This is a genomic window from Paenibacillus thermotolerans (assembly GCF_028745515.1).
In the GTDB taxonomy this organism is placed as follows: domain Bacteria; phylum Bacillota; class Bacilli; order Paenibacillales; family YIM-B00363; genus Paenibacillus_AE; species Paenibacillus_AE thermotolerans.
This window is the reverse complement of sequence record NZ_JAQZSG010000021.1, coordinates 1-97196: the sequence shown is the minus strand read 5'-3', so window position 1 is coordinate 97196 and position 97196 is coordinate 1. Positions and strand designations below refer to the sequence as shown.

77 protein-coding genes and 1 pseudogene are annotated in these 97196 nt (G+C 53.5%); 17 read left to right on the top strand and 61 right to left on the bottom strand.

Annotated features, from left to right (window positions below; all coding sequences use genetic code 11):
- Positions 1 to 936, top strand: a 936-nt coding sequence (locus PT964_RS17215; protein WP_274364608.1) for an IS3 family transposase, incomplete at its 5' end; no start/stop codon positions are given.
- 143 nt (positions 937 to 1079) lie between these two features.
- Here PT964_RS17215 and PT964_RS17210 read toward each other — a convergent pair.
- From PT964_RS17210 to PT964_RS17190, 5 genes are all read right to left on the bottom strand, one after another.
- Positions 1080 to 1796: an anti-sigma factor gene (locus PT964_RS17210; protein WP_274364607.1), complete on the bottom strand. Its 717-nt coding sequence runs from the start codon at positions 1794 to 1796 to the stop codon at positions 1080 to 1082.
- Positions 1768 to 2343, bottom strand: a complete 576-nt coding sequence (locus PT964_RS17205) for an RNA polymerase sigma factor (protein WP_274364606.1) — start codon at positions 2341 to 2343, stop codon at positions 1768 to 1770. The genes PT964_RS17210 and PT964_RS17205 overlap by 29 nt, the downstream gene beginning before the upstream one ends.
- An 80-nt stretch (positions 2344 to 2423) precedes the next feature.
- Positions 2424 to 3470 (bottom strand): stalk domain-containing protein, encoded by a 1047-nt coding sequence (locus PT964_RS17200; RefSeq protein ID WP_274364605.1) that lies wholly within the window; start codon positions 3468 to 3470, stop codon positions 2424 to 2426.
- Positions 3471 to 3583: 113 nt separating this feature from the next.
- A complete protein-coding gene (locus PT964_RS17195; protein ID WP_274364611.1) occupies positions 3584 to 5431 on the bottom strand; it encodes an ABC transporter ATP-binding protein in 1848 nt (615 codons plus the stop codon).
- A gap of 28 nt (positions 5432 to 5459) precedes the next feature.
- A complete protein-coding gene (locus tag PT964_RS17190) occupies positions 5460 to 7214 on the bottom strand; it encodes an ABC transporter ATP-binding protein (RefSeq protein ID WP_274364604.1) in 1755 nt (584 codons plus the stop codon).
- 159 nt (positions 7215 to 7373) lie between these two features.
- Here PT964_RS17190 and PT964_RS17185 point away from each other — a divergent pair, with 159 nt between their 5' ends.
- Entirely contained in the window at positions 7374 to 8348 is a 975-nt protein-coding gene (locus PT964_RS17185; RefSeq protein WP_274364603.1) for a Gfo/Idh/MocA family protein, read from the top strand.
- Positions 8349 to 8351: 3 nt separating this feature from the next.
- A complete protein-coding gene (locus tag PT964_RS17180; RefSeq protein WP_274364602.1) occupies positions 8352 to 9221 on the top strand; it encodes a sugar phosphate isomerase/epimerase family protein in 870 nt (289 codons plus the stop codon).
- A 743-nt stretch (positions 9222 to 9964) separates the two neighbouring features.
- Here the strand turns inward: PT964_RS17180 and PT964_RS17175 are convergent.
- From PT964_RS17175 to PT964_RS17090, 18 genes are all read right to left on the bottom strand, one after another.
- Positions 9965 to 10792: a phytanoyl-CoA dioxygenase family protein gene (locus PT964_RS17175; RefSeq protein WP_274364601.1), complete on the bottom strand. Its 828-nt coding sequence runs from the start codon at positions 10790 to 10792 to the stop codon at positions 9965 to 9967.
- A gap of 93 nt (positions 10793 to 10885) precedes the next feature.
- Positions 10886 to 11827, bottom strand: coding sequence for a helix-turn-helix domain-containing protein (locus tag PT964_RS17170; protein WP_274364600.1), 942 nt, complete (start codon positions 11825 to 11827; stop codon positions 10886 to 10888).
- A complete protein-coding gene (locus tag PT964_RS17165; RefSeq protein WP_274364599.1) occupies positions 11817 to 13268 on the bottom strand; it encodes a nicotinate phosphoribosyltransferase in 1452 nt (483 codons plus the stop codon). The genes PT964_RS17170 and PT964_RS17165 overlap by 11 nt, the downstream gene beginning before the upstream one ends.
- Positions 13269 to 13411: 143 nt before the next feature.
- Positions 13412 to 14266, bottom strand: a complete 855-nt coding sequence (locus PT964_RS17160; RefSeq protein ID WP_274364598.1) for a TlpA disulfide reductase family protein — start codon at positions 14264 to 14266, stop codon at positions 13412 to 13414.
- 1 nt (position 14267) lies between these two features.
- The gene (locus tag PT964_RS17155; RefSeq protein WP_274364597.1) at positions 14268 to 15038 is read right to left on the bottom strand and encodes an alpha/beta hydrolase; all 771 of its coding nucleotides are present in this window, start codon (positions 15036 to 15038) and stop codon (positions 14268 to 14270) included.
- Between the two features lie 30 nt (positions 15039 to 15068).
- Positions 15069 to 16571 carry an alpha-glucosidase/alpha-galactosidase gene (melA, locus tag PT964_RS17150; RefSeq protein ID WP_274364596.1) on the bottom strand — a complete coding sequence of 501 codons (1503 nt, stop codon included), beginning with the start codon at positions 16569 to 16571 and terminating at the stop codon, positions 15069 to 15071.
- Positions 16572 to 16648: 77 nt separating this feature from the next.
- Positions 16649 to 17974: an ADP-ribosylglycohydrolase family protein gene (locus PT964_RS17145; protein WP_274364595.1), complete on the bottom strand. Its 1326-nt coding sequence runs from the start codon at positions 17972 to 17974 to the stop codon at positions 16649 to 16651.
- A gap of 74 nt (positions 17975 to 18048) precedes the next feature.
- The gene (locus PT964_RS17140) at positions 18049 to 19785 is read right to left on the bottom strand and encodes a type 2 periplasmic-binding domain-containing protein (RefSeq protein ID WP_274364594.1); all 1737 of its coding nucleotides are present in this window, start codon (positions 19783 to 19785) and stop codon (positions 18049 to 18051) included.
- Between the two features lie 117 nt (positions 19786 to 19902).
- Positions 19903 to 20796 carry a carbohydrate ABC transporter permease gene (locus tag PT964_RS17135; protein ID WP_274364593.1) on the bottom strand — a complete coding sequence of 298 codons (894 nt, stop codon included), beginning with the start codon at positions 20794 to 20796 and terminating at the stop codon, positions 19903 to 19905.
- Between the two features lie 21 nt (positions 20797 to 20817).
- Complete coding sequence (locus PT964_RS17130) at positions 20818 to 21723, bottom strand: ABC transporter permease (RefSeq protein ID WP_274364592.1); 906 nt, start codon at positions 21721 to 21723, stop codon at positions 20818 to 20820.
- A 112-nt stretch (positions 21724 to 21835) separates the two neighbouring features.
- Positions 21836 to 22582 (bottom strand): response regulator transcription factor, encoded by a 747-nt coding sequence (locus PT964_RS17125; protein ID WP_274364591.1) that lies wholly within the window; start codon positions 22580 to 22582, stop codon positions 21836 to 21838.
- Positions 22579 to 24435, bottom strand: coding sequence for a sensor histidine kinase (locus tag PT964_RS17120; RefSeq protein WP_274364590.1), 1857 nt, complete (start codon positions 24433 to 24435; stop codon positions 22579 to 22581). The genes PT964_RS17125 and PT964_RS17120 overlap by 4 nt, the downstream gene beginning before the upstream one ends.
- A 79-nt stretch (positions 24436 to 24514) precedes the next feature.
- The gene (locus PT964_RS17115) at positions 24515 to 25777 is read right to left on the bottom strand and encodes a Gfo/Idh/MocA family protein (protein ID WP_274364589.1); all 1263 of its coding nucleotides are present in this window, start codon (positions 25775 to 25777) and stop codon (positions 24515 to 24517) included.
- 117 nt (positions 25778 to 25894) lie between these two features.
- Positions 25895 to 26656, bottom strand: coding sequence for an arylamine N-acetyltransferase family protein (locus PT964_RS17110; RefSeq protein WP_274364588.1), 762 nt, complete (start codon positions 26654 to 26656; stop codon positions 25895 to 25897).
- A 271-nt stretch (positions 26657 to 26927) separates the two neighbouring features.
- Complete coding sequence (cysK, locus tag PT964_RS17105; protein WP_274364587.1) at positions 26928 to 27857, bottom strand: cysteine synthase A; 930 nt, start codon at positions 27855 to 27857, stop codon at positions 26928 to 26930.
- 30 nt (positions 27858 to 27887) lie between these two features.
- The gene (locus PT964_RS17100; RefSeq protein ID WP_274364586.1) at positions 27888 to 28625 is read right to left on the bottom strand and encodes an ABC transporter ATP-binding protein; all 738 of its coding nucleotides are present in this window, start codon (positions 28623 to 28625) and stop codon (positions 27888 to 27890) included.
- Positions 28625 to 29410: an ABC transporter permease gene (locus PT964_RS17095; protein ID WP_274364585.1), complete on the bottom strand. Its 786-nt coding sequence runs from the start codon at positions 29408 to 29410 to the stop codon at positions 28625 to 28627. The genes PT964_RS17100 and PT964_RS17095 overlap by 1 nt, the downstream gene beginning before the upstream one ends.
- 15 nt (positions 29411 to 29425) lie before the next feature.
- Positions 29426 to 30496, bottom strand: a complete 1071-nt coding sequence (locus tag PT964_RS17090) for an ABC transporter substrate-binding protein (RefSeq protein ID WP_274364584.1) — start codon at positions 30494 to 30496, stop codon at positions 29426 to 29428.
- Between the two features lie 159 nt (positions 30497 to 30655).
- Between PT964_RS17090 and PT964_RS17085 the strand changes: the two genes are divergently transcribed.
- Positions 30656 to 31525 (top strand): hypothetical protein, encoded by an 870-nt coding sequence (locus tag PT964_RS17085; RefSeq protein WP_274364583.1) that lies wholly within the window; start codon positions 30656 to 30658, stop codon positions 31523 to 31525.
- Positions 31526 to 31542: 17 nt separating this feature from the next.
- Here the strand turns inward: PT964_RS17085 and PT964_RS17080 are convergent, their stop codons facing one another.
- The 3 genes from PT964_RS17080 to PT964_RS17070 all read right to left on the bottom strand — a co-directional run bounded on the left by PT964_RS17080 (position 31543) and on the right by PT964_RS17070 (position 33979).
- Positions 31543 to 31923, bottom strand: a complete 381-nt coding sequence (locus tag PT964_RS17080; RefSeq protein WP_274364582.1) for a hypothetical protein — start codon at positions 31921 to 31923, stop codon at positions 31543 to 31545.
- 109 nt (positions 31924 to 32032) lie between these two features.
- The gene (locus PT964_RS17075; protein ID WP_274364581.1) at positions 32033 to 32569 is read right to left on the bottom strand and encodes a GNAT family N-acetyltransferase; all 537 of its coding nucleotides are present in this window, start codon (positions 32567 to 32569) and stop codon (positions 32033 to 32035) included.
- 12 nt (positions 32570 to 32581) lie between these two features.
- Positions 32582 to 33979, bottom strand: a complete 1398-nt coding sequence (locus PT964_RS17070; RefSeq protein ID WP_274364580.1) for an ADP-ribosylglycohydrolase family protein — start codon at positions 33977 to 33979, stop codon at positions 32582 to 32584.
- 165 nt (positions 33980 to 34144) lie between these two features.
- Between PT964_RS17070 and PT964_RS17065 the strand changes: the two genes are divergently transcribed.
- The 4 genes from PT964_RS17065 to PT964_RS17050 are packed head-to-tail and all read left to right on the top strand — an operon-like array spanning position 34145 to position 37627.
- Entirely contained in the window at positions 34145 to 34525 is a 381-nt protein-coding gene (locus PT964_RS17065; protein WP_274364579.1) for a hypothetical protein, read from the top strand.
- 24 nt (positions 34526 to 34549) lie between these two features.
- Positions 34550 to 35323, top strand: a complete 774-nt coding sequence (locus PT964_RS17060; protein WP_274364578.1) for a HAMP domain-containing protein — start codon at positions 34550 to 34552, stop codon at positions 35321 to 35323.
- Complete coding sequence (locus tag PT964_RS17055) at positions 35287 to 36075, top strand: sensor histidine kinase (protein WP_274364577.1); 789 nt, start codon at positions 35287 to 35289, stop codon at positions 36073 to 36075. Before PT964_RS17060 ends, PT964_RS17055 begins: the two co-directional genes overlap by 37 nt.
- Complete coding sequence (locus tag PT964_RS17050; protein ID WP_274364576.1) at positions 36068 to 37627, top strand: DUF3369 domain-containing protein; 1560 nt, start codon at positions 36068 to 36070, stop codon at positions 37625 to 37627. The genes PT964_RS17055 and PT964_RS17050 overlap by 8 nt, the downstream gene beginning before the upstream one ends.
- A gap of 61 nt (positions 37628 to 37688) precedes the next feature.
- Here the strand turns inward: PT964_RS17050 and PT964_RS17045 are convergent, their stop codons facing one another.
- The 12 genes from PT964_RS17045 to PT964_RS16990 all read right to left on the bottom strand — a co-directional run bounded on the left by PT964_RS17045 (position 37689) and on the right by PT964_RS16990 (position 52751).
- Positions 37689 to 39266, bottom strand: a complete 1578-nt coding sequence (locus PT964_RS17045) for an FAD-dependent oxidoreductase (protein WP_274364575.1) — start codon at positions 39264 to 39266, stop codon at positions 37689 to 37691.
- Between the two features lie 13 nt (positions 39267 to 39279).
- The gene (locus PT964_RS17040; protein WP_274364574.1) at positions 39280 to 40281 is read right to left on the bottom strand and encodes a zinc-dependent alcohol dehydrogenase; all 1002 of its coding nucleotides are present in this window, start codon (positions 40279 to 40281) and stop codon (positions 39280 to 39282) included.
- A 16-nt stretch (positions 40282 to 40297) separates the two neighbouring features.
- The gene (locus PT964_RS17035; protein WP_274364573.1) at positions 40298 to 42559 is read right to left on the bottom strand and encodes a helix-turn-helix transcriptional regulator; all 2262 of its coding nucleotides are present in this window, start codon (positions 42557 to 42559) and stop codon (positions 40298 to 40300) included.
- 64 nt (positions 42560 to 42623) lie between these two features.
- Positions 42624 to 43490, bottom strand: a complete 867-nt coding sequence (locus PT964_RS17030; protein ID WP_274364572.1) for a carbohydrate ABC transporter permease — start codon at positions 43488 to 43490, stop codon at positions 42624 to 42626.
- A complete protein-coding gene (locus tag PT964_RS17025) occupies positions 43484 to 44446 on the bottom strand; it encodes an ABC transporter permease (RefSeq protein ID WP_274364571.1) in 963 nt (320 codons plus the stop codon). Before PT964_RS17025 ends, PT964_RS17030 begins: the two co-directional genes overlap by 7 nt.
- Positions 44447 to 44517: 71 nt before the next feature.
- Positions 44518 to 46164: an extracellular solute-binding protein gene (locus PT964_RS17020; RefSeq protein ID WP_274364570.1), complete on the bottom strand. Its 1647-nt coding sequence runs from the start codon at positions 46162 to 46164 to the stop codon at positions 44518 to 44520.
- Positions 46165 to 46389: 225 nt separating this feature from the next.
- Complete coding sequence (locus PT964_RS17015; RefSeq protein ID WP_274364569.1) at positions 46390 to 47448, bottom strand: dihydrodipicolinate synthase family protein; 1059 nt, start codon at positions 47446 to 47448, stop codon at positions 46390 to 46392.
- Positions 47448 to 48464, bottom strand: a complete 1017-nt coding sequence (locus PT964_RS17010) for an NAD-dependent epimerase/dehydratase family protein (protein WP_274364568.1) — start codon at positions 48462 to 48464, stop codon at positions 47448 to 47450. Before PT964_RS17010 ends, PT964_RS17015 begins: the two co-directional genes overlap by 1 nt.
- Positions 48465 to 48572: 108 nt before the next feature.
- On the bottom strand, positions 48573 to 49916 hold the full coding sequence (locus PT964_RS17005) for a helix-turn-helix domain-containing protein (protein WP_274364567.1): 1344 nt from the start codon (positions 49914 to 49916) through the stop codon (positions 48573 to 48575).
- A 4-nt stretch (positions 49917 to 49920) separates the two neighbouring features.
- Positions 49921 to 50109, bottom strand: a complete 189-nt coding sequence (locus tag PT964_RS17000; protein ID WP_274364566.1) for a hypothetical protein — start codon at positions 50107 to 50109, stop codon at positions 49921 to 49923.
- The gene (locus PT964_RS16995; protein ID WP_274364565.1) at positions 50106 to 50924 is read right to left on the bottom strand and encodes a class I SAM-dependent methyltransferase; all 819 of its coding nucleotides are present in this window, start codon (positions 50922 to 50924) and stop codon (positions 50106 to 50108) included. Before PT964_RS16995 ends, PT964_RS17000 begins: the two co-directional genes overlap by 4 nt.
- A 117-nt stretch (positions 50925 to 51041) precedes the next feature.
- On the bottom strand, positions 51042 to 52751 hold the full coding sequence (locus tag PT964_RS16990) for an alpha/beta hydrolase family protein (protein ID WP_274364564.1): 1710 nt from the start codon (positions 52749 to 52751) through the stop codon (positions 51042 to 51044).
- Positions 52752 to 52936: 185 nt separating this feature from the next.
- On the opposite strand from PT964_RS16990, the gene PT964_RS16985 reads away from it, so the two are divergent.
- Complete coding sequence (locus PT964_RS16985) at positions 52937 to 53413, top strand: DinB family protein (RefSeq protein ID WP_274364563.1); 477 nt, start codon at positions 52937 to 52939, stop codon at positions 53411 to 53413.
- Between the two features lie 290 nt (positions 53414 to 53703).
- Here PT964_RS16985 and PT964_RS16980 read toward each other — a convergent pair.
- Positions 53704 to 53988: pseudogene (locus PT964_RS16980) on the bottom strand (aldehyde dehydrogenase family protein); the annotation flags it as partial.
- A gap of 198 nt (positions 53989 to 54186) precedes the next feature.
- On the opposite strand from PT964_RS16980, the gene PT964_RS16975 reads away from it, so the two are divergent.
- A complete protein-coding gene (locus tag PT964_RS16975; protein WP_274364562.1) occupies positions 54187 to 56397 on the top strand; it encodes a type IA DNA topoisomerase in 2211 nt (736 codons plus the stop codon).
- A gap of 150 nt (positions 56398 to 56547) precedes the next feature.
- Here the strand turns inward: PT964_RS16975 and gdhA are convergent, their stop codons facing one another.
- Positions 56548 to 57939, bottom strand: a complete 1392-nt coding sequence (gene gdhA, locus PT964_RS16970; protein WP_274364561.1) for an NADP-specific glutamate dehydrogenase — start codon at positions 57937 to 57939, stop codon at positions 56548 to 56550.
- A gap of 335 nt (positions 57940 to 58274) precedes the next feature.
- On the opposite strand from gdhA, the gene PT964_RS16965 reads away from it, so the two are divergent.
- Positions 58275 to 58568, top strand: coding sequence for a hypothetical protein (locus PT964_RS16965; RefSeq protein WP_274364560.1), 294 nt, complete (start codon positions 58275 to 58277; stop codon positions 58566 to 58568).
- A 108-nt stretch (positions 58569 to 58676) separates the two neighbouring features.
- Here PT964_RS16965 and PT964_RS16960 read toward each other — a convergent pair whose 3' ends face one another.
- The 3 genes from PT964_RS16960 to PT964_RS16950 are packed head-to-tail and all read right to left on the bottom strand — an operon-like array spanning position 58677 to position 62225.
- On the bottom strand, positions 58677 to 61217 hold the full coding sequence (locus PT964_RS16960; protein ID WP_274364559.1) for a beta-mannosidase: 2541 nt from the start codon (positions 61215 to 61217) through the stop codon (positions 58677 to 58679).
- A 30-nt stretch (positions 61218 to 61247) separates the two neighbouring features.
- Positions 61248 to 62009, bottom strand: a complete 762-nt coding sequence (locus PT964_RS16955) for an SDR family NAD(P)-dependent oxidoreductase (protein ID WP_274364558.1) — start codon at positions 62007 to 62009, stop codon at positions 61248 to 61250.
- Between the two features lie 33 nt (positions 62010 to 62042).
- On the bottom strand, positions 62043 to 62225 hold the full coding sequence (locus PT964_RS16950) for a PspC domain-containing protein (protein WP_274364557.1): 183 nt from the start codon (positions 62223 to 62225) through the stop codon (positions 62043 to 62045).
- Between the two features lie 216 nt (positions 62226 to 62441).
- On the opposite strand from PT964_RS16950, the gene PT964_RS16945 reads away from it, so the two are divergent.
- Entirely contained in the window at positions 62442 to 64334 is a 1893-nt protein-coding gene (locus tag PT964_RS16945; protein ID WP_274364556.1) for an ABC transporter ATP-binding protein, read from the top strand.
- A 247-nt stretch (positions 64335 to 64581) separates the two neighbouring features.
- Positions 64582 to 66213 carry an immunoglobulin-like domain-containing protein gene (locus tag PT964_RS16940; protein ID WP_274364555.1) on the top strand — a complete coding sequence of 544 codons (1632 nt, stop codon included), beginning with the start codon at positions 64582 to 64584 and terminating at the stop codon, positions 66211 to 66213.
- A 170-nt stretch (positions 66214 to 66383) separates the two neighbouring features.
- On the opposite strand, the gene PT964_RS16935 is transcribed toward PT964_RS16940, so the two are convergent.
- The 11 genes from PT964_RS16935 to PT964_RS16885 form a co-directional block, all read right to left on the bottom strand.
- Positions 66384 to 68342, bottom strand: a complete 1959-nt coding sequence (locus tag PT964_RS16935) for an alpha-galactosidase (RefSeq protein ID WP_274364554.1) — start codon at positions 68340 to 68342, stop codon at positions 66384 to 66386.
- A gap of 225 nt (positions 68343 to 68567) precedes the next feature.
- Entirely contained in the window at positions 68568 to 68807 is a 240-nt protein-coding gene (locus PT964_RS16930) for a hypothetical protein (protein ID WP_274364553.1), read from the bottom strand.
- A gap of 146 nt (positions 68808 to 68953) precedes the next feature.
- On the bottom strand, positions 68954 to 70411 hold the full coding sequence (locus tag PT964_RS16925; protein ID WP_274364552.1) for a sensor histidine kinase: 1458 nt from the start codon (positions 70409 to 70411) through the stop codon (positions 68954 to 68956).
- Positions 70412 to 70416: 5 nt separating this feature from the next.
- The gene (locus tag PT964_RS16920) at positions 70417 to 71109 is read right to left on the bottom strand and encodes a response regulator transcription factor (protein WP_274364551.1); all 693 of its coding nucleotides are present in this window, start codon (positions 71107 to 71109) and stop codon (positions 70417 to 70419) included.
- 144 nt (positions 71110 to 71253) lie between these two features.
- The gene (locus PT964_RS16915) at positions 71254 to 72144 is read right to left on the bottom strand and encodes a diacylglycerol/lipid kinase family protein (protein WP_274364550.1); all 891 of its coding nucleotides are present in this window, start codon (positions 72142 to 72144) and stop codon (positions 71254 to 71256) included.
- A gap of 42 nt (positions 72145 to 72186) precedes the next feature.
- On the bottom strand, positions 72187 to 73257 hold the full coding sequence (locus PT964_RS16910; RefSeq protein ID WP_274364549.1) for an acyl-CoA dehydrogenase family protein: 1071 nt from the start codon (positions 73255 to 73257) through the stop codon (positions 72187 to 72189).
- A 300-nt stretch (positions 73258 to 73557) separates the two neighbouring features.
- Positions 73558 to 74931, bottom strand: coding sequence for an MATE family efflux transporter (locus PT964_RS16905; protein WP_274364548.1), 1374 nt, complete (start codon positions 74929 to 74931; stop codon positions 73558 to 73560).
- 16 nt (positions 74932 to 74947) lie between these two features.
- Positions 74948 to 75778 carry a sugar phosphate isomerase/epimerase family protein gene (locus tag PT964_RS16900; RefSeq protein WP_274364547.1) on the bottom strand — a complete coding sequence of 277 codons (831 nt, stop codon included), beginning with the start codon at positions 75776 to 75778 and terminating at the stop codon, positions 74948 to 74950.
- A gap of 90 nt (positions 75779 to 75868) precedes the next feature.
- Positions 75869 to 77275, bottom strand: coding sequence for an MDR family MFS transporter (locus PT964_RS16895; protein ID WP_274364546.1), 1407 nt, complete (start codon positions 77273 to 77275; stop codon positions 75869 to 75871).
- 15 nt (positions 77276 to 77290) lie between these two features.
- Entirely contained in the window at positions 77291 to 79315 is a 2025-nt protein-coding gene (locus PT964_RS16890) for an ABC transporter ATP-binding protein (protein WP_274364610.1), read from the bottom strand.
- Positions 79316 to 79333: 18 nt separating this feature from the next.
- A complete protein-coding gene (locus PT964_RS16885) occupies positions 79334 to 81097 on the bottom strand; it encodes an ABC transporter ATP-binding protein (protein ID WP_274364545.1) in 1764 nt (587 codons plus the stop codon).
- 231 nt (positions 81098 to 81328) lie between these two features.
- On the opposite strand from PT964_RS16885, the gene PT964_RS16880 reads away from it, so the two are divergent.
- Positions 81329 to 82219, top strand: a complete 891-nt coding sequence (locus tag PT964_RS16880; RefSeq protein ID WP_274364544.1) for a cell wall hydrolase — start codon at positions 81329 to 81331, stop codon at positions 82217 to 82219.
- Between the two features lie 60 nt (positions 82220 to 82279).
- Here the strand turns inward: PT964_RS16880 and mgrA are convergent, their stop codons facing one another.
- A complete protein-coding gene (mgrA, locus tag PT964_RS16875) occupies positions 82280 to 83272 on the bottom strand; it encodes an L-glyceraldehyde 3-phosphate reductase (RefSeq protein ID WP_274364543.1) in 993 nt (330 codons plus the stop codon).
- A gap of 129 nt (positions 83273 to 83401) precedes the next feature.
- Between mgrA and PT964_RS16870 the strand changes: the two genes are divergently transcribed.
- Positions 83402 to 84382 carry an aldo/keto reductase gene (locus tag PT964_RS16870; protein WP_274364542.1) on the top strand — a complete coding sequence of 327 codons (981 nt, stop codon included), beginning with the start codon at positions 83402 to 83404 and terminating at the stop codon, positions 84380 to 84382.
- A 69-nt stretch (positions 84383 to 84451) separates the two neighbouring features.
- Here the strand turns inward: PT964_RS16870 and PT964_RS16865 are convergent, their stop codons facing one another.
- The 5 genes from PT964_RS16865 to PT964_RS16845 form a co-directional block, all read right to left on the bottom strand.
- Positions 84452 to 85423 (bottom strand): Gfo/Idh/MocA family protein, encoded by a 972-nt coding sequence (locus tag PT964_RS16865; RefSeq protein WP_274364541.1) that lies wholly within the window; start codon positions 85421 to 85423, stop codon positions 84452 to 84454.
- A gap of 4 nt (positions 85424 to 85427) precedes the next feature.
- Positions 85428 to 86150 carry a YwaF family protein gene (locus tag PT964_RS16860; RefSeq protein WP_274364540.1) on the bottom strand — a complete coding sequence of 241 codons (723 nt, stop codon included), beginning with the start codon at positions 86148 to 86150 and terminating at the stop codon, positions 85428 to 85430.
- A 34-nt stretch (positions 86151 to 86184) separates the two neighbouring features.
- Complete coding sequence (locus PT964_RS16855) at positions 86185 to 87144, bottom strand: D-2-hydroxyacid dehydrogenase (protein ID WP_274364609.1); 960 nt, start codon at positions 87142 to 87144, stop codon at positions 86185 to 86187.
- Positions 87145 to 87191: 47 nt separating this feature from the next.
- Positions 87192 to 87350 carry a hypothetical protein gene (locus PT964_RS16850; RefSeq protein WP_274364539.1) on the bottom strand — a complete coding sequence of 53 codons (159 nt, stop codon included), beginning with the start codon at positions 87348 to 87350 and terminating at the stop codon, positions 87192 to 87194.
- A 75-nt stretch (positions 87351 to 87425) separates the two neighbouring features.
- Entirely contained in the window at positions 87426 to 87611 is a 186-nt protein-coding gene (locus PT964_RS16845; RefSeq protein WP_274364538.1) for a hypothetical protein, read from the bottom strand.
- A gap of 482 nt (positions 87612 to 88093) precedes the next feature.
- Here PT964_RS16845 and PT964_RS16840 point away from each other — a divergent pair, with 482 nt between their 5' ends.
- Complete coding sequence (locus PT964_RS16840) at positions 88094 to 94078, top strand: WIAG-tail domain (protein WP_274364537.1); 5985 nt, start codon at positions 88094 to 88096, stop codon at positions 94076 to 94078.
- A gap of 94 nt (positions 94079 to 94172) precedes the next feature.
- Here PT964_RS16840 and PT964_RS16835 read toward each other — a convergent pair whose 3' ends face one another.
- Positions 94173 to 94943: a YhfC family intramembrane metalloprotease gene (locus tag PT964_RS16835; RefSeq protein WP_274364536.1), complete on the bottom strand. Its 771-nt coding sequence runs from the start codon at positions 94941 to 94943 to the stop codon at positions 94173 to 94175.
- A gap of 736 nt (positions 94944 to 95679) precedes the next feature.
- On the opposite strand from PT964_RS16835, the gene PT964_RS16830 reads away from it, so the two are divergent.
- Positions 95680 to 96606, top strand: a complete 927-nt coding sequence (locus PT964_RS16830) for a carotenoid biosynthesis protein (RefSeq protein ID WP_274364535.1) — start codon at positions 95680 to 95682, stop codon at positions 96604 to 96606.
- Positions 96607 to 97196 lie beyond the last annotated feature (590 nt).

The following is a 97196-nucleotide window of genomic DNA, read 5'->3' as shown; positions in this document are numbered from 1 at the left end:
GTATCCCGACTTCAAGTAGCTTTACATTGGATCGCTCAGGGCTATCCTGTTTCGACGGTGTGCCGTATCTGTGAAGTACCGCGTTCCTCATATTACTACCATAAGAAGCACCCAGAGCGGCAACAGCCCGTTGGCAAAGGACGACCGATCCCTGGCTTCTCTAAAGACAAGAGTGGAAATATTGTCAAGGACGCCCGGATTAAAGGGTATCTGAGACGTTTGGTCCAGGGTCCCAACGCAGCGTTTGGCTACCGAAAACTGACGGTGTTGCTGCGCCGAACATACAACTTAATCATAAACAAAAAGAAGGTTTATCGCCTTTGTAAAGAACTCGGAATTCTCGATCCACAACGTGAAATCACGAATCCAGTACCTAAGCGGGTTGCGAATAATCGTGTTGTGACCGGCCCTAATCAATTGTGGCAGTTAGACATTAAGTACGGTTATGTAGCTGGGAAACGCCGTCATTTCTACCTAGCAAGCATTATTGATGTATTTGATCGAAACATTGTAGCGTACCACAAAGGCAAATCCTGCAATACAAATGATATCATGAGGACAGTACAGAAAGCGCTCCTAAAGCGCAAAGTACATACCCAAACACAACAGCTTGTTATTCGCACGGATAACGGTCCACAGTTCGTCAGTAAGGCATTCCACGCCTTCTGTGAACAGATGAGTGTGGAACATGAACGGATTCCGAATCACTCGCCAAACAAAAACGCGTACATTGAATCATTCCACAGCATTCTTGAGAGGGAGTGCTACCTCCGCAATTGCTTTGAAGATTACGAAGAAGCATTTGCAGAGGTAGATCGATTTATCCGTTATTACAACAACGTACGAATTCACGGTAGTCTTCAGGATTGGCCGCCTAAGACTTACTTAGAAATGGTGATGTCAGGCAAGATCAATCCGAAAAAAATTGCGCTTTGATGTGAATGCGGAAGAATGGACGTGGAAAGTGTCCAAACTTAGGGGGTTGACCCGTTCGTTTCCGTTAGTATTCGAACGGAGTTCCTTAACCTCTATATCGTTAATGAAGGGAGCTGCCGCAAAGGCTGCTCCCTTCATTATGACTACGATCCCAAAACCTTCTTGCCGCGCGGCTCGCTCCCGTTCGCATCGGGCTCGAGCGTTATTCCCAATCTGTCGAAGCCGATCGACTTCCCGAGCGGATACGTTAGGACGCCGAATCCGTCTTCCTCAACGTGAAACGTCCCGGCATTGGTACGGATTCCGTCACGCAGAAGCCATACCTGATAAGCCTGGTCCCCTTCCGTACGAGGCAGCCCGTAGCTGTAAACGATCAGCTCCCGCTTCCCGCTCCGTTCGACAATGCAAGCGACACCGTACCCGTCAAAGGATACGCCGGTTCCGCTTGCGGTCAACCGGAACAACTCGATTACCTTTGCCGGTTCATTGAGCGCAGCAGGCGCGGTTTGTCTTGTTTCGTAGAAAAAATAACCGTTGATCGACGTAATCAACAAGAGGACGACGGCGGCGGGAATCCAAAATAACCGTTTGGAATAACGCCGCCTCGCTATTGACTGAGAACGTGTCCGCCCCGGTTCGAATATAGAGCTCAGTACATCCCCTTTTAATGAAGCCGGGAGTTCGAGCTCCTCTTGCGCCAAGTACAAATGATCCCATATGTCCCTTAAGCCCGCATATTCATCGGAACAGGAAGGGCAAGCGTCCAGATGAGCCGTAAACTGCTCTCGCTGCGACGGCGTGCATTGTCCGCTGACGACATCGATCAGCAGCTCACAAGCCGGATGCCGGTGTTGCGGCATGGCGCCCCCCTCCTTCCCGATCGTCCAGAAATGCGCGCATCGATTTCAGCGCCTCGTGAAGCCTGCTCTTCAAAGTACCGATCGGCTCGCCGAAATCGTCCGCAATTTCCTTCAGCGTGCGGCCCTTCCAATACATTTGCTCGAGCAGCAGCCGCTGCTTCTCCGAAAGCCGCGCGAACGCTTCGCGCACCGCCTCCCGATTCGCCAGCAGCTCGTCGAAGCCTTCGTCGTCAGGCAAATGCTCTTCGCTCAGCGGCGTAGGCACCTCGCGCCGTTCCGGCTTGCGGAGCATATCGATTGCGATCCGTCTCGTCAGCGTGATCAGCCAGTTTACGAATTGTCCTTTATCGGCATCGTAACGGGCGGCGGAGGTCCAAAGACGTTCGAATACTTGCTGCACGATATCTTTGGACGCCTGCTCGCTGTTTGTCGCTTTATAGGCATACGAATAGACGAGGCGTACATATCGGTCGTACAGTTCTTCCAGTGCGGGCTTCGATTTGTTGCAAATCAACGCAACGAGTTCGGCATCGCTTTTCGGCTGCATGACGGCACCTCTGGTTTGATGCGTAGTCGGATGCCCGTCTCGGATGAAAGAATCTGCCGCTATCATACCATTGCTCATATTTATTCCACAATGATTTTCATCTTCATCATCGGATGCGGCTTGCAGTAAATGTCATACTCGCCCGCTTCCTTTAACGTCACCTCGAAGGAGTCCCCATCGGCCAACAAGCCGCTGTCAAAATGTCCGTCCGACGTAGCGGTATGCTTAACGTCGTCCCGGTTCGTAAACTTTACGGTGTCGCCTTTTTTAACCGTCAGCGTTTCGGGAGCAAAAGCGTAATCCGAAATCGTCACTTCATGCACGGCCGGTTTTACGGACGTTGCTTGCCCGCCTCCGCTTGCTTTCGTCTCGAAGCGTATGACCCGCTTGACCTCCGGCATCACCGGCTTATGATCGTTCCCGACCAGCTGCACCGTCAGCGTATGCTTTCCGGGCTTTACGTCAAAGCTTACCGGATCGCCGGAGACGACCTTCGTGGCGATTTTGGCGTCGGACACGTCTTGATCAAGCCAAATATGAATATGCCCTTGCCCCTTCTTCGGCTCGGTAACCTTGCGGAAATCGGCAAGCTCATGGTTTACGGCTACGACGGACACCGTTACTTTATCGGCCGTGTATACGGCGCCTTCCGCAACGCCTGCCACCATAACGGAAGGCTCCGTCTGTTTGGCGAGCTTCACGGTCTTTTGCTTTTGATCGTAATTTACATTCAAGCCGAACAGCTCGGATACGAATCGAATCGGCACGTACGTCGTTCCGTTTTTAACATAGGCGGCAGCCGGAAGATCAAGGTCCGCCCCGTTCACTTTCGCCGTATGGCTGCCGACGGGCAGAACGATCGTATTGCCGTCCTTCTTCAACGTAACCGTTTGCGAACGCTGATCCCATGCGACAGTCGCCCCGAGCCGGCCGGAAACGACCCGAATTGGAACGGTCAGCGAGTTGTTTACCGTGTACATCGGCAAGCCTGCGTCGATTTTTTTCCCGTCAACATAAAGCGCAAGAGATGACTTCACTGCGGCTTCCGCCTCCGAATGGGCGGATACCGGCAATGCCGTACCGATCGCGAGCAACAATACAAGAACAAACATAAAGCGCGTCTTCATCCGTTAACTCCTCCTTAAGTGGAAAAGATGGTCTCTTTCAGACCTCACTCAAGGTAACGAATGAAATGACGCGCCGGTTTGACTAACCCGTAAATAATTATGTTTGCCGCCCTTTATGCGGTTTCCAAGTTTTTAAATTGGTGAATGAACATACGGTAGTACGCTCCTTCTCGCTCGAACAGCTCGTCATGCGTGCCCATTTCGGCAATTTCGCCGCGATCGATAACCATAATCGTATCCGCGCCGCGAATCGTATTTAACCGGTGTGCGATGATGAAGCTTGTGCGGCCCTCCATGAGCTGAAGCAGCGCGTTCTGGATGTGCTGCTCCGTCCGGGTGTCGATGCTGCTCGTCGCTTCGTCGAGAATGAGTATCGACGGCTTCGCCAAAATGACCCGGGCGATCGCAAGCAGCTGCCGCTCGCCTTGGCTTAGATTGCCCCCGTTCTCGGACAACTGCGTTTCATATCGCAGCGGAAGGCGCTGAATAAAGCCGTCGGCGTTCGCGAGCTTGGCCGCCGACTTTACTTCCTCGTCGGTAGCGTCCGGCTTGCCGTACTTTATATTTTCGAGAATCGTTCCCGAAAATAAATACGTGTCCTGCAGGACGATGCCGAACGTTTGGCGCAGGCTGCTGCGCGTATATTCGCGAATATCCCGTCCGTCGATCGTAATGGTTCCTTCCGTCACGTCGTAAAAACGCGTCAATAAATTGACGATCGTCGTCTTGCCCGCTCCCGTCGGCCCGACGAGCGCCGAGCTGCTTCCTTCCTCCGCTTCGAAGCTGACGTGCTTTAAAATCGGCGCATCCGGCCGGTAGCCGAAGCTGACGTCATGGAACTCGACATGGCCTCGCGGATGAACAAGGTCCACGGCACCCGGCGGGTCGTCCGGCTCTTCCTTCTCGTCAAGCACCTCGAAGGCGCGTTCCGCGCCCGCCACGCCCGATTGCAATATGTTGTACATATTCGCAAGCTCGTTCAACGGTCTGACGAATTGGCGGGAATAGCTCAGAAAGCTCGCAATGACACCGACCGTAATGTGGCCGTTCACGGCCAAAATCCCTCCGACGATCGCCACCGCCGCAAAGCCCAAGTTATTAATGACGCTAAGCAGCGGCATCAGGAAGCCCGACCATATTTGCGCCTTTAAGCTCGCTTCGTATAATTTTCCGTTCACCGCTTCAAACTGTTCAATCGACTGTTCCTCCTGATTGAACGCTTTGACCATTTCCAAGCCCGAGATCGTCTCTTCGATGTGGCCGTTCAGCATCCCGAGCTGCGCCTGCTGCTCTTTAAACAGCAGCTTCGTTCGCTTCGTCACGGTGCGCGCCAGAAAGTAAACGAGCGGGACCGTAATCAGCGTCGCCGCCGTAAGAATCGGGCTTAACACGAGCATCATCACCAATGAGCCTGCGATTGCAATGGAGCCGGACATGAGCTGTACCGTCGTTTGCGACACCGTATTGCTCACATTGTCGACGTCGTTGGACACGCGGCTCATCACTTCGCCGGTCGGTCTCGAATCGAAAAATGCGAGGGGCAGTGTTTGAAGCTTTTGAAACATCGCGCCGCGGAGTCTCATGACCATCCGCTGCGAAATGCCGGCCATCATCCAGCTTTGCGTCAAGGAGAACGAAGCGTCGGTAATGTAGGCGGCCGCGAGCGCCAGCACCGCCAATTGCAGCAAGCCGAAGTTTACCGCCCCGCTGCCTTCGGCCATGGCGTCGATCGCCACACCGATCAAATAAGGGCCGACCAACGTAAGCGCCGAGCTGCACAATATCAAGAAGAAGATGAACGCAAGCCGTTTTTTCTCCCCGCTCAAAAACAGCCACAGCCGCTTGATCGTCGCTCTGAAATTTTTCGGCTTGACCACGGGGCCTCTGTGATGTCCGCCGAAACCGCCGCCCGGCCCAGGACGTCCGGGGCCAGGTCCGGGGCCAGGTCCGGGACCGCGCATCGGCTGAACCGGCCGTTCACCAGCTTCTCTAGGACGCTGCTCCGCCACCTGCCCTCACCTCCTTGCCTACTTGCGAATCGTAAATCTCTTTGTATACCTGGCAATGCTGAAGAAGCTCCGAATGCGTGCCGGTTCCGACAATTTCCCCTTCATCAAGCACGATGATGCTGTCGGCGTCCATGACGGACGTAATCCGCTGCGCGATCATGACGCAAGTAAGATTTTTCGCGGCCCGTTTCAAACCTTCCTTAATTCTCGCTTCCGTCGCTATGTCGACCGCGCTGGTGCAATCGTCCAGAATGAGAATATCCGGCTGGCGAACGAGCGCTCTGGCGATCGAGATACGCTGCTTCTGGCCTCCCGAAAGGTTTACCCCTCTTTGCCCCAAGATCGTATCGTAGCCCTCCGGGAGCGAACGGATGAAATCGTGCGCCTCCGCCAATCTTGCAGCTTCCTCAATCTCCTCCATGGAAGCGTTCTCCTTGCCCCATCGAATATTATCGATAATACTTCCGGAAAACAGGATCGATTTTTGCGGAACGATTGCGATTTTTTCGCGAAGCTTTTGAGGATCCGTCGTCTTCACGTCGACCCCCGCCACCTTCACTGCGCCGGAAACACAATCGTAAAAGCGCGGGATGAGCGATACCAAGCTTGTCTTTCCGGAGCCCGTCGAACCGATAATGCCTACCGTCGTGCCGCTCTTGCAGGTAAAGCTTATATTTTTCAACACCGGCGTTCCCCCGCCGGCTTGGTATGAGAACGTTACGTTGTCGAATTCGATTAATCCTTTTACATCCTCATCTTCTTTCGGCAAAATGCCCTCGTTCCATGTCATGCTTAACTTTTCCGCAAACACTTCGCCGATCCGCGACGCCGAGGCTCTCGCTCTGACGAACATAACGAACACCATGGAAATCATCATGAGCGAAAACAAAACTTGGGTCATATAGTTAATGAACGCGACGATGACGCCGACCTGCAGCCTGCCTTCGTTCACCCAAAGCCCGCCGATCCAAATGACCGCGATAATGCCGAAATTGACCGTTAACATAATGGCGGGATTGAAGATGGACATTAAGCGCATCACTTGGATGGACTGTTTCTGAAACGCTTTGTTCGTTCCATTGAATTTATCCACTTCGTAGTCAAACCGGTTGAACGCTTTCACGACCCGAACGCCGGACAAATATTCCCGTATTACCCGGTTCACGCGGTCGAGCGCTTCCTGCACCTTCATAAAGCGCGGAAAGCCGATGTGCAGATTGATTGCGATCAGCGCAGCCACAATCGGTACGGCTACCGCAAGGATCGACGCCAACCCCAAATTCAGCCGCACCGCCATAATCAAGCTGCCGACGGCAAGAATCGGCGCCTTGGCGAAAATCCGCATCATTCCGTTCACAAAGTTCTGAACCTGGCTTACATCGTTCGTCAAGCGAGTGATTAAGGAAGCCCTTTCAAATTTATCTAAGTTTTGAAAGGACAGGCTCTGAATTTTTCGGAACAAGTCGGACCTCAGCTCCGCTCCGAACTGCTGGGACACGCGGCTTGCAATAATATTTCGAACGCACGCCCCAAGCGCGCCCGCAGCCGTAATGAGCAGCATAACGCCGCCAAGGCGCAGCACGACATCCATCCGCTTTACGGCGACGCCTTCGTCGATAATGTTGGCGAGAATCGTCGGAAGCAGCAAATCGGCGGCCGCTTCCAGCGTCAAAAATACAATCGCAACGAAAAACAGCTTCCAGTATTTTCGTATATATTTGCCGAAAAAAGCCATTCGCTCTCCTCCCCGTTATATTGTCGTAAAACAAAGATACTCCTATCCGAAAAGAAAGTCACGCCAATTGCAGGAAATTCCTTTTTCAGATAGAAGTTCTTGTCTATCGTCAGTAGACGGTACATACACTCTTAGAGAGTAGAGGGAGGCTGATTAACAATGGAAAAAGTAAGAGTCGGTTTTATCGGAACAGGCGGCATTTCGAACTGGCACGGAAGGCAGATGCTGGAGCTGGAGGACGCGCAAATCGTCGCGATCTGCGATACCAGCGAAGCAAGCAGGCAAAAATTTGTGGAAAATCTCCAGCTGGACGGAGTAGCTCAATACGAGCAGTACCAAGATATGCTGGAAAAAGAAAACATGGACGCGGTTGTCATCTGCTCTCCGCATACGCTCCACTTCCGGCAAGCGACGGATGTGCTGAACAGCGGCCGGCATGTGCTGATCGAGAAGCCGATGACTTGCTCGTCGACGGAAGCGGCGGAGCTGATCGAAACCGCCAAACGAAATGGCAAGCTGCTTCAAGTTTCGTATCAGCGCCATTTCCAGCCTGAATTTTTATTTATAAAAGAAGCGATCCAGTCGGGAGTCATCGGAAAGCTCACTTCTGTAACCGCTTCATTGTACCAGGAGTGGGCACAAGGCACGAAAGGGCTCTGGAGGCAAGATCCGAAGCTGTCGGGCGGCGGCATGCTGATGGATTCCGGCAGCCACATTATCGACGTGCTGCTGTGGACGACCGGCTTAACGCCGGTAGAGGTCCAATCGACACTGCACAATCAAAATACGCCGGTCGAAATCGACTCGTTCACTTCGATCCGATTCGCCGAAGGGGCGGTCGCCGGCGTCAATATTGTCGGACATGCGCCTTGCTGGCACGAGACGTACGTATTTTGCGGCGAAACGGGGGGCATCTTCTTCGACAACGGCAAAATCAGCATCCGCCGCTTGAGAGAGCCCGCGGAATACCCCGAGCTTCCGAAGCAAACGACCAATCAGGACAAAAGCTTTATCGATGCGATTCAAGGGCGGCACGAGGTGCTCGTTCCCGGCGAATTCGCGCTCAAGGTCGTTCAATTGACGGAGTCGATTTACCGTGCAGGCGGCTATGATCCGCTCGGGAAGGAGAATTAAACGATGAGCTTTCGGATCGGAATGAGAATTCCGCCCAAGATCGGGTCGGAAGGCATCGAAGCGACGGCGCGCTGGGCGGCGGAGGCCGGCCTTGACGTGCTCGACGTGCCCTATTTGAACCAAGAAGTGCTGCAAGCGTGCTCCCAAGCCGGGATCGGCATTGGCTCCGTAGACGCGTCGAGCACCGCACAGCTGCTGAGCAAGGATGAGCAGCGGCGGGCGGATGCGCTCAAAGCCGTTACCGGCCAGATGGACGTCATGAAGGAGCTGGGCGCTTCCGTCCTGTTCATGTGCCTCGTGCCGGAGGACCGCAGCCAGTCCCGCAAGGATACGTTTGCCATCTGGAAAGAAACGTTCCCCGAGGTCGTCCGCCATGCCGAGCAGACGGGCGTATACATTGCGATTGAAGGCTGGCCGGGACCGGCGCCGGAGTACCCGACGATCGGCTGCACTCCCGAAATGTGGCGGGCCATGTTTGACGCGATCCCGTCCAAGCATTTCGGCTTGAATTACGATCCCTCCCACCTCGTCCGGCTCGGCATCGATTACATCCGGGCGCTGTCCGAGTTCGGCGAGCGGGTCAATCATTGCCACGGCAAAGACACGGAAATATTGACGGACGAATTGTACGAATGCGGCGTACTGCCCGCTACGTTCGGCGCCAAGTACGGCTTTTCCGAAGGCTCCTGGCGGTATACGATTCCGGGTGACGGCGAGGTCGACTGGACGAAGGTGGCGATCCGGCTGGAGAGGCTCGGGTACAAGGGCGCGGTCTGCATCGAGCTCGAGGATCACCGCTATTGGGGGTCGCTGGAGAAGGAACGCAAAGGCATCCTGAAGTCCGCGGAATTCCTAAGAAGCGTATTGTCGTAAAACAAAATAGCAACACCTCATGTTGCTATCGGGCGATTTAATGGGCATGTCCCGAAAATAGCAACACGTCAAGTTGCTATTGGTGCGAAATGATGGGTTTGGGGCCCGTTTTGTCACCGATAGCAACTCCTAGTGATGCTAAATTCCAAGATCGCTTATAAATCGGCCTGATAGCAACTTGTAGTGTTGCTAGTTCCAACGGTGTGCCTATTGGCATGCCGTTTTTATTTTTGGGCGAGAATGGGTTGTGTAGACGGCCGCAAATAAGGAGGAACATCATATCAAAATTTTCATGCACTACTTTTTCCTGCATTCTATTTTCGGATTGTGCATCATGTACTCGAGGGTAAGCTTCGATCGATGTTCAGCAATTTCAGTACTTCGGATATTGCGAGGGCGGTCATCGTACTGATGATTATACTGTCTTATTTTTGGCTGACATCCGATGGTTTTCTAAACATAACCGAAGACATGACGACGCGAAGACGATTACTTTGGATGAAAATCGTCTCTTTCTTTGCATCTCTGATTACGGTCGGTTTTCTTCTCAGCGTGTTTTTCGAGACGAGTGCCGATATTTAAAATCTTAAACAAGATCTCCTTGCGATTTCACATGCCGCATTCATTGCCCGGCAACCTGTGGTGTTACTGTTTCAACTCTCGTCGCCTGTGAACGATAACCCCCGATACATCAACAAAAAAATGGCGTGCCAAAAGGCATGCCATTTTACGTGTCAATTTGTTTATTTAATACGGCTGTACAATACCGGGAAAGGCTCCCCTTGAAAAATGTCTCCGTCGCTCCCGTTCAACAGCTGCACGTTCATATGCCCCTCCGAACGGCTTCCCTTCCGATACCTCGTATCGCCCGTCATCAGATGGACGGCCATCGACCGGCGCGGCTGATCGGTCATATTGGCGCCGCTGCCGTGAACCGTGAGCGCGTGGTGAAAGCTGACCTGACCGGCCTTCATGATGAGCGGCTGCGTCACGAACGCTTCTCCGTCCGGCAAGTCCATCTCCCGCTGCTGCTTCTCCAAATCCTGCTCGAAAAAATCGCTGATGCGGCGCAGTCCCCACCGATGGCTTCTCGGGATGACCTGCATGCAGCCGTTGGTCAAATCGACGTCCGTAAACGCGACCCAAGCGGTGACTAAAGACGGCTCCGCCGCGCATTGCCAGTACGAGTAATCCTGATGCCATCCGACATTGGCCGTTTCCTTGCCGGGACCTCTGCCCGGTTTGTACAACAACTGGTCATGCCACAGCCGGATGCAGTCCGTTTCCATTAATCGCGCGGCGATTTCTCCGATGACCGGGTCGGTCGCAACGCCCATCAGCACGTTGTCGGCCCAATGGGAGTTGTCCGTTTTTCTGAGCGCCCGCGGATTGTCCCCTCTGGTCCAACCGGACCAAGGAGCTCTTCCTCTTTCGTAAATGCCGTCATACACCTTTTCCGAATGCTCGATAATTTCAGCAAGCCTTTCGTCGCTAATGATTTTGGGCGACACCCAATACCCTTGCTCTTTAAAAAAAGCCACGTCCTTCTCGCTTGGCAATACTTGATCCATGAATGCAGCCTCCTCGACATTACCCAAAATCTCTTTCTGCAATCATCGTAAACAAAGCAAAACGCGAAGTCTTTTAACAAAGACATCGCGTTTTTAAACGATTGTATCATTTGGACGCTCTTTTGTCCGAGGCCGTACTCCTGCCGTATGCTTGCGGTATTCCTGCGGAGCATAGCCGGTATGCCGTTTAAAATAAATGCTGAAGGAATGGATGGAGGAAAAGTTCAGTTTCTCCGAAATCGATTGAATCGAATCCGACGTTTCGCGGAGGCTGATTTTCGCTTTGTCGATGCATAGGGAGCGAATGTACTCGCCGACCGACTGCCCCAACCGCTGCTTGAATTCCCTGGCCAGATGCGAACGGCTCACATGCGCCGCTTGAGCGATCTCCTCCGCCCTAAGGTCGTATCTCAAGCGGGAATGGACGTAATCGAGCACTCGGGTCATCATCGGATTGAGTCCGTCATGCCGCTCCACATCCTCCACCGGACCCGCCCGGTTTTCGGCGTAAATGCGAACGACGGCGACAAGCAATTGCAGCAGCAAGCCTTGCACCATGTCTTGGCGATGTTTGCGGCTGTTTTGGATTTCATCCAGGATGTCGTTGAAATAACGAATCGTAACCCGGCCGGTATCCCTGCCCACTCGCTGCATGCCGAGCCGGTACAGCTCCAGCTCCAAGCTTCGCATATGCGTCAAGCGGAAGCCGACATAATACAGCCGAAACGGCTGTCCGGCCAAGGCGCCGCCCCAGTGGCGCTCGCCCGGCTTCGTAATGAACAAATCGCCTTCGTGCGCTTCATAGAACACGTCGTCGATCGCGAACCATCCGCTGCCTTCGCAAACGCAGCAAAGCTCGAAATGCTCATGGTAATGCCCCGATACGCTCCAATCGGCGCGGCACACTTCACCGATATAAAGCAGGCTTTCCAAGCCGGCATCGAACGGAAGCTCATATCGGATCTCCCTTTCGGTTAACAGTCGCTTCGGGGCGGTCGGGGTATCGTTTTTAATGAAGCTTCGATTATTTTCCATGGTCGTGATACTGGCGGATCATGTCCATCTTCAGCTTCCACACCTTCTCGCTCAAATCTACCGGATACACCTCCGGATTCAGCTTGCGGAGATACTCCGGCCAGAACAAGCCGATTTGCTTGCGATGGTATTCTCTCGTCTCTTCCAAGGGCGGCAGCTCGTATACCAGTTGCCCTTGATCGAAGATCGGCTCAAGCAGCGGAGGCGCGTCGTAATGCTCGATATATTTCTGAATATACGGATGTACGGGATCGAACAGCTTGATCCGCTTTCCGCTGCGAATATCGTCCTCCTCGGGAAACGCGATGTAATCCGCCTCCGCCTTCCCCGTTTCCCGGTTAACGATTCGATAAACGTCTTTCTTTCCGGGAGTCGACACTTTCTCCGGATTTCCCGAAATTTTGATAACCGGCTTGAGCATCCCGTCCGATTCCCAAGCCACGAGTTTATACACTCCGCCCAACGCGGCTTGGCTGCCGCCGGTAATGAGCTGCGTGCCGACTCCCCAGCTGTCGATCTGCGCTCCCTGCGCCTTCAGGTTAAAAATAATATTTTCATCCAAATCGTTAGAGGCGACGATCTTCACGTAAGGAAGGCCCGCCTGATCCAGCATGGCACGCGCTTGCTTGGACAAATACGCCAAATCGCCGCTGTCGAGCCGGATCGATTTCATCCGCTTTCCTTTACTTTCCAGCACCTTCGCAACGCGAATGGCGTTCGGCACCCCGTATTTTAACGTGTCGTACGTATCTACGAGCAACGTGACTTGATCCGGCATCGCCTCGGCGTAAGCAAGGAACGCCTCCTCCTCGCTGTCATGCCCCTGCACCCAGGAGTGCGCATGCGTCCCTGCCGTCGGAATGCCGAACAACATCCCTGCGCGAAGGTTGGAGGTCGCATGGAATCCGGCGATGTAAGCCGCTCTGGCTCCCCAAACCGCCGCATCGGCTTCCTGCGCCCGGCGCGAGCCGAACTCCATAAGTATATCGTCCCCTGCCGCTTGCTTAACCCGGGCCGCTTTGGTCGCGATAAGCGTCTGGTAGTTCACGAAATTAAGGATGGCCGTCTCCAGCAGCTGCGCTTCAAACACTCTTCCTTCCACGCGCAGCAGCGGCTCGTTCGGAAACACGATCGTTCCTTCCGGAACGGAATGCAGCTTTCCCGTAAACCGGAAGCTCCGTAGCTCCTCAAGAAACGCTTCTTGATATTGCTCCTCCTGCTCCCGCAAATATTGGATTTCTTCGTCTCCGAATTTGATGTTTTGTATGTATTCAACGACTCGCTGCAGCCCTGCGAAAACCGCGTATCCGTTGCCGAAGGGCGGCTTGCGGAAATACACTTCGAAGATGGCATTATTGTTGAGCGTTCCATGAATCCAGTGAGCGTACATCATATTTATTTCGTATTTATCCGTGTGCAGCGCCATTTGATATGTAGACATTGTGATCCTCCCATTGCGCCGTTTTGTTATCATCATTGGCCGAATCGCCGAAGTTCAAAACCGCCGTCTAAGGAAAAAAGCAATACACCTGCCGATTGCGGCTCGCGTATTGCTTTTCATCATATTCCAAAATGTCGTCAATATCAATTTGGTTTCGGCTGCTTTACGCTGCGGATTGCGTCCTCCATCGTCTCCAGCGTCATCGCTCCCGGTATGGTTTTGCGGATGACGCCTTCGCCGTCGATGACGAAGGTCGTAGGATATACTCTGACGTTATACAATGCCGCGGCCTCGTGCGCAGGGTCCAGCAAGACGGGAAACGAATAACCGTTATTTCCTAGAAACGCATTGACGTTCTCCGCGCTTTTCTCCGTTGAGGTCAGGTTAACCGTAATCACGACGGCATCGGAGTCATCCCCAGCCGCTTCAAGCGCATCGTGCAATTGCTGCAGATGCGGCATTTCGGCCCGGCAAGGAGGACACCACGACGCCCAGAAGTTCAGTAGCACCGTCTTCCCGCGATAGTCCGAAAGCTTGACGCTCCCGCCGCCGCCGGCCGCCTCCAGTACAAGCTCCGGAGCGCCCTCACCAGCACGCAGGCTATGGGATTCGTATGCCGTGAACAAGCCCCAAAACAACATTCCCGCAACGATAACGACGGCTCCGCTGCCGAAATATTCTCTTCGCAGCGTCGTACGCTTCCATGCATTCCAGCCGATGATTGCCAGGAACAATGCCGTGCCGAGCCATATGCCGGCTTTGCCTCCGTCAAAGTAAAGCAGCGATAGCGGATTCGCGATTGTTTCCTGCGGATAAAACAATACATAGCTGAATTTCCACAGCAGCACGCCGGCGACCGACGCCGTGAAAACACGGTCCAGCACCTCCCCGCGGCCGGGATGATGCCGCAGCCGCAGACGGTTAACCGCATGCGCAGCCAGAGCGGTTGCAGCGAATAAAAGCAATGAAATTGGGACGGCAAAGGAACCGATCTGCATATTATTTTCCGGTTTGGAGCGGGAGCCACTCAAGCACGCGTTGAATTTTCATATCCCAATAGCCCCATTCGTGCTCGCCGGGCTCTTCCTCGTAGGTCAATTCCAAGCCCAGCTTGCGGGCGTGGTCCAAAAATTTCAAATTATCGTCGTACAAGAAGTCCTCGGTGCCGCAGCATTGGAACAGCTTGATATCGCTGCTCTTTGCAGCCGCTTGCTCCGCGAGATGGAACAGGTCGTTCGGGCCGCCCTTCATCTCTTCCGGACTGCCGAAAACAAATTCATATTCGCGCGTATCGAAGATGCGTCCCGCCATATCGAGCGCCCCCGATAAGCTGGCGGCTGCGGCGAACCGGTCCGGCAAGCTTAAGCCTAGTTTGAATGCGCCGTAGCCGCCCATGGACAGCCCCGCCACAAAGTTGTCCTCCCTCCGGTCCGAGAGCGGGAAGAACGTTCTGGCAATCGCCGGCAGCTCTTCGCTGACGAACGACCAATATTTGTTCCCGTACTTCATGTCGGTGTACCAGCTGCGGTCGATCGCCGGCATGACGACAGCCAAGCCTTTGGATGCGGCGTACCGTTCGATCGACGTGCGCCGCAGCCAGATCGTATGGTCGTCGGACAGCCCGTGCAGCAGGTACAGCGTCGGGTGCTTATCGGCGAACGATTTGCCCTCCATCCCGATTTGCGCCCGTGTCGCTTGCGGTAAAATGACATACATCGAGGTGGACAGTCCGAGCGATTCGGAAAAGAAATTGCAGTGTATTAGTGCCATTGGCGGTAAATCCCCTTTCAAGTGTATTCGCTAGTGTGTCTCGGCCCGGTCTTTGCCTTTGTCGGCTTCCGACGCATTTTTCGTCGCTTCCTCCCGGTTTTGCCGCATTTCCTCAACCGATTTTACTTTCAGGCGAGCGGCGCCCTCGTAGGATCGGGTCGGCAGCGGCGGACCGCCGGCCAGCCGCTCCTTCGCTTTCGCAACGGACGCTTGATATTGCGGCAGCCATTGCTCTTGGGCGGCCAGCATTTCGTCGACGAGCTGCCAAATTTCTTTCGGGTTGCAGACGGCGCCGACGAGCGGGTCCATCATGAACGCCTGACGGAGCAGCATGTCGTCGCCGTGCACCGCCGCTTCGACGGCAAGGCGCTGCACCGAAATGCTGACGTTGCATACCGCAGCCGGACCAAGCGGCAAATCGCCGACCTGCGGCATCGATATTCCGTTGCGGTCGACATATCCCGGAGCTTCGATAACGGCGTCCGGCGGAAGATTCGTAATGGTGCCTTTGTTGACCATGTTAAAGTGCCCTCTGTATACCCGCCCGGTTTCAAGCCCTTCCAATATATACGAGCCGTGCTCCTCGCTGCGCTTGTCGCTCGTATATTCATAAGCCGGAGCCTTCAGCCAGTTCGGGAAGTCGGTTTCAAACCAGTTGCGGCCTTCGGTGCAAACGCGCAAATACCCTCCCGTCTCGCCGTTGATCCAGCTGCCGAGGTCGATCCATTCTTTGATTTCATCGGGCCGTTTGCGGTACCAAGGCACGTACTCGCTCAAATGGCCGTTCGACTCCGTGCTGTAGTAGCCGAATCTGCGCAGCATATCGATTCGCACCTTCTCGGTGCGGCTGAAATCCGGATGGCGCTCGAACGCCTCCAGCAGCTTGCCCGTCAAATCCTCCCCTTGATGGCGGATTTGCACGTACCAGGTCTGATGATTGATGCCGGCGCAAACAATGTCCACTTCGCTCTTCTTCAATCCGAACGCTTCGGCGATTTGCCAGTGCCCGTGCTGCACGCCGTGGCACAAGCCGATCGTCCGCACCCCGCCGTACTTGTTGCACGCCCACGTCAGCATGGCCATCGGATTCGCGTAATTTAACAGCAGCGCGTCCTTCGCCGCAACCTCGCGAATATCGTTGCAGATGTCCAGCATAACGGGGATGCCGCGCTGCCCGTACATAATGCCGCCGGCGCACAGCGTATCGCCGACGCACTGGTCGATCCCGTACTTGAGCGGGATGTCGATATCCGTTGCAAACGCCTCCAAGCCTCCGACCCGAATCGTGCAAAATATGTACTTCGCGTCCCGCAGCGCTTCCCGCCGGTCCGTCGTGGCCTGAATATGAATCGGCACGCCGTTCTCCCGCAAATCCCGGCTGCAAAGCTCGGTCACCATCCGTAAATTGTGCTCGTTAATGTCGGTAAACGCAACTTCGATGTTATGAAATTCGGGGACTGTCATTAAGTCTCGAAGCAAACCTCTTGTAAACCCGATGCTTCCCGCTCCGATGAATGCAACCTTAAATGCCATGCTTCCTCCACCCCCATAAAATGATTGATGAAACCATCATATCACAATCTCCGGAACAGAAGTGAGCGCTTTCACTCTTATGCCTTTACCCGTTTCGCCGTTCTGGACGCAAGCTTCGATATGTGCGGAACGCCCTCTCCCGCGATGTAGCTTTCGATTTGATCGTGCAGCGGCTTGATCCACTTCTCAGGCAAGCTTGCGGCGCCGGCAATCGCCCCGATGACCGAGCCCGCGCTCGCTCCGTTGCAGTCGGTGTCGAGCCCCAGCATGACCGCGATCGTAATGGTGCGCTCCAAATCGCCTTCGCCGTAAAGCAGGGCGTGCGCTACAATGGCGGCGTTGTTTATCGTATGAACGCGGTGGTAGCAGCCGAACTTCTCGTGCAGCCGGTCGCCCGCTTTTTCCCAATCCGGCTCTTCCGCATGAACCATAAGCACCCATTCAATCGCTTCGTATAATCTGGAGCGCTTCGGAATGACGGACATGCCCGCCCGTATAATCGATCCGATATCGCTCTCGGTGAAGGCGGCCGCGTTCATCGCGGCGATAAACATGGCTCCGTACACCCCGTTGCCGGTATGGGACAACGCCGCGTCGCGATACGCCATTGCCGCAGCGGCGGCCGGATTGCCCGGATTGACGTATCCGTACAAATCCGTTCGGATTTGCGCGCCGATCCACTCGCGGTATGGATTCATATATACCGCAGCCTGAGGCACCCCGATGCCTGCGCACAAGTTGAGGTAGGCGGCCCGCTCCGCGGTATAGGTCATTAGCGGAGGCAAATTGTGCAGCCACATCGTGCCGACGTTCTCGGTCGTAAATTCGCCGCCGAACGTTTCCAGCGTCTTTAACGCCAAAATCGTATAGTCCATATCGTCATCGCGCGGCATCGCCTTGCACAGCTCGATCGCATTCTGTTCGTATTCCTCCGCCATCCAGTTCTCCACCCCGACAGGCTTATAACGGCCCGTGAAGTAATGAGTTAACGGGTAACCGCCGTTCTGCTGCAGCAAGCTCCGGATGTACTCCCTCGGCCAGCCCTCCACCGGCTTGCCCAGCAGGCAGCCGGCGGATCGGGCAAGCCACGCTCCGTATATTTTATCGTTTAACGTCTCGCCGGTCGGACCGCGCGCCGCCGCCGATTGCTCCCGCCCCGCGCTCTCCGCTTGAATCGATTCGAGATCGTTGGGCTCGATATAGCGGAAATCCGCCTTCCGCATCGGAGCATTTCCGCTTAGCATATTCTCGTAGTGCTTTACCGCAACACGTTTGGCCGCTTCCGGATCGGTCAAGGCACCCGCCTCCGCAATCATCTTCTCCAGCGCCTCGGTGTCTCTCCCCTCCTCCTTCAGCTGCACGAGCTCGTCTTGCAAAATACCCTGATAATCAATCAGATTCATTCCGGCACACTCCTCCTTAAGGAAACAGGCTGCCGAGATTGTCCTCGGCAGCCGCGTTACATGCAGTTACTATATTAATACTGCACTCGCTTGTTAAATTCCTCGTATTGCTTCAGCCATTCCGCTTTATATTCGTTCCACTTGCCCTTCTTCTCGAGCTCGTTCCGGTATGCGTTCCATACGTTCTCGAAGTCCGCCGGTTTGGCGATCAACATTTTCGCGCGATATTCCATTTCAATCGCATCGATGGCAGGCTTATACTTCTCTACGATTCCGCCTTGCAGCACCGGCACCGAGTCATAGTTATGGCCGTCGCGCTTCATCCCTTGCGCTGCGAGCAGCATGCCGTTCTTCTTCTGAAGCTTGTATTTCAGCTTCTTCACGTTCGTTTCGTTCGTGTCAACGTCAGGCGTGTTCGTGTTCGCAAGATACCACGGCTGCTGACCGTATTTCTGAAGCTTGTTCGCGTCGCCGCTCGTCAAGTCGTCGATAAACTCTTCGTGATAGTTCCAAACGACCTTCTGGTCGTCGACATAATCCCATACATGCTCGGGAGCCGGTCCGGGAGTTCCGAAGTTGACCGTCATAATGTTGTTGCCGAGCGTCCAATCCAAATATTTAAGCGATGCTTCCAGATTAGCGTCCTTCATAATGTAAGCGCCGGTCCACGGAAGCGGGTTATTCGCTTCGATGGCGCCGATGCTGCCGACTCCTTGCACCTTCGGGAACGGGATCGCCTCGAACTTGGTCGTTACGTCGTTCTCGTCCGCCGCTGGAGCCCATCCGGCTTCGGCAATATCGGACATGGAGCCGATGTATGCGGCCGCGCGGCCGGTAGTCAGCTTTTGCAAATAAAGCTCCTTCTTGTGCGTCGGCGCCTCTTTGTCAAGCAAGCCGCTGTTATACATCTTGTTGAGCCACTGCCAGGTCGCTTTATAGTTTTCATGATCGCGCGTCGCGATAAAGCCGCCTTGGCCGTCCGGGAACATGCCGCTCGCTTCGTTCACGGTTTCCACGCCGAACGATGCCGCAATCGAGCGCCATCCCTTAAAGTTGTCGCCCATGGTGAGCGGGATGATCGGATTGCCTTGGCCGTCTTTGATCTTTGCCGCCGCTGCAAGAAACGCCTCGAAGCCTTCGATCGTCGCCAAGTCGTCTTTCGTCATGCCCGTCTGCTCCAAGATATCGGAACGGACGAAGATGCCTTGTTGTCCCCAATACCAAAAGCCGTCCTTAATGTCCGTCTTTGTACCGCCTTCGATATTGATGAACAGCGGCAGGAAATACGTATGGCCGTCTTCCGCTTTCGAGTAGTCTTTTACGGCTTGCGGAATTTTGGCTAAGTTCGGATATTTGTCGGGCATATTCAAATAATCCTCGATCGGCTGCACGACGCCGGCGTTCAAGAAATCCGCTTGCGCCGGACCGTTCGGACCGTAGAATGCCCATACGTCGGGAAGATCGCCGCTCGTAAGTTTCAAACGGCGCCCGGTATCCTCGTTATCGCTTGTTTCATAGGTCCATTTGGTATACACGCCGGAAGCTTCGGCGCGCAATTTGTCGAACATGCCGTCATTTTGCACCGGCGGAATCCAGTTGATGCCGACATGCACCGTAATTTCTTCGATCTCCTTCTTTTCTTCAGCCGGCTTGTTATCGCTATCGCCGCCGCTGCCTGCCGCGGTTTCCGCAGATTCCGAAGACTCGGGTTCCTTCGCTTGGCCGGCGGACGATCCGCCGCCCGACGAGCAAGCCGCTAAGAAGACAAGGGCTGCTACTATAAACAATTGGAATATTCTCAGTTTTCTCAAACGCTTCAAACCCCTCTGCATTGTTTTTTGGTCGAGTAGCTTGTTGCATGTATGGTGAACCTGCCGAAGGACGGGCCCGTTCCTTGTACGGCGAGGCGCATACCGAAACGTTGGCAATTATTCCTTCACTCCGCCGATCAGCACGCCTTGCACGAAGAAGCGCTGAAGGAACGGATAAACAAGCAGAATCGGTATCGTGCCGAGCACGACGACCGCCATCCGAAGCGACATCGGCGTAACCGCTTTGCTGGCCGCGTCGCTGATCGCTTCCGCGTTGACGCCTTGCCGCAGGTTTTGCGCGGCTTCCGCGTTAATAAGCATCGTCTGCAGAAACGTCTGCAGCGGCTTCAGCTCCAGGCTGTTGACGAAAAAGGCGCCGTCGAACCAATAGTTCCAGTGGAATACCGCCGTGAATAACGTAATGGCGGCCAGCATCGGCATCGAGGTCGGAATGACGACCGACCAAAAGATGCGCAGCGTATTGGCGCCGTCGATCTCGGCGGCTTCAATAATCGCTTCCGGAATGTTCTCGAAAAAAGAGCGCATGACCAGTAAATTCCACACATTTAACAAATGCGGAATAATGTACACCCAGAAATTGTTCACGAGCCCTAAATCTCTTATCGTGATAAAGTAGGGAATTAAACCGCCGGAAAACAGCATCGGAATGAGAAAATAGATCGTCAGCCACTTTCTGCCGGGAATCGAACGAAACGACAGGCCGAAGGCGCAAATTCCGGTAACGAATACGCCCAATGCCGTACCGATCGCCGTACGCAGGATGGAAATCACGAACGCGTTCTGAACGAGCGGATTCGTAACGACCGTTGAAATATTTAACCATGTGAAGCTTCGAGGCAGCAAATAAATTCCGCCCTTCAGCGCATCCAATCCTTCGTTAAGCGCCAACGCGGTCATATAAAGGAAAGGGTACAAAGCCGATACGGCAAGCAGCGCAAGCAACATGCCGTTGCACCATAGAAACGTTCTTTCGCTTAGGGAAGCTCGCATTCGGGCACGCTCCCTCCTCTCTTAAAATAGCCGCGATCCGCCGAATTTTTTAGACAACCGGTTGGAGCCGTATACGAGCATGAACTGCACGACGGACATCGATAAGCCGATCGCCGCTGCGGGACCGAAGTAGCCAAGGTTGATGCCGGTTTTGACGACGTACGTATCGACGACTTCCGATATCGGCAGGTTCACCGGATTTTGCAGCGGAAATATTTGATCGAAGCCGACGTTCAGCAAATTCGGAATCGATAAAATCAACATAATCGAAATGGTAGGCATCATGCCGGGAAGCGTGACGTTCCGCATCATTCTCCATTTCCCCGCTCCGTCCACCTTGGCGGCGTCGTACAGCTGCGGGTCGATGCCTGCAATAGCGGCTAAGTAAATGATGGAGCTCCATCCGATTTCTTTCCAGATCGAACTTATGACGACGATTGGCCGGAACCAGGAAACCTCGCCCATGAAGTAGATTTTCTCGAACCCGGCTAACGCGATCAGATCGTTCACCAAGCCGTTGGAGTGAGAGAGGAATATCTCGAGAATGTACGCCACAATAATCCAGGAAACGAAATGCGGCATATAGGTGAGAGATTGAACGAATCTTTTGAACAAGGGGTTGCGTACCTCATTCAGCATAATTGCCAGCACAATCGGTGCCGGAAAGCCGAATGCGAACTTCAGCACGGTGATCCATATCGTGTTTTCGAAAACATGCCAAAACTCGGGATCGGTCAAAAAAGAAAAGTGCTCGAACCCGACCCACGGACTATCCCATAATCCGGCGAAAATATTGTAGTCGCGGAACGCGATCTGCACGCCGGCCATCGGCAAGTAACTGAACAAAAAAACTAGAATCAATCCAGGGAAAATCATGGCGTACTGCCATCGGTATTTCCAAACGGTCTTCCATCTTGCTGCTGTCACGGCTCTCACCTCTGGTATCGCTTACATGTAAACTATATCACCCGCGTCCGAGAGCGTTCTATAACGAGCCTGTTGCAAACATATCGGATTATTGACATGGCTCTTAGCCATTTCAACCGTTGATTTCCCGAAACCTGCCCGGGGTCATCCCCGTATACTCGCCGAATAGTTGCACGAAATGGCTCGGGCTGACGTACCCGACCTTTCTTGCGATTTCGTTAATTTTCTCGTTGCTGTCAAGGAGCAGCTTCTTTGCGGCGTTCATGCGGACGGTCGTGACGTACTCCGAGAACGAGACACCCATCTCCTGCCGGAACAAGCGGCTGAAGGAAGACGGATTCATCTGGACCACCTCTGCGATTTCGGTTAATGAGACGGCTGCGCTGAGATCCTCCCGAATTTTCTCGCAAGCCAATTTAACGGCATGGCGCCGCTTCGGATCACCGGCCGCATTATCCTCGGAACTTGCCTGTTGACGGCCCGCGGCCGCCGCTTGCTCCTCTCCCATTACCGCCAGCACGGCATGGATGATTTCCTTCTCGGAGCAAGGCTTCACCAAATAATCGGACGCGCCGAGCCGGAGCGCCTCTCTCGCGTATTCAAAGTCGCTGTAACCGGTAAGCAATATAAACTTTAGCTCCGGCATCTTTTCCTTCAGCGACTTCATCAATTCAAGCCCGCTCATCCGTGGCATTCGAATGTCGGTCAGCACCAGGTTCGGTTTCACCAGCAGCGCCATCTCGTAAGCCTCTTGCCCGTCGCAGGCGATACCTTCAATAGATATGCCGTACCGGCTCCAATGAAATTCCGCAAACATCGAACGAATGTATTGCTCGTCGTCCGCTATGACCACTCTCATTCCGTTATCCCCCGCTTCGGTAATTTGATCAGTACGGTTGTTCCTTTGGAAAGCTCGCTTTCGATATTAAAGGAAAACCTGCTGCCGTATTTCAATTCGAGACGTGTATAAATATTCCGCAACGCATAGCCCGAGCCTTGGAGCGGATCGGCTGCAACTTCTTTGATAGCCGGGGCCTCGTCCGATTCGGCAGCTGCGGACAGAGCTCCGCCCGTAATATGCGACCTCAGCGATTGCAGCGTCTCCTCGCCCATTCCTTTGCCGTTATCCATGACCATAAGGAGCAGATGCTCCTTCAGTTCCGTTACCGTGACCCGAATCGTGCCTTGCTCGGCAAGCAGCTCCAAGCCGTGCTTGACGGCATTTTCCACGAGAGGCTGAACGAGCAGCGCGGGAATGGAATAATGGTCCGCCCCCGGGTCTACATAAGCTTCCAGCCGATACTTTCCGTCATTGCGTATATTCATGAGCCGGATATAGAGCTCCGTAAGCTCCATGCTCTCTTTGACGGTAGTCATGTCCTTTCCTTGGTTTAAGCTGAGCCGGAAAAACCTGGATACGGAGAGGAGCGCTTCCGCCAATGTCGCATCCGATTTGCGGGCTAAAGAATATAACGCGCCTAACGTATTGTATAGAAAATGAGGATTGATTTGCGAGGTCAGGAAGGTCAGCTCCGCTTCCTTCTTGGCGATGCGCTCCTCATAAACGGATTTGATCAGCTGCTGCTGCGTTTCCGCCATCCGGTTAAAGCCTTCCGCGACAAGCCCGAATTCATCGCGTCCCTTATGCTCCATGCGCGCGCTCAGCTGTCCCGATTCAAGCTTCTTCATCCCGATCAACAGCGACCGAAGCGGCTTGTGTATGCTGCGGGTCAAAGCGCTGGAGGTGAGTACGGCCGCAATCAGTCCGGTGACGGTTAATGCGATCGTCAGCCAGTTCAACCTTCGAAAATCGGCCATATACCGATCCAGCGGCGCCAGCGATACGATTTCCCAGCCCGTCAGCTTCGACCGGGAAGCGTTGATCAGCCAGCCGTCCTTTATCGTGTAGCGCATCGCTCTTTCTTCCGCGTCGGGAAGCGAATTTTCGGCAAGAAAAGATTCCGCGTTCTCTCCCGCGCTAAGCACGCGGTACCCGTTGTGGTTTAACAGAACGAGCGACGTCTTCGTCTTGTTGGCGGCTTCGCTCAGCAAGTCTTGAAGGATGTATTCCAAATATCCGACGCCGACGATCACCGGATATCGCTCGCTTCCCATCCCCGGAATGGAGCGGATGAACGAAATATGATTGCCGGATTCCTTCGTTTGCGTAAAATCGTAAAGGCTGCCCGCATGCTTCAAAACCGAGTCGTCGGGATAAATCCATGAACGGATGTGAAGTCCCTTCTTTTGCGTCTGGAGCCAGTCAAGCGCTTGTCGGTCCGACGCGGAATAAATGCCGAAGCGGGTCGAAATAACCTCGTTCGTCTCCGGAAAGTAGATCCAAATCGAAGTGGCCCGAGAGTCCGAGGTCAGCACGTTTTCCAGCTTTTCCTGCACAAGCCTTAGATCCTCCGTCGATTCCTCGCTGAAGGGGCGGTCGATATGATCCAAAATAAACGTTCGCAGTACATAATCCGACTCCACGACGGCGGAAAGCCGGACGGCACCGCTGAGCACCTCGTCCAGCCACGAGGTGGACAGCTCTAACGACTCGTCGATGAGATGCCCCGCCTTCTCCTCCAGGATGCGCTGCGATTGAAACCAGAACAACGCCGAGAACATGATCACGGGCAGCAGCATGATCAGCGCGTACAAAATCAGCTTGTCCCTGACGGTAACGATAAACCGAAACTTAATGCTTTCCTTCCCCATCCTTCGATCGGCCCCCGGACGCAACAAAGGTCCGCGATAAGGCGGACCGCTTGATACGAAAAATAACTATCGTTATATGCTACGGCTTGACGAAATCCAGCCTGAATTCGCTTACATTCACAGGTCTGCCGCCGGCTAACCGGGAACGCTCCGCCGCGAACGCCATCAAATGGCTCTGTACGGATGCGCGGGCGCTCGTTTTCGTTTCGCCGCGCCCTTGCTTTCTGACCGCGCGAAGGAAGTCCCGAACGATGCCCTCATCGCCGCCGCCGTGTCCCGATACGGAGTTTTGGACCTTGTGCTCCGTCTGGCTTGCGGTCAAGAAGTCATAGACGGTAAACCGGCCCGATTCCATATAGCCTCTGATTTCGCCTTTCGTGCCCATAATCTGAATGCTTCTCGAGCAATCGTGCGTAAAGCCGCACATACTGAACGTCGCGGTCGCTCCGCCTTCGAATTCCATATTTACAACTTGATGGTCCACTACGTTGTTATCGCAGCGGTATACGCAGCGTCCGTACGGTCCGGTTCGCAGCGCTTCCAGGATCGATTCCCTGGACAAGTTTTCCGTAAAAAATTTCGCCCATTCTTTTCCTTCTCCCAAATAAAACCGTGGCGCGGAGTAAGCGCAGCCGGCTTCCGCCTCGCATCCGTCAAGACACCGCTTAGTCGAGCCCTCCGGCGCATTCTCCTCCCGGAAATGCATGAGCGAACCGAACGAAGAAACCCGAACGCATTCGCGATCCATCAGCCAGGAAATAATATCCATGTCGTGGCACGATTTCGCCAAGATCATCGGGCTCGACAAATCCGAATTCCGCCAGTTGCCTCTAACGAAGCTATGCGCCATGTGGAAAAATCCGACATTTTCGTTGAGCTGGATGGAGGCGATTTCCCCGATCTCCCCGTCGTCGATTACGGACTTCAGCGTTGACCAGAACGGCGTATAACGAAGCACGTGGCAAATGGTCAGCAGTTTGCCCGTTTCGTTCGCGGCTCTTTCCATCTCCAAACATTGTTCCGGATCGGGAGACATCGGCTTTTCAAGCAGCACGTCGTAACCAAGCTGCAGCGCCAGGATCGTAGGCTCGTAATGCATCTGATCCTGCGTGCATATAAACGCGGCGTCGGCGATTTTTCCTTCCTTCGGAAGCTCCTCCCACGTGGAAAAGCAGCGGTCCTTCGGAACGTTGAATCGTTGTTGAAATAAGACTCTTCTTTCCTCATTCGGTTCCGCGACGGCAACGAACTGCAGCTCATGCGGATACTTGGCGGCGTAAGGCGCGTAGGCAAATCCGCCTCTTGCACCCGCTCCTAAAAGAATAGCTTGTATTGGCTTCACGAGATCCCCTGCTTTCGAAATCGCTTTCACCAACACTATAGCATCTTCTATTTTCCTTACCTATATCGCGTTCATTGCAAATATAATTAATTCTTGAACGCCGTGGGCGGTCTGCGGCTAAAGCACGATGCCGAAATAAGTTTTCAGCGCCGTCCGGTATTGTTCCTCCGAATTCGGTTCGAATACGTTCACGCCATCGCCTGTAAATATGCGAAATTGTTTTCCCGCGACCGTATTGCGTCCTTCGCGCGTCCGCACCGCGATCATCGCATCCTGCGTAAAGATCGAATCCGGAGCGTTCTCGCACCAATAGGACGCCATCAAATAATCTCTCGGCAGCTGCGGCTCCTCTGTAAAGGAGTACAGTTTGCACCACTCGCCGTTCTTTTCCTCGCACAGCATCCAGCCGAAATAGCCGTCTTTCTCCATGCGATAGTTTTCGTCGCCTTGCCGCTGCGCAAGGCCCTCAATGAGCGCAATCGGCCTGCGCGGCACGATGCCTCCGACGCCGACGTCGCATAAGTAGAATGCGCCTTCGGCTTCTACCTTGAGGACGTGGTGGCGGCGCTTCGGCGGCGGGTTCGGCTCGTCGCGCCAAAAGCGCGCGAACAAATCCGTAACGGAGTATCCGAGCTCGCGCAGCAGCCAGCCGAACAGCGCATTCAGCTCGAAGCAATAGCCTCCCCGCCGGCGGACGACGATTTTCTCAAATAAATTGTCGATTTCCAGCGACAACGGAATGCGGCGCAAAATATCAAGGTTTTCGTACGGTACGGTATGCAGGTGACACTCTTGCAGGCGAGCCAGCGTTTCCGCGCCGCCGTCCAAAGATCCGTCATAGCCGATCCGCTCCAAATAAAGACGAATTCGTTCGTTCATTTCGCAGCTCCTTCGTCATGTGGTTAATACGATATTCAATATATTATTGAAAAATCCTCTCTAGTAGCAAAACAATGACGCTACCTCTGCTTGAAACGATAGACGCAAAAATTGAGCCTAACGTGGCGGGAACGGCGAAAAATCCGCGTTAAAGCAGGAGCATAAGCTCAAAATGTGAATCCAAGCGGACTCACACAGCGCCCGTTCACACAAAAAAGCTCAAAAAATGAGCCTACCCGTTAAGATAAGCTCATCTTTTGATCTTTATAGGTTACTCTCTCTCCCGGAACAAATCCGAGGACAAATACCGCTCCCCGTTATCCGGCGCAATGCAAAGCACACGCGCGGACGGCGGCAGCTTCTTGGCGATTTCGACCGCGAAAAACGCCGATGCGGCCGACGAGGCTCCGACCAAAATGCCTTCTTCTCTGCCTAACCTTCTCGCCATCGTCTGCGCGTCGTCATCTTGAATATGAAGAATCTCGTCAAACGATTCGCGGTTGAGTATCGAAGGTACGAACCCGGGGCCTGTGCCGGGAATTTTATGCGGCCCCGGCTTTCCTCCGGCCAGCACGGGCGAGCCCGCCGGTTCAACCACGTATATTTTGAGGCCGGGAATTTTTTTCTTGAGCTCTTCCCCGACGCCCGTCACCGTTCCGCCGGTGCCCGCAGTCAGCACCAGAGCATCCAGCTTTCCTTCGAAGGCTTCGTATATTTCAACCGCCGTCGTTTGACGGTGCGCGTCGGAGTTGGCCGGGTTGTCGAACTGCATCGGAATAAAGCTGTCCGGTACGCTCTCCGCCAGCTCTTTCGCCTTCCCGATGGCGCCGCGCATCCCTTGCGTCGCCGGTGTAAGGTGAACCGTCGCGCCGTACGCCTTCAGCACGTTGACCCGTTCCTTGGTGGCGTTCTCCGGCATCGTAATAATGCACGGGTATCCTTTGGCCGCGCAAACCATAGCGAGTCCGATTCCCGTATTGCCGGAGGTCGGCTCGATGATCGTCGAACGGCCGGGGACGATTTTACCTTCCTTCTCGGCCCGATCGATCATATTGTAGGCGGCGCGGTCTTTCACGCTTTTCCCCGGATTGAAATATTCCAGCTTCATATAAACGGAGGCGCCCGATGCATCCGCGACGCGGTTCAGCTTAACGATCGGCGTATTCCCGATCAAATCCACAATGGAAGCTACCATTTTCATCGTTGAATGTCCTTCCTTTCGTAACGCGAGTCACTCTTCAAGGCCGAGCAGCGACATAATTTCGTGGCGTAGCGCCACGAATTCCGCCCCGTTCCGGTTACGCGGACGAGGCAAAGTCAGGTCGATCGTACGGATCACTTGCCCCGGCCTTGCGCTCATAACGTAAATTTTATCGGCCAAATACAGCGCCTCGTCAATGTCGTGCGTAATGAGCAGCATCGTCTTGCCGGAGCCTTCCCACAGACGCAGCAGCTCATTCTGCATCGTTAACCGGGTCATGGCGTCCAGCGCTCCGTAAGGCTCATCGAGCAGCAGCACATCCGGGTCCATCACCAGCGCTCTAGCGATCGCTACGCGCTGCCTCATGCCTCCGGAAAGCTGGGATGGGTAGTACCGGTTAAAGCCGGCCAAGTTTACTTTCTCCAGCACTGCGTTGACCCGCTCGCTTCGCTCTTTCCTGCCGACCCCTGCCAGCTCCATGCCTAAGCCGACATTGTCCTCGACGGTCGACCACGGGTACAGCGCATGCTCCTGAAATATCATCATGCGCTCGGGCGCCGGCCCCGCGATCGGCTTGCCGTCCACGAGCACCTGGCCGTCGGACGCCGTTTCAAGGCCCGCAAACATGCGCAGCGCCGTGCTTTTCCCGCAGCCGGACGGGCCGACGATCGCCGCGAATTCGCCCTTTTCTACCTTGATATCAATATGTTTCAGAACCTGAAGGGATCCGAAGCTTTTGTTCACGTTTCGAAGCTCCAGCGTTTGCATTATTTGTCATCCCCTCCGGTGATATATCTCCAACGGAGCAATCTCCGCTTTAGCTGCTCCAGTACGAAGTGATCCAATATCGTTGCGATCGTGCCGATCACAATAATATACATGATCACGCCTTTCATATCGGCAACCTCCCCGGCGAAGCTGACGGACCGGCCCAGCCCCGAAACGGCGCTGCCCACCATCTCGCCCGCGACAAGGGAACGCCAAGCGTTGCCGAAGGCGACCTGCGCTCCGGTAATGAAGGACGGCAGCGTTTCCGGCAAATAAACTTTCCTGAGCAATTGTCCTTTATTCGCTCCGAGCACCTTCGCCACTTCGAGATGCGTCCGGCTTACCCCTTCCGTTCCGTTCATTACCGATAAAGCCATCGGGAAAAAGCTTGCGATAATAACAATCGTAATGATCGGCACATCGCCGAACCCGTAAATAATAACTAGGAACGGCAGCCATACAATCGGAGGAATGGACTGCATAATCGCGATCAAACGGCGCATATAAAGGGAAAAGCCCCTGAAGAGGCCTGCAAGCAAACCTAGCAGTCCTCCCAGGAAGCAAGCGATCGGATATCCGATAGACAGCCTGTAGAAACTGGAACCTACGGATTTCCAGAAATCAATGTCCGCCATATCGCGGAACAAGCGTTCAAATACGACCGGTACGGATGGGAAAATGATCGGATTTCTCAAGTTCCCGAATTGCAGCAGCACCAGAAGCGTGGCGGCAGCGGCCAGAAAGGGCCACAGCCGCCTCCATACTTTTATGAAATGTCGGCTCATTAGGCAGCACCTTTATTACTGATTTTGTTGTTGCCAGGAAAGATCCAATGCGGCGTTGACGTCGGGCTTTTTCTCCAAGATGCCTTGATCCACCATCATTTGCCCGACTTCGTCCATGCGCGCGATGTCTTGCTCGGTCAATTCCCAGTTGAATTCCTGCGATTCGATCGAAGCTTTGATGACTTCTTCCGCAGGTACCGTGGAACCGTCGGCCTTCGTTATCGTATCCTCGGTAATAAAGTCGTCCGTAATGAGCTTTGCCGCCTTAGCCGGATCGTTTTCGAGCATTTCGATCGCTTCTTTTTGCGCGTCAAGCATTTGGTACATAGCTTCCTTCTTATTGTTTACAAGATCGCCGGATGCAATCACAACCATGCAAGGAAACGGCCAATCTTTGCCGATTTCGTAAATTTCGTTGGCGTCATAAGACAATTTGGCAATGGAGCTGTAAGGCTCAAATACGAATGCGGCGTCCACCTTGCCCGCTGCCAGCGATTGAATGGCTACCGCCGGGGAAACATACTGCATCGTTACGTCTTGTTTCGTAAAGCCGGCTTTGCTCCAAACAACTCCGTTCAGAACGACATCCGCCGTGCTGCCTTCCTTTTGGGATGCGACGCTCTTGCCTTTCAACTGATCAAGGCTCGTTACTTCGCTGTCTTTGCCGACCAGCATGCTATGATAGCCGGTTTGCGCGGCACCGACAATTTTCAGGTCCGCGCCTTTATCAAGCCAAGAAAGTGCATTCGTGAAACCGAGCACACCGGCATCGATTTGCCCGCCGACGATCGCTTTGATGAGATCCGTGCCGCTGGTGAACATTTGCATTTCGGCGTCGATCCCGTGCTTCTTGTACAGGTCGGCACGATATGCGAGAATCGTCTGCGCATCGTCCATAACGTTCAAATAGCCTAAGCGAAGCTTGGTCGGCTCTTTGGTTGGCGTCTCTTGAGAGGCTTGGCCGTTTTGCGTGTTGTTTTCAGCGTTGTTGTTGGCGTTGCCGCATGCCGCTACCGTAAATGCCATTATGACGGCTGCGACGGCCGCTAAAGTTTTTCTCCACCGAAAAGATGTTGTTGTTTGCATGTTTTTCTCTCCCCCAGTAATTTTCTTGTTGTCTAGCGCTTCATCAAGTCTTATAATTCCTATTAAATAAGTGTGATTTCTCGGTTTATTTTATTTCCATTCGCCGTTCCCGTCAATATGTTCGGAAATATTTTTGCACAAGGAGGTTTGAAGACATCGATGACACGCAAGAAATGCGGCTACTACATCGCACTCGTGCTCTATTCAGGCTATATCGTTTATTTGTTGTCTTCCGCCCCGCTGCGCAGCGAGTTCACACACGGAACTCCGTCTGCATGGATATTTCTTTTCAGCTATTTGTGCGGAATCGGTCTCATCTCCTTCCTATTCGGAAGACGAACAGGAAGATCTCCTGCCGGTCGTGCCGCGAGCTTGTCCCTTCTGATCGTATTGTTAATGGGGACATTGTTCAGTTTGCCGCTGCCGGGAATAAAAACATACGTTTCCGCATCCCCGAGCGAATATAAGGGATCCGGCGTCAAAGGCAACATACTGGCTCCGAACGTGCTGGAGCGCCGGGCTTATCTCTTGGATTTATTCTCCGGCCGCACGTACGCATACGCGAAGCGCGCAGATCGATCGGTTCAACCGGTTTCGAAGCTTGCCGAAGCACAAGGTTTAGACGCACGGTTCGCAGATTTGCTGGAGCTCCCTTACGATGTTCCGAGGCAATTTTATCAAAGCGCGAAACAAGATGCTTCGGACCCGCACGGTCTGATGAAGCTGCTGGCGAAATGGACGATATATAGCGGAATCGACGCCACTCAAGGTCAACAAGTAATGGGAATCGGGAGCGTATCGGCAACGGGAGAAATTACGGCGGCGGGTCAAATGGAGGAATATGTGAGGTCTGCAGCGCAGGCATCGCCTGATATTTTATTCGTGCCTGTCGATAGTTATCAGCAAGCGAAAGTCATCGCTCCGGACCTGCTGATCGTGCCCGTCACCCGATTCGAAGAAGTGCTTTATTTATTGGAACAGCCGGTGGAATTTTGGCCCTTGGGCAATTTCGGACTGCTCTGTCACTAAAAAAGTTACTTTCCGCCTCATCGAGCTTTATCAAGGTCGTACCACCAGTAACCTTTTCGGAAATATGAATGGACTTTCAACGTAATATCATCTTTTTTATAAATGATGAGGCCGCCATTCGTTTCGATATATTCCCATCCTCGTTCCTTGAGAAATGCGGTGAGTTGTCGCTCGGTCGGACCTCGTCTCCCCACCATTTTACTGGCATTAGATGTCAGGGGGACTAAACGGGCTTTTCCGGTTTCAACGGTAAAGATTGCTTTAGGTACAGAGAAAGGGTATTCCTTTGCCTCCGTAAGTAAAATCAGAGCAATGATCAAGAGGAGTGCAAACACCGACCAAACAGCGATAATCAGTTTATTCTTCTTGCGAATTGCTTCACCGTTCATCGACGTCATCGCCACCCCACCTTTTACCGCGATTTTTTTCATATTACCATAAGTTTCGTTTATCTCCTTTAAAGAAGCCAAAAGAGGCGGCAGTATGCCACCCCTTCCCAAGTTACTCTTATTCTAAAGTCCTTTTCTCCCATTCCTCTTCCAAAATGCTCATTTCCCACATGCTCCAATACTCGTCTCCGTGTTTACAGTAATCCCGCAGCAGACCTTCTTTTTGAAAGCCCGCCTTCTCGTAACATGCTATTGCGGGAGCGTTGAAATCGAACACGCCGAGGCTGACCCGGTGCAATTGCAATTCGCCGAATGCGATCCGAAGCACCTCTTGAATCATCTGCCGGCCGATTCCTTTTCCCCTGACGTTCTTGTCGCCGACCAACACTTTTCCGATCCGGGCGGATTTGTTCGCTCGATTGATTCTCCCTAAAGAGATATGGCCGACGACCTCACCGCTGCCTTTATCCACAACTTTATAAATGAACGTATCGGAGTCCAAGCGATTGGCATGCTCCGTATATTTCTCCAACTGCTCCTCGGTCAACGGAAAATCGAAGGTCGGCCCCGCCCATTGAAGCATAAGCGACGGAGACTCGATCCATTCGATCAGCTGTTTGAAGTCCGAGCGTTCAAAATGCTCCAGTTCGATCATAGGTGCCCCCTTTTAAGCCTTATTACGATGGTTTGCGATTAAGTAAGGATTCTGTTCGACGATGCGCACCGTGCGCTTCGCAAGCTCCGAGATCGGAACAAGCCCGAAGCCGTCGACGCCGGAGCGGATCTTATCGTTCAGCGGCGCCGTCCACTTAACGGGCAAATCGTTCGCCCCGCGGATCATGCCGATTACCGACCCGACGGTCGCTCCGTTGCAATCCGTATCGAACGCCGCGCTGACGGCAATCCCGATCGATTTCTCGAAGTCGCCTTCTCCGAACAACAACCCGAGCGCAACGATCATCGCATTGGAATTCGTATGGCACCAGTGGTGGGCAAGATGTTCGTCATACCGGAGGTGAATCCGTTCGATTCCTTCCTCCCACGATATGCCCTCCTTCTTCCAATCCAGCACCAAACGAACGTCTGCGGCAAGCCTCGAAGCTTCCGGAATTTCTCCGAGCCCCGCCGTGACGATTTCCTCGAGGTCACTCGACACCGCAGCGGCGGCGAGCATTGCGGCCACCCACATTTCGCCGTAAATGCCGTTCTTCACATGCGAAATGGAAGCGTCCCTCCATGCCATCTCCGCAGCCTTCTCGGGATTGCCAGGATTGGCGTAGCCGAAAAAGTCGGCGCGAATTTGCGCACCGATCCATTCGCGGTACACGTTCCGGTAAGATGCGGACAGAGGAGGCTCGATCAGGTTGATCAGGTTTTTATAGGCTACGCGTTCGGCGGTGCACACGTGAAGGATCGGCAAATTCATCAGCCATGCTTCCGCTACGTCATCCGGCGAGAAATCGTAACCGTATTTCTCCAATATCGCAAGACCGATGATCGTATAATTCGTGTCGTCATCCTCTACCATGTGCTCCACATTATTAATCCAATTAATAAACTTGCTGCCGTATACTTGCCCTTCGTTTCGGATCTGGTACTTGTCGATCAAGTGCCGGGGCAGCTCGGAAGATAAATAATAGGATATCGGATAATTGCCGGACTCTTTCAAAAGTCCGACCAGATTTGCGCGCCTCCAGCCCTCCACCGGCTGACCCAACAAGCAGCCTGCACAGCGGCCTAACCATGCTCCGTAGAGCTTATCGTACAATTCCTTCCCCGTGCTGTGCGGCGCTGCAGCAAACTTGCGCGCCGGGCGGGAAGCTCGTATCGATTCAAGTGCAGACGGCTCGGCATAACGATACTCCTCCCGATCCGGAAGCGAGCTCGTTCGGTCGAGAAGGTCCCCCGCCAGCCGTTCCTTGTCGGGATCCCATTCGTTCATCGACTGAATGCGTTCGATTTGTTCCTTAAGCCCTGTAACGACTTTCCCTTCCTCTTCAGCCTGCAGCAATTCGATGTGCAGATCGGTCGCGAGTTTGAACCAGGCATGACTGCTAATTTTCATTGGTATCAGCTCCTAGTTTGGGCATGTGTTTTCCACCTATTACGAAGTATATTCCGTATGATGAACAGAGTCTATGGACCTATTTGATGTTGCCAAATGAGAAGGAATAATGACCGTTCCTGTCGAATTACACAAAAATACAAATATATAAAGGTGGAAAAAAGCATGAGGTTGCTGTATGTAGCACTGCTTGCCTGCGTTACTTTAACGGCTTGCGGAAGCGCCGCAAGTTCGGGAGCGTCCTCCGAACCGAAAGAGGAGTATAAGCCTACGCTTGACGTCGCTTTGGAGATTGACGGCAATGACGTGACGGTAACGATTATTACGGATTTAAGCATCTCGGCGGAGCATTACGGTCATGCGCGGGAAGCAGGCGAAGGCCACATTCATATGTATTTGGACGACGGGCCCAAAGAAGGCGTCAAGCAGGAAAAGACGGTAATTAAGGACTTAGATCCGGGCAAGCATAAGCTTCGAGTTTCCTTGCACAATAACGACCACACTCCTTACGACGTATCCTTAACAAAACAATTTGAGATCGAATAACAACAATCGGACGGGAGAAGCGCCGTGTCGCGAAAAATATCATTACAAAAAAGAATTGTCATCTTAGTTTCCATTGTTACGTTTCTAACGATGTCCGTTATAATCGCGTTCGACTCCTTCTCTCTTGAAAAATCCGTGCAGCAGTCTTATGTGAGCCAATTGGAAGGAATCGCCACAGCGATTAACGCCCGATATGAGGAATCGCGGTCGATAGTGGACGTCCAGCAAATTTTTGATTACATCGAATATAAGAATGACGACGTACTGCAGCTAACGCTGTTGGGCTCGAAAAATATTCTTGCCTCTACGGACAGGGAACGAATCGGTCAGCCGACTCCGGACGGCACCTTGCGGCATTTGACCGAAGGCGGCGCGCAGGTTTCCCCGATCTATCGTGATCGCGACGGCGTGTTTAAAGTGGTGCTTACAAGCCCATTAATGGAAGACGGAGCCATAGCAGGAGCGATCGAGCTGATCCTTGACGCGTCCGAAAATATTGCGCTGATCCGGAATCGGGTTCAGCTCATCATTATCGTAGGCGTCTCGATTACACTGCTTCTGCTTGTCGCTTTGTGGTTCATTATCCGCAAAATGCTGATCAAACCGTTGATGGTGCTGCGGCAAGCGGCGATATCGGTCAAGAGCGGTCAACCGTACGAGGATATTACATTGCAATCGAGCCAGGAAATCAATGAAGTGGCTTCGGCCTTCAATGATATGGTGCATCAGCTTGAGGCCCGTTCCGGGAGCTGCAGGAAGCGATGCAGACGATTCAGACAGCCCAAAACCAGTTGGTAGAATCGGAAAAAATGGTCGCGCTCGGAAGTTTGGTCGCCGGAGTGTCGCATGAAATCAACACCCCCGTTGGCGTAGGGGTGACCGCAGCCTCCTACTTGGAAGAGAAGACGAAGCAATTTGCCGAGATCTATGAGCAAAATCAAATGAAACGCTCCGATCTGGAAGAATATATGAAGACGGTTCGCGAAACCGCCTCCATGCTTTTGACAAACCTTCATCGGGCGTCCGAGCTGATCCGAAGCTTTAAACAGGTCGCGGTGGACCGCTCGGTAGACGCGAAACGGAAGTTTCAAGTGTCCGGCTACATCAAAGAAATACTAACCAGCCTCCAGCCGAATCTAAAAAAGACGAAGCACCGCGTCGTCGTGGAAGGGGACGAGCGGATCGAGCTTTTCAGCGATCCCGGCGCTCTTTCGCAAATCATTACAAATTTAATTATGAATTCGCTGATACACGCATATAGCAGCGATGATGAAGGAACGATTTCCATCCATATACGCGAGGACGGCCGCCAAGCCGTCATTACATACGCCGACGACGGCAAAGGGATGCCGGAGGATGTGGTGAAGCGGATATTCGAACCGTTCTTTACTACGAATCGAGGCAAGGGCGGGACCGGCTTGGGGATGCACATCGTGTATAATCTCGTAACCCAATCGCTTGGGGGAACCGTTAAAGTAGACAGCGCGCTAGGCAAGGGAACGCGATTCACGATACTAATTCCGATGCATGCGGGAGGCGGCCATGAGTAATCCATCGAATAACGACGTGCTGTTTTTTGCCGACGAGGAACAAGCTCCGGTTGCAAGGGAACAGAGGCAGGAGCAGCCATATTGGAAAGTCCTCATTATTGACGATGAGAAGGAAATTCATCATATTACGAAGATGGTGCTCGGCGACGTCGTATTTGACGGCCGGCGGCTCGAATTTGTCAGCGCTTATTCCGAGAAAGAGGCTTACGAAGCCGTCGCAGCGAATCCGGACGTTGCTCTGCTGCTGCTCGACGTCGTCATGGAGAAGGAACATTCCGGCTTGAACGTGGTCAAGTACGTCCGGGAACAGCTTCGAAACCAGTCCGTCCGCATTATTTTGCGAACGGGCCAGCCGGGTCAAGCGCCGGAGAGGACCGTTATTACGGACTACGATATTAACGACTACAAGGAAAAAACGGAATTAACGAGCCAGAAGCTGTTTACGACCATCATTGCCGCGCTTCGCTCCTACCGGGACATTACGGTAATCGAGAACAATAAGAAGGGGTTGGAGGACATCATCAAATCGTCCTCAACCCTATTCGAGCTCCAATCGATCAAGAAATTCGCCAGCGGCGTGCTGACCCAGCTTACCTCGCTGTTAAAGCTGGACAACGCGGTCCATTGCAAAAGCTATGCCGTCGCCAAGGGCCAGGAAGACATATATATTTTGGCGGCAACGGGCGGATATCCGCAGGACAGGGAGAAGGTTCAGGATATCGTCCCTCCCCATGCCTTGAGAAGCATTGAAGAAACGTTCCGGGAGCGAAGAGGCAAATTTTACGAGGATCATTTTACGTGCTATTTTCAAAGCAAGACCGGCACGGAAAACGTCATCTACCTCGAGGGAGTTACAAGCCTTGACGAGTGGGATCGGTACTTGATCGAAATTTATTCCTCCAACGTTTCCGTCGCGTTCGAAAATATTTATTTGAACGACGAAATGGAAACGACCCAGAAGGAAATCATTTTCACCTTGGGCGAAATTGCGGAAACCCGTTCGAAGGAAACCGGAAACCACGTAAAGAGAGTCGCGGAATATTCCAAAATATTGGCGCTGAAAGCGGGGCTCTCGGAAGAGGAAGCCGAGCTTATTCGGTTGGCCTCGCCGATGCACGACGTCGGCAAGGTCGCCATACCCGATGCGATTCTCAACAAGCCGGGCAAGCTTACGGACGAAGAATTCGAGATGATTAAAAATCATACCAGTTACGGTTATGCGATGCTCAAGCATTCGAATCGGAAAATCATGAAAGCGGCGGCGATCATCGCACAGCAGCATCATGAGAAATATAACGGTAAAGGATATCCGCTCGGCTTGGCCGGTGAGGAAATACATATATACGGCAGAATTACGGCCATTGCGGACGTATTCGATGCGCTCGGCAGCGAAAGAGTGTACAAGAAGGCTTGGCCGCTGGAGGACATATTAACGTACTTTCGCGAGGAACGCGGCCATCATTTCGATCCGGCTCTCGTGGACTTATTTTTCGACAATCTGGAAGAAATATTGAAGGTTAGAAATCAGTACACCGACGATAAGACGTTCTAAAACATAAGGCACTCCCTGATCGGACGGTATCCGGTCAAGGAGCGCCTTTATCGGCATTTCGTCACACGGCGTGGATTTCCGGCCATCTTAATTCGATGCCCGCCGCGCTTAGCAGTTGTTGATAGTCCGCAAGCAGCGCGTTGCTGCCGCGAACCTCCCTTGGCGCTGTGCCGCGTTCCGTGCAGAAGGCGGCCAAATACCCGGCGGCCTCGCCGATATTCCATTCCACCGGATGCAGCCGGTAACAGCCGTTCGTAATGTGGGTCGAGCCGATATTTTTACAGGCGGCGATCAAGTTGTTCATTCGAACGGGTATCAAGCTGCCGAGCGGAATTTGAAACGGCAGGCTCGACACGTCGATATACGTGCGAAGCGCGGTGCTCGGGTGCAGGTCGATCCGGTAACACCCGATTCCGACCGAATCGAAATACGACTCCGCCTTCCCGTCGGGTCGACAGGCGGGACTTAGATGCTGCTCGACGATCGTAGTTTCCGCTTTGATTCTGCGAGACTCGCGGATGTACGGCATCTTCGCAAGCCCGTCGAGCGTCCCTGTAATATCCCCCCGCAGCCGCAAGCCCGGGTAGCCTGCTCCGCCATCCGGCCGAGGCGCCTCCGTTTGCATCCAATACATGAGCGACAAACTTAATTGGCGCGCGTTTTCCAGATGCTTCGCCCGCTCCTGCTCGCTGACGTCGATGACCGGTCCGAGCCAGTAATCGTTCTGCGGCCAGTTGACGATCGTGGCATCGGTTTCGAACGTGCCTTCGGCGAACAGCGATTTGTCGATGATGCGACGGTACCGGAACAGCGAAAACCATTGGGCCCCCGGCATGAGATCATAGGTGACCGGCTCCAGCGTATGCGGCCTCACTCCCGTCCAGCTGAGCAGCCTATCCGGCCAAAAATCCGCCTTGTAGTTGACCCAGAAGTCGTACTGCTCCGGCTTCGGGATCGTAAAGTCCCCGCCCTCCGCATAATCCATGGCAAAGCACCACGTAATGGCCTGCATTTCCGTCGGGTCCGGATCGCCCGGCAGCGCGTTCGGCTCCCCGGTTTGCTCCACCGATTCCGCGCCGGTGACATACTCCGTCCCCGTCAAAGGCAGCAAATCGCCTTCGTCCGTCGCATCGAGGAAATAGCCGGCGGTCAACACGAGACGATCGCCGGAATCCGCGTGACGCACATGAACCGCACGGACTAGGTCGCCTTCCGTCTCTGCCTCCGCAGCCTTGAACCTTTCGAGAATTTGCAGCCTGCCGCTATGTACGAAAGGCGCAAGCATGTCCCGAAGAACCGCGAGCGCCGCTCTCGGCTCATGAGCGATCCGGCTGACGTGCGCGTTGCCGGGATTCAAATGCACATTCGCGTTCGCGGCAGCCGTTAACGGAAAGTGCTGCCGATAATACGCTCTGATCCGATTCCGGAATTCCCGATAGGAAGCCGTGCAGCCGAATTTCTCAATCCATGGATGCTCGTCCGGAGGTACGGCCTGACTTGTCAGCTGCCCGCCGATCCAATCCGACTCCTCCGTCATGATGACTTGTTTTCCGGCTTTGGCCGCCGCATAAGCGGCGGAACAGCCCCCAAGGGAGCCTCCGATAATGACGATATCGGCATGCAAATGTCGTACGGTCATGCAACTTCCCCCTTTATTGGTAGCGTAAAAGCGTCCCCAGCGTTGAATCGCTTGAGCGGGCGTATTGCTCGTAAGCGGCCGCCGCTTGCTCAAGCGGATACACGCCGGTAATTAGCGGCGATACGGCGATTCGCTTCTCCGCCAGCAGACGGACGTACTCGGCGATGTTTCTCCCTTCCGTCCAGCGTACATAGCCGACCGGGTAATCGACATTGTTGCGCTCATAGCTTGCATCATAGCGTCCGGGACCGCCGGCGCGCGATATGAGCACCTGCGCCTCTTTCCCGAACATCTTCGCCCGCGAAAACTCAGTCGTCAGATCGCCTACCACGACAACCTTCCCGCGATCGCGAATCCATTCGAACGACCGGTTGATCAGCTGCTCCCCGGGGCCGGCCGCGCATAGCAGAACGGCGTCCGCTCCGAAGCCCCCCGTGATCTCGGTCAGCTCCCGCTCCAGCTCCTCCTGCGAGCAATATACATGCCGCAGACCTTGCCGGCGCAGCTGCTCCGCCCGTGCCGCGTTCAAATCGATACCCGCCGTCCGGTAACCGGCCGCTGATGCGATTTGAGCGGTCATATGCCCGAGAATGCCTAATCCGACGATAATGACGGCTTCGCCGAACTGGAGGTTTGCCGTCCGAAGCGCGTGGATTGCAATGGCGCCGAGCCCCGCAAAAGCCGCTTCTTCGGAAGTAACGTGATCCGGCAGCTTGGCGGTGAGATTGCTCGGCATCGACAGCAGCTCCGCGTGCCGGGCGTACGGCGCGCCGTAACAGGCAACTCTTTGGCCGATTTCGTAGCCGGTTACGTCTTCCCCGATCCGCTCGACGCGGCCGACGGCGCTGTAGCCGAGGACGGCCGGTTGGTCGGACGACCTTGTGAGCGCTGTCATTTCCGTCCCGGGGCTGATCGCGGAAAATTCCGTGCGAACGAGCAGGTGGCCTCTGGACGGAATCGGCGCTTCAAACGCTTTAATTACTATTTTACCATTTTGTGCCGCAATGGCCTTCATTAATTTTCGCTTCCCTTCAATCGGCCCGCTGCTTTCGGTAATCGCTGGGCGATAGGCCATAGTACTTTTTGAATGTGGACGTAAATGTCGACGCGTTCAAATACCCGGTTTTCTCGCCGATTTCAGACACGCTTAATTCCGTGTTTTTCAGAAATTCTCTGGCATGAGCGAGCCTTATTTTGTTTAAATACTCCACGAAATTCACGCCGAACGTTTTTTTGAAATAATTCGAAAAATATTTGGGGCTCGTTCCCGCAACGGCCGCCATATGGTCGAGATATAAATTTTCCATATAATGCAGCTCGATATATTGCGAGATGAACGCGGGATCCAGCTTTCCTTTCGGTTCCGGCTTGCTCTTGCCTGAAATCGAACGGGCGGTTCCGATCAAGTTGAGACGAACGGCTTCCGCTTCGTACGATTGTTCCAGCCGCGTGAGAAAGTCCGATTCCATCGCGTACAGCTCCCGTTGTTCGAACGATTGTGCAGGAAGCTGATTCACCATGGCATAGTACAAAAACTTCGCGATATGCAGAAACTGGTGAAAATGAACGTTTCGCTTCATATTTTCTTGCATGATTTCGTTGATCGTTTGCACGGCTTCCTCCGAATCGCCGCTTCGGATACAGCCCGCCGCCTTCTCGATCTTCTCCAGCGGCAAGTACATCTGATGCGAGAACGCTACGTCCTCGATGTCGAAGACCGGTCCGGGATCCCCTGCGCTTCGGTATGCGATCGCATCGGTGATATCAAGGTAGGCGGCGCGCCAATGCTCGACGCGGGAATCGTAGGCTTTGCTGGCGGCACCCCATATGCAATAGCCCTCCAGCTCCGGTCCCCTCCACATCCTTGCAAAGGAGCGCAGCTGCTCCATCGCTTGCTTTCGTTCCTTCGGATGCCGCAATCCGAACAGCGCAATAAATCCGAGATTGCCGGCGTGAAATACGACAAGATGCGGCCAACGCGCATGCAGCTCTCTCTGAAGCATATTCGCGGCCTCTTCCTGATGCGGCTTCTCCGCTTCTGCCGACACCCGCTGAAGATGAATGCCCGCCATGAAGAAGTACTCTTTTTCCAGCAGCTCGGAGAAATATTCCCGCATCTGCCGTTCGAAATCTTTATTGATCGGAAAAGCGTCTATCGCCTGCATAATCAAGCCGCGCCGAACTTCCGCGCTCATGAAATTCATCTTCGTCCGGTACGTCTCGTTCTCTTCCTGAATTTTCGCAATGTCCGATTGAATGCTGCCGTAATCCACCCGTCGGCTGACGCTGCCGCCGAGCAAGCGGACAATTTCTTTCACGGGGCGGATCAAGTAAAGACTAAGCATGGCGGACATCACCAATGCAATGACGATGGCCGAAACCATGATAAGCCGGTTTACATTGGAGACCGCCTCCAGATCTGCGAATTGATATGGGATTTTATTGACGTAAGTAAAATCGTTGTACTCCGATTTGAACAGCATATATTCGTAGTTTCGTTTTTTTAGCGTCTTCTCGTTTCCGCCTTCCAAATAAGCTTCGCTGAGCACCTCAACCAAATCCCAATCCCGGTCCGTTCCGAGAATGACGTTCCGGTCCTCGTCCATTACGATCAGGGAAGTGCCTTTCATCATCGTCCGTTGATTCACATGGCGCATTAATTTGTCCACATTGATCAGCACGATCACATTTTTGGGCGACAGCGTGTTGTTTCCCGCAATCGCCAGCAGTCTTCTGCTTCTTTGTGCAAACCCTAAATACGATTCGACGTATTCGGAAGCCGGCAGCACCTTCGTCGTCTGCTTCGTCCGATAGAACGACTTCCAAAATTCGGTGTTGTATAAGTTGTTCCGGTATTGATCGTTCAGCAGGCGGTCCAAACCGATCGTGCCCGCCGTCGTAATCGCCAAGTCGGAACCGTTATAGAACGTAATGACCTCTTCAATATAGTCATAGGCGGCGGAAGACCGAACATAGGTCGCAATATCTTGGCGCATCGAATAGGCGCTGTACATTTCCAGCGTGCCGTCCTCACTTACCATCGTATCGTACGGAAGCATATGGATGGAATAAATAAGGTTGTTAATATCTTTAAAACAATCGTCGAACGATTGAATAATGTTCGTTACGACCAAGCGGTTGTTTTCCTTCACTTGACCGTAAATCCCGTTAATCAAGTTACGGAATACGACGATATTGGACGTAACCATCAGCACAACGATGAACAGCAAGGCAAAAAAGATTTGCAAAAACCCTCTGCTCGCCACCAGCCTCATGATCCGCAATGCCCGCACCCCATTAGCGCCCCGGAAAAACCGGAGAAGGTTGTTAATCCTACATATTCAACGCGGCGGAACCCTAACCCTTCTCCGAACCGAGCATGACTCCTTTGGCGAAATATTTTTGCGCGAACGGGTAAATCATCAGCACCGGAATCATCGAGACGAATATGGTTGCGTTCTTGAGCGCCTCGGGAGCGAGCGCGGCACGGTCCACCAACGAGTTGGTCGTTTCGGCTTGCGCAAAAATCAGCATGTCTCTCAGAACGACCTGGAGCGGATATTTGTTCACCTCGTTCAAGTAAATCATCGGGATAAAATAGCTGTTCCAATGGCCCATGAAGTAAAACAGGCCGATCGAGGCGAGCGCCGGTTTCGAGAGCGGTATAATAATGCTGAACAATATTCGATATTCCGACGCGCCGTCGATTTTCGCGGACTCGCTGATCGCATCGGACATCGATTCGTAGAAGCTCTTAAGGATGAGCAGCTCGATCGTCCATATCGCATTCGGAAGGATGATCGCCCAGATCGTATCGATCAGCTGCAGCTTCTGCACGATCAAATAGGTCGGAATCATGCCCCCGTTAAAAAACATCGTGAGCACAATGGCAATCATAAAAAACTTTCTTCCGAAAAACGTCGTCTTGGACAGCGGATACGCCGCTACGGCCGTCATGAGCAAGTTGACGAACGTTCCCGAGACGGTATACAAGATCGTATTCAAATACGCTCTCGGCACGCGAGCTTCCGAAAAAATTTTGATATACGCATCAAGAGAGAAGCCTCTCGGCCATAAAAACACTTTTCCCTGCACGATATAAGAAGTTTCGCTGAACGATACCGCAATAATATATAGGATCGGGTAGAGCGTTACGGCGGCTACCCCGGTTAATAGCAGCGTGTTGATCATGCCGAAAACCGTAAACCTGTTTTCTCCTACCATAAGCTTTTCCCCCCAAGCCTTCTGCTTAGCACGTTGGAGATCAAGAGCATCATCAAAGCGATGACCGCTTCAAAAATGCCGACCGCGGAAGCATAGCTGTAGTTCGTCTCAAGGATGCCTTTCCGATACACGAAAGTCGAAAACACGTCCGCCACATCGTAGGTCATCGGATTATATAACAGCAGCACCTTTTCGTAGCCGATCCGAAACATGGAGCCGGCTTTGATTATGAACATAACTAGGACGGTAGGAAGAATACTCGGAATCGTTATATATCGGATCATGTGCCAGCGCGTGCTGCCGTCGACCTTCGCCGCCTCGTACAGCGACGGGTTGATTCCCGCAATGGCGGCCAAATAAATGATCGCTTCGTAACCCATCGAAGCCCAAATATCCGAAGAAATATAAATCGTTCGAAACCACGCCGGATCGATTAAAAAATATTTGCTTTCGAAGCCGAGCGCGACGATCAATTGGTTAATGATGCCTCGGGTCGGCGACAAAAAATCGATGACCATGCTGCTGATGATGACGACCGACAAAAAGGCCGGCAAATAGCTGAACGTTTGCACCGTTTTTTTGAATGCTTTGTTTCTTGCCTCGTTTAATAGAATCGCGAAAACAATAGGGAAAGGAAACGACCAAACCAGCGTAAAAAAGCCGAGTAAAAACGTATTTTTAAACAGAAGCCAAAAGTCGCTGCTTTGAAAGAACGCCTCAAAATGCTTGAGCCCCACCCACTTGCTGCCGAGTATGCCTTGAAATACGTTGTAATCCTTAAAAGCGATAATCATGCCGTACAACGGACCGTAACGAAAAAGCACGAAAAAAACGATGCAAGGAATAAATAAAATGAGAAGCTGGCGGTCCCGCTTCATATGCTTCCATAGAGCCGCCCGGCGCGAGCTTCCCGGTTTCGTCGTTGCGATCCGTCGGTCGATATCCGTTTGCCGCATGCTGATTCCCTCCTAACCGATGGCGCGGCACCCGGATTTTATATCCGAGTGCCGCTCGCTCCGGCGAAAGTCTATTGATTCGAGTCGTATCTTTGCTGCGCGTCGTTATAAATTTTGATAAACGAATCTTCTCCAAGCTTCTTTGCCTGCTGCAGCCACTCTTCCCACTGCTTGTCGCCGTAGTCTTTGGACAACACGTATTTCGTGCTGAATTCGATCGCCGGCTTGTAGATCGCGTTGTACAGATCCGCCTTTGCCGCCGTCTCTTCGTCCGTAAACTTCAGAACCGGGTCGGAAACTTCCTTCTTGCCGACCATCATATCTTGCGCTTCCTGTTCTTTTTCCGTGTAATTGAAGTATACGCTCCGCTCATCCGCACGCAGGTACATGCCTTCCAGCCACAAGCCGTATTTCTCTTCGAGCAGCTTAATGTCGATCAGCTCCGCATCCTTCAGCTCGGGGTAAGAAATCGAACCGTCCGCTTCAACGACGAACGATTTGCCTTCCACTCCGAGCATTACGAGCTCGGCGCCTGACGGGCTGCTCAAGTAGTCGAGCAATTTGAATGCCGCTTCTTTCTTGTCGTTGTTCGTTACCGCAAGCCCGAACGTCGTAATTTTCGGCAGCTCGCGAATGTTCATCGTCGGGCCGACCGCGTTTCCGTACCGAAGATTGTAATCCGGATTTTGATCCTTCACCTGGTTGTAGAACATATCGAGTCTTCCGATCCAGTCGTAAGTAACGAAAGATGCGTCCGTCGTCATCTTCGCCGTCCAAGAAGCCGACGTGTCGGTCATGACCTCCGGATCCATCAAGCCTTCGTTGTACAGCTTCTTCATGAAATCGAGCATGTCCTTATACGCCGGCTGCGTGAACGTAAGCTTCCATTGCTTGTCGCTCTCATCGAAATAGGACGGGTACTCCGATCCGACGATTCCCCAACCGTAGCCCCAGTCGCGGAAAATATATTCCGTCGTCTTCGAGGCGTAAGGATAAGATTTCGGATAAGCTTCTTTCAGCTTCTTAAGCGTTTGATAAAACTCGTCCGTGCTGTTCCACATCGGAATGCCCAGCTTGTCGAATATGTCTTTCCGATACAGGAAGCCGTGATTCACTTCGCGGTTAACTCCGTAAATCGGCCATGCATACACATTGCCGTTATCGTCCGAATACGATTTCATCACCCAGCTGTTTTCTTCCACATACAGCTTCTTAAAGTTGGGAAGCTTGTCGATATACTCGTTGATCGGCGCTACTACGCCTTGCGAACCCATCTTGTTTACTTCGGACAACGTTAAGCCGTGAAACAAATCGGGCAGCTTGCCGGAGGCGAGCACAACCTTGAGCTTATCTTTATAAGTAGCAGGGGAGTATGCCTGAATGTCGAGCTTAATGCCCGTCCGTTTTTCAATTTCTTGCACGATCAAGCTATTGTTCAAATTCGTATTTTCGCTCACCAGCATCCACGTCAGCGTCACAGGCTTATCCACAAGCGGCAGCTTCAAACCGCCGGTGTCGCCGTACTGCTGAGCTTCTTCCGCGGCCTGCTCTTCTTCCGCTGCCGCGGCATCTCCCGAATCATCCGCTGGAGCTTCATTCTCCGCCGCGCTTCCCGACGGCTCCCCGCCGCTTTGCTCCGACGCGCCGCCGCCGCAGCCAGCAAACAGCGAAACCACGAGAGCCAGCAATAAAGCGAGATACGTCATCTTCTTTGCCATTTTTGTTTTCCTCCCTTTGTATCGGTTCGATTCGCATCCGGGACTTAGGATCCCGTCGCTGGCTTCATGATAAGAGCGCATGAAGACGGACGTAAATAAAGCGTTTTCATAATTCGTTCGTTTTTGACCGCTCCGGGACGGTTAACGCCGAAAATCGCTGATACTGCAACGTTTTTCGCGTGTGGAAAATGATAAAGCGATAGAAAATGATAAAATTCATACGATTTATTCGAGCCACTCCCGCAGACGGCTGCGTACAAAATCGTCATCGTGCAAATGCGGGTAAGCCGAATACACTCTGTCGATTTCTTCGGATTGCCCCCGAGAGAGCGTCTCGTCCGGGTTCAAGCACCATGTGCCTCGCAGGAGACCTTGCCGTCTCAGCACCTCATGGATTCCCGGGATGCATCCGGCGAAGCTGTGCGCAGGGTCGAACAACGCCGCATTGCAATCGGTCACCTCAATATTTCTGGTTAGCCATTCGAGAGATACGCTGCCGCTCCTTCTTACCTTCTTTATTTGGTCAAGCAGCTCGACCGCTTTGCTTGTCCAAACCGCCCAGTGGCCGAGCAGGCCGCCGACGATCGCCTTTTCCACCTGCTCCCCGCCCGCGTCGAACCGGTACGTCGTAAGCAGATCGTTTACGATATTGTCGTCGTTCCCCGTATACAGCGCAATTTCGTCCCTTCTGCCCGATGCGCATACGGCACGGACGACGTCGATCGTCTGATACCGGTTAAAGGGCGCCAGCTTGATGGCGACGATTCCCGGAATTTCGGCAAACTCCCGCCAAAAATCGTAGCTGAACACTCTCCCTCCGACCGACGGCTGAAGGTAAAATCCGAACAACGGCATCATTTCCGCGACCTTTTCCGTACGCTTCAGCAATTCGCCTTCGCTCCAGCCGCTCAGCCCGCCCATGCTTAACAAGCCGGCGTCATAGCCCAAGCCCGCGGCGAGCTCCGCTTCTGCAACCGCCTGCTCCGTCGGTCCGCAGATGCCGGCAATTTTCAGAAACGGTTGGCCCGCCGCCGCCGTATTCGCCTCTTCGGCGGCCAGACGAAGCACCGGCTCCAGTAGGTTGACGTTTTTATCCCTGATTTCAAATTGGGTAGAATGAACGCCTACCGCTATTCCGCCAGCGCCGGAAGCGACATAATATCTCGTTAAAGCGCGCTGATGGCGCTCGTCTAGCCGTCTATGTTCAGTAAGCGCAAGCGGGTGAGCCGGAATGACAAGCCCGTCGTGCAGCGCCTTGAGCTGCGAAGCGTTCAACCGTTTCATTAAAATTTGCCCTCCCTTTGCTGAAAGTGCGTCGGCTTGTTCAAGGTTTCGCCGCCCGATTGTACCCAATCCGCCGTCCAATCGATCATTTGCAGCAAGGAGACGCGAGGATATCCGAACAGCTGATGCGATTTCGACGCATTGCTGAGCAGCGCCGTTTCGGCTTCGCTTCCCTTGAATTTCGCTTCCTTTCCTAACCGTTTGGCGAATTCGCTCGCCGCCCAGCGGACGGACATCGTCTCCGGACCGGTCACGTTGACCACATTCGGCGGATACGAGCATACGTTCAAGCAGCGAAGCGCCATTTCGTTCGCATCGCCTTGCCAGATCACATTCGCGTGCCCCATCGTCAAATCGATTTCTTTGCCTTCGAATACGGACCTAGCAATTTCGAGCAGAACGCCGTATCGAAGGTCGATGGCGTAATTCAGCCGGAATATGGCCATTTTCGTTCCGTATTTATGGGCATGGTATTCGAATATACGCTCGCGCCCAAGGCACGATTGGGCGTATTCGCCGATCGGCCCCGGCGGCACCGACTCGGTAACGCCGCCGAGCGCAACCGGAGTGAGCGGATACACATTGCCTGAGGAAAACACGACAATTTTCGAGTTTCGGTACTTTTCGGCCACTCTTCCGGGCAAATACGAGTTCATAGCCCAAGTGAAGTGCTCGTTGCCGGTGGTTCCGAATTTATTGCCGGCCATATAAATGACGTTGGGTGCTTCCGGCAACTGCTGCAACTCGGCATCGTTCAGCAAATCGCAGACAATCGTCTCGACGCCCGCCTCTTCCAAATCCCGGCGTGCCTCGACGCTTGAAAAGCGCGATACCCCGATCACCCGTTTCCGTTTGCCCGACTGCTGAATCGCTTGGCTTGCCAGCCTCGCCAGGCTCGGCCCCATCTTTCCTCCCACGCCGAGCACGATGATGTCGCCGTCGATCGCGGCTAGATCCGTAATGCATTGCGGAGACGGCTCCGCCAGCTTCGCTTCCAATTCGGCCACCGTTTTCAATGAAATCTACTCCTCTCGTTTCATGAGTTCATGGTAATAATTTCATCTTATGGGCCGCCGATATATAAAGACAAATCTTTTAATCGTCTTTAAATCGAAAAACAACCCTTACGTATAAGGGTTGTTCAACAGAAACGAAAACCGGAATATTTGTCTCGGCCGTCCCCTGGGCACCTTCTCGATTCCCGCAATTTCGACCAATCCGTTATCCATCCATTGCTCCAGCAGCCGGTGGGCGCTCCGCACCGTAATATCCAGCAGCTGCGCAAGCTCGTGAACCATATAATCGACTTTGCCGGCACGGGCCGACTGATTCAGCAGCTTCGTCAAATAGGCGCTCGTCATTCCCGCATCCTCCGCTTGTCTCAGCAGCTCGGGATCGGTTAGCGACATCACTTGCTCCACCGGCTCGCCCATCTCCAGCGGCCCGATCAGCGTCTTGTCCTCCCGCAATATAAAGCAAGTGTTTCCGCCGGCTTCCTTCGCTTTTCTTAAAGCGGTCCTGGCATTCGTCCCTGCACCGCTCGCGGTTAGGCCGAAACCGATGCCGATGCTGAGCGTGATTCCGTACGTCTTTCTCGTATCCTTCGCCAGCGGAATCGCTTTGTAGCCGCCGGTTTCCCGCTCGAACACGCCGCGGGTCGTAAAGAACAAGTATTCCTCCCCGCCGGTATGCGACAAATAGCCTTCCAGCGATTCCACATAATCGAGCATCATCCGTTGAATGTCCAGCTTCAGCTTCTGGAGCCCATGCTCGTTGCCTCGCTTCAGCGCCAGCTGCTCGAAATCGTCAACGCTCACCATGCCGACGACGATTTGCGACTCTTTCATCCGTCTCGTCTCAGTCGACAAAAGAGCCCTCTCCAGCGAGACGACCATATCTTGCTCCGCAGGCTCCAGCCACTGAGCCGGAATGCCGCGGCCGGCAAGCTCCTCCGCCACGGACTTCACGCCCGTAAACGCCGCGCCGCTTACGCCTGCCTCGTACCTCTCCATATGAAACCGAATGAGATGAACTTTGGACGCGTAGGCCGGTCCGTCATAGCAAATAAATTGCGTCTGCTCATGACGCTTGATGTCTTTAAGCGTCTTTGAAACCGCAAGCTCCGTCATCGAATCAATGCTGAACCGGCTTGGCATGCTCCCGTCGGTTGACATGCGGAACAACGCTTTGATCAGCCCGGAGCCCGTTATCGGAATATGAATGACGGATACGTCCGATGGGAGCTTTTCTTTCATTCGCTTATGAACATACGGTCCCGGCACGAGAATGACTTCCACTTCCCGTTGCAGCCGTTCCGCTGCCGCAAGCGCCTCTTCCTCTTGCTCTGCGACCGCCGGCGTCGGTACGAACGTCGGGAAAGCGGTAATTCGCTGCAATACGCTGTGTACAAACGGCTTCGGGCCGATGATTCCGATATTGATGTGCGGTTTCGATATTATTGGTGCCAAGGCGTTACCTCGGTTTAGCGACAATGCCGTTATGCGCCTTGATAAAGCCGTGCCGTAAAATATCGAATCCGCCTTCGTAAACGTACAACCCCATCTGTCTAATGTCCATCAGCTCCCGGTACGTATGATTCATCACATCGGCCATCATCGTATAAAATAACTTCGATCTCATCTGGCGGCGTGGCGTCGTCATGATATCACGCACCCGCCCGGCTTTAAAAACCGTCTATGCCAGTCCATCGCTTCATGCTTGTATTCATCCGGAAAATGTTCCAACAGGCCCACGCTGATGACAATGTCGAACTCTTTCCCGAACGACAAATTGCGAATGTCATCCACCACATAGTGAATGTTCATTTGATCCTTGTGCCAAACCTTTGGCTGCCCCGTTACCGGATCTTTGCCCAGAAACGGGTACGCGTCGGGAAAGCGGCCGAACCGGTCGGTGCGGCAGAAGTCGTCGTAGTCGACCAATACCGTTTCGCCGCCGGGATACATTGCGGCAAGCTGCATCCCTTCGTAGCCTTCCGCCGCTCCAAGAAATAAGATGCGCGGTTTGTTCACGTCAAGTCCTTCGAACAAAGCGCGTTTGCCGCGCGGATCCCAGATGCCGTCCTCTACCCGGTGCGCATAATTCCATAACGACAGCCGAAGCGTGTCGCCGAGCGCTTCCTTCACTTCGCCCAATCGAAACCCGGCCAGCAGCTCAACAAGCCTCTTCTTGCTTTCCGTCAGCTCCCCGGGCACATCCTTCACAAACCATTCATGAAAGGACCGGTTGAAAAACTCCCAAGACGTCTTCACCGGCATTTCGCCGTGCTCGCGCTCCCACTCCCGCTTCGATTTCGCAACCGTACGAACCTCATACGGCTTGCCGACGTCCTTCCATGTCAGCTGCGACCAATCGGATACGACGTTCGCGTTTATAAACCGGTCCAAGCCCCGATTGTCCGCATTCCGCAAATCGGCCCGGTAGCTCGGCGTCAGCCATGTCGTCTCCAGTTCCATCCTTTCATTCAGCTCCTCCATCGGCATCGTAATAAAGCGCTTACATATTATCGGAATTATATCACAAAAAAACGGCGGCGCGCAGGATTTTCCCGCGCTAGCCGCCGTTTTTCCGCATTATTGCTTTTTAATCCAAGCCGCAATATCCTGAACGATTTCCTCGGAGACGTTGGAAGGCTCGTTGTACTCCAAGCCGATCGACACGTCCTTGTAAGCGGCAAGCACATGGTTCACATCCGCATACGATTTGAACTCGACGTCAGTGCGGTCCTTCAACGCTTCTTTCCAAAGTCCGAACTGGTTCATCGATACTTGCCAGTCGTTCTCCCCTTGCAGAATGAGCATCGGTTTCGATAGCTCTTTCGCCTCTTCGGCCGGCCGGTAATCGCGCTGCTCAAACCACCAGTATGCGGGCTGCAGCGGGAAATTGGGCGGCAGGTTGTCCTTGGAATATTCCGGATTGTTCACCGATTCGGCGATCGCCGTCCACATGGCGGACGACTGTCCTTGCTGCGCGACGATCTCCTCGGGAAGGCCCAGCAGTTTCATGCGTTCCAAGACTTCCTTTTGCTGCTCGATAATGACCGTTGTCATATTTTCGCTTGGCGCAGACAGCAGAACGGCTCCGGCAAGCGTTCCCGCTTCGTCGCTCTCCAGAATGAGCGGCATGGCGTAGCCGCCTTGACTGTGTCCCGCCGCGAAAATTTTCGCCGGGTCGATTCCTTCCGTTTGCTTTAGCAGCTCGGCGGCCTTCAACACATCGGCGACCGACTCGTCCTTCAGCGTAAATTTCGGATTGCCCGAAACTTTGGCGGTATGCTCCTTCGTCACCTTCTCATAACGAAGCACCGCAATGCCTTGGGAAGCAAGCCCTGCCGCCAAATCCTTAAACGGCTTCGTGCCGCCGATCGTCGAATCCCGATCGTGCGGTCCGGACCCGTGGACAAGGATGACTGCCGGGAATCTGCCTTCTCCCTTCGGCATCGTAAGCGTGCCCGGAAGCGCGAACGGACCGTCGCCGATGACGACTTCGCGCTCCGAATACGTTTCCGGACGATCGTACGACGGCGATTGATAGGATGCTGCCGGCTCGCTTGCGAGCGACAGGGTGAAGTCGTCGATTTGGCGGTCTTTATCGAAACGGACGGTAAATTCGATAGGGATCGGCGTATTCGCCGCCTCATACAGCATCGTCACGTTCGTATGTACTCCGTTGGCCGACACGCTGGAAGAGAGCTGCTTGGACAGTTCGCCGAAGGCGGCCTTCACCTTCATCGCGAACAACGCGAACGCTTCCGGCGGCATCGCCTCTTTCAAGCCCGCGGTGGCGGAAAACAAAATTTCGTTAACGTCTCCTCTGTTCAACCGGTAAATGAATTGCGAGGCTTGCCCTTCGACATCGTCCGCACCGAACATCACTTTCCCTTGCTCCGGATTCCATTCGATGCTGGCGTTTAGCACTCGATTGATAAACTCTACCGGAACATGCGCGGTTTGACCGATCATTTCCGCCTTGCGCCCGATCGGAACTTCCTCGCCGTTTACGGTCGCCGTTTCTCCGCCGATCTTCACAACGATGGAGGTCGCTCCTTTCGACAGCGTCACGCTGCGATCTGCAGCGTTCCATTGCACATGCGCTCCTAACGATTCGGCCGCTTGGCGAATCGGCGCCATTACCGGCCCCGCCGCAGCTTCCGCATTCGCTTGTGCGGCCGGTGCGCTGCCGTCTGTCGAAGCGGCCGCGCTAACGGCCGGCGCCGCCAACGTTAAGGCTAATGAAGCGCTGATGATCGCCTTCAAAGCCGTTGTAGATAATACTTTTTCCATAAAAGTCGCTTCCCCCTAGTCTATCATTGTGCTGCAACTCTTTTATTATATGAAGCTTATAGCCTAAAAAGATAGTGACTGCGGTCATAATTATTATCAATTTTGGTAACAAAAAAAGTTGACCGATACGGTCTTGTTTATGCATGATATAATTTGTTTTTAGGCTGAAAAATGGAGGAAACGAAATGAATGCAATTGATATGATCGTTCTTAACTTTGAAGAGGTTCGGCGCAGAAGCATCAAAGTTTGGAACGGTATTCCGCAGCAAATGTTGAATTGGAAGCCGGACGAAAATGCCCTGACTTGTTCCGAAATGATCAGGCATGTTCTGGAAGGCGAATTTCTTTATCACCGGATATTGATCGGCAGAGGGAGCAAAGCGCTGTCGCAAATATCGAATCCTTACGAAGGCAGGCAGTTTACGTCCGTAGAAGATGAGCTTGCTTTCGCTCGGCCCTATCGGGAGGAATTCATCCGATATATTAAATCCGTTAACGTAACCGACTTGGAGAGTGTAAACATAGACCGCTCCGATGTAGGCTATGTCAGGACGCTGGGAGACATGCTGCTGCGTATTGCCTACCATGAATCCGTTCACACCGGCCAGCTGCTCGACTATATGAGAACGATGAAGGTGGACCGCCCGAAAATATGGGATTGAAGTTTATGTAAGAGATGCGGCAATCCCCGGAATCGGATTTACCCATTCGGGTGGCCGGCGGCTCGTTCTGACGTAACGGACAGGGGTGCGGCTATTCGGCGTTTTGGATAGAGTTTGCAATTGTAACGGACACCACTGCAGTTATTTCCTCGAAAAAGCAGGGATCAGCGCCAAAAATCGGGGGTTAGCGGCTGTGGTGACCGTTAAAGATATGACAGTGGGCAAATGGGCGATTTAACGTCTATGGTGTCCGTTAGCCCTATAAGGGTTACCCGACACGTACAAAATTGCTATTTCAGGAACCGTTTCACGATATTCAAACCGTTCTTCCTATTCGGATATCGGAACGGCAAATCGAATAGCGTCGTTTGCTTCAGAACGCTCTTGCGATGCGAGAACGTATCGAAGCTTCCTTTGCCGTGATACGCGCCGATGCCGCTTGAACCCAAGCGACTCGTCACCTCATGAATGACTTTGTCTAATGCCTCGTATTCCAACACGGGGAGAATCGGGCCGAAAATTTCGTCCTGCATGACTGCGTCCTCCCGCCTAACGCCGTCCAACACCGTCGGCTCCTCCAGAAACACCTTCTTCACGCTGCTATGCAATGATCAAGCTGTTTGCCGGGACCATCCTTATGCTGCTCAATAGCTTTAGTATATATCGGTTTCGGGACCATAGGAAAAAAGTTACCCGTCATAGCAGGTTTTTCGGCGCTCGCCATCTAATTAAATAATAGTGAAATCGCAGGAACGAGAGGTACCGAAGCAGCAATGAAGACATTAGTCATCGCAGAAAAACCGGACATGGGCAGAAATATAGCCGCCGCCATCGAACCTAGAGCCGTCAACAAACGAACGCATATCGAAGGTGAGCGATATATTATTACTTGGGCGATCGGCCATCTGGTGACGCTTGCGGAGCCGGACAAATACGACGAGAAGTACAAGAAGTGGAACATGAACGATCTGCCGATCATTCCGGAGCAATTCAAGCTCATCCCGAACTATAAGACGAAGGATCAGTTGAAAACGATCTCCGAGCTTGCGAAGCAATGCGACGCGCTGGTGAACGCATGCGACGCCGGGCGCGAGGGGCAATATATTTTTTATTTGATCCAGCGCTATCTTAAGCTCAGGCACCCGGTAAAGCGGCTATGGATTTCGGACCTGACGCCGGAGACGATCCGTGCGGGCTTCGCCAATTTGAAGGACGGCGCGGATTACGACAACCTGACGAAAGCGGCGAGAGCCCGCAGCGAAGCCGATTGGCTGGTCGGCATGAACGGCTCCCGCGCGTTTACGGTCAAGCATAATGTGCTGCTGTCGGTCGGCCGGGTTCAAACCCCGGTGCTGGCGCTCATTTATGACCGTCAAAAGCAGATCGAATCGTTCTCCTCCCTCATCTATTACGAGGTCGTCGGCCATTTTTCCCAAGACGGCGTCTTGTATAAGGGACTTTGGCAAGGGGAACGCATTCACGATAAAACGAAGGCGGAGACGATTGCAGCCAAAACATCCGGTCAAAAAGGCCGAGTCGCTTCCTACGAGGTCAAGGAAACGAAGGAGTACCCGTACAAGCTGTTCGATCTTACGCTGCTGCAGCGCGAAGCGAACGCCAAGTGCGGCTTCTCCGCCAAAAAAACGTTGGATGTCGCGCAATCGCTGTATGAAAAGCATAAAGCGATCTCGTATCCGCGGACGAACTCAAACTATGTGACGGAGCAAAACATCCCCGAGATGCACCGGGCGTTGGACGCCTTGAGAGGCAGCGCGTACGATGAATTGGTGAAAGGCGCCTCCAAGCAGCTCGTCCATACGAAAAATTTCAACGTCTGCAATCCGAGCAAGGTCGAGGATCACCACGCGATTCTTCCGACCGCGAAAAAACCGGGAAGCCTCACTCCCGACGAAGCGAAAATATACGATTTGATTATACGGCGGTTCCTTTCTCATTTTTACCCGCCTGCGGAGTATAAAATGCACACCGTCCTCACCGAGGTTGCAGAGGAAACGTTCAAAACGACGGTGAAGGAGCTGCTCCGGCTCGGGTGGAAAACGGTGTACGCCGACCAAGCGAAGGAAAAGCCGAAGTCGAGGTCCAAAGACAAACAGAACGAAGAGCAGGAAGAAGAGGACGAAACCGATACGCCGTTCGAGCTTGACCCGCAGCAAAGCGTCGTCTGCGACAAGGCGGAGGTGAACGAGAAGGAGACGCAGCCGCCGAAGGCCTACACCGAGGGAACGCTGCTGAAAGCGATGGAGAGCGCCGGCAAAGCCGTGGAGGACGAAGAGCTCCGCGACGCCATGAAGGATTCGGGGCTTGGCACCCCTGCCACCCGCGCAGCGACCATCGAGCGGTTGAAGCAGGTCGATTACATTGAGATGCAGGGCAAAAAGATTACGATTACCCAGAAGGGGCGCATGGCGGTCGAGCTGATCCGGGCCGCCGGAGTAGAGCTGCTTACGTCTCCGGAAATGACCGGCCACTGGGAGCGCAGATTGAACGAAATTTCCAAGGGTGCAGCCGAGGATGACGCGTTCATGGCGAAGGTGAAGCAGTTCGCCGCCTCCATCGTCGACAAGGTGCGCAGCCAGCAGCGGGCGGACCGGTCCGCCTTCGGCAATGACGGCGATTCCTCGCCGAAGAAAGGCGCTAGGAAGCCCCGCAGCGGAGCGGCCTTACGAACGAAATCGGCGCCGCCCGCCGCGGGAGGGACGATTGCGCCTTGCCCGAGAGAAGGCTGCGGCGGCCAAATTTTTATGGGCCGCAAAGGTTACGGATGCAGCCACTATAAGAACGGATGCGGATTCGTAATCTGGAAAGAAAGCTTCGGCAAATCGCTGACCGATACGATGATCAAATCGCTGATTGAGAAAGGAAAAACGGGCAAGCTGAAATTTAAAGCCAAAGACGGGTCTTCTTTCGAGGCAAAAATTGCGTTAACGGACCGGAACACAGGAAAAATAGAGCTGGAGCGATAGCTCCGGCTCTTTTTTACCCTATACCTTGTTCACGTTGAGGACGAAGCCGTTCCGCAATTTCGCCGGCAAAGACCGGGCGGGAATAATAACGACGCCAATGCTACGAATAAAGCCGTCCTCGAAAGGACGGCTTGATGAAAGTCTTATCGATTATACGACGCCTTGTGCAAGCATGGAATCGGCTACCTTGATGAAGCCGGCAATGTTGGCGCCTACCACCAGATTGCCCGCGAATCCGTATTCCTCCGCAGCGCGAACGCTGCTATCGTAAATGTTTTTCATAATTTGGTGAAGCTTTGCATCGACCTCTTCGAACGTCCAAGAGTATCTCATGCTGTTCTGGGACATCTCCAGGGCCGATACCGAGACGCCTCCGGCATTGGCTGCCTTTGCGGGTCCGAACAAAACTCCGTTCTTAAGGAATACGTCGATCGCTTCCAGCGTCGAAGGCATGTTCGCGCCTTCGCCTACGGCTTTGCAGCCGTTCTTAACAAGCAGCTTGGCCTGCTCCTCGTTAATTTCGTTCTGCGTTGCGCACGGAAGCGCGATATCGCACGGAATCGACCAAATTCCTTCGAAGCCTTCCACATATTCCGCATGCGGATGCGCTACAACGTACTCTTTAATCCGTTTCCGTTCGACCTCTTTCAATCTCTTAACGGTTTCGAGGTTGATTCCTTGCGGATCGTAAACATATCCGTTCGAATCGCTGCAAGCGACGACCTTCGCGCCGAGCTGTTGAGCTTTCTCAATCGCATAAATCGACACGTTGCCGGAGCCGGATACGACCACCGTGCTGTTCTCAAAGCTTAACCCTTTATCCTTGAGCATCTCTTGTACAAAATAGACGCAACCGTAACCGGTGGCTTCCGTCCGCACCAGGCTTCCGCCGTACGTCAATCCCTTGCCGGTCAGAACGCCTGCCTCATTGCCGCCGCGAATTCTTTTGTACTGGCCGAACATATAACCGATTTCTCTGCCGCCTACGCCGATATCGCCGGCCGGAACGTCCGCGTCCGGTCCGATGTATTTATATAGCTCCGTCATAAAGCTTTGGGTAAACCGCATCACCTCGGCATCGCTCTTCCCTTTCGGATCGAAGTCGGAGCCGCCCTTGCCGCCGCCGATCGGCAGGCCGGAGAGGGAGTTTTTGAAAATTTGCTCGAATCCCAAAAATTTGATGATGCTCGCGTTTACCGAAGGATGGAACCGAAGGCCGCCCTTGTAAGGCCCGATGGCGCTGTTAAACTGTACGCGGAAGCCGCGGTTCACTTGCACTTTGCCGCTGTCGTCCGTCCACGGCACACGGAACATTATGACTCTTTCCGGCTCTACGATTCTTTCCAAGATGCTGTTGTTCATGTATTTCGGATGCCTTGCCAATACGGGGACAAGGGATTCCAAAATTTCCGTGATCGCTTGATGAAACTCTTGCTCGTTCGGGTTACGATGGATAACCGTTTGAATAACGTCTTGTACATATTGTCTTGCTGTTTCGTAGCCTTCTTGATTTTTCAACTGATCATGTTCGACAAACGACAATTTGTACTCACCTCACACTTAATTCGCTTCAACGTATTGAACCGTTAAAGTGTATTATAAACGTTTGAAATGATCGAACAATAGATTTTCACCAAAAAAAACAGCGATTTTAATCGAAAAAACCTAACGTGCATAAAGGGAATTTTTATAAGTACATGGTATGTAATCTAACATAACAGGATCGATAACTTACATCTCTTACTCTTAGGAAATATTGTTAAAATTGGAGTAATTGTTTGTCAGAAAATATGACATGATGGATTGATTTGCGTCTTAGTCTGACATATTGGTATCATGGTAAAAATTGAAGTTCATAGGAACGGATGTGAGCCGCTTTGGGCGTTAAATTTAATCGGGAATATAAAGATATCGTCCATGATATGACCAAAGCCATCGGAACGATCCCGGACTGCCACGACTTCTTCGAGATGGATGCGGCGGATTGGTCGGAATTGGACGAGAAGGAACGCGAGCAATGCGTTCAAACGATGGCCGATGATGTGTTTTACGCATTAGGCAGCACCCCTAAGCTTTCGATCGGCTCGGGGAAGGTGGATTACGACGCTGAAAATCATGTCATCAAGATCAACTCGGGAAACAATATCGTGCACATTGTGAAGCTGATTTAGCGAATGTCCGGCTGGCGAAACAATAACGGCGTGCCAAATGGAAACTCCCATTTGCACGCCGTTATTATATGATAATTTTTTGCTCAATACCTATACCTATACCTATACCTATACGAAGTCCGCCATCGAACGAACCGTCAGCTTGCCCGGCGAAGCAGGCGCGAATGCTTTGCCTCCCGCGCCGCGACCGAGAAATTCGACTCGCTTGGCAATGCCCGGAATTAAGTCGAAGAAATTATCCGTAAAGACGCCTTCGGCCTCGGATGAAATCCAGACCTGCTTCGCGAGCGTGTTCGATTCAAGAATAAAGCTTGTACCGCCGCTCCCCTCCGCTTCCCGGACCGTAATCTCGGCTTGACCGAGCGCCAAATCCTTCGTCGGAACAAAGTAATGCTCCTTACATTCCAAAATATCCCCGTCCCGTACCAAAGAAGCGAGCAGTACGGCCGAACGGGCGTCTTTCCCGTCAAGCCAGGCATCGGCTTGCAGCGACGCAAGCTTCTCCGAAGCATTCGCCGTGACGGCGACAGGACGGCATTCCCGCTTCAAGAGCGCCCCTTGAAAATCATACAGCTCCAGATTCAGCGTCCCGTAAATCGGCTTCCATCCGTCGTTAACGACATATACGGACAACGGGCCTTCTTGAGGCGCCTCGAAGGAAATCATCACGTCCTTATAACTGTTCTTGGCGTAATACTGAACCGCTTTCCATCGGCCGTAAAAATCCATGCTCGCCCAAGAGGCTACCGGCCAGCAGTCGTTCATTTGCCAGTACAGCGTTCCCATGCAGAACGGCATGTTGCGGCGGTGAGCTTCGATTGCGGTCTTCATCGCCTCGCCTTGCAGCACTTGGCTCATATATAAGAAGGACGGGAAATCCTTGGGCTGCTTCATGTACATATCCATGTACTGCTTGATCAGCCGGTTGCCGGAAGGGTGGCGCTGATGGCAAAGCATGACCTCCGACAGCAGCTCCATCTCGGATGGTTCCGCATAGGAACGGACGGTCTTTTCCTCCGGGAACGATTGGAAGCCGTATTCGCTCATGAACCGTCCGAGATTGACGTTGTAATTTTCGAACGGCTCGACGGCGTGCCACACTCCCCAATAGTGGATATCGCCCGAAGTCGTCCGGTTTCCGGCATGCTGATCGATATCGCCGGTGAGCGCTTGCATCGGAGACGAAGGCCAATAATCCGCCGTCGGATCGTGTTTTGCCACAACTTCGGGCAAAACACGGTGGAAAATTTGCTCGTAATCGTGCCATAGCTTCTCCCGAAGCTCCGGCGCGTACTGCTGCTTCCAGCCCCAGCCGCCTTTTTCGTTGTAATGCTGCCAAGCCGCATCGATTTCGTTGTTGCCGCACCAAAGAGCGATACAAGGATGATTTCTCAGCCGCCTTACATTGTCTGCGGCTTCGGCCCGAACGTTATTCAGAAACGCTTCATCGCCCGGATACATGCTGCAAGCAAACATGAAATCCTGCCACACTAGCAAGCCGTACCGATCGCAAAGCTCATAGAACGCATCGTCTTCATATACGCCGCCGCCCCATACGCGCAGCATGTTCATGTTGGACTCGGCCGCGCTCGCGACTTCGTGCTCGTACCGTTCCCGGGTAACTTCGGTGACGAAGCTGTCGTTCGGGATATGGTTCGCTCCTTTGGCGAATACCGGTACCCCGTTCAATTCGAAATAGAACGATGTGCCGTGCTCGTCCGGCTTCCGCACAAGCTTGATCGAACGCAAGCCCGTCTTTACCGTTTTGCTCGCGGCTGCTTCGCCGGTACCGCTTTCTAGCGAAGCCTTAAATTCATAGAGATGCTGTTCGCCGAGGCCTCTGGTCCACCAAAGCTTCGGTTGCTCCAGCTCCGCGGCAAGCTCAAGCTCGTTCAATCCTCGGTTCAGCTTCACCTGCTTTGTCCATCGCATGCCGCCGGCGGACAATGCAAGCGTGCCCTCCCAATCCGCATCCGCCTCCGCCTCGATTACTGCGGTGATTTGAGCCCGCTCGGCGGTAACGCTGTCTTGCCGGATATGCACATCGGTCAGCCGCACGCCCGACCAGCTCTCGAGAAACGCATGCCTCCAGATCCCGCTCGTCACGAACCGCGGACCCCAATCCCACCCGTAATGATACGGCGCTTTTCTGGCGAAGACGCTTACTTTCTTATCGCCTAGCCCCCCGGTCTCCGATTGGTCGTTGGAAGCCGGCAGCGCATAGCCTTGTTTCTCAAGCTTGGGCAAATCCTCCAAAATCGGCGAACGAAACCGGACTGTCAGCGTATTGCTTTCCCGCTTCAGCCGCTTCTTAACGTCGACCGTCCACGTGCGAAACATGTTATCGGCGGAAAGAATACGCTCCCCGTTCAGCTCCACGTCGGCATAAGTGTCCAATCCCGTAAACACGATATGGATATTCGAACCCGCAAACAACGTCTCCGGCACATCGAATACGGTCTCGTATTCCCAGTCCTTTTTGTCGATCCATTGAAGCCCTCTCTCGTTTACGCCATAAAAAGGATCCTGTATCTTCTTATTGCGCAGCAAATCCATGTGCACGCAGCCCGGCACTTGCGCAGGCAGCCATTCTTGCTCGCCGCACGCTCTAAATCTCCATTGCGGGAAGCCGCTTCTCGTCTCAGTCATGATATCCTCCTAAACTAGTAGAGCGCCGGGTTATATCGACGGCATGACGTTTCCGCCGCACACCGGAATATAGGCGCCTGTAATGTAGCTTGATAGATCCGAGGCAAGGAAGGCGACCGCATTCGCAATTTCCTGATCCGTGCCGCGCCTTCTTAACGGCACATTGCGTTCGTACCCTTCGCTGCGCTCGGTGCCGTTCTCTCGGTCCCTGTCGCTGATCGTCCATCCGGGCGCCACTTGATTTACCGTTATATTGTGCTCTCCGACCTCTTTGGCAAGAATGCGGTATACGCCGTCCATTCCCCGTTTGCCCGCGACATAAGCGGACTGCCCCGGGAAGTTTTGCATGGAGCATTCCGTGTTAATGCCGATCATGCGTCCGTATTTTTGCTCTATCAAATGAGGAACGAACGTTTTGGCCAAATAAACGCTCTGCAGTACGCACGATTCGAACTGGCTGACATAGTCTTCCGGGGATTGCTCGAGGACGCTTTTCCACTCGTATTGAATGACCGCGTTGGCTACGATTATATCCGGCAGAGCGAAGCTCTTCGCGATTTGCTCCTTCATGTCCGCAATCGAATCCAGCTTCGTAATGTCTGCTTGAACGGCTGTCGCCTTGCGGCCCTCCGCATGGATTTCCCGCACCAACTCCTCCGCTTTGACGGAGCTGCTGCGATAATGGATGATGACGTCCGCTCCGCATTCCGATAACGTTCGGACCATCGTCCGGCCGAGCTGGCCGGCTCCTCCCGTCACGAGCGCCGTCTTTCCGGATAAATCAAGCTTCATCTGTTGTAACCCCTTTCAATTGAAATGATCCTGTTATCTCTCCGGCATCACGATCGCCGCGACGATATAGGCAAGCACGCACGGAAACACCGCCGTAAAGACGGCCAGCAAAATAAACGCAAGCCGGATGAGCGTCGGGTCGACTCCCATATATTCGGCAATACCGCCGAGCACTCCTCCCAATTTGCGGTCCGGAGATTTCTTTAACCTTTTCACAATAATGACCTCCCGATGATTTGTAAAACGAAAAAACGGGGAATTTTAACCTTATTGGCGGAAAAACAATGCAACATTCCCATATTCCGCTCTTAGACAATCAATTCGGTAATATCCTCCTATTTCCTCCTCCATCGTACCCGTCCGAAAAATTGTAATTAAAAGTTCACTGCACTATGCTAAACAAGACTTTTCAAACGAGGTGATTATTAAACAATGAGTCCAGTCAAAAGGTATTTACTATGGGCAAAGCCGTATTGGCTGATGATCGGCGTGATCGTGTTCCTCGGAATGCTGCAATTCATAGTTCCGCTCAGCCAACCGATGTTCACGCGAATTTTGATCGACGAGACGCTGCTCGGCAAAGGAAGCTGGAGCCTCGGTCAAGTAATTTCCGTCATGGCCGCCATTATGGCTGCGGGGGTGCTGCTTAACTTCTTAAGAAACTACATCTCCGCCATTCTCGGCAACAAAATGATGATGGATTTGCGCGATCAGCTGTACGTGCACCTCCAAAACATGTCGGTCAGCTTTTACGACCAAAGACAAGTCGGCGGCATTACATCGAGGGTCATCCACGATATCGGAGGCGCGCAAAACTTGATCGGCGGCGGCATCATCAATTTGGTGCTCGATTTGTTCCTGGTGCTGTTCTCGGGGGTTCTTCTTTTCCGCATGGATCCGGTGCTTGCAGCCATCTCCCTGTGCATCTTGCCCTTGTATTACCTTAGCTTCACGAACATGAACGTGCATATCCGGCTGGCCTGGAGATCGGTACATCGTCAGATGGAACGGATTTCGGGAACGCTTGTGGAACGGATGGGGGGCATACGCATCGTTCAGGCCTTTAACGGAGAGAAGCAAGAAAGAGAGCGTTTTCGAAGGCAGACGAAGCAGCATTTCCGCCATACCGTATCCGCCCACCTGTTCTCGAACGCGCTGGGACGAATGAGCGAATCGCTGGCTCATATCGGCGTCATTATTATTTGGCTGGTCGGCGGTTCGTTCGTGCTGGCGGGTAAAATGACTCCCGGGGAAATTATCGCGTTCCAGCTGCTGCTCGGAAATTTGTACGGTCCGATTCAACGGTTCGCGGACGTCAACGTAACGATCCAGAACTCGATTACGAACATTGAGCGCATCTTCGAAATGTTCGACGAGAAGCCCGACGTTACCGAAGCGGCGAATGCCGTTCCGATGCCGGAATGCCGCGGCGACGTCAAGTTTGAGAACGTTTCTTATACTTATATAGCGAGAAATTTGGTGTTTAAGAACGACCAGCACAAAAGAAACCCGGAAATCATCGAGCGCGAGAAATCGCCGAAGCGCTTTTTCTGGCTTCCGACCAACCTTCCCCCGAACCGTCCCGACATCGAATTGGAGGAACGGACGGGAATCCGCAGCATTACGTTCGAGGCGAAGGCCGGAGAAGTTATCGCTCTTGTAGGGCCGAGCGGAGCCGGGAAATCGACGCTGATCAATTTGATTCCCCGCTTTTTTGACCCGACGGGCGAAGGAACGGTTTATATCGACGGGATGGACGTGAGGAAATACAAAATCGACGATTTGCGCAAGCATATTGCGCTCGTGTTGCAGGATAACGTACTGTTTTCCGGCACCATTAAGGATAATTTAGTTTACGGCCGACCGGAGGCGACGATGGACGAAATCATCGAAGCCGCGAAAGCCGCCAATGCTCATGATTTCATCGGCACCTTTAAAGACGGCTATGAAACGGTCATCGGCGAGCGGGGCATGCGTCTTTCCGGCGGGCAGAAGCAGCGTCTGGCCATCGCCCGCGCGCTGCTGAAGGATCCGAAAATATTAATATTGGATGAGGCGACGTCCGCGCTCGACTCCGAATCGGAGGCGCTCGTCACGGAAGCGCTCGAACGGTTGATGAAGGGTCGTACGACGTTCGTCATCGCCCACCGCTTGGCTACCGTCGTACGCGCGGATCAAATTCTCGTCATTGACGAAGGGCGGGTTGTGCAAAGCGGCAGCCACAGGCAGCTGCTTCAAGAAGGCGGACTGTATCGGAAGCTGTATGAGCAGCAGCTGAAAGCGATGCGTCCGGAAGAAATGATGCTCTTAGCGGCAACGTCATAAGACAGGTCGAAACGACAACGGCCGGGCGCAGATGCCCGGCCTTTTTTTACCGTTTTATTCGCGTTTCAACCGTGCTTGCTAACGGAAACCAATGTCCGCTAACATGTATTTTTTCTTATGAATCCACGAACCAATGTCACTTCCAAAAATAAGATTTTTTCCTCCCCCGCCACCTTACCCCCACAAAATTTACCTTTCCAACGAACTAACTAGTAAAATCATACCAATCGGAAAGGAAGAACCTCCCATGATGAAAAAATTGGCTGCATCGGTTTTATCACTCTCCCTCCTGCTGTCGGGCAGCGCCGTATACGCTCACGACGACGATCATGACAAAAGCGCGGAAGAATGGCTGGAAAAGGCTCTCGAACGCGTGAAGGACCCGGAAGCGAAAGAAGCGCTCAAACGCGCATTGGAGCAGCAAAAGAAAGAATCGAAAGTAAAAACGGCGCTGCAAATCGTAAAAGCGGATAAAGAGGCGCTGTCGATCACCTTCAGCGGGAACGATTCGGCAAAAAGCGTGACGCTTCCGCTGCTGCTCCCGACCGTCGGCAAATACGGCTCGACGATTACATGGACCTCCAACCGTACCGACATCATCACCAATGACGGAAAAATCGTCGCCCGCCCGTATCAAGCCGGCGATGTGCAGGTAACCTTACAGGCGGCCATTTCGAAAAACAACGCCAAAGAGACCAAAACGTTCAAGGTTACCGTCAAAGCGCAATTAACGGACGCCCAGCGGGTGGCGCTGGATCAGGCGTCGTTGTCGATCGGCTTCAGCGGCAAGGATAACGCAGGCAGCGTCACGAGCAAGCTCCATCTGCCGGTTGTCGGCGAGAACGGCTCAAGTATTACTTGGTCCTCTTCCGCTCCCTCCGTCATATCCCATGACGGGAAGATCGTAAACCGGCCTGCCGGCGGTCAGGGAGATGCGGCGGTAACGCTGACGGCCGTAATCCGTTCCAATAATGAAGCCGTAACGAAGACGTTCACGGTTGTCGTAAAAGAACGTTACACGGACGCTCAAAGAGTCGCCGCGGACAAAGCGGCTTTGAGCATCGGATATACGAGCGGAGATGACGCGAACCGCGTGACCTCCTCCTTAAAGCTTTCCGATTCCGGAGCTAACGGTTCGAAAATTACATGGATTTCGTCGAATACCGACATCATCGCAAACAACGGGAAGCTCGTAGGCCGTCCCGCCGCCGGCCAAGGCGATGTCACCGTCACGATGTTTGCGATCATTAGCTCCAAAGCGATTACGGATGTCAAATCGTTTACGCTCGTCGTGAAGCAGCAATGGAACGAAACGGAGAAGGTGGCGGCGGACAAGGCGGCGCTGTCGATCGGCTTCAACAATAACGACACGGCAGGCAGCGTAACCGGCAAGCTGACGCTGCCGACAACGGGAGTTTACGGCTCCGCCATTTCGTGGACCTCATCCTCCCCTGCCGTCATTGCAGTGAACGGAGCTGTTACGCGTCCGGCAGCCGGGCAAGGCGACGTCAGCGTCACGCTGACCGCAACGATCAAATCCGGTTCCGTTACCGATGTTAAGCAATTTACGGTCGTCGTAAAGCAGCAATGGAGCGATGCGCAGAAGGTGGCGGCGGATAAGGCGGCGCTGTCGATCGGATACTCCGGCAGCGACAATGCGGGATCGGTCACGTCCAATGTGAAGCTCCCGGCGCTCGGAGACAACGGGTCTACGATCATTTGGTTCTCCGCAAAGCCGCAGCTCGTCACCGAGAAAGGAGTCGTCTCCCGTCCGGCAAAGGGGAGCGGCGATCAATCGGTCGTATTGACGGCTGTGATCATCAACAATTTGGCTGTCGATTGGAAGGAATTCGTGCTCCTCGTAAAACAACAGCCGTAAGCGGGCGACAACGAAAAAGGGACGCTACCCCGAGGCTCGTCGGGGAGCGTCCCTTACTTGTTTGCAGCTTCCGGCTGCTTTTCGCGCAAAAAGAAAAAGAGCCGCTTCCGCATAAGATGTCACCAATTGATAAGATATTCCATATATATCGGAAGGCGGCTCTATTCTTTTTAGTGCTGCAGCTTCTTATGAAGCAAAATCAGGTCGCTTTCTTCTTCCTTCAAACCCGCGAACGTAAGTCCTTCCTTCATCAGCTCCACCCCCGGAAGCTCCCATACCGCACCGCTGCTGAGCGAACGAAGCACGTATCTCGCCTTCGCGTTCAGCTTCTTCAGCGGAAGCATCCGCTTTTCTTCCCCGCCGTGAAGCCGGAAGACGAACAGAAGATGCTCATCCTCCTCCGGCAAACTGTACTGGAACGCCGCCCAACGGCTGCCGCGCTCATCGCGCTTCGGCTGCTCCGTAAGCCGATACACATCCGCATTTCTTACAAATCTCGCAACATACCGATTGTATATGTCAATGTGGTACGCGAACCTCTCCTCAACCCATCGCGGAAGCTCCGGAAGCTTTTGCGAAAATCCGAAGCCTCCCAGCATGGAAATCCGCGTGTAATAATCGAGCTGGTATAACCGCAGCTGCGGATCGTGCGGATTAAACTTTTGCTTCGGATGGTCGCCGATCCAGTCGCAATACCCCCAATGCAGGCATACGTTAGGCGCGAGCATCGTGCTCGCTCCCCAGAACACTTGAAGATCGTGCTCCGGCCAGTCCGGATCGGACAAGAACGTGGTGTGCGTTTGCTTCATCAAACCCAAATCGATCCGAAGACCGCCGGAGGCGCAGCTTTCCAGCACGACGTGAGGGTGCTTTTCGCGAATGTCGGCGAGCACCTCGTAGTAGCCTCTGTAATGCTCGTACAAACCGTCGCCCGCACCGTGGCCGTGATCCTCCCGGTTGCAGCCCGCACCAGGATCCAAATTGAAATCAAGCTTGATCCAGTCGCAGTTATATTCCGTAATTAGCCGGTCCAACGTCCGGAAAGCCCATTCTCTGGCTTGCGGATTGCCGAAGCACACATATCCGAGCGGCTCCCCGTCTCTCAATGCCGGAAGACCCGGCCGGCTAACGGCAGCGGAAGCATATTGCCCGAGCGCCTCGATTTCGCACCAAAGGCCGAACTTCATCCCCGCCTTATGGCATGCGTCCGACAGCAGGCGAATGCCGGATGGAAATCGGGTCGTATTTACGAGATTCCAGTCGCCTCGGTAATCGTACCAATGCGCATCCGGGTCCGTAGGGCCGAACCACCCGGCGTCCAGCGTACAAACGCCGATTCCTAAGGAAGCCGCCTCCTGCACGTTATCCAAAAAGACGCGCTCGTTCACCGCTTTGTCCTCATAGCTCCACCAATGGTTCCACTCCGCAGGCAGCGATTCGGAAAGCTCGTTGCGCGGATACCAGAACTTGCGGCCGACGCGGGCATATTGAACGGAAATGTCGTTCAAATCGTCTCCTTCCGCCGTCACGACCGCGACCTTGATGCTTTCGAACGATTCCGCGGGCTCCAGGTTCTTCCAAAACCCCCAAGGCTGCAGCCCGCCGCTTACGCATATGCCGCCGTCTTCGGCCGGCGCAAACCGAAACGCCCAGTTGCCGGACCAAGCGGCTGCCGCCGAAAACATTCCGCCGCCGCCGGCAAACAGCGTAAACCATGGGTGCGCATCCGCCGATGAGCGCCCTTTACGAGTTTCTATAGTAAAAGGCTCGCGTTCCGTTATTTCTTTAACGGCCTGCTCAAACTCCCGTCCCCAGCCGCTCTCATAGTACATTACTCGGTATTCGTCCGCAGGCAGCCTTGCAATAAAAGAACTGACAGCCTCGATCCGCACCGGCTCGCGGCCTTCATTCCGGACGGTTACCCAATGCTCGGAGACGGAAGTTCCTTCATATTCCATCCGATGGCATTCCACGACGGCGGCAAGCGGCTCATATCGGAACGTTACGATGGAGTGCGTCCGTCCGTCATGCCGCGTACTTGCGGCACCGGTTCGGACGACGCCCGGCGTTTCGCTGTGAATGGACAATCCGTTCATGACTATAGAGAATTCCGACGCTTGTACGCTCATATGGATACATTCCTCTCCCGTATGTAATACAGTTAACGTGCAAAGCTTCTACTGTCCAATTCTCCTTCGATGAAGCAACTCCTGCATGAGGCGGTTAATTCTTTCTTATTACCAATCATATGGCGGCCGGTTTCTTTGTATGGCTCGAACTTTTCCGAAACGTAAGAAGAGCTTGCCCCGGAGCACGAACGTCTCGTGCGGGCAAGCTCTTGCATGGAACAATGGTTATTCGGCCGGCGTTTCCGTAGTCGCATCCGTGCCGGCGTCGCCTTCCGGCGTTTCCGCCGCCGGATCTGCTGCAGGATCAGCCGCAGGCTCCTCGGTTACCGCTCCGCCGCCGTCCTCCGCCGCAGGATCTTGCAGCATCGTATCTTCGGTCATTCCGCCGTCTCCGCCGGAGCAGCCCGCCAAAAATCCGATCGACATCATCACCGCAGCAATTAACAACAACCACCTTTTACCCATTACAAACCTCTCCTTTCAACGCCCTTTTTTTTGAGAGCCGGTTTTCCGTTCTTTGCGTCTTTCTCTCCGGCACATCTTTACTGTACAAGAAACATATGAGCATTTCGTGTTCGGTTCGGGAACATTTGTTATCAAAATATGAAATATTAATGTCCTTGTCCAACCGCAATTTCTTGTTCCGCGGCGGTTTCTTTGTGCTTTGGAATTTCGACCCGGAATGTCGTTCCGATGCCGACCCGGCTCTCGACCGATACTTTACCGCCGTGCAGCTCGACCAGCCTTTTTACGATGGCGAGCCCCAGGCCCGTTCCGGAATTTTTCTTCGAACGGCCTTTGTCCGCCTTGAAAAACCGCTCCCAGATGAGCTCTTGATCCGCTTCCGAAATGCCTCTTCCCGTGTCGGATACTTCCAGCACGATAAAGTCGTCTTCTTCCTCTGCGAGCAAAACGACACGCCCTTGATCCGTAAATTTCACGGCGTTGTTCACAAGATTGGATACGATTTGCTCCAGACGGTCTTGATCCGCATCCGCCTTTGAATTCACTTCGCTCGGACCGACGATGATTTCGATTCCTTTCTCCAAAGCCGCCTGCCGAAACTTAAGCGCGACCCGCTGCAGCACGGGTACGACGTCGATCGGGTGGTTCGAAAGGCTCATCGTTTCATTTTCCAGCTTGATTAAGTCAAACAGATCGGCTACTAACCGGTTCATATGGAGCGTCTCTTTGTACATCACGTCGTAATATTTTTGTCTGCCTTCTTCCGGAATGAGTCCGTCCTGCAGCGCCTCGAGAAAGCCTTGCATCGCCGTAAGCGGAGTACGCAGCTCGTGGGAGACGTTCGCCAAAAAATCGTCCTTCACTTGGTCCAGCTTTTTGCGCTCTTGATTGACCTTCTCCAGCGCTTCAGCCATCTTATTGATCGTTGCCGCTAAATCGTCGATTTCGTCCGTCGAGTTGATATGGATTCGCTGACTGTAATTTCCCAAGCTGATCTCTGCGGCCGCTTTATTTATTTTCTGCAGCGGACGCGAGATCGACCACGAAATATATGAAACCACCGTGATGGAAAACAGCATGCCGGCGAGAGTAACCCAAAGAATCGTCTCGCGGATTCCGCCGATCGTTTCCGACGCTCCTTCCACTTGCGAATGAAGGACGATGCCCCCATACAGCTTGTCGTCTTTTCCCCACGGCACGACGACGGAAAGCATCGGCTTTTTTATGCCCTCGAACCGAAGCCCGCTAACGGCGTCTTCTCCTTTCAGCACCTTATCGACGATCGACGTTGCAACCGATTTGCCTACGTTCACCTCATCCTCCGTCGACGTCGCGAGAATTTTGCCGTTTCGGTCAAACACCCAAATTCTCGCATCGAATACTTGATCCAAAAAAGGCAGCAATTGAGCCGTATCCTCGTCGATCGTTTGGGTGTCCTGAATCGTGAGGTTCACTTTCTTGGCTTTGCGAAGCAGCTCATCCTGCTTGGCATCGTAAATGTATCCTTTCGCCATGAACGAAATGATGAAGCCGATGGCGCCGAGCCCGATCACTAATGTAAACATATAGCTTAGCAGGAGACGCCGAAAGATGCTCTTGTTCATCGCCATCACGCCCCCCCGAATTTATAACCGACACCCCAGACCGTTTGAATATAATCCTTATCTAGCGGAAGAAGCTTTTGGCGCACTTTCTTGACATGGACGTCCACCGTACGAATATCCCCGATAAAATCGTAACCCCAGACCAGTTCCAGCAATTGTTCTCGCGTATATACCGTTCCCGGCGTCTTGGCCAGCTGTGCCAGCAAATCAAACTCTTTGGGGCGAAATGAAACGATTTCTCCATTGACAGTTACCTCTCGGCGATCCAGATGAATGGACAACCCTTCATATTCGTAAATGCATTTCGTGTCCTCATCCGGGTTTTGCTGGCGCGGCTGCATTCTCCGAAAAATCGCTTTGATTCGCGCTACGAGCTCCCTTGGGCTGAACGGCTTCGTCATATAATCGTCCGCACCGAGCTCCAGCCCCAAGACGCGGTCGAACTCTTCACCTTTCGCCGTCAGCATAATAATCGGTATATCGTATTTTTTCAAAATTTCTCTGCAGGTTTCATACCCGTCGAGCCCGGGCATCATGACATCCAGAACGACAATATCGGGTGATTCCTTCTCCACCAGCTCCAGCGCCTTCAAACCGTCTACCGCTTCCACTAAGCGGATCTGCTGCTGCTCGAAGTACAAACGGATGATCTCGCATACGTTCGGATCGTCATCAGCCACAAGCACTTTGAAAGACATCGGGATTCCCCCTTTACATAGTCCATCCTATAGGATTCGAAGCGATTGGAAATTTTCTGGGGGTTGTACAAAAAAAGAACCGGACAAGTTCACTTTTCGGTGACTCGCCGGTTCTATAATTTGGTTTCTATCCGATACGCTAGACTACGCAATAACCGTCAGACCGTCCTCCGCCATATCGATCTTCACCGGATTTGTTTGCAGCGTTTCGCCGTCAACATGGCTGACGATCGGCTGCTCGCTCTCGATCGAAAGCTGCCTACCCTTAAGAAACGTTACGTAAGGCAGGGTTACGTGCGCCCCTTTATAAATCAACGGGAAAAAACGGAGCAATTGAAGCCGGGTCAATCCGTGCACGACGCACACTTCGAACCGTCCGTCGTCGTTCACCGCGTCGGGGCAAATCATCATGCCGCCGCCGTAATACGGAATGTTTGCCGCAACGACCATCCATACGTCGGCGAATGCTTGCTTTGCACCGTCGATTTCGATCGTAATTCGTTTCGGCTGATAGCTTGCCAAAGTAGATACGACAGTTATGGCATACGAAAGCGATCCGAGTCCGAGCTTGTTCATCCACCCTTTGTAGGCGGAATCGTTGTTCGCCCTCGCCACTTCGCCGTCGAAGCCGGCGCCGAAAGTGTTGACGAAATATCGGCCGGCCGCCTTGCCGAGATCGATTCGTTTCAGCTGCCTGTTCACGATTCTGTGCAGCGCAGACTCCGGGTCGCGCGGTAAATTCAAGCCTCGAATATAATCGTTGCCCGAGCCGGCCGGAATGCAGCCGAACGGGACGCCGGTGCCGTACAGTCCTTGCACCGTTTCGTTCACCGTTCCGTCGCCGCCGATGGCGGTCACGGATAACACCCCGTCTCCTCTCGCCATCTCGGAGGCTAGGGAGACGGCGTGCCCCCGATATTCGGTAAACTTCGCCGTGTACGGGACGTTCCGCTCCCTAAGCAGCCGCTCCACCGTGCGCCACACCTTTAACCCGTTCCCTCTGCCTGCTCTTGCATTGACTACGAACCCGATCATCGGCCCGGTACCCTCCCGCTGCGATATGCGACGTATTGTCTGCTATGAAAAATCCGCCAAAATCGAATGATGACAAACCGTCTGCAAATCGCGCCACGTTTGGTTGATCGGCGTATGCTGCATCGTGGCGCCGAGCCCCAAGTACGGGAAAATGCGCTGGCCGCATTCGTAAGCGGTTTTCGCCGTCCTTTTGCACTGCGCACCCAAATCACGCCACTCATTCTCGGATATCGCTTCGCCGGCGCTATGCCGCGACCAAGCGCGTTCGACCGCTTCGTAAAACAAAGCGGCCTGCTCCTTCAAAGCCCGCTCCATCTCTCCGATTTTTGCGGTGACGAACGGCGTACGCAACGGATTCGCCCGGCTCCACGCCTCCCCGTGCCGCCTTGCAAGCTCCGCCGCTTCCTCCAAGAAATGCTTCCCGATTCCGGCGGCTACCGCAGCAAACGAGCTTTCGGCAAACGGTAGGAACGGAAACCGGTACACCGGGTGATCGTAGAACGTGTTATTGAACACGTCGAATGCCAGTTCGTCCGGAACGAACGCTTCCGCCGCAGTATAAGTATGGCTGGCGGTTGCCCGCAGTCCGAAGGCGTCCCAATCTTCGACGATCGTTACCTGCTCCGGCTTCAGCACGAAGGCGCGAACCGTCCCGTCCATATGTCCTTGCGGATCTTCAATCGTACACGTTGCGGTAAAAATCGTCGCATAAGGAGAGCCGCTGTTGTACTTCCACGAGCCGTTCAGGACGTACCCGCCATCCGCCTTTCTGGCTATGCCGGACGGATGGCCGCTGCCTGCAACGACGGCCTTCCGGTCCCGGAACAGCTTGAGCGCCGTCGTCTCCGGAAAGCACGAATAAAAATAGTTGCCTCCCGTACCGATCGTCACCGCCCAGCCGAAGCTGCCGTTCACCCACGAAGCGGCTTCAAAGATCCGAAGCGCGTCGGGCAGCCCGACCATCCTTCCTCCCGCTTGCTCCGGCAGCAGCAGTTTAAATAGTTTATGTTCATAAATGAATTGCAGCGCTTCATCGGTCATGACGCCGCGCTTCTCCATCTCGAACGAAGATTCTCGTATGGTTTTCACAAACTCCGCGTTAAATAGCTCCATCGTTTACCTCGATTTTTGCGATTTTTCCTATAATTCTACCATACGAAACCTTGTCTGCCGAGAAAGAAAAAGCGGGTAGGAGGTTGGATTAGCAATTAAGCCGGGTTAGGCGATGTGTCGGCGGAACCATATTTTGGTACAAAGTCGGTATGCACCGCATGACCGACCACCTCGAACGGAACTATATTCCGTTGCAACCTCTACCGCAAGGACATGATAGTTTTTCGTGCAAAGTCGCAGTGTCGGCGAAAAATTAAGCCCCCGGAAGCACGTTCTTCCGGAGGCTCGACACACTTTCCTCTACCTGGCCGCTGCCGCATTCGAGCCGTGGCGCTGCACGAGCGCCTTCCGTTCCCACGCCCTGCTTCTCCAGCGCATGAACAAAAATAGTCCGCGCACCCATTCGTCAACGATAAAAGCCGCCCAAATGCCGAACAGCCCGAAGCCGAAATGGATTCCCAGCAAATAAGTAAGCGGCACGCTGAACAACCAGATGACCGAGACGGAAACGAGCATGGAATATCTTGCGTCCCCTGTCGCCTGCAAACACCGTTCCAACAAAATATTAAAGTTTCGTCCCGGCTCAAGCAAAAATCCGAGCAGCAGCAGCGCCGCACCCGTTTTTACAATATCGGGATCGCTCGTAAAAAGCCGAAGCAGCGGCTCCCGAAACAAACAAACTACGGAAACGGCGGCCAGCGTCATCGCCATGCTTCGCGCCAAATTTTTGATCACCTGTCTGTACGCTTCTTCCTTCTCCCCTGCGCCGATCAAGTGCCCGACGATAATCTGCATGCCCCTGCCAAGAGAAATCGCAAGAATCATAATGAAAAACATAATGTTTTGCGTATAAATCCGCGTTGTGAGCAGTTCGGCTCCAAGGGAGGCGATCATGGCGGTGACGACAAGCTGGTTGGCCGAATAGGAGAGCTGCGAGCCCGACGAAGGCACTCCGACCTTGAGCACCTTCGAGACGTACTCCCTTTTCCACCGTAACGTATGCGACCAAACAACCTCAACGCGCACCCTTTTAAGCAGAATCAAAATGTTGGCCGTAAGCCCAAGGATCGTGCTGACCACGGTCGATATCGCCGCCCCGGTCACCCCAAGCTTAGGAAAGCCGAGAACGCCGTAGATCAATACGTAGTTTAACGCGACATGGAATACGTTCATGCCGATCGTAACCATCATCGTATCTCGGGTAAAACCGTGAGCTTGCACAATGGACGATACGGTAATCATGACCGCTTGAACGAACAAGGCTCCTCCGGTGATAAACAAATACGTCTGTGCCAGAGAAAGCAAGTGCTCCTCAAGTCCGAACAATTGAAGCAGCGGTTTGCGGAACAACAGCATCAATACGCTGATCAGCAGCCCGAACAGCAAATTGATCGCTAATGATGTAGCCGTCAGCTTCCCGATATGCTCGCGCTGCTGCGCACCGAGATATTGCGTAACGACGACGGCGGACCCGACGGCGACGAAATTAAATAAGAAGATGGCGAACATGATCAATTGATTTGAAATACCCACAGCTGCGACCGCATCGTCCGAAATCCGGCTGAGCATGAACGTGTCCGCCGTGCGCAAAAACATTTGCAAAGCGGACTCGATAAAAATCGGCCAGGTAATGGCAAATAACGAGAGCGGTTTTACAAGGTTGCCGTTGCTCACTTTCGCCGCGAGCTCCTTACGCTCTGATATCGTAAGCTTTTTTCATTGTTTCGAGCCCGGCGGAGGCGACCTCAAGCGCCGTCTTCGAACCGAAATCCGGAATAAACAATTCCAGCGATAAAAAGCCCCGGTAGCCGCTTTCGTGCAGCCTAACCGCGATCTCCCGCGAAGGAGCGACTCCGTCCCCCGGGAACACCCGGTCGCTGTCGGCGATCGTCTCTCGCGGCGGCGATGAAGGATAGTCGTTGGAATGTACGATGCCGATCGAGCTGCCGTTAATGAGCCCGATTCCCTCAAAGGCGCTTCCGCCGGTATACATATGGAACGGGTCGAGCAATATTTTTGCTTCCTTCACTCCGCTTTCCAGCGCAACGTACATCACTTCGCTCAGTTTGGACAACCGCTTCGCCCGTCCCCAAAACTCGAGGTACGGCTCTACACCGGCGGAACGCGATACTTCCGCCAGTTCCGCGAAGTGGCCCGCAATCGAAGATAAGGATACGCCCTCCACGTTGCCTGAAGGAGGCGCCGCAACCGCAACGCACCCGATTTCGGCGAGCATCGATATTTCTCTCTCCGCTTGTAGCATTCCTTGCTTGCGAACCGATTCGTCCGCATCCGCCCACGGAAAAAATGCGATGGCGTTAACGACGGCGATCCCTGTGTCTTGAATGTATCTGCGAAGCTCTTGAAGCGTCCCTCCCGCTTGAATGAACGCCTCGATATCTTTCACCCAAAGCTCAATGCCTTCATAGCCCGCCTCGGCGGCAATTCGAATTTGATCCTTCACTCCGAGCCCGAACGGAAACAAGGTCGAGCTGTTTAACGCCAGTTTAAAAGGAAACATGCGGCTCTCTCTCCTCCTGAAGCTTTATTTGATGTTCATTGTTATCCCCAATGTACCTGTCCCCATTATACGGAAACGAAATATCCCCCGCTATGAGGCGGAGGACATTCCTTCTCCTCCTTTTCTTTGCGGAAGGCGCAGCGTAAGGAAGAAGCTGACGACCGCAAGCACGGCGGCGGAGACAAAAATCGTATGTATTGCGCCGGCCAGCACATCCGGCGGAATATGGTCCTTCGCACCGGCAAAGGAACCCAATTGATGATTAAACAACGTACCCAATACCGCGATGCCGATCGTCTGGCCGAGCGTCCGCAGGAACGTGTTCGTCGAGGTGGCCGCTCCGCGCAAGCTCCAATCGACCGAGGATTGAACGACGACCGTGAACACGGTCGTACACAATCCGAAGCCGAAGCCGGTAACGAACATAATTGCGATGATTACCCAATTCGGCGTCGCGATGCCGATGAAGGTGAGCGCCGTCGTACCCGCCGTCACGACGATCAGACCGAGCAAGGCGGTCGTCCTTGTGCCGAAGCGGATCATCCATCGGCCGCTCAGCATTGCCGCAATCGGCCAACCGAGCGACATCGGCGTCAATGCCAGCCCCGAATACGATGCTCCGAGCAGCAGCACGCCTTGAATCCACATCGGAAGGTATGCGTTTAAGCCGATCAGTATGCCGCTGGTTGTAAAGCTGGCCGCGTTCGAGACGGTCAAGTCCCGATTTTTAAACAGCTTCAGCGGCACCATCGGTTCCGGATGGCGCAGCTGGATCAGGACAAAAGCGGCGAGAAACGCCAGCGCGACAATCAGCAGACCGACGATGACGGCGGAATCCCAAGCGTATTCGTTGCCGCCGGTAAGCAGCGCGTACAGCAGCGCGGTCATGCCGACGGCGAACGTAACCGCTCCTCCGTAGTCGATGCTGCGCTTTTTCTTCTCAATGTTTTCCTTCAAATAGATCCATACCATCAAAATGCTTAGAACGCCGAACGGAACATTGATGTAAAAAATCCAATGCCAGGACAAGTAATCGACGAACAATCCGCCGACAAGCGGGCCGACGATGCCGGCAACGGCCCATACGGAACTGAACAAGCCCTGCATCTTCGCCCGCTGCTCGAACGAGAAAATATCGCCGACAATCGTGAACGTTACCGGAATAACGGCGCCGGCTCCCAAGCCTTGAATCGTCCGGAATGCGATCAGCTGCTCCATCGTTTGCGACATGCCGCAAAGGACCGAACCGACGACAAACAAGGCCGCCCCGAAAACAAAGACGCCCTTTCTTCCGTACAAGTCCGACAGCTTCCCGAATATCGGGGTCGTAACGGCGGAAGAAAGCAAATATACCGCATACACCCAGCTCATTAATTCAAATCCGCCGAGCTTGGATACGATGGCGGGCACCGCCGCGCTGATGATCGTCACTTCAATCGCAGACAAGAAGGTCGCGACGATCAATGCGGCGGTAACCATACGTTTTTGAAAATCCATGGTTTGATTTCTCTCCTAATTTGCGCTCCGAATAAAAGACTCTTTATATTGCAGTTCATATAGCTTACGATAAAGCCCGTTACGGTTCAATAGCTGCTGATGCGAGCCCACTTCCCGGATTTGCCCTTTGTGCAGCACGACAATATGGTCCGCGTGCTGAATCGTCGACAGCCGGTGGGCGACAATAAGCGTCGTCTTGCCTTCCGATATTTTTTCGAAAGCCTCTTGCACGAGCAGCTCCGTTTCCGTATCGATATTCGCAGTCGCCTCGTCCAACACGAGAATCGAAGGCTTGAACGCCAGCGTCCTTGCGACGGCGAGCAGCTGCCGCTGACCGGCGGAAAAGTTCGCCCCTCTTTCCATAATCGGCTCCTCGTATCGTTTCGGCAGCTTCTCGATAAATTCCGCCGCATTCACATAGCGGCATATTTCCCGGATTTCCGCATCGCTGATCCGCTCGTTCCCAAGCCGAATATTTTCCTTTACGCTATCGGAGAATAGAAAGACGTCTTGCTGCACGAGCCCGACAATTCTGCGGAGCTCCTGCTTCGGCAGCTCTCGAATGTCGACGCCGTCAATCGTAATGCGGCCTTTCTGAACGTCGTAAAACCGGCACAGCAGGCTGATGATCGAGCTTTTTCCGGCTCCGGTAGCGCCGACGAAGGCGACGGTCTCTCCGGGACGGATGCGCAGATTGATGTCCTGCAGCACCCATTCTCCCGGATTGTAAGCAAACGATACGTTCTCGAAGACGATTTCGCCTTTGACTTGCTCCAAGCGCTTCGGCGCTTTCGGCTCGGGGAGATCGTCCTCTTGGTCCAGCATTTGAAAAATCCGCTCCGACGAAACCATAGACTGCTGCAAAATCGTAAATTTCTCCGCTAAATCTTGTATCGGCTTAAAGAACCGGTTGACATAATCTACGAATGCGTACAACACGCCGAATTCGAGGACGCCTCCGGTCAGCTTTCCCGTACCGTACCATAGGATCAGCGTTAATCCGAGGGCATAAATAAAATCCATGATCGGCCGGTAGAGCGAAGAGAGATGCAGTTCTTTCGTATTCGCGTGGAAGTGCTCCCGGTTAATGCCGGATACCGAGTCGTACTGCCGCTGCTCGCGATGAAATATTTGCACGACACGCATGCCTGTAATATTTTCATTCAGCGACGCATTGATTCTCGCCAGCTTGGCGCGAACCTCGCGCATCGCTTCCCTGGCGTATTTGCCGTAAAGGAATGTCGCTGCAATGATGAGAGGCAAGGTGATGAAGGCGACCAGAGCCAATTGTACATTGAGGTACAGCATGACGCCCATAATCCCGAGCAGCATGAAAATATCTTTCAATAGATTGATCATGACGTTGCTGTACATGTCGTTAAGCGTCTGCGTGTCGTTCGTCACGCGCGTTACGAGCCTCCCGACCGGATTGCGGTCGAAGAACGAGAACGATAACCGCTGCAGATGCGAAAACAACGCCGAGCGAATTTTGTAAATGATTTTTTGGGCCGCTAAATTTAACGTGTACGTTTGGGCGTAATTGAGGGCGAATGCGGCGGAGATCAGAAGCAAATAGAGGCCGGAAAGACGATACAACGCTTGGACGTCCTGCTCGCGGAATCGGCTCACTTCCTCTTTCGTTAAGGAGACGGCTTCCCCGTCTCCCGATGTTGACGGCCGCAGCATGTACGCTCCGTCCTTCGCTTCAATGACGTACGCATCCAGACCGTTTGCGATGCCGGCTGCGCCCGCTTGCTCCAGCTCCCGTTTTCTCACCAGCCGTTTGCCTTGAAACTCGGTGGCGGGCACGCCCTCAGGAATCCGGATCCCTTGCGTGTCTACCATCTCCAGCCGAAGACCGTTAATATGATCGTCGATCGCCGTTTTGATAATGAGCGGCCCGCTCAGGTCCAGCGCCGTAATCATCAGCACGAGCAAGAACGATACGGACAGGATGCGGGCGTGCGGCTTGGCGAACCCGAGCAGTCTCCAAATCAATCGGATGTCGTACGTTTTGGCTAACCGTTCTTCATCTTGCATGCTCACTTGCGCTTCACCTCATTGTTCGCCGGCCACCTGTTCCTCCAGCAGCTGCTTCTCGTACATGTCGCGGTAAAGACCTCCCGCTGCAAGCAGCCGCTCGTGGTTCCCCTGTTCGATAATTGTCCCGTTATCAAGCACGATAATGTGATCCGCGTGCTGAACCGTCGAGATCCGGTGGGCGATAATAATCGTCGTTTTATTTTTCCTCAGCGATCGAAGCCGCTCCAAGAGCGCTTCCTCCGTCTTCGTATCGACAGCTGACAATGAATCGTCCAAAATAAGGATGCTCGGATGCTTGATGAGCGCCCGCGCGATCGAAATTCTTTGCTTTTGCCCGCCGGAGAGCGTAACTCCGCGTTCCCCGAGCATGGTGTCGAACCGCTTCGGGAAATCGAGAATATTGTCAAGAACCTGCGCATCCTGCGCGGCGTCCGCAACGCTCCGTTCGTCCGCATCGTTCGTACCGAAGGCGATGTTGTCGCGAATCGTCTCGGAAAACAGAAAATTTTCCTGAGGCACGAACCCGATGCTTTCCCGCAGCTGCTTCAGCGGAATGTCCCGAATGTTCGTGCCGTCGATCCGAATTTGACCCTTTCCTTCGGGCAGATCGTACAGCCTCACCAGCAGATTGACGAGCGTCGATTTTCCGCTTCCCGTCTTGCCTACGATGGCGAGCGTGCTTCCTTCCGGTACCGTAACATGAACATCGGAGAGCGCATCGGAGCCGCTCCCGGGGTAACGGAATGAAACGCCTTCAAGCTCGATACGTCCGCGAATCGGTTCGAGATCGCGTTCGTTCACTCCCGGTGCGTCCGTAATTTGCGGCTCTGTGCGCAATATTTCGTTCAACCGGCTCATGGATGCGGCTCCGCGCTGAAAGATGTTGAGCATCCAGCCGATCCCCATGATCGGCCCGGTCAATAAGCCTAAATAAGAATTAAAGGCGATAAATTCCCCTAGCGTTATCGTGTCTTGGATGACGAGGATACCGCCGTAGCCGAGCACGAGCATCAGGCTGACGCCCGTAATCCATTGCACCAGCGGGTTGAACAGCGCCTGCAATCTCGCAAGACGCATATTTTGCATAAAGTTCACGTCGTTAATTCCGGCAAACTTTCGCTCCTCGGCTTCCTCCTGCGCGAACGCCTTCACGACCCGCATGCCGGAAATGTTCTCCTGCACCCGGTCGGTCAATCCGGAGAACGCCTCCTGCGCATCCCGGAACCGTTCATGGATTTGCCGGCCGAACCGGGCGGTCACGACCGCCATGACCGGAAGCGGCAGCAATCCGACGAGCGTCAGCCGCCAATCGACCGTGGAAGCCATCATAACGACCGCCAGCGTCATGAGCACAATCGTATCGAACGTCGTAACGACGCCGCCCCCGAACGTAAACCGCAGCGCCTGCAAATCGTTCGTCGCATGCGCCATCAGATCGCCCGTCTTTCGGCGCGTAAACCAAGCGGTGGACATTTTCTGGTAATGCGCGAACAGCCGGTTCCTCATTTCGTACTCCAGCGTTCTAGCCGCACCGAAGATCATGACGCGCCACATATACCGAAATATAAAAATTCCTGCGCTGGCGAGCAGAAGCCATCCGATGTAGGTCCACAGTGCGGACGAAGCGATCGATCCGTCCTTTACTTCATCGGTAAACCGGCCGAGCGTCCATGGAATCCACAGCTGGCACAAATCCGTAACGACGATCGATAAAATGCCCGCGATATACCGGTAGCGAAATCGCCAAACAAAGCCGCGCAGCGTCCATAATTCTCTCATACGTTTCCCCTGCCGTTCCCATGTAAACGTCTCCAATACCATACCATGAAACGGTAATGTTATCCATACAGAACGGATGTAATAATTGGAAGGAATCGCGCATTCTTTGGCCTTAAATGGACAATTTGCGCATTTTCCCGCACATTGCCAACTTTTGTGGGGTTAAATCCGGCCCCGATCCGGTTTACAATGTTTCCAGTGCGCCACGTTCGTGGCAGGAAGGGTGATGATGTGAAGAAATTAGCAGCTGCCTTAACGGGCATCGGACTTTTCATTTCCTTAGTTTCCGGAAGCGGCGCTGCCTCGGCGGCCGGCTCAAACAGCTACTCCATCAACATCGACGGGAAAACCTCGCCGACCTCATACATATCGCAAGGCGGAAGTGTGCTGGTTCCTGCGACATTTTTCTCGAAGCTCGGCGCCACGGTAGGATGGGATTCGCAGTATCAAGCGGTTATTTTATCGGACACTCAGGTTAAGCTGTCGCTGCCGTCCGGCACCAATAAAGCATATCGGCTCGACGGCACAAAATGGATGGGAGAGACGCTCGGCACCGTAACCGAAAACAAACCGAACGGCACCTATGTCCCGCTCCGCTATGCCGCGGAAAAGCTGGGCTTCCAAGTGACCTATTCTCCCAACAGCTCGTCGATCTCGATCCTGACAGGCAACAATGCGGCGCTGCCTGCCGCAAACGCTCAAACGATGATAGCGAATCCGACCGGGAAAACGGTCCAAACGAGTAATGAAGACATGTACTGGCTCTACCAATTGACCGAGGCGGAAGCCGGCGGAGAAAGCCATCAAGGCAAAGTAGCCGTAGCCGCCACGATTTTAAACCGCGCGGCGGATTCCGACTACCCGAGCCGTATCAAGGACGTCATCTTTCAGACGGTCGTCGTGAAAGGCGTAAGCTATGTTCAATATTCGCCCGTGCTGGATCGCAATATTTATAAAGTAAAGCCTTCTCAAGATACGATCAAGGCGGTTAACGAAGCGCTGAACGGGAGAGATCCGACGAGGGGAGCGCTCACTTTCTACAATCCTCGCAAAACGGACAACAGATGGGTGCGCAGCCGCCCGGTAAGCGTAAAAATCGGCAATCACGTGTTTGCATTTTAAAATGGCGCAAAAAAGGCTCTTCCCTATGTGTTTCTCGGGAAGAGCCTTTTTCATGCGAAATCAGCCTTTCAGGATGGACTCGATCGTTTGAAGCTCGTCGCCCGTAAAATCGAGGTTTTCGATCGTTTTTACGTTCTCGGCGATCTGCTCCGGACGGCTGGCGCCGATCAAAGCGGAGGTAACGCGTCCGCCGCGCAGCACCCATGCAAGCGCCAGCTGTGCAAGCGATTGGCCGCGGCTTTGGGCCAGGTCATTCAGCTTCTTGATCTTGCCGATTCTCTCCTCCGTCACGTCTCTTTCCTTCAGCGCGCCCGACGGCTTCGACGCTCTGGAGCCCGACGGAATGCCGTTCAAATATTTGGTCGTCAGCAAGCCTTGCGCGAGCGGGCAGAACGCGATGCTTCCGACGCCGTGCTCGTCAAGCACATCCTGCAAGCCGTTCTCGATCCAGCGGTCGAACATGTTGTAGGACGGCTGATGGATGAGCAGCGGAGTGCCGAGCTGCTTCAAGATGCGGATCGCTTCTTCGGTTTGCTTCGGGTTATAGCTGGAAATGCCGACGTACAACGCCTTGCCTTGCCGAACCGCTTGGTCAAGCGCCATCATCGTTTCTTCTAGCGGCGTTTCCGGATCGGGACGGTGCGAATAAAAAATATCGACATACTCCAGTCCCATCCGCTTTAAGCTTTGATCCAGAGAGGAGATCAAATATTTGCGGGAACCCCATTCGCCGTACGGGCCCGGCCACATATAATAGCCGGCTTTCGTGGAAATGACCATTTCGTCGCGGTAAGGCGCAAGCTCGCGCTTCATCATTTTTCCGAAATTTTCTTCGGCGGAACCCGGAGGCGGGCCGTAGTTGTTCGCCAAATCAAAATGCGTGATGCCCAGATCGAATGCGGTTTTCACCATATTCAATCCGTTCTCGTATGTATCGATGCCGCCGAAATTGTGCCATAAGCCGAGAGAAATCGCCGGCAGCTTCAGCCCGGATTTCCCGGTGCGCCGGTAAACCATGCTTTCGTAACGGGAATCATTCGCTAAGTAAACCATGAAGAAAACCCTCCTTAATCTACGAATCTCACTCACATGCTAGCACACGCCTTTCAAAATATCCATATGCGCGGCCGACTTTTTTCCGTTATGATATAAAGGTAAACCAATACATAGGAGGGCTTGGATATGAAGTATGCGAAGCTTGGACGATCGGGTCTGAACGTAAGCCGCTTGTGCCTTGGAACGATGAATTTCGGAGTCGATACCGACGAGAAAGACGCGTTCAAAATTATGGACGCCGCCCTTGATGCCGGCATCAACTTCTTTGACACGGCCAACATATACGGCTGGGGCAAGAATGCGGGCCGGACCGAGGAAATTATCGGCCGCTGGTTCCAGCTCGGCGGCGGACGGCGGGAAAAAACCGTTCTTGCAACGAAGCTGTACGGCGAAATGTCCGATCCGCTCGACGGACCGAACGATGTACCCGGTTTGTCTTCCTATAAGATCCGCCGTCACTTGGAAGGCTCTCTGCGCAGACTCCAGACCGATCATATCGAGCTGTATCAAATGCACCACATCGACCGAAGCGTACAGTGGGACGAATTGTGGGAAGGCTTCGAAACTGCGGTTCGCCAGGGCAAGATCGGTTACGTCGGCTCCAGCAATTTTGCCGGCTGGGATTTGGTGAAAGCTCAGTATGAAGCGAAACGCCGGAATTTCTTCGGGCTCGTGTCGGAGCAGCATAAATTCAGCCTGCTCTGCAGACTGCCGGAGCTTGAGGTGCTCCCGGCCGCCGAGCATCTCGGCATCGGCGTCATCGCCTGGAGCCCGCTCGACGGCGGCATACTCGGCGGTTCCGCGCTCACGGCCAACCGCGGCAAGCGGACATCGCATCAAGCCGAGCGGATCGAACGGATGCGTCCTACGCTGGAAGCGTTCTCCGCGCTGTGCAAGGAGCTTGGAGAAACCGAAGCGAACGTTGCGCTCGCTTGGACGCTGTCGCATCCGGCCATGACCGCGCCGATTATCGGGCCGAGAACGATAGAACAGCTGGAGCAAGCGCTGCGTGCCGTCGAAATTACGCTCGATGAAGCAACGCTTAAGCGTCTGGACGAATTGTTCCCGGGACCTGGCGGAGCGGCACCGAGAGCTTATGCTTGGTAACAAACGGACGGATTGGTAACAATAAAGTGCCCGCAAAGCCGACATTCGGCTTTCGGGCACTTTTTTACGTCATTGTCCGATCCGCTGGGCCGCTTTGCTCTCCGCCGCTTGATGCGCCGCCCACGTCAATTGGAACGTCTTGCGCGCGTCCGCGTAGTCCGATAAAATTTGCGACGTATCCCCGGTGCGCACCGCATGGAGGAACGCTTTCATTTCCCGCATGTAAGGATCGCCGCGGTTCAACTGCTGCGTTACGCGGTCCGCTTCGGTAATCGTTACGCCGTCAAAGCCGATGCTCACACGCCCCTGATCCGTATAGACGTCCAATCCGATGTCCATTCCCCTCGGCAGCGCGCTCGTATGGGCCAAGACCGCAAGCGAACCGTTCGCTAACCGCAATGTCGCGGCACCGGCATCGGACACGTTCCACTCCTCGGAGGCCGGGTCCGTCGTCACATGAGCGAACGATGCGCTTACCTCGGTCGCTTCGCCGCACAAGTAGCGGACCAAGTCGACCATATGGGTCGTCTGCTCGATGAGCTGCCCTCCGGATAATCGCCGGTCCTTCCACCAGTATACTCCCGGCGTGTCTCCCATCCAGCGGCCCCATGACATGACGATTCGGCGGGACGAGAGCCACTCCTTCGCTTTCGCGGCCGCATCCGTGTAGCGGAAATGATAGCCCGCGGACGTAATCAGCCCTGCTTCATGCACGCGGCGGTTGATCTCGTTCACCGTTTCCGGCTCGACGCCGAGCGGCTTTTCGACTAAAAAGGGAATGCCGCGCTCAATCAATTGAAACTCAATTTCTCCGTGCGCAAACGGAGGAACCGCAATGACGGCCGCATCCGGCTTACTAGCGTCCAAAAAATCGGATACTTCGGTATACCCCTCCGCTCCGTATCGCGCCGCCGCTTCCCGCGCCTTCTCAAGCCGAGGCGAGCAGAAGCCGCATACCGTCGTCCCTTCAATGGACGACGCCAACTCCGCATGCTTTCGTCCGAACCAGCCCGCGCCAAAAATCGCCACCTTGAGCGCCATGCTCTCATCTCCCCTTTTCCGTTGCTTTCACGCTTGCGAACCTTCGAAACAGCAGATCGATTCCTTTCACCATAACGAGCAGCAGGAAGCACATCGCCAGCGCAACCGCCTCCAGCTGCAATATGTACCATGGCCACGGAGCCAATACGTCCAGAAGAGAGCCCGTCGCCGGCTTTCTTGCCAAAAACATAAAATTATAGCCCGTAAGCACATTCGCAATGGAGGCAGGAATTGCGAGCACATTGAGCCATAGCAGAGCGCGGAGCACCGACCGGCCTGTCGGCCGAAAGCCTTCGACCGCCGTCATGTACACGCTGGCGGCAATGATTGCGATGTGGGCCGTAAAAAAATGAAAATACCGGAAGCTCGGATACGTTTCCTCCAAGTACGGCGTAAGCAACGCCTGCAGCGCGCCGAGAATGCCGAGGAAGAAGGTCACCTCGTACAGCTTCCGATTCCGGGTTAACAGCACGGCGACGGACAGCCACAACGTAACGGTGCAAAGCTGGAACGGCAGCGCGAACCAGCCCCATTGATCCGTCACGGTATACCAGGTGTACAGAGCAACCTCCGTTGCGGCCAGCAAGGCGGCAAGGCCGTAACGGAACGCCGGGTAACGCAGCCTGGCGCGAAATACGACGATCGCGGCGATCGTCGCAACCGTTGCGGCTAAGCCTGCAAGATGAGGTGCGGATAAAAAGACGAACCCTTCCTCCAATACGTTCACCTTCTCCTCCTTATTCCGTGTGCCGATTCGCGCATCAATAGTTTTTGTCCGGAGTCACCCGATTCAGCGGCAAAGGCTTCCCCTTCACATAGCTTTCCAGGTTCGTAAGAAAAATGTCCAAAGCTCGTTCGTCGTAGTGCTCCGTCGATCCAGACGTATGCGGCGTAACGATCACGTTCTCCAGCCCCCAAAGCGGATGATCGTCCGGCAGCGGCTCTTGTTCGAACACGTCGAGACCCGCTCCGGCAATGCTTCCGTTCGTCAAAGCTTCCACCAGCGCATTCGTATCCGCCGTGGCGCCTCTACCGATGTTGATAAAAAAGGCGGAGCTCTTCATTGCTTCAAACTGCCGCTTCCCGAACATGTGCCGCGTTTCGTCCGTCAGCGGGACCGTGACGACGACATAATCGCACTGGGGAAGCACCTCCATCAGCCGCTCCGGCCCGTAAACGGCGTCCGTGTACTCTCCGTCCTTCCCCGAACGTCTGATGCCGAGCACCTTCATGCCGAACGCCTTCGCAATTTTCGCCGTTTCCGTTCCGATCGCGCCGAGGCCGACAATCCCAACCGTCTTGCCGTGCATCTCCAGCCGCAGCCCGGCATGATCCCACTTTCGCTGCATTTGGTTTCGAACGTATTTATGTATGTTTCTTGTAAGGGCAAGCATCAGGGCGACGATCGTTTCCGAAATCGGGTTCGGATGCACGCCGCTCGCATTCGTCACTGCGATCCCTTTGTCATGCAGCAGTGCGAGCGGCATGTGATCCACGCCCGCTCCCCAGTTTTGCACCCATTTCAGCTTGCTTGAACCGCTTCGCAGCGTATCCGCGAGCTCTTGGCGCCAGCCGACCGCAACTTCCGCTTCCGCAAGCGAGGATTCCCAGTTGGAGCGGTCCTTACCGCAGATCACGTTCCAATCCGGCACCAGCTCGCGAATCCGCTGCAACCGGGCTTCGTTCATATTCATCATGATGACCATCGTCCGCATTCGCAAGGCCTCCTCATTCGTTACTTTTGATCCGAACCGCATCGCATTGCGACCTATTTCTCGCTGCTGCCGGCCTGCTCTTGACTCGAGCCGTCGTCCTCGCAATCGAAGCAAAGCAGCGTTCCGTCCTCCAGAACCGTTCCGCCGAGAAATCCGTTCTCGCAATAAACGGCGCGCCCGCACTGCTTGCACTCCCCGACCAGTTCCCGCATCGTCTCACCCCTTCCACTCTACTTTACCAAAAATGCAAAAAAAGACGTACCGTTTTCGGTACGCCTTCTCATTTTTTACTTCCGGACCGCAGCTACGGAAAACTCAAGGTTCCAGAGCGTAACGGTGAACAGCCGCTTCGGACGGCTGCGTCCTTCGGATTCTGCCGGCCCTTGCCTCAGCGCCCAGCGGTTTGCCGCGCGGGACATTTTTGCCGAATGCTCCGCTGCCAGCTTCTCGATTACGTAATAATTCAATTCCATGTTAACATTCACCTTCGTTTTCGTGTTTTATTGTAAAACTTTACGAGCCATAGAGACATCTGCATGACATTACCATCCGGCGGTACGTTTAGACGAAGCATGTTTTGTCGAATCTCTCCCTTCGAGAAAAACTAAAAAAGCCACAGCGAACATTCGTTCACCGTGGCTTACTACCATGCGCTATCAAAAAAATGCCTTCCCTAAGGTCAGCACGCTCGGCGCGATGGAACCGGATGAACTGTCAGTAAACGATATGCGGTTGCGTTTGCGAACTTCTTCAACATGTTCCATCACCCTTTCTCAAAAAATGGTATTGCCTTGCGGCACTTAAACAATATAATCGATTTTCCCATTTGCTGTCAACCTTTTTTTGGATAAAAATTATTTTCCTATTCCTGCGCCTAGTTCGGCGGGTTTTTTGTTTCCGCTTCCTAGGTAAATGCATATTGTACACTAGAGTGTCTAGGAAGGAGCACATACGCATGAAGAAGAAAGCCCAAAAGGGCCAAAAGCCGTTTCGGGTGAACGCAAAAATAGATGAAATGCGTTTGCTCGATCTGAATCCTTCTTCTTCGCCCACAAGCAAGGAGAAGCTTTCAATAAAACAAACCGGCGCATACAGACCGTTTCAGTTCGAGGATGAGGCGGCCCTGCATGCGCCTGCTGACGAGCCGGCGCTGAAGTCGGATTTTCTGCCGAACCTCGAAGCTATACCGAATGTCGGGACTCCACGGGATCAAGACACTCCACGGGATCACGACGCTCCGCAGGATACCGAGAATCAAACAATTGTCGAGATACCGCGGAATACCGAAACTTCGAGAAGTGTCGAAAATTCACGGAAGATCAGAAACTCCCAGGCAGCCGAGCCGTCGCCGGCGGCCGAAATAAACCGGCGCAAGGAAGCTTACTTCGGCCCGATCATTTATACGGACGATTTGGCGGATCAATCCGTAACGAACGAAAAAATTGCGGCAAGATCCGTAGACGGCCACAAGCTGAAGATGGAAAGCATCGGGCCGTTGGAGCTGAAGGACTATGCCGTGACGGAAATCAAATTAGCGGACGGCAGCGTAACGTCGAATAAAATCGCCCCCGGGTCGATCGATCACCGCCACCTTGCGAATTACGCCGTGACGGGCGATAAGGTGCAGTTCCGCTCGATTACCGGACAACATCTTGCGGACGGCAGCATCACCTCCGATAAACTCGCCGATAAAATTATCGACTCCCAAAAAATCGCGGACGCATCCATCCATGCCAAGCATCTTGCCCAGCAATCGATTACGGGCGACCTGCTGCAGGACGGCAGCGTCACTTCGTCAAAACTGAGGAGCAGCGTCATTCAAACGTCTCACCTCTCCAATCACTCGGTAAATTCGGTGAAGCTGGCGGACGAAGCGGTTACCACGGAAAAAATAAGCGATCACGCCGTTACCGAGGACAAGATTGCCCAGGATTCCGTCGATTCCAGCCACATTAAAGCGGGCGCCGTCAAATCGGAGCATGTTCAACCGAAGAGCATCAAGACGGAGCATATCGCCGAAGGCTCGATTACCGCCAATAAGCTGGCATTTGAGGTGATCACCTCCGATCGCATTATGAATAAAGCGATCACTACGGGCAAGCTGGCGGACCAAAGCGTGACCGGCCAAAAAATCGGAGAAGGCGTCATCGATCGAAAACATTTGACCCAGTCCGTCATCAGCAGCGAATTTATCAACGACAATGCCGTCCAATCCAAGCACATTTCCGAGCAAGCCGTCACCTCCCGTCATCTTCAGCTCGAGTCCGTGACGAACGCGATCATAGCGGACCGTGCGGTAACCGAATCCAAGCTCGCCCCCGATACGGTGAAGCATCTGCATATATCGGAGCAGGCGGTGCAATCGCGGCATATCGCCGAGCATTCGATCATCACCTCAAAGCTCGCGACGGAATCGGTATCGTCCGACAAGCTAACGAACCTGTCGGTAACGACCAACAAAATTGCGGAACGAAGCGTAACGTCCGATAAAATCGCGGAGAACGCAATCCGGGAAGAGCATATTCATCCGTCCGCCATCACAACGGGCCATATGGAGGATATGTCCGTCACCACCGATAAGCTCGCGGACAATGCCGTTACGGGGGCAAAGATTGCGGACGATACGATTACCGGGGAGCATATTTCGGCCGAGACGATTCGCGGCTATCATTTGGCTCCGGGCTCGATACGGGCGATACATCTGGACACCGGCGCTTTTACATTGGAAAAGGTTGCCGACGGCTCGATCTCCGGGGAGAAGCTCGAGGCGATGTCGATCGGCACCAGCCACTTGCAGCCGGAAAGCGTCACTGCGGATAAGATTGCGCCGCTCTCCATACAGACGGAGCATATCGAATCCGATACGATTACCAACAAGCATATCGCTCCACAATCCATCGAGTCGGATCACTTATGCGCCGGCAGCGTGTCTACGGAGTCTATACAAGATAACGCCGTCATCTCGGAAAAAATCGCGGACGGCGCAATTATTTCCAGGAACATTGCAGACCGCGCGATTCAGGGAGAGCATCTAAGCCCGTCATCCGTTAACGAGACGCATATTTTGCCCGAATCGATTTTCAGCCGTCATATTGCGGAGCACGCCATCAAATCGATCCATCTGACAACGGAGAGCGTGCTCGGAAAACACCTTGCGTTCGACTCCGTTCAAAGCGTCCACCTGCGGCCGAATGCCGTTCATTCGGATCATTTGGCGGAAGGCATCGTCATGAACAAACATTTGGCAGACGGAGCGGTGGGAGCCAAAAATATCGCGGCCGGGGAAATTTCTTCCGAGCATATTTCGGACGGAGCGCTTAAAGCCCGCCATATTGAAGACTTCGCGATCGGAGAGAACCACCTTCAGAGCGGAATCGTCTCCTCCGAGACCATACGGGAACGCGCAATTCACCATTTCCACCTGTCCGACAACGCCGTCACCGGTTCGAAAATCGCTCCGAAATCGGTGGAATCGGTTCATATTTCAACGAATGCAATCGGTACGGAGCAGCTGCAGGATCAATCGGTTACGTCGGAAAAAATTGCCGGAAGCAGCATTACTTCCGATTTGCTTGCCGCCTCCTCCGTTTTGGCGAAGCATATTGTCGACGGCGAAATTACGGAGAGCAAGCTGGCGGACGGCTCGGTTACGGCAAATCACGTCACGGAGCGCGCCATTCATGCGCGGCATATCGGCCCCAACGCCGTGCAAAGCGGCCACATCGCCGAAGGCGCCGTAAAGGCGGAGCATCTGAATGCGCATTCGGTCGGCGAAAGCAGCTTGCAAAGCGGCATCATCCGAAAGCATCACTTAGCGGAAGGAACGCTGGATTTGGATGACCGAAGCGTGGACGGATCGAAGCTTAGCACGGACAGCATCGGCGAAGAGCATCTTCGGAGCGGCGCGGTAACGGCTAAAGCGATCGGCAAGGGCACGGTGCAGACCGTCCACTTGGCAGACGAAGCCGTTACCGAAGACAAGATCGCCCCCCTCTCGATTCGTTCGTCGCATCTGAACCGTGAAACGATCGGTAGCGCCCATCTGCTAAGCGGTGCCGTAACGACCGATAAGCTTGCGCCGAAAAGCGTGACCTCCGAACAGCTGTCCGCCGGGTCGGTGAAATCGGTCCACATCGCCGAGGGCACCATCGCTTCCGGCCATCTGAAGGATGCCGCCGTTACCGGACAGCAGCTCGCAATGCGATCGGTAAAATCGGGGCATATCGCTCCGGAAGCCGTCGGCACGGAACATCTCGAGAACGGATCGGTAACGTCTGAAAAAATCGCCGAACGCAGCATAACGTCCGAATTGCTTGCGGATGCGTCCGTCACCTCCGACCATCTTGCCGACGACTCCGTCACGGAAACGAAAATCGCTCCTCTTTCGATTTATTCGTCGCACATTTGCGAAGAGACCGTTGAAACGGAGCATCTGCGAAACAAAGCCGTCACAGCCGAGAAGCTCGCGCCAAGCAGCGTTACTTCCGAGCAGCTGTCCGACGGATCGGTGAAATCGGTTCACATCGCGCAAGCCAGCGTCGCTTCCTTCCATATGAAGGATGCCGCCGTTACCGGCCGGCAGCTTGCCGCACAATCGGTCGATTCGGAACATGTACGCATGGATGCAATTGAAACGGAGCATCTGCGGAACGCCTCGGTTACATCCGAAAAAATCGCCCCAAGCAGCATAACGTCCGATCTGATTGCCGATTTGTCCGTTGCAACAAAACATATTGCAATTGAAGCCGTGACAGAGGAAAAAATTGCTCCCCAATCGATCCGTTCTCCGCATCTGAACGACGAAATCATCGGGACGGGACACTTGCAGAAGCATGCCGTAACAACCGAAAAGCTCGCGCCGAAAAGCGTCTCATCGGAGCACCTGGCTTATGAGTCGGTGGAAGACATTCACATCGCCGGCGGCAGCATTGCCTCCTACCATATGAAAGAAACTGCCGTTACCCGGCACCACATCGCTCCCCAAGCGGTGAATTCCGAACATCTTAATCCGAACGTCATCGGCACGGAGCATTTGAAGAATGCATCGGTTACATCGGAAAAAATCGCCCAAGGCGGCATTACGTCCGATCTGATTGCGGAAGCGTCCGTCACCGCGGACCATATTGCGGACGAATCCGTTACGGAATCGAAAATCGCTCCGTTGTCGATTCTCTCGTCGCATATTCATGAAGAAGCGGTCGAAACGGCGCATATCCGAAACAGATCCGTCACAACCGATAAGCTTGCAAGAAACAGCATTACTTCGGAGCTGATCGCTCCCGGTACCATCGACACCGACCACATCGCCAATGGCAGCATTGCTTCCGACCATTTGAAGGATGCCTCCGTCAACGGGAATCATATCGCTCCGGAATCGGTGGCCTCATCACATATAAGCTTGAATGCGATCGGCACGGAACACCTGCGGGACGGATCGATCACAACGGAAAAAATCGTGCGGAGCAGCATTACATCCAATTTGTTGGCAGACGGGTCCGTCACTAAAAATCATATTGCCGACGTAAATATTACGGAGGATAAAATCGCGCCCTTCGCCATCCGTTCCTATCATCTGAACCATGGAGCGGTCGAAACGACTCATATCCGCAACGGGTCCGTCACTACCGAAAAGCTCGCGCCGAAAAGCATAACGTCGCAAGTGCTGGCTCCTTCTTCCGTCGACGGCGACCACATTTCCGAAGGCAGCATTTCCTCCTTCCACCTGAGGGAAGACTCCGTAACCCGGCATCACATCGCCCCGCAAGCGGTGACTTCCAAGCATCTCGTCCCGAACGCCATCGGCACGGAGCTCCTGAAGGATGCATCGGTCACATCGGAAAAAATCGCTCCGGGAGGCATAACTTCAAACCTGCTCGCAGATTCGTCCGTTACTTCAGCCCACATCGCAATCGATGCCGTTACAACCGATAATATTGCGCCCCGCTCGGTCCGTTCGTCGCATGTGAACGACGGAGCGATCGGAACGGCGCATCTGCAAGACGGAGCTGTTATTACCGAAAAAATCGCGCCAAAAAGCATTACGTCGGGGTTGCTGGCCCCTGCTGCCGTCGAAGGCGCTCATATCGCCGACGGCTGCATCGCTTCCATTCACTTGACGGATGAGGCCGTTACCGGACGTCACATCGCCTTGCAATCGGTAACCTCAGCGCATGTAACCGAGAATGCGATCGGTACGGAGCACCTGCGGAACGAATCGGTAACACCGGAAAAGCTGGCACGGAGCAGCATTACGTCCGATCTGCTGGCGAACGCGTCTGTAACGACCGATCATATTGCGGACGGTAACGTAACGGAATCCAAAATCGCTCCTCACTCCATCCGTTCGTCTCACTTGAGCAACGGCTCGGTCGAAACATCGCATCTGCAGAACGGGTCCGTTACAACCGATAAGCTTGCGCCAAAAAGCATTACAGCAAAGCTGCTGGCTCCCTCATCCGTCGACGGCGCTCATATCGCCGAAGGCAGCGTCGATTCCGAACACATCTCCCTCGGCGCCATCCAGCATTACCATATTGCCGAGGGTCAGGTGAAGTCGGCGCATATCGACGAATTTGCAGTCACCGGCAGCCATGTGCGTCCCGGAAGCATCCAATCGGACCATATTCAGGACGGGTCGATCGGTCCGGAAAAGCTGAATGTTTCCGTCGTTAGGGCGCCGGCCGCATCCCATGCTCCATCGATGCTTTTCGGCAGCGCCCCGTTCGCTTTCGATGAGCTTGATGCGGCGGTAGACGTTGAGATTGCATTCGTGGGCGGAGGATTCGGTCACACGAATTACACGATTGTGGCCAATACGCACAGCAACTCGTGCTTCGCCTCCATCGCATCCGTATCCGAGCATTCCGCGGTCATTACCGTTACGAAAATCGGGGACGGCATCGTGCAGGAAGGTCTACTATCCTGGATCGCCGTCGGGTAAAAGAAAAGCCGGTCGCTTCGTCTAAAGACGAGACGGCCGGCTTTTTGGATTATTGCGGAAGACGCGTATTATTCTTACCTATCTGTCTACAGATCTATTGCGGAAACCATTTTCTCGATTTCGAAATAAATACTAGCGAACATACGGCAATTACACCGATATATGCTTCTATTACCCACAGTTGTGTAAAGTGACCTGTTTGGAAAAACACAAGCGGAAAATCGATAATCGCATGGATCAATAACGAAAGAATGACGAGCGAGAATTTATTTTTAACGACCGCCAAAAGCACCAATAACGAAAACGCGATTTGCAGGAACACCGCAAACAATCTCTCCAGCATCCCGAGCAAGTAGCTCGACGGTCCGTGATTCAATATCGCTTCTTTAATAACTCCGAGCTGTTCCGCCGTCATGTTTGCCCCCACGCTCGACTCGAACGTTCCCTCATTCATCATCATTGCGAAAATTATGTTCGGCACAGTGGTGAGAAGTATAATCACGACGGCTTCAATTCCGCCCCAACCGACGCCGAACGCAATCCCGTCCTTATATTCCCGATACTTCTTCAATAGCCAGACGAATAACGCAAATCGGCCCAGCTCCTCGAATGTCCCCGCTGCCAGCCCTCCGTATATTCCAAATATCCACGGATGCTCCGCATAGTTCGGGAAATTGAGTACAACGATCGTATGAAGTATTTTTTCCAACACTTGCGTACACACGATAAAGCCTAAAGCTCCGATTACAATCGGCTTTACCGATATGCCCTCTTTCTTCTTAAAAAAAATGATGAGTCCGGTAAACAGCAGTAACGCGAAAATAGCGGAAGCGAACATAGAACCGATTGTCAAATTACTAACCATATGAATCTCCTTTTTTATAATATTATTATTATTATTATTGATAATAATAATGGTTTTAAAAGCATATGTCAACATGTAATTGAGCGAGGCCGCCTGAGCGAAAAATGAATCACCATGAAAAAAGGATATGTTCTCCACAAATCCTTAACATTTGCTTGATAAACTATGTTTGAACATGGGAGGAACGCGATCATTATCAACGAAGGAGAGGATTTAGAGATGAATATTCAAAGAATAAACCGTAGTGGTTTGGGAATTGGAGATTTTACGAAGGGCTTGAAGCAGATTTTTCTCTCATCTTCAGAGCACGAATCGTAATTAAGCTGCTGTCACTGATATTTTTCCAAATTGTTAATATTCTCCCCGCTCCTGATGCTCGTCACTTCTTTCATCACCCGACAGGTTGTAACCCTTAATCTGAATAGTGCCGGTTTGATTGGTATGATCATCTTGATGTTTGTCAGCGCCAAATTATCGTCGGAAGGGATGGTGAGGAAAACATGCTGCCCTAATCGATCTGATTTTTTATTGATTTTTTTATTTTTTATCGTGTCCGGAGTATCGCTGCATTTGGTGGTGCATGATTATGAGAACCGAACTCACTGGTTTCGAATTATTGTAATTGTTCTTTATGGAATGTCAGGTATCGTTGTCCTCTTTAACTTTATTCCAAGTCAATGATCAAAGACAGCAATGGTCGAAAACCGTGTACGTCACAAAGAAAGGGTGACCTCTCTTGACTGTTAACAATCGTTATTTCGCGAGTAATGCAGTTCTATGGATTTTGGTTGCGGTTTATACCGTGGTTAAACTGGCAAACCAAGTGTCCCCGCTATTTCCTATACCGGTCGTATTATTGATCCCTACCGTATTTGCGCTGCTTCATGGTGCCGTGCGTTACAGATGGACCGGCATTATCACCTTTCTTGTCCTTTGTTTGACCGTCAGCAATCTTCTGGAAAACATCAGTGTTCTGACCGGTTTTCCGTTTGGTCACTATCATTACACTGACGTGCTTGGCCCTAAGCTCTTTCAGGTGCCTCTGCTGATCGGCCCCGGATACTTCGCCAACGGCTACCTTGCCTGGGTGCTTGGCACGGTGTTGGCCGGCGATATTAATCGCACGTCCAGTGCGTTCACCACGTTCGCAGTTCCGTTTATTGGTTCTTTCGCCATGGTCGCTTGGGATCTAGGTTTTGATCCGACAGCCCTGACGATCGGCCAGCTCTGGATCTGGGAGCAAGGCGGCGGTTACTTTGGGGTGCCCTTAACCAACTACTTAGGATGGTTTTTCACTGTATATGTGTTCTTCCAATTGTACGCCTTCTTCCTGCGTTTCCGGAGGATTGACGGCAAACCGGAGACTTTGATTTTTCCCAGGTCGTTCTACGCTCAGGCAATCATCATGTATGCCGTGACTGGGTTGGCGATTGTTGTGGCCTATTTGTCAAACAGCGGCAATACGTTGGTCACTGACGCGACGGGGGTAGTATGGCATACGAGAAGCATTGCTGAGGCGGAAGCTACGGTCAGTATCTTTACGATGATTTTCGCGGCAGCTTTATCAACCGTGAAACTGCTTCAAAGTTCAACCGTTGCAGCTGCACATCAGTTGATACAGGATCCGGTGAATCGGCTGCCGGGGAAATCTCTTCCGCGTTGAAAACAAGGGAGCTTTGAAAGCCGCTCTTTATTCATTTGTTGAATATTATCTCACTATGTCAACTCAATTTATGCAAAACCGCCATTGATCGTTTGCTCCATCAAGGGTTGGCGACTTCCTGCTCTCTCGAGACCCTGCGTGGTTCCCTTCTGCCATTATCATTAAACCATTGATGTTTCTGCCAAGAAACATCACTAATTCCGCATGCACGCTCGATTTCGTTTGCCATCTTATGTTGACCGTTTCTTATTCAGTCGCGAAACGGATCGGGCTGACATTCGTAATGATTTGCCAGGTATGTGTTTTCGAGCGAAATTAGCGGAACTCATTGTCCGCTAATTCGCGGCAAACGGCGGAATTTTACGAATTAGCGGAAAGGGATGTCCGCTAATTTGTTGTAAAGCGGGAAAATTGCGAGAAAAAACGGTGTTAGCGGACAACGCGTTCCGTTACATCGCCGAATTATGTAAACTTGCCCATTTTAGCGGACATCCGTTTCCGTTAGCTCATGTTCGTCACCTTGTTCTAGATCGACACGAAAAAATGCCCTTGATCGTTGATTCGATCAAGGGCGCTCTGTTGTCGGCTTG

What these genes read in the sequence shown, in the direction of transcription:
- PT964_RS17210 (WP_274364607.1), bottom strand. Translation starts at nt 1,796, where the DNA reads ATGCCGCAACACCGGCATCCGGCTTGTGAGCTGCTGATCGATGTCGTC.
- PT964_RS17205 (WP_274364606.1), bottom strand. Translation starts at nt 2,343, where the DNA reads ATGCAGCCGAAAAGCGATGCCGAACTCGTTGCGTTGATTTGCAACAAA.
- PT964_RS17200 (WP_274364605.1), bottom strand. Translation starts at nt 3,470, where the DNA reads ATGAAGACGCGCTTTATGTTTGTTCTTGTATTGTTGCTCGCGATCGGT.
- PT964_RS17195 (WP_274364611.1), bottom strand. Translation starts at nt 5,431, where the DNA reads ATGCGCGGTCCCGGACCTGGCCCCGGACCTGGCCCCGGACGTCCTGGG.
- PT964_RS17190 (WP_274364604.1), bottom strand. Translation starts at nt 7,214, where the DNA reads ATGGCTTTTTTCGGCAAATATATACGAAAATACTGGAAGCTGTTTTTC.
- PT964_RS17185 (WP_274364603.1), top strand. Translation starts at nt 7,374, where the DNA reads ATGGAAAAAGTAAGAGTCGGTTTTATCGGAACAGGCGGCATTTCGAAC.
- PT964_RS17180 (WP_274364602.1), top strand. Translation starts at nt 8,352, where the DNA reads ATGAGCTTTCGGATCGGAATGAGAATTCCGCCCAAGATCGGGTCGGAA.
- PT964_RS17175 (WP_274364601.1), bottom strand. Translation starts at nt 10,792, where the DNA reads ATGGATCAAGTATTGCCAAGCGAGAAGGACGTGGCTTTTTTTAAAGAG.
- PT964_RS17170 (WP_274364600.1), bottom strand. Translation starts at nt 11,827, where the DNA reads ATGGAAAATAATCGAAGCTTCATTAAAAACGATACCCCGACCGCCCCG.
- PT964_RS17165 (WP_274364599.1), bottom strand. Translation starts at nt 13,268, where the DNA reads ATGTCTACATATCAAATGGCGCTGCACACGGATAAATACGAAATAAAT.
- PT964_RS17160 (WP_274364598.1), bottom strand. Translation starts at nt 14,266, where the DNA reads ATGCAGATCGGTTCCTTTGCCGTCCCAATTTCATTGCTTTTATTCGCT.
- PT964_RS17155 (WP_274364597.1), bottom strand. Translation starts at nt 15,038, where the DNA reads ATGGCACTAATACACTGCAATTTCTTTTCCGAATCGCTCGGACTGTCC.
- melA (WP_274364596.1), bottom strand. Translation starts at nt 16,571, where the DNA reads ATGGCATTTAAGGTTGCATTCATCGGAGCGGGAAGCATCGGGTTTACA.
- PT964_RS17145 (WP_274364595.1), bottom strand. Translation starts at nt 17,974, where the DNA reads ATGAATCTGATTGATTATCAGGGTATTTTGCAAGACGAGCTCGTGCAG.
- PT964_RS17135 (WP_274364593.1), bottom strand. Translation starts at nt 20,796, where the DNA reads ATGCGAGCTTCCCTAAGCGAAAGAACGTTTCTATGGTGCAACGGCATG.
- PT964_RS17125 (WP_274364591.1), bottom strand. Translation starts at nt 22,582, where the DNA reads ATGAGAGTGGTCATAGCGGACGACGAGCAATACATTCGTTCGATGTTT.
- PT964_RS17120 (WP_274364590.1), bottom strand. Translation starts at nt 24,435, where the DNA reads ATGGGGAAGGAAAGCATTAAGTTTCGGTTTATCGTTACCGTCAGGGAC.
- PT964_RS17110 (WP_274364588.1), bottom strand. Translation starts at nt 26,656, where the DNA reads ATGAACGAACGAATTCGTCTTTATTTGGAGCGGATCGGCTATGACGGA.
- cysK (WP_274364587.1), bottom strand. Translation starts at nt 27,857, where the DNA reads ATGAAAATGGTAGCTTCCATTGTGGATTTGATCGGGAATACGCCGATC.
- PT964_RS17100 (WP_274364586.1), bottom strand. Translation starts at nt 28,625, where the DNA reads ATGCAAACGCTGGAGCTTCGAAACGTGAACAAAAGCTTCGGATCCCTT.
- PT964_RS17095 (WP_274364585.1), bottom strand. Translation starts at nt 29,410, where the DNA reads ATGAGCCGACATTTCATAAAAGTATGGAGGCGGCTGTGGCCCTTTCTG.
- PT964_RS17090 (WP_274364584.1), bottom strand. Translation starts at nt 30,496, where the DNA reads ATGCAAACAACAACATCTTTTCGGTGGAGAAAAACTTTAGCGGCCGTC.
- PT964_RS17085 (WP_274364583.1), top strand. Translation starts at nt 30,656, where the DNA reads ATGACACGCAAGAAATGCGGCTACTACATCGCACTCGTGCTCTATTCA.
- PT964_RS17080 (WP_274364582.1), bottom strand. Translation starts at nt 31,923, where the DNA reads ATGACGTCGATGAACGGTGAAGCAATTCGCAAGAAGAATAAACTGATT.
- PT964_RS17075 (WP_274364581.1), bottom strand. Translation starts at nt 32,569, where the DNA reads ATGATCGAACTGGAGCATTTTGAACGCTCGGACTTCAAACAGCTGATC.
- PT964_RS17070 (WP_274364580.1), bottom strand. Translation starts at nt 33,979, where the DNA reads ATGAAAATTAGCAGTCATGCCTGGTTCAAACTCGCGACCGATCTGCAC.
- PT964_RS17065 (WP_274364579.1), top strand. Translation starts at nt 34,145, where the DNA reads ATGAGGTTGCTGTATGTAGCACTGCTTGCCTGCGTTACTTTAACGGCT.
- PT964_RS17055 (WP_274364577.1), top strand. Translation starts at nt 35,287, where the DNA reads ATGCAGACGATTCAGACAGCCCAAAACCAGTTGGTAGAATCGGAAAAA.
- PT964_RS17050 (WP_274364576.1), top strand. Translation starts at nt 36,068, where the DNA reads ATGAGTAATCCATCGAATAACGACGTGCTGTTTTTTGCCGACGAGGAA.
- PT964_RS17045 (WP_274364575.1), bottom strand. Translation starts at nt 39,266, where the DNA reads ATGACCGTACGACATTTGCATGCCGATATCGTCATTATCGGAGGCTCC.
- PT964_RS17040 (WP_274364574.1), bottom strand. Translation starts at nt 40,281, where the DNA reads ATGAAGGCCATTGCGGCACAAAATGGTAAAATAGTAATTAAAGCGTTT.
- PT964_RS17030 (WP_274364572.1), bottom strand. Translation starts at nt 43,490, where the DNA reads ATGGTAGGAGAAAACAGGTTTACGGTTTTCGGCATGATCAACACGCTG.
- PT964_RS17025 (WP_274364571.1), bottom strand. Translation starts at nt 44,446, where the DNA reads ATGCGGCAAACGGATATCGACCGACGGATCGCAACGACGAAACCGGGA.
- PT964_RS17020 (WP_274364570.1), bottom strand. Translation starts at nt 46,164, where the DNA reads ATGGCAAAGAAGATGACGTATCTCGCTTTATTGCTGGCTCTCGTGGTT.
- PT964_RS17015 (WP_274364569.1), bottom strand. Translation starts at nt 47,448, where the DNA reads ATGAAACGGTTGAACGCTTCGCAGCTCAAGGCGCTGCACGACGGGCTT.
- PT964_RS17000 (WP_274364566.1), bottom strand. Translation starts at nt 50,109, where the DNA reads ATGACGACGCCACGCCGCCAGATGAGATCGAAGTTATTTTATACGATG.
- PT964_RS16995 (WP_274364565.1), bottom strand. Translation starts at nt 50,924, where the DNA reads ATGGAACTGGAGACGACATGGCTGACGCCGAGCTACCGGGCCGATTTG.
- PT964_RS16990 (WP_274364564.1), bottom strand. Translation starts at nt 52,751, where the DNA reads ATGGAAAAAGTATTATCTACAACGGCTTTGAAGGCGATCATCAGCGCT.
- PT964_RS16985 (WP_274364563.1), top strand. Translation starts at nt 52,937, where the DNA reads ATGAATGCAATTGATATGATCGTTCTTAACTTTGAAGAGGTTCGGCGC.
- PT964_RS16975 (WP_274364562.1), top strand. Translation starts at nt 54,187, where the DNA reads ATGAAGACATTAGTCATCGCAGAAAAACCGGACATGGGCAGAAATATA.
- PT964_RS16960 (WP_274364559.1), bottom strand. Translation starts at nt 61,217, where the DNA reads ATGACTGAGACGAGAAGCGGCTTCCCGCAATGGAGATTTAGAGCGTGC.
- PT964_RS16955 (WP_274364558.1), bottom strand. Translation starts at nt 62,009, where the DNA reads ATGAAGCTTGATTTATCCGGAAAGACGGCGCTCGTGACGGGAGGAGCC.
- PT964_RS16945 (WP_274364556.1), top strand. Translation starts at nt 62,442, where the DNA reads ATGAGTCCAGTCAAAAGGTATTTACTATGGGCAAAGCCGTATTGGCTG.
- PT964_RS16940 (WP_274364555.1), top strand. Translation starts at nt 64,582, where the DNA reads ATGATGAAAAAATTGGCTGCATCGGTTTTATCACTCTCCCTCCTGCTG.
- PT964_RS16935 (WP_274364554.1), bottom strand. Translation starts at nt 68,342, where the DNA reads ATGAGCGTACAAGCGTCGGAATTCTCTATAGTCATGAACGGATTGTCC.
- PT964_RS16930 (WP_274364553.1), bottom strand. Translation starts at nt 68,807, where the DNA reads ATGGGTAAAAGGTGGTTGTTGTTAATTGCTGCGGTGATGATGTCGATC.
- PT964_RS16925 (WP_274364552.1), bottom strand. Translation starts at nt 70,411, where the DNA reads ATGAACAAGAGCATCTTTCGGCGTCTCCTGCTAAGCTATATGTTTACA.
- PT964_RS16920 (WP_274364551.1), bottom strand. Translation starts at nt 71,109, where the DNA reads ATGTCTTTCAAAGTGCTTGTGGCTGATGACGATCCGAACGTATGCGAG.
- PT964_RS16915 (WP_274364550.1), bottom strand. Translation starts at nt 72,144, where the DNA reads ATGATCGGGTTCGTAGTCAATGCAAGAGCAGGCAGAGGGAACGGGTTA.
- PT964_RS16910 (WP_274364549.1), bottom strand. Translation starts at nt 73,257, where the DNA reads ATGGAGCTATTTAACGCGGAGTTTGTGAAAACCATACGAGAATCTTCG.
- PT964_RS16900 (WP_274364547.1), bottom strand. Translation starts at nt 75,778, where the DNA reads ATGTTTCCTTTTAAACTGGCGTTAAACAGCTCGACCTTGTTTCCGTTC.
- PT964_RS16895 (WP_274364546.1), bottom strand. Translation starts at nt 77,275, where the DNA reads ATGGATTTTCAAAAACGTATGGTTACCGCCGCATTGATCGTCGCGACC.
- PT964_RS16890 (WP_274364610.1), bottom strand. Translation starts at nt 79,315, where the DNA reads ATGCAAGATGAAGAACGGTTAGCCAAAACGTACGACATCCGATTGATT.
- PT964_RS16885 (WP_274364545.1), bottom strand. Translation starts at nt 81,097, where the DNA reads ATGAGAGAATTATGGACGCTGCGCGGCTTTGTTTGGCGATTTCGCTAC.
- mgrA (WP_274364543.1), bottom strand. Translation starts at nt 83,272, where the DNA reads ATGGTTTACTTAGCGAATGATTCCCGTTACGAAAGCATGGTTTACCGG.
- PT964_RS16870 (WP_274364542.1), top strand. Translation starts at nt 83,402, where the DNA reads ATGAAGTATGCGAAGCTTGGACGATCGGGTCTGAACGTAAGCCGCTTG.
- PT964_RS16865 (WP_274364541.1), bottom strand. Translation starts at nt 85,423, where the DNA reads ATGGCGCTCAAGGTGGCGATTTTTGGCGCGGGCTGGTTCGGACGAAAG.
- PT964_RS16850 (WP_274364539.1), bottom strand. Translation starts at nt 87,350, where the DNA reads ATGCGGGAACTGGTCGGGGAGTGCAAGCAGTGCGGGCGCGCCGTTTAT.
- PT964_RS16845 (WP_274364538.1), bottom strand. Translation starts at nt 87,611, where the DNA reads ATGGAATTGAATTATTACGTAATCGAGAAGCTGGCAGCGGAGCATTCG.
- PT964_RS16840 (WP_274364537.1), top strand. Translation starts at nt 88,094, where the DNA reads ATGAAGAAGAAAGCCCAAAAGGGCCAAAAGCCGTTTCGGGTGAACGCA.
- PT964_RS16835 (WP_274364536.1), bottom strand. Translation starts at nt 94,943, where the DNA reads ATGGTTAGTAATTTGACAATCGGTTCTATGTTCGCTTCCGCTATTTTC.